This is a genomic window from Streptomyces sp. NPDC059740, assembly GCF_042733155.1.
Classification (GTDB): domain Bacteria; phylum Actinomycetota; class Actinomycetes; order Streptomycetales; family Streptomycetaceae; genus Streptomyces.
This window is the reverse complement of the sequence record NZ_JBHWGP010000027.1, coordinates 1-92,418: the sequence shown is the minus strand read 5'-3', so window position 1 is coordinate 92,418 and position 92,418 is coordinate 1. Positions and strand designations below refer to the sequence as shown.

General features: G+C 70.6%; 146 protein-coding genes. 46 read left to right on the top strand and 100 right to left on the bottom strand.

Going from position 1 to position 92,418, the window contains the following annotated elements:
- Window positions 1-128: 128 nt before the first annotated feature.
- From ACFV3R_RS25675 to ACFV3R_RS25530, 30 genes are all read right to left on the bottom strand, one after another.
- On the bottom strand, window positions 129-647 hold the full coding sequence (locus ACFV3R_RS25675) for a single-stranded DNA-binding protein (RefSeq protein ID WP_385587712.1): 519 nt from the start codon (window positions 645-647) through the stop codon (window positions 129-131).
- Window positions 648-672: 25 nt separating this feature from the next.
- The gene (locus ACFV3R_RS25670; RefSeq protein WP_385587709.1) at window positions 673-1,809 is read right to left on the bottom strand and encodes a helix-turn-helix domain-containing protein; all 1,137 of its coding nucleotides are present in this window, start codon (window positions 1,807-1,809) and stop codon (window positions 673-675) included.
- Entirely contained in the window at window positions 1,809-2,369 is a 561-nt protein-coding gene (locus ACFV3R_RS25665; protein WP_385587706.1) for a LuxR C-terminal-related transcriptional regulator, read from the bottom strand. The genes ACFV3R_RS25670 and ACFV3R_RS25665 overlap by 1 nt, the downstream gene beginning before the upstream one ends.
- On the bottom strand, window positions 2,369-2,779 hold the full coding sequence (locus ACFV3R_RS25660; RefSeq protein ID WP_385587704.1) for a WhiB family transcriptional regulator: 411 nt from the start codon (window positions 2,777-2,779) through the stop codon (window positions 2,369-2,371). Before ACFV3R_RS25660 ends, ACFV3R_RS25665 begins: the two co-directional genes overlap by 1 nt.
- Entirely contained in the window at window positions 2,776-3,294 is a 519-nt protein-coding gene (locus ACFV3R_RS25655; RefSeq protein WP_385587701.1) for a RusA family crossover junction endodeoxyribonuclease, read from the bottom strand. The genes ACFV3R_RS25660 and ACFV3R_RS25655 overlap by 4 nt, the downstream gene beginning before the upstream one ends.
- Window positions 3,291-3,464, bottom strand: coding sequence for a hypothetical protein (locus ACFV3R_RS25650; protein ID WP_385587698.1), 174 nt, complete (start codon window positions 3,462-3,464; stop codon window positions 3,291-3,293). Before ACFV3R_RS25650 ends, ACFV3R_RS25655 begins: the two co-directional genes overlap by 4 nt.
- Entirely contained in the window at window positions 3,461-3,694 is a 234-nt protein-coding gene (locus tag ACFV3R_RS25645) for a hypothetical protein (RefSeq protein ID WP_385587695.1), read from the bottom strand. Before ACFV3R_RS25645 ends, ACFV3R_RS25650 begins: the two co-directional genes overlap by 4 nt.
- Window positions 3,681-3,884, bottom strand: a complete 204-nt coding sequence (locus ACFV3R_RS25640) for a hypothetical protein (protein ID WP_385587693.1) — start codon at window positions 3,882-3,884, stop codon at window positions 3,681-3,683. The genes ACFV3R_RS25645 and ACFV3R_RS25640 overlap by 14 nt, the downstream gene beginning before the upstream one ends.
- Window positions 3,881-4,099 (bottom strand): hypothetical protein, encoded by a 219-nt coding sequence (locus ACFV3R_RS25635; RefSeq protein ID WP_385587690.1) that lies wholly within the window; start codon window positions 4,097-4,099, stop codon window positions 3,881-3,883. The genes ACFV3R_RS25640 and ACFV3R_RS25635 overlap by 4 nt, the downstream gene beginning before the upstream one ends.
- A complete protein-coding gene (locus ACFV3R_RS25630) occupies window positions 4,096-4,383 on the bottom strand; it encodes a hypothetical protein (protein ID WP_385587688.1) in 288 nt (95 codons plus the stop codon). The genes ACFV3R_RS25635 and ACFV3R_RS25630 overlap by 4 nt, the downstream gene beginning before the upstream one ends.
- On the bottom strand, window positions 4,383-4,772 hold the full coding sequence (locus ACFV3R_RS25625; protein WP_385587685.1) for a hypothetical protein: 390 nt from the start codon (window positions 4,770-4,772) through the stop codon (window positions 4,383-4,385). Before ACFV3R_RS25625 ends, ACFV3R_RS25630 begins: the two co-directional genes overlap by 1 nt.
- Window positions 4,773-4,821: 49 nt before the next feature.
- Window positions 4,822-5,289, bottom strand: a complete 468-nt coding sequence (locus tag ACFV3R_RS25620) for a hypothetical protein (protein ID WP_385587682.1) — start codon at window positions 5,287-5,289, stop codon at window positions 4,822-4,824.
- A gap of 93 nt (window positions 5,290-5,382) precedes the next feature.
- Window positions 5,383-5,562 carry a hypothetical protein gene (locus tag ACFV3R_RS25615; protein ID WP_385587679.1) on the bottom strand — a complete coding sequence of 60 codons (180 nt, stop codon included), beginning with the start codon at window positions 5,560-5,562 and terminating at the stop codon, window positions 5,383-5,385.
- Window positions 5,563-5,567: 5 nt separating this feature from the next.
- On the bottom strand, window positions 5,568-5,912 hold the full coding sequence (locus tag ACFV3R_RS25610; RefSeq protein WP_385587676.1) for a hypothetical protein: 345 nt from the start codon (window positions 5,910-5,912) through the stop codon (window positions 5,568-5,570).
- A 169-nt stretch (window positions 5,913-6,081) separates the two neighbouring features.
- A complete protein-coding gene (locus tag ACFV3R_RS25605; RefSeq protein WP_385587673.1) occupies window positions 6,082-6,324 on the bottom strand; it encodes a hypothetical protein in 243 nt (80 codons plus the stop codon).
- A 91-nt stretch (window positions 6,325-6,415) separates the two neighbouring features.
- Entirely contained in the window at window positions 6,416-6,964 is a 549-nt protein-coding gene (locus tag ACFV3R_RS25600) for a hypothetical protein (protein WP_385587671.1), read from the bottom strand.
- A gap of 212 nt (window positions 6,965-7,176) precedes the next feature.
- Complete coding sequence (locus ACFV3R_RS25595; RefSeq protein WP_385587668.1) at window positions 7,177-7,554, bottom strand: hypothetical protein; 378 nt, start codon at window positions 7,552-7,554, stop codon at window positions 7,177-7,179.
- A gap of 349 nt (window positions 7,555-7,903) precedes the next feature.
- Entirely contained in the window at window positions 7,904-8,998 is a 1,095-nt protein-coding gene (locus ACFV3R_RS25590) for a ParB/RepB/Spo0J family partition protein (RefSeq protein WP_385587665.1), read from the bottom strand.
- Window positions 8,995-10,212 carry a ParA family protein gene (locus ACFV3R_RS25585; RefSeq protein ID WP_385587662.1) on the bottom strand — a complete coding sequence of 406 codons (1,218 nt, stop codon included), beginning with the start codon at window positions 10,210-10,212 and terminating at the stop codon, window positions 8,995-8,997. Before ACFV3R_RS25585 ends, ACFV3R_RS25590 begins: the two co-directional genes overlap by 4 nt.
- Before the next feature lie 317 nt (window positions 10,213-10,529).
- Window positions 10,530-11,348 (bottom strand): DciA family protein, encoded by an 819-nt coding sequence (locus ACFV3R_RS25580; RefSeq protein ID WP_385587659.1) that lies wholly within the window; start codon window positions 11,346-11,348, stop codon window positions 10,530-10,532.
- Window positions 11,345-12,625 carry a hypothetical protein gene (locus ACFV3R_RS25575; protein ID WP_385587655.1) on the bottom strand — a complete coding sequence of 427 codons (1,281 nt, stop codon included), beginning with the start codon at window positions 12,623-12,625 and terminating at the stop codon, window positions 11,345-11,347. The genes ACFV3R_RS25580 and ACFV3R_RS25575 overlap by 4 nt, the downstream gene beginning before the upstream one ends.
- A gap of 367 nt (window positions 12,626-12,992) precedes the next feature.
- On the bottom strand, window positions 12,993-13,259 hold the full coding sequence (locus ACFV3R_RS25570) for a hypothetical protein (RefSeq protein ID WP_385587653.1): 267 nt from the start codon (window positions 13,257-13,259) through the stop codon (window positions 12,993-12,995).
- Window positions 13,260-13,747: 488 nt separating this feature from the next.
- Entirely contained in the window at window positions 13,748-14,149 is a 402-nt protein-coding gene (locus ACFV3R_RS25565; protein WP_385587650.1) for a hypothetical protein, read from the bottom strand.
- Window positions 14,146-14,454, bottom strand: coding sequence for a hypothetical protein (locus ACFV3R_RS25560; protein ID WP_385587647.1), 309 nt, complete (start codon window positions 14,452-14,454; stop codon window positions 14,146-14,148). Before ACFV3R_RS25560 ends, ACFV3R_RS25565 begins: the two co-directional genes overlap by 4 nt.
- Window positions 14,451-15,341: a WhiB family transcriptional regulator gene (locus ACFV3R_RS25555; protein ID WP_385587644.1), complete on the bottom strand. Its 891-nt coding sequence runs from the start codon at window positions 15,339-15,341 to the stop codon at window positions 14,451-14,453. The genes ACFV3R_RS25560 and ACFV3R_RS25555 overlap by 4 nt, the downstream gene beginning before the upstream one ends.
- On the bottom strand, window positions 15,338-15,565 hold the full coding sequence (locus tag ACFV3R_RS25550; RefSeq protein WP_385587640.1) for a hypothetical protein: 228 nt from the start codon (window positions 15,563-15,565) through the stop codon (window positions 15,338-15,340). Before ACFV3R_RS25550 ends, ACFV3R_RS25555 begins: the two co-directional genes overlap by 4 nt.
- 13 nt (window positions 15,566-15,578) lie before the next feature.
- Complete coding sequence (locus tag ACFV3R_RS25545) at window positions 15,579-15,899, bottom strand: hypothetical protein (RefSeq protein WP_385587637.1); 321 nt, start codon at window positions 15,897-15,899, stop codon at window positions 15,579-15,581.
- 163 nt (window positions 15,900-16,062) lie between these two features.
- Window positions 16,063-17,829, bottom strand: coding sequence for a DNA cytosine methyltransferase (locus ACFV3R_RS25540; protein WP_385587634.1), 1,767 nt, complete (start codon window positions 17,827-17,829; stop codon window positions 16,063-16,065).
- On the bottom strand, window positions 17,829-18,806 hold the full coding sequence (locus ACFV3R_RS25535; RefSeq protein ID WP_385587631.1) for a recombinase RecT: 978 nt from the start codon (window positions 18,804-18,806) through the stop codon (window positions 17,829-17,831). The genes ACFV3R_RS25540 and ACFV3R_RS25535 overlap by 1 nt, the downstream gene beginning before the upstream one ends.
- Before the next feature lie 89 nt (window positions 18,807-18,895).
- Window positions 18,896-19,402 carry a hypothetical protein gene (locus tag ACFV3R_RS25530; RefSeq protein ID WP_385587628.1) on the bottom strand — a complete coding sequence of 169 codons (507 nt, stop codon included), beginning with the start codon at window positions 19,400-19,402 and terminating at the stop codon, window positions 18,896-18,898.
- Window positions 19,403-19,599: 197 nt separating this feature from the next.
- Here ACFV3R_RS25530 and ACFV3R_RS25525 point away from each other — a divergent pair, with 197 nt between their 5' ends.
- The 6 genes from ACFV3R_RS25525 to ACFV3R_RS25500 all read left to right on the top strand — a co-directional run bounded on the left by ACFV3R_RS25525 (window position 19,600) and on the right by ACFV3R_RS25500 (window position 21,192).
- A complete protein-coding gene (locus tag ACFV3R_RS25525) occupies window positions 19,600-19,887 on the top strand; it encodes a WYL domain-containing protein (protein WP_385587625.1) in 288 nt (95 codons plus the stop codon).
- A gap of 26 nt (window positions 19,888-19,913) precedes the next feature.
- Window positions 19,914-20,087 (top strand): hypothetical protein, encoded by a 174-nt coding sequence (locus ACFV3R_RS25520; RefSeq protein WP_385587622.1) that lies wholly within the window; start codon window positions 19,914-19,916, stop codon window positions 20,085-20,087.
- Window positions 20,088-20,251: 164 nt separating this feature from the next.
- The gene (locus tag ACFV3R_RS25515) at window positions 20,252-20,446 is read left to right on the top strand and encodes a hypothetical protein (RefSeq protein ID WP_385587619.1); all 195 of its coding nucleotides are present in this window, start codon (window positions 20,252-20,254) and stop codon (window positions 20,444-20,446) included.
- Window positions 20,447-20,582: 136 nt separating this feature from the next.
- A complete protein-coding gene (locus ACFV3R_RS25510; protein ID WP_385587617.1) occupies window positions 20,583-20,762 on the top strand; it encodes a hypothetical protein in 180 nt (59 codons plus the stop codon).
- Window positions 20,759-20,968, top strand: coding sequence for a DUF6011 domain-containing protein (locus ACFV3R_RS25505; RefSeq protein ID WP_385587614.1), 210 nt, complete (start codon window positions 20,759-20,761; stop codon window positions 20,966-20,968). Before ACFV3R_RS25510 ends, ACFV3R_RS25505 begins: the two co-directional genes overlap by 4 nt.
- Before the next feature lie 11 nt (window positions 20,969-20,979).
- A complete protein-coding gene (locus ACFV3R_RS25500) occupies window positions 20,980-21,192 on the top strand; it encodes a hypothetical protein (RefSeq protein WP_385587611.1) in 213 nt (70 codons plus the stop codon).
- On the opposite strand, the gene ACFV3R_RS25495 is transcribed toward ACFV3R_RS25500, so the two are convergent.
- Both ACFV3R_RS25495 and ACFV3R_RS25490 read right to left on the bottom strand, forming a co-directional pair.
- Window positions 21,189-22,220, bottom strand: a complete 1,032-nt coding sequence (locus ACFV3R_RS25495; protein WP_385587608.1) for a hypothetical protein — start codon at window positions 22,218-22,220, stop codon at window positions 21,189-21,191. The genes ACFV3R_RS25500 and ACFV3R_RS25495 overlap by 4 nt on opposite strands.
- Window positions 22,217-23,347, bottom strand: coding sequence for a tyrosine-type recombinase/integrase (locus tag ACFV3R_RS25490; RefSeq protein WP_385587605.1), 1,131 nt, complete (start codon window positions 23,345-23,347; stop codon window positions 22,217-22,219). The genes ACFV3R_RS25495 and ACFV3R_RS25490 overlap by 4 nt, the downstream gene beginning before the upstream one ends.
- Window positions 23,348-23,531: 184 nt before the next feature.
- Here ACFV3R_RS25490 and ACFV3R_RS25485 point away from each other — a divergent pair, with 184 nt between their 5' ends.
- The 8 genes from ACFV3R_RS25485 to ACFV3R_RS25450 are packed head-to-tail and all read left to right on the top strand — an operon-like array spanning window position 23,532 to window position 25,849.
- On the top strand, window positions 23,532-23,957 hold the full coding sequence (locus tag ACFV3R_RS25485; protein ID WP_385587601.1) for a type II toxin-antitoxin system Phd/YefM family antitoxin: 426 nt from the start codon (window positions 23,532-23,534) through the stop codon (window positions 23,955-23,957).
- 10 nt (window positions 23,958-23,967) lie between these two features.
- Window positions 23,968-24,120, top strand: a complete 153-nt coding sequence (locus ACFV3R_RS25480; protein ID WP_385587598.1) for a hypothetical protein — start codon at window positions 23,968-23,970, stop codon at window positions 24,118-24,120.
- 10 nt (window positions 24,121-24,130) lie between these two features.
- Window positions 24,131-24,385: a hypothetical protein gene (locus ACFV3R_RS25475; RefSeq protein ID WP_385587595.1), complete on the top strand. Its 255-nt coding sequence runs from the start codon at window positions 24,131-24,133 to the stop codon at window positions 24,383-24,385.
- Between the two features lie 10 nt (window positions 24,386-24,395).
- The gene (locus tag ACFV3R_RS25470; protein WP_385587592.1) at window positions 24,396-24,632 is read left to right on the top strand and encodes a hypothetical protein; all 237 of its coding nucleotides are present in this window, start codon (window positions 24,396-24,398) and stop codon (window positions 24,630-24,632) included.
- Window positions 24,633-24,642: 10 nt separating this feature from the next.
- Window positions 24,643-24,867 (top strand): hypothetical protein, encoded by a 225-nt coding sequence (locus ACFV3R_RS25465; RefSeq protein ID WP_385587589.1) that lies wholly within the window; start codon window positions 24,643-24,645, stop codon window positions 24,865-24,867.
- 32 nt (window positions 24,868-24,899) lie between these two features.
- Window positions 24,900-25,145, top strand: a complete 246-nt coding sequence (locus ACFV3R_RS25460; RefSeq protein ID WP_385587586.1) for a hypothetical protein — start codon at window positions 24,900-24,902, stop codon at window positions 25,143-25,145.
- A gap of 10 nt (window positions 25,146-25,155) precedes the next feature.
- Window positions 25,156-25,599: a hypothetical protein gene (locus ACFV3R_RS25455; protein WP_385587583.1), complete on the top strand. Its 444-nt coding sequence runs from the start codon at window positions 25,156-25,158 to the stop codon at window positions 25,597-25,599.
- Between the two features lie 10 nt (window positions 25,600-25,609).
- Window positions 25,610-25,849, top strand: a complete 240-nt coding sequence (locus tag ACFV3R_RS25450; protein WP_385587580.1) for a hypothetical protein — start codon at window positions 25,610-25,612, stop codon at window positions 25,847-25,849.
- Between the two features lie 235 nt (window positions 25,850-26,084).
- Here ACFV3R_RS25450 and ACFV3R_RS25445 read toward each other — a convergent pair whose 3' ends face one another.
- The 30 genes from ACFV3R_RS25445 to ACFV3R_RS25300 all read right to left on the bottom strand — a co-directional run bounded on the left by ACFV3R_RS25445 (window position 26,085) and on the right by ACFV3R_RS25300 (window position 51,000).
- Window positions 26,085-26,777 (bottom strand): collagen-like protein, encoded by a 693-nt coding sequence (locus tag ACFV3R_RS25445; protein ID WP_385587577.1) that lies wholly within the window; start codon window positions 26,775-26,777, stop codon window positions 26,085-26,087.
- Window positions 26,774-27,121 carry a hypothetical protein gene (locus ACFV3R_RS25440; protein ID WP_385587574.1) on the bottom strand — a complete coding sequence of 116 codons (348 nt, stop codon included), beginning with the start codon at window positions 27,119-27,121 and terminating at the stop codon, window positions 26,774-26,776. Before ACFV3R_RS25440 ends, ACFV3R_RS25445 begins: the two co-directional genes overlap by 4 nt.
- Window positions 27,122-27,134: 13 nt before the next feature.
- The gene (locus ACFV3R_RS25435) at window positions 27,135-27,467 is read right to left on the bottom strand and encodes a hypothetical protein (RefSeq protein ID WP_385587571.1); all 333 of its coding nucleotides are present in this window, start codon (window positions 27,465-27,467) and stop codon (window positions 27,135-27,137) included.
- Between the two features lies 1 nt (window position 27,468).
- The gene (locus ACFV3R_RS25430) at window positions 27,469-28,338 is read right to left on the bottom strand and encodes an N-acetylmuramoyl-L-alanine amidase (protein WP_385587568.1); all 870 of its coding nucleotides are present in this window, start codon (window positions 28,336-28,338) and stop codon (window positions 27,469-27,471) included.
- Entirely contained in the window at window positions 28,338-28,739 is a 402-nt protein-coding gene (locus tag ACFV3R_RS25425; protein WP_385587565.1) for a peptidoglycan-binding protein, read from the bottom strand. The genes ACFV3R_RS25430 and ACFV3R_RS25425 overlap by 1 nt, the downstream gene beginning before the upstream one ends.
- Before the next feature lie 136 nt (window positions 28,740-28,875).
- The gene (locus ACFV3R_RS25420) at window positions 28,876-29,205 is read right to left on the bottom strand and encodes a hypothetical protein (protein WP_385587561.1); all 330 of its coding nucleotides are present in this window, start codon (window positions 29,203-29,205) and stop codon (window positions 28,876-28,878) included.
- On the bottom strand, window positions 29,202-30,656 hold the full coding sequence (locus tag ACFV3R_RS25415; protein ID WP_385587558.1) for a hypothetical protein: 1,455 nt from the start codon (window positions 30,654-30,656) through the stop codon (window positions 29,202-29,204). Before ACFV3R_RS25415 ends, ACFV3R_RS25420 begins: the two co-directional genes overlap by 4 nt.
- Window positions 30,656-31,759, bottom strand: coding sequence for a hypothetical protein (locus tag ACFV3R_RS25410; RefSeq protein WP_385587555.1), 1,104 nt, complete (start codon window positions 31,757-31,759; stop codon window positions 30,656-30,658). The genes ACFV3R_RS25415 and ACFV3R_RS25410 overlap by 1 nt, the downstream gene beginning before the upstream one ends.
- Complete coding sequence (locus ACFV3R_RS25405) at window positions 31,759-32,709, bottom strand: hypothetical protein (protein ID WP_385587551.1); 951 nt, start codon at window positions 32,707-32,709, stop codon at window positions 31,759-31,761. Before ACFV3R_RS25405 ends, ACFV3R_RS25410 begins: the two co-directional genes overlap by 1 nt.
- A complete protein-coding gene (locus ACFV3R_RS25400) occupies window positions 32,709-33,605 on the bottom strand; it encodes a phage distal tail protein (protein ID WP_385587548.1) in 897 nt (298 codons plus the stop codon). The genes ACFV3R_RS25405 and ACFV3R_RS25400 overlap by 1 nt, the downstream gene beginning before the upstream one ends.
- Window positions 33,602-37,912 (bottom strand): hypothetical protein, encoded by a 4,311-nt coding sequence (locus tag ACFV3R_RS25395; protein WP_385587545.1) that lies wholly within the window; start codon window positions 37,910-37,912, stop codon window positions 33,602-33,604. Before ACFV3R_RS25395 ends, ACFV3R_RS25400 begins: the two co-directional genes overlap by 4 nt.
- 13 nt (window positions 37,913-37,925) lie before the next feature.
- Complete coding sequence (locus tag ACFV3R_RS25390) at window positions 37,926-38,273, bottom strand: hypothetical protein (protein WP_385587542.1); 348 nt, start codon at window positions 38,271-38,273, stop codon at window positions 37,926-37,928.
- 26 nt (window positions 38,274-38,299) lie between these two features.
- Window positions 38,300-38,821: a hypothetical protein gene (locus ACFV3R_RS25385; RefSeq protein ID WP_385587539.1), complete on the bottom strand. Its 522-nt coding sequence runs from the start codon at window positions 38,819-38,821 to the stop codon at window positions 38,300-38,302.
- A 112-nt stretch (window positions 38,822-38,933) separates the two neighbouring features.
- On the bottom strand, window positions 38,934-39,407 hold the full coding sequence (locus ACFV3R_RS25380) for a hypothetical protein (RefSeq protein ID WP_385587536.1): 474 nt from the start codon (window positions 39,405-39,407) through the stop codon (window positions 38,934-38,936).
- 121 nt (window positions 39,408-39,528) lie between these two features.
- A complete protein-coding gene (locus ACFV3R_RS25375; RefSeq protein WP_385587533.1) occupies window positions 39,529-39,993 on the bottom strand; it encodes a hypothetical protein in 465 nt (154 codons plus the stop codon).
- Entirely contained in the window at window positions 39,990-40,388 is a 399-nt protein-coding gene (locus tag ACFV3R_RS25370; protein WP_385587530.1) for an HK97 gp10 family phage protein, read from the bottom strand. Before ACFV3R_RS25370 ends, ACFV3R_RS25375 begins: the two co-directional genes overlap by 4 nt.
- On the bottom strand, window positions 40,388-40,822 hold the full coding sequence (locus ACFV3R_RS25365) for a DUF6093 family protein (protein WP_385587527.1): 435 nt from the start codon (window positions 40,820-40,822) through the stop codon (window positions 40,388-40,390). Before ACFV3R_RS25365 ends, ACFV3R_RS25370 begins: the two co-directional genes overlap by 1 nt.
- Window positions 40,822-41,202 carry a hypothetical protein gene (locus ACFV3R_RS25360; RefSeq protein ID WP_385587524.1) on the bottom strand — a complete coding sequence of 127 codons (381 nt, stop codon included), beginning with the start codon at window positions 41,200-41,202 and terminating at the stop codon, window positions 40,822-40,824. The genes ACFV3R_RS25365 and ACFV3R_RS25360 overlap by 1 nt, the downstream gene beginning before the upstream one ends.
- Complete coding sequence (locus ACFV3R_RS25355; RefSeq protein ID WP_385587521.1) at window positions 41,199-41,639, bottom strand: hypothetical protein; 441 nt, start codon at window positions 41,637-41,639, stop codon at window positions 41,199-41,201. The genes ACFV3R_RS25360 and ACFV3R_RS25355 overlap by 4 nt, the downstream gene beginning before the upstream one ends.
- Window positions 41,636-42,460, bottom strand: a complete 825-nt coding sequence (locus ACFV3R_RS25350; protein ID WP_385587518.1) for a hypothetical protein — start codon at window positions 42,458-42,460, stop codon at window positions 41,636-41,638. Before ACFV3R_RS25350 ends, ACFV3R_RS25355 begins: the two co-directional genes overlap by 4 nt.
- Window positions 42,457-42,792 (bottom strand): hypothetical protein, encoded by a 336-nt coding sequence (locus ACFV3R_RS25345; RefSeq protein WP_385587515.1) that lies wholly within the window; start codon window positions 42,790-42,792, stop codon window positions 42,457-42,459. Before ACFV3R_RS25345 ends, ACFV3R_RS25350 begins: the two co-directional genes overlap by 4 nt.
- Window positions 42,793-42,874: 82 nt before the next feature.
- Window positions 42,875-43,168: a hypothetical protein gene (locus tag ACFV3R_RS25340; RefSeq protein ID WP_385587512.1), complete on the bottom strand. Its 294-nt coding sequence runs from the start codon at window positions 43,166-43,168 to the stop codon at window positions 42,875-42,877.
- A gap of 5 nt (window positions 43,169-43,173) precedes the next feature.
- Complete coding sequence (locus ACFV3R_RS25335; protein WP_385587509.1) at window positions 43,174-44,226, bottom strand: major capsid protein; 1,053 nt, start codon at window positions 44,224-44,226, stop codon at window positions 43,174-43,176.
- 19 nt (window positions 44,227-44,245) lie between these two features.
- Window positions 44,246-44,995, bottom strand: a complete 750-nt coding sequence (locus ACFV3R_RS25330) for a hypothetical protein (RefSeq protein ID WP_385587506.1) — start codon at window positions 44,993-44,995, stop codon at window positions 44,246-44,248.
- A 97-nt stretch (window positions 44,996-45,092) separates the two neighbouring features.
- Complete coding sequence (locus ACFV3R_RS25325; RefSeq protein WP_385587503.1) at window positions 45,093-45,839, bottom strand: hypothetical protein; 747 nt, start codon at window positions 45,837-45,839, stop codon at window positions 45,093-45,095.
- A gap of 68 nt (window positions 45,840-45,907) precedes the next feature.
- The gene (locus ACFV3R_RS25320) at window positions 45,908-47,812 is read right to left on the bottom strand and encodes a hypothetical protein (RefSeq protein ID WP_385587500.1); all 1,905 of its coding nucleotides are present in this window, start codon (window positions 47,810-47,812) and stop codon (window positions 45,908-45,910) included.
- An 87-nt stretch (window positions 47,813-47,899) separates the two neighbouring features.
- The gene (locus ACFV3R_RS25315) at window positions 47,900-49,447 is read right to left on the bottom strand and encodes a terminase large subunit domain-containing protein (RefSeq protein ID WP_385587497.1); all 1,548 of its coding nucleotides are present in this window, start codon (window positions 49,445-49,447) and stop codon (window positions 47,900-47,902) included.
- Window positions 49,431-49,955 carry a hypothetical protein gene (locus ACFV3R_RS25310; protein ID WP_385587494.1) on the bottom strand — a complete coding sequence of 175 codons (525 nt, stop codon included), beginning with the start codon at window positions 49,953-49,955 and terminating at the stop codon, window positions 49,431-49,433. The genes ACFV3R_RS25315 and ACFV3R_RS25310 overlap by 17 nt, the downstream gene beginning before the upstream one ends.
- 41 nt (window positions 49,956-49,996) lie before the next feature.
- Complete coding sequence (locus ACFV3R_RS25305) at window positions 49,997-50,488, bottom strand: hypothetical protein (RefSeq protein ID WP_385587491.1); 492 nt, start codon at window positions 50,486-50,488, stop codon at window positions 49,997-49,999.
- Window positions 50,488-51,000, bottom strand: a complete 513-nt coding sequence (locus ACFV3R_RS25300; protein ID WP_385587488.1) for a DNA-methyltransferase — start codon at window positions 50,998-51,000, stop codon at window positions 50,488-50,490. Before ACFV3R_RS25300 ends, ACFV3R_RS25305 begins: the two co-directional genes overlap by 1 nt.
- Window positions 51,001-51,013: 13 nt before the next feature.
- On the opposite strand from ACFV3R_RS25300, the gene ACFV3R_RS25295 reads away from it, so the two are divergent.
- From ACFV3R_RS25295 to ACFV3R_RS25285, 3 genes are all read left to right on the top strand, one after another.
- Window positions 51,014-51,400 carry a hypothetical protein gene (locus ACFV3R_RS25295; protein WP_385587485.1) on the top strand — a complete coding sequence of 129 codons (387 nt, stop codon included), beginning with the start codon at window positions 51,014-51,016 and terminating at the stop codon, window positions 51,398-51,400.
- 477 nt (window positions 51,401-51,877) lie between these two features.
- Entirely contained in the window at window positions 51,878-52,549 is a 672-nt protein-coding gene (locus ACFV3R_RS25290; RefSeq protein ID WP_385587482.1) for a hypothetical protein, read from the top strand.
- 259 nt (window positions 52,550-52,808) lie between these two features.
- Window positions 52,809-53,264, top strand: coding sequence for a DUF6233 domain-containing protein (locus ACFV3R_RS25285; RefSeq protein WP_385587479.1), 456 nt, complete (start codon window positions 52,809-52,811; stop codon window positions 53,262-53,264).
- 63 nt (window positions 53,265-53,327) lie between these two features.
- On the opposite strand, the gene ACFV3R_RS25280 is transcribed toward ACFV3R_RS25285, so the two are convergent.
- The 18 genes from ACFV3R_RS25280 to ACFV3R_RS25195 form a co-directional block, all read right to left on the bottom strand.
- Entirely contained in the window at window positions 53,328-54,020 is a 693-nt protein-coding gene (locus ACFV3R_RS25280) for a restriction endonuclease (protein WP_385587476.1), read from the bottom strand.
- A gap of 88 nt (window positions 54,021-54,108) precedes the next feature.
- Window positions 54,109-54,486, bottom strand: a complete 378-nt coding sequence (locus ACFV3R_RS25275; protein ID WP_385587473.1) for an ATPase — start codon at window positions 54,484-54,486, stop codon at window positions 54,109-54,111.
- A gap of 91 nt (window positions 54,487-54,577) precedes the next feature.
- Window positions 54,578-55,096, bottom strand: a complete 519-nt coding sequence (locus ACFV3R_RS25270) for a hypothetical protein (protein WP_385587470.1) — start codon at window positions 55,094-55,096, stop codon at window positions 54,578-54,580.
- 13 nt (window positions 55,097-55,109) lie between these two features.
- Complete coding sequence (locus ACFV3R_RS25265) at window positions 55,110-57,161, bottom strand: hypothetical protein (RefSeq protein ID WP_385587467.1); 2,052 nt, start codon at window positions 57,159-57,161, stop codon at window positions 55,110-55,112.
- Between the two features lie 96 nt (window positions 57,162-57,257).
- Window positions 57,258-57,647, bottom strand: a complete 390-nt coding sequence (locus ACFV3R_RS25260) for a hypothetical protein (RefSeq protein WP_385587464.1) — start codon at window positions 57,645-57,647, stop codon at window positions 57,258-57,260.
- Between the two features lie 9 nt (window positions 57,648-57,656).
- Complete coding sequence (locus ACFV3R_RS25255) at window positions 57,657-58,871, bottom strand: hypothetical protein (RefSeq protein ID WP_385587461.1); 1,215 nt, start codon at window positions 58,869-58,871, stop codon at window positions 57,657-57,659.
- Window positions 58,872-58,884: 13 nt separating this feature from the next.
- Window positions 58,885-59,349, bottom strand: a complete 465-nt coding sequence (locus ACFV3R_RS25250; RefSeq protein WP_385587458.1) for a hypothetical protein — start codon at window positions 59,347-59,349, stop codon at window positions 58,885-58,887.
- Between the two features lie 158 nt (window positions 59,350-59,507).
- Window positions 59,508-59,774 carry a hypothetical protein gene (locus ACFV3R_RS25245; RefSeq protein WP_385587455.1) on the bottom strand — a complete coding sequence of 89 codons (267 nt, stop codon included), beginning with the start codon at window positions 59,772-59,774 and terminating at the stop codon, window positions 59,508-59,510.
- 80 nt (window positions 59,775-59,854) lie between these two features.
- Entirely contained in the window at window positions 59,855-61,402 is a 1,548-nt protein-coding gene (locus tag ACFV3R_RS25240) for a hypothetical protein (RefSeq protein ID WP_385587452.1), read from the bottom strand.
- Window positions 61,403-61,436: 34 nt separating this feature from the next.
- Window positions 61,437-61,883, bottom strand: coding sequence for an NUDIX domain-containing protein (locus ACFV3R_RS25235; RefSeq protein ID WP_385587449.1), 447 nt, complete (start codon window positions 61,881-61,883; stop codon window positions 61,437-61,439).
- Between the two features lie 16 nt (window positions 61,884-61,899).
- Window positions 61,900-62,265, bottom strand: a complete 366-nt coding sequence (locus ACFV3R_RS25230) for a hypothetical protein (RefSeq protein ID WP_385587446.1) — start codon at window positions 62,263-62,265, stop codon at window positions 61,900-61,902.
- A gap of 51 nt (window positions 62,266-62,316) precedes the next feature.
- Window positions 62,317-62,547: a hypothetical protein gene (locus ACFV3R_RS25225; protein ID WP_385587443.1), complete on the bottom strand. Its 231-nt coding sequence runs from the start codon at window positions 62,545-62,547 to the stop codon at window positions 62,317-62,319.
- Between the two features lie 74 nt (window positions 62,548-62,621).
- A complete protein-coding gene (locus ACFV3R_RS25220; RefSeq protein ID WP_385587440.1) occupies window positions 62,622-62,804 on the bottom strand; it encodes a hypothetical protein in 183 nt (60 codons plus the stop codon).
- Window positions 62,805-62,861: 57 nt separating this feature from the next.
- Window positions 62,862-63,206, bottom strand: a complete 345-nt coding sequence (locus ACFV3R_RS25215) for a hypothetical protein (protein ID WP_385587437.1) — start codon at window positions 63,204-63,206, stop codon at window positions 62,862-62,864.
- Window positions 63,203-63,457: a hypothetical protein gene (locus ACFV3R_RS25210; protein WP_385587434.1), complete on the bottom strand. Its 255-nt coding sequence runs from the start codon at window positions 63,455-63,457 to the stop codon at window positions 63,203-63,205. Before ACFV3R_RS25210 ends, ACFV3R_RS25215 begins: the two co-directional genes overlap by 4 nt.
- Window positions 63,454-63,645, bottom strand: coding sequence for a hypothetical protein (locus ACFV3R_RS25205; protein WP_385587431.1), 192 nt, complete (start codon window positions 63,643-63,645; stop codon window positions 63,454-63,456). Before ACFV3R_RS25205 ends, ACFV3R_RS25210 begins: the two co-directional genes overlap by 4 nt.
- Window positions 63,642-63,887, bottom strand: coding sequence for a hypothetical protein (locus tag ACFV3R_RS25200; RefSeq protein ID WP_385587428.1), 246 nt, complete (start codon window positions 63,885-63,887; stop codon window positions 63,642-63,644). Before ACFV3R_RS25200 ends, ACFV3R_RS25205 begins: the two co-directional genes overlap by 4 nt.
- Window positions 63,884-64,417, bottom strand: a complete 534-nt coding sequence (locus tag ACFV3R_RS25195) for a hypothetical protein (protein ID WP_385587425.1) — start codon at window positions 64,415-64,417, stop codon at window positions 63,884-63,886. Before ACFV3R_RS25195 ends, ACFV3R_RS25200 begins: the two co-directional genes overlap by 4 nt.
- 187 nt (window positions 64,418-64,604) lie before the next feature.
- Here ACFV3R_RS25195 and ACFV3R_RS25190 point away from each other — a divergent pair, with 187 nt between their 5' ends.
- The 5 genes from ACFV3R_RS25190 (at window position 64,605) to ACFV3R_RS25170 (ending at window position 69,210) form a co-directional block, all read left to right on the top strand.
- Window positions 64,605-64,892 (top strand): helix-turn-helix transcriptional regulator, encoded by a 288-nt coding sequence (locus ACFV3R_RS25190; protein ID WP_385587422.1) that lies wholly within the window; start codon window positions 64,605-64,607, stop codon window positions 64,890-64,892.
- A 196-nt stretch (window positions 64,893-65,088) separates the two neighbouring features.
- Window positions 65,089-66,324 carry an XRE family transcriptional regulator gene (locus ACFV3R_RS25185; RefSeq protein ID WP_385587419.1) on the top strand — a complete coding sequence of 412 codons (1,236 nt, stop codon included), beginning with the start codon at window positions 65,089-65,091 and terminating at the stop codon, window positions 66,322-66,324.
- Window positions 66,325-66,568: 244 nt separating this feature from the next.
- On the top strand, window positions 66,569-66,808 hold the full coding sequence (locus tag ACFV3R_RS25180) for a hypothetical protein (RefSeq protein WP_385587416.1): 240 nt from the start codon (window positions 66,569-66,571) through the stop codon (window positions 66,806-66,808).
- A 239-nt stretch (window positions 66,809-67,047) separates the two neighbouring features.
- Window positions 67,048-68,433, top strand: a complete 1,386-nt coding sequence (locus ACFV3R_RS25175; protein ID WP_385587414.1) for a helix-turn-helix domain-containing protein — start codon at window positions 67,048-67,050, stop codon at window positions 68,431-68,433.
- A 72-nt stretch (window positions 68,434-68,505) separates the two neighbouring features.
- On the top strand, window positions 68,506-69,210 hold the full coding sequence (locus ACFV3R_RS25170; protein ID WP_385587411.1) for a hypothetical protein: 705 nt from the start codon (window positions 68,506-68,508) through the stop codon (window positions 69,208-69,210).
- Window positions 69,211-69,469: 259 nt separating this feature from the next.
- Here ACFV3R_RS25170 and ACFV3R_RS25165 read toward each other — a convergent pair whose 3' ends face one another.
- On the bottom strand, window positions 69,470-69,847 hold the full coding sequence (locus ACFV3R_RS25165) for a hypothetical protein (protein ID WP_385587408.1): 378 nt from the start codon (window positions 69,845-69,847) through the stop codon (window positions 69,470-69,472).
- A 234-nt stretch (window positions 69,848-70,081) separates the two neighbouring features.
- On the opposite strand from ACFV3R_RS25165, the gene ACFV3R_RS25160 reads away from it, so the two are divergent.
- The gene (locus ACFV3R_RS25160; RefSeq protein ID WP_385587405.1) at window positions 70,082-70,795 is read left to right on the top strand and encodes a hypothetical protein; all 714 of its coding nucleotides are present in this window, start codon (window positions 70,082-70,084) and stop codon (window positions 70,793-70,795) included.
- 133 nt (window positions 70,796-70,928) lie between these two features.
- Window positions 70,929-71,153 (top strand): hypothetical protein, encoded by a 225-nt coding sequence (locus ACFV3R_RS25155; protein ID WP_385587402.1) that lies wholly within the window; start codon window positions 70,929-70,931, stop codon window positions 71,151-71,153.
- 232 nt (window positions 71,154-71,385) lie between these two features.
- On the opposite strand, the gene ACFV3R_RS25150 is transcribed toward ACFV3R_RS25155, so the two are convergent.
- Window positions 71,386-71,550, bottom strand: a complete 165-nt coding sequence (locus tag ACFV3R_RS25150) for a hypothetical protein (RefSeq protein WP_385587399.1) — start codon at window positions 71,548-71,550, stop codon at window positions 71,386-71,388.
- Between the two features lie 294 nt (window positions 71,551-71,844).
- Between ACFV3R_RS25150 and ACFV3R_RS25145 the strand changes: the two genes are divergently transcribed.
- From ACFV3R_RS25145 to ACFV3R_RS25125, 5 genes are all read left to right on the top strand, one after another.
- Window positions 71,845-72,300, top strand: coding sequence for a hypothetical protein (locus ACFV3R_RS25145; protein ID WP_385587396.1), 456 nt, complete (start codon window positions 71,845-71,847; stop codon window positions 72,298-72,300).
- A 105-nt stretch (window positions 72,301-72,405) separates the two neighbouring features.
- Window positions 72,406-73,779 carry a hypothetical protein gene (locus ACFV3R_RS25140; protein ID WP_385587393.1) on the top strand — a complete coding sequence of 458 codons (1,374 nt, stop codon included), beginning with the start codon at window positions 72,406-72,408 and terminating at the stop codon, window positions 73,777-73,779.
- A 130-nt stretch (window positions 73,780-73,909) separates the two neighbouring features.
- The gene (locus ACFV3R_RS25135) at window positions 73,910-74,122 is read left to right on the top strand and encodes a hypothetical protein (RefSeq protein ID WP_385587390.1); all 213 of its coding nucleotides are present in this window, start codon (window positions 73,910-73,912) and stop codon (window positions 74,120-74,122) included.
- A 51-nt stretch (window positions 74,123-74,173) separates the two neighbouring features.
- Window positions 74,174-74,299 (top strand): hypothetical protein, encoded by a 126-nt coding sequence (locus ACFV3R_RS25130; protein WP_385587387.1) that lies wholly within the window; start codon window positions 74,174-74,176, stop codon window positions 74,297-74,299.
- Window positions 74,300-74,785: 486 nt separating this feature from the next.
- Window positions 74,786-75,046 (top strand): hypothetical protein, encoded by a 261-nt coding sequence (locus tag ACFV3R_RS25125; protein ID WP_385587384.1) that lies wholly within the window; start codon window positions 74,786-74,788, stop codon window positions 75,044-75,046.
- A gap of 64 nt (window positions 75,047-75,110) precedes the next feature.
- Here ACFV3R_RS25125 and ACFV3R_RS25120 read toward each other — a convergent pair whose 3' ends face one another.
- Complete coding sequence (locus tag ACFV3R_RS25120) at window positions 75,111-75,356, bottom strand: hypothetical protein (protein WP_385587381.1); 246 nt, start codon at window positions 75,354-75,356, stop codon at window positions 75,111-75,113.
- Complete coding sequence (locus tag ACFV3R_RS25115) at window positions 75,353-75,628, bottom strand: hypothetical protein (protein WP_385587378.1); 276 nt, start codon at window positions 75,626-75,628, stop codon at window positions 75,353-75,355. Before ACFV3R_RS25115 ends, ACFV3R_RS25120 begins: the two co-directional genes overlap by 4 nt.
- A gap of 85 nt (window positions 75,629-75,713) precedes the next feature.
- Between ACFV3R_RS25115 and ACFV3R_RS25110 the strand changes: the two genes are divergently transcribed.
- The 3 genes from ACFV3R_RS25110 (at window position 75,714) to ACFV3R_RS25100 (ending at window position 76,859) form a co-directional block, all read left to right on the top strand.
- A complete protein-coding gene (locus ACFV3R_RS25110; RefSeq protein WP_385587375.1) occupies window positions 75,714-76,022 on the top strand; it encodes a hypothetical protein in 309 nt (102 codons plus the stop codon).
- A gap of 63 nt (window positions 76,023-76,085) precedes the next feature.
- The gene (locus ACFV3R_RS25105; protein ID WP_385587372.1) at window positions 76,086-76,409 is read left to right on the top strand and encodes a hypothetical protein; all 324 of its coding nucleotides are present in this window, start codon (window positions 76,086-76,088) and stop codon (window positions 76,407-76,409) included.
- Between the two features lie 69 nt (window positions 76,410-76,478).
- Complete coding sequence (locus tag ACFV3R_RS25100; protein ID WP_385587369.1) at window positions 76,479-76,859, top strand: hypothetical protein; 381 nt, start codon at window positions 76,479-76,481, stop codon at window positions 76,857-76,859.
- Between the two features lie 5 nt (window positions 76,860-76,864).
- On the opposite strand, the gene ACFV3R_RS25095 is transcribed toward ACFV3R_RS25100, so the two are convergent.
- Window positions 76,865-77,776, bottom strand: coding sequence for an ATP-dependent DNA ligase (locus ACFV3R_RS25095; RefSeq protein ID WP_385587366.1), 912 nt, complete (start codon window positions 77,774-77,776; stop codon window positions 76,865-76,867).
- Window positions 77,777-77,996: 220 nt separating this feature from the next.
- On the opposite strand from ACFV3R_RS25095, the gene ACFV3R_RS25090 reads away from it, so the two are divergent.
- From ACFV3R_RS25090 to ACFV3R_RS25035, 12 genes are all read left to right on the top strand, one after another.
- The gene (locus ACFV3R_RS25090; protein ID WP_385587363.1) at window positions 77,997-78,503 is read left to right on the top strand and encodes a hypothetical protein; all 507 of its coding nucleotides are present in this window, start codon (window positions 77,997-77,999) and stop codon (window positions 78,501-78,503) included.
- 109 nt (window positions 78,504-78,612) lie between these two features.
- Complete coding sequence (locus ACFV3R_RS25085; RefSeq protein WP_385587360.1) at window positions 78,613-78,837, top strand: hypothetical protein; 225 nt, start codon at window positions 78,613-78,615, stop codon at window positions 78,835-78,837.
- Between the two features lie 76 nt (window positions 78,838-78,913).
- Window positions 78,914-79,462: a DUF3560 domain-containing protein gene (locus tag ACFV3R_RS25080; RefSeq protein ID WP_385587357.1), complete on the top strand. Its 549-nt coding sequence runs from the start codon at window positions 78,914-78,916 to the stop codon at window positions 79,460-79,462.
- The gene (locus ACFV3R_RS25075; RefSeq protein ID WP_385587354.1) at window positions 79,459-79,707 is read left to right on the top strand and encodes a hypothetical protein; all 249 of its coding nucleotides are present in this window, start codon (window positions 79,459-79,461) and stop codon (window positions 79,705-79,707) included. The genes ACFV3R_RS25080 and ACFV3R_RS25075 overlap by 4 nt, the downstream gene beginning before the upstream one ends.
- Window positions 79,708-79,778: 71 nt before the next feature.
- Window positions 79,779-80,180 carry a hypothetical protein gene (locus tag ACFV3R_RS25070; protein ID WP_385587352.1) on the top strand — a complete coding sequence of 134 codons (402 nt, stop codon included), beginning with the start codon at window positions 79,779-79,781 and terminating at the stop codon, window positions 80,178-80,180.
- Between the two features lie 88 nt (window positions 80,181-80,268).
- Window positions 80,269-80,574: a hypothetical protein gene (locus ACFV3R_RS25065; RefSeq protein ID WP_385587349.1), complete on the top strand. Its 306-nt coding sequence runs from the start codon at window positions 80,269-80,271 to the stop codon at window positions 80,572-80,574.
- Window positions 80,571-81,029 (top strand): XF1762 family protein, encoded by a 459-nt coding sequence (locus ACFV3R_RS25060; RefSeq protein ID WP_385587346.1) that lies wholly within the window; start codon window positions 80,571-80,573, stop codon window positions 81,027-81,029. Before ACFV3R_RS25065 ends, ACFV3R_RS25060 begins: the two co-directional genes overlap by 4 nt.
- Complete coding sequence (locus ACFV3R_RS25055; protein WP_385587343.1) at window positions 81,026-81,421, top strand: hypothetical protein; 396 nt, start codon at window positions 81,026-81,028, stop codon at window positions 81,419-81,421. The genes ACFV3R_RS25060 and ACFV3R_RS25055 overlap by 4 nt, the downstream gene beginning before the upstream one ends.
- Window positions 81,418-81,798 carry a hypothetical protein gene (locus ACFV3R_RS25050; RefSeq protein ID WP_385587340.1) on the top strand — a complete coding sequence of 127 codons (381 nt, stop codon included), beginning with the start codon at window positions 81,418-81,420 and terminating at the stop codon, window positions 81,796-81,798. The genes ACFV3R_RS25055 and ACFV3R_RS25050 overlap by 4 nt, the downstream gene beginning before the upstream one ends.
- 413 nt (window positions 81,799-82,211) lie before the next feature.
- Complete coding sequence (locus ACFV3R_RS25045) at window positions 82,212-83,027, top strand: XRE family transcriptional regulator (protein WP_385587337.1); 816 nt, start codon at window positions 82,212-82,214, stop codon at window positions 83,025-83,027.
- A gap of 83 nt (window positions 83,028-83,110) precedes the next feature.
- Window positions 83,111-84,178 carry a PhlD gene (locus ACFV3R_RS25040; protein WP_385587334.1) on the top strand — a complete coding sequence of 356 codons (1,068 nt, stop codon included), beginning with the start codon at window positions 83,111-83,113 and terminating at the stop codon, window positions 84,176-84,178.
- A gap of 115 nt (window positions 84,179-84,293) precedes the next feature.
- On the top strand, window positions 84,294-84,644 hold the full coding sequence (locus ACFV3R_RS25035; RefSeq protein WP_385587331.1) for a hypothetical protein: 351 nt from the start codon (window positions 84,294-84,296) through the stop codon (window positions 84,642-84,644).
- 33 nt (window positions 84,645-84,677) lie between these two features.
- On the opposite strand, the gene ACFV3R_RS25030 is transcribed toward ACFV3R_RS25035, so the two are convergent.
- Together ACFV3R_RS25030 and ACFV3R_RS25025 are read right to left on the bottom strand one after the other, a co-directional pair.
- Window positions 84,678-85,280: a hypothetical protein gene (locus ACFV3R_RS25030; protein ID WP_385587328.1), complete on the bottom strand. Its 603-nt coding sequence runs from the start codon at window positions 85,278-85,280 to the stop codon at window positions 84,678-84,680.
- Between the two features lie 9 nt (window positions 85,281-85,289).
- On the bottom strand, window positions 85,290-85,847 hold the full coding sequence (locus ACFV3R_RS25025; RefSeq protein ID WP_385587326.1) for a hypothetical protein: 558 nt from the start codon (window positions 85,845-85,847) through the stop codon (window positions 85,290-85,292).
- A gap of 129 nt (window positions 85,848-85,976) precedes the next feature.
- Here ACFV3R_RS25025 and ACFV3R_RS25020 point away from each other — a divergent pair, with 129 nt between their 5' ends.
- Window positions 85,977-86,372, top strand: a complete 396-nt coding sequence (locus ACFV3R_RS25020; protein ID WP_385587323.1) for a hypothetical protein — start codon at window positions 85,977-85,979, stop codon at window positions 86,370-86,372.
- Between the two features lie 16 nt (window positions 86,373-86,388).
- On the opposite strand, the gene ACFV3R_RS25015 is transcribed toward ACFV3R_RS25020, so the two are convergent.
- Together ACFV3R_RS25015 and ACFV3R_RS25010 are read right to left on the bottom strand one after the other, a co-directional pair.
- Complete coding sequence (locus ACFV3R_RS25015; RefSeq protein WP_385587320.1) at window positions 86,389-86,601, bottom strand: hypothetical protein; 213 nt, start codon at window positions 86,599-86,601, stop codon at window positions 86,389-86,391.
- Window positions 86,602-86,891: 290 nt separating this feature from the next.
- Window positions 86,892-87,164, bottom strand: coding sequence for an RNA polymerase subunit sigma-70 (locus ACFV3R_RS25010; protein ID WP_385587317.1), 273 nt, complete (start codon window positions 87,162-87,164; stop codon window positions 86,892-86,894).
- A gap of 286 nt (window positions 87,165-87,450) precedes the next feature.
- Here ACFV3R_RS25010 and ACFV3R_RS25005 point away from each other — a divergent pair, with 286 nt between their 5' ends.
- The gene (locus tag ACFV3R_RS25005) at window positions 87,451-87,618 is read left to right on the top strand and encodes a hypothetical protein (RefSeq protein WP_385587314.1); all 168 of its coding nucleotides are present in this window, start codon (window positions 87,451-87,453) and stop codon (window positions 87,616-87,618) included.
- A 78-nt stretch (window positions 87,619-87,696) separates the two neighbouring features.
- Here ACFV3R_RS25005 and ACFV3R_RS25000 read toward each other — a convergent pair whose 3' ends face one another.
- From ACFV3R_RS25000 to ACFV3R_RS24950, 11 genes are read right to left on the bottom strand one after another with little or no spacing between them, the layout of a single operon-like run.
- Entirely contained in the window at window positions 87,697-88,275 is a 579-nt protein-coding gene (locus ACFV3R_RS25000) for a nuclease-related domain-containing protein (RefSeq protein WP_385587311.1), read from the bottom strand.
- Between the two features lie 35 nt (window positions 88,276-88,310).
- Window positions 88,311-88,781: a hypothetical protein gene (locus ACFV3R_RS24995; RefSeq protein WP_385587308.1), complete on the bottom strand. Its 471-nt coding sequence runs from the start codon at window positions 88,779-88,781 to the stop codon at window positions 88,311-88,313.
- 53 nt (window positions 88,782-88,834) lie between these two features.
- On the bottom strand, window positions 88,835-89,137 hold the full coding sequence (locus tag ACFV3R_RS24990) for a response regulator transcription factor (protein ID WP_385587305.1): 303 nt from the start codon (window positions 89,135-89,137) through the stop codon (window positions 88,835-88,837).
- The gene (locus ACFV3R_RS24985) at window positions 89,134-89,454 is read right to left on the bottom strand and encodes a hypothetical protein (RefSeq protein WP_385587302.1); all 321 of its coding nucleotides are present in this window, start codon (window positions 89,452-89,454) and stop codon (window positions 89,134-89,136) included. Before ACFV3R_RS24985 ends, ACFV3R_RS24990 begins: the two co-directional genes overlap by 4 nt.
- 29 nt (window positions 89,455-89,483) lie before the next feature.
- Window positions 89,484-89,858 (bottom strand): hypothetical protein, encoded by a 375-nt coding sequence (locus tag ACFV3R_RS24980; protein WP_385587299.1) that lies wholly within the window; start codon window positions 89,856-89,858, stop codon window positions 89,484-89,486.
- 2 nt (window positions 89,859-89,860) lie between these two features.
- A complete protein-coding gene (locus ACFV3R_RS24975; protein ID WP_385587296.1) occupies window positions 89,861-90,352 on the bottom strand; it encodes a hypothetical protein in 492 nt (163 codons plus the stop codon).
- Window positions 90,353-90,354: 2 nt separating this feature from the next.
- Window positions 90,355-90,546, bottom strand: a complete 192-nt coding sequence (locus tag ACFV3R_RS24970) for a hypothetical protein (protein ID WP_385587293.1) — start codon at window positions 90,544-90,546, stop codon at window positions 90,355-90,357.
- Window positions 90,547-90,550: 4 nt separating this feature from the next.
- Window positions 90,551-90,994, bottom strand: a complete 444-nt coding sequence (locus ACFV3R_RS24965) for a hypothetical protein (protein ID WP_385587290.1) — start codon at window positions 90,992-90,994, stop codon at window positions 90,551-90,553.
- Between the two features lie 26 nt (window positions 90,995-91,020).
- Window positions 91,021-91,347 carry a hypothetical protein gene (locus tag ACFV3R_RS24960; protein ID WP_385587286.1) on the bottom strand — a complete coding sequence of 109 codons (327 nt, stop codon included), beginning with the start codon at window positions 91,345-91,347 and terminating at the stop codon, window positions 91,021-91,023.
- Between the two features lie 31 nt (window positions 91,348-91,378).
- Window positions 91,379-91,783: a hypothetical protein gene (locus ACFV3R_RS24955; protein WP_385587283.1), complete on the bottom strand. Its 405-nt coding sequence runs from the start codon at window positions 91,781-91,783 to the stop codon at window positions 91,379-91,381.
- Window positions 91,780-92,205, bottom strand: a complete 426-nt coding sequence (locus tag ACFV3R_RS24950; RefSeq protein WP_385587280.1) for a hypothetical protein — start codon at window positions 92,203-92,205, stop codon at window positions 91,780-91,782. The genes ACFV3R_RS24955 and ACFV3R_RS24950 overlap by 4 nt, the downstream gene beginning before the upstream one ends.
- Window positions 92,206-92,418 lie beyond the last annotated feature (213 nt).

Sequence of the window (92,418 nt, the reverse complement as noted above, 5' to 3'; positions counted from 1 at the left end):
CGCACCCACCCCATACGACAACGTCGGCCTTCAAGACCACAACCGGGTCTTGAAGGCCGACGTCACGCGAGAGCCCGAATTAACCAACAGCGTCCACACGGGACGGGCCCCATCAGCAGCGCGGAGGATCAAAACGGCGGTTCGTCGCTGGCCGGCTGCTGGCCCCAACCGCCCGCCGCGGCACCGGCCGGCGCCTGCTGCGCCCACGGGTCGCCCTGCGACTGCTGCTGGCCGCCCCAACCGCCCCCCGTCGACTGCCCCTGGCCACCGCCGCGGCTCTGACCGCTGGTCTTCGTGACCTTCGCCGTCGCATGGATCAGGCTCGGCCCGATCTCGTCGACATCCAGCTCGTACACGGTGCGCTTCTGCCCCTCGCGGTCCTCGAACGACCGCTGCTTGAGCCGGCCCTGCACGATGACGCGCACGCCCTTCGTCAGGGACTCGGCGACGTTCTCCGCGGCCTGCCGCCACACCGAGCAGGTCAGGAACAGGCTCTCGCCGTCCTTCCACTCGTTGGTCTGGCGGTCGAAGGTGCGCGGGGTGGAGGCGATGCGGAACTTGGCGACCGCGGCGCCCGCCGGGGTGAACCTCAGCTCGGGGTCGTCGACCATGTTGCCGATGACGGTGATGACCGTCTCTCCTGCCATGGTGTCCTCTTCTCTCTTGGGGGGCTTAGCTGGCCTTGAGGAAGGCGGCCTGGCCGCCGTTGAACAGCAGCCGGCTCGAGACCGAGGGCTGCGTGGTCGGCTTGCGGGTGATGGGGCCGCCGTGTTCGGCATAGGCGACGCCGCGCACCACCCGGCTCACGGTGGAGGTGGCGATGCCGAAGGCGAGGGCGAGCTGGACGTAGGTCTCGCCGGCTGCGGCTCGCTGCCGGATGGCCACGACCTCGTCGCGGCACAGCTTGCGGCTCTCGCCGGCGCGCACGAAGACGGGGAAGTCCTCGCCGTGGCGCTCTGCGCGGCGCCTGCGGGCGTCGATCCACTTCTGGGTGGTGCCGTGGGGTAGCCGGTGGAGGTCGTCGAGGTCGCTGAACCGCAGGCCGCGGCGGACGGCTTCCACGATGGCTGCCAGCCGTTCGGCGTCGGTGACGGTGACGCCGGGGTCGGTGAGGTAGCGGTGCACGGCGGCACCGTCCACGTAGTCCTCGGCCGGCTCCGGGGCGCCGAGATGGGGCTGGGCCTGTGGGTTGTCGATGGCGTCCTCGTCCCAGGCGAGCGGCGGGGCCCACCCCTCCCGCTTAGCGCGCAGGCGGGTCTTGGCTGAGGTGCCGACGCTCATCGACAGTTCGTCGTAGGCGCCGCGGATGGCGGCTGCGACCCGCACTTCCACCTTGGTGCGGGCAGCGCCGGCCAGGGAGCTGACGGTGTCGAGGTCGACGTGGGCTGTCTTGGCGATGACGTGCTGGTAGTGGCCCAGGGCGTACAGGGCGCGCACGCGGCGGGTGCTGCCGAGGGCGGGGACCAGGGCTAGGCCGTCCACGACTCCCGGGGTGGGCATCACGGCGAGGATGCGCTCTCCGAGGGGACGGCTGACGAACTTGGTGCCGCGGGCGTAGCGAACGATGGAGGTGAGGGGGACCTGGCTGAGGCGGGCGATCTGCGGCCTGGTGAAGCCGGCGCCCAAGAGCGTGTGGATGTGGGCGGTGACCGGGGGGCCGGGGATGTAGCGGGAGCGGCCGGCCATCCGGTCCAGGCGCCGTAGCTGGTCGGCGCGGATGGCTGCCTTGGTGCAGGGCTGGCAACGGCACCCGTAGGTGTAGCGGTTGGAGTGCCCGTGCGGTGGGAGGGTCTTCGGGAGGCTTCTCATCAAACTCGCTCCTTCCGGGCGGTGTCTGCGGCCCGGCGGCAGGCGCCGCACCGACGCTGCCCGTTCGGCATCCACTCGGTGGTCTCGGCGAGGCGGTGCAGGCCCTGCCGGCACCACTCCAGGGAGGTGTCGCGGCCCGTCATGGCGGCGAGCTGGGCCCTGGTGAGGGAGCGCTGCGTCTGGTCTTCGAGGCAGCGGCCGGCGACGCAGCGAGGGACGTCGCACAGGGAGCGGACCTGGCCGTGTGGGGCGCGCCCGTAGTGCACTTCGAAGGCAGCGCGGTAGGCGGAGGTGGGCCTGCCAGCGAAGTGGACGATGGGAACGCCGTGGGTGTTGGTTGATCCGGTCCACTGGAGGTGTCCGCCGCCGGCGTCGCGGGTGTGGGCTGCGAGCGCGTCGTTGAGAGTGGCGAACGGCCAGAGGCCGGGACGGGGCGGGACGCCGGTCGCGGTGCGGATCTCGCGTACGGTGGCGCGCCGCATGTGGAGCCGGGCTGCAATCTCGGTGTTCGTCAGGCCCTCGGTGAGGAGGGCGCGCACCTGCTGTTCCCGCTCAGTCATCACGCCGCCTCCACCAGATCAGTGGCGGCGTCCAGCTCGGCGAGGGCCCGTTCGATGACCGGGGTGATGGTGCGCAGAACCTGCGCGATGCGCGCCGTTGACCAGCCGCGGCTGCGCAGCTTGCGGAGCTTGGCGGAGGCCTCGGGGGATTCGAGGATGGCGCGCCAGCGGGGGGTGATGGTGTCGAGCTGAAGGCCGCGCTGGCGGAGGAGGGCCCGGCGCTCCCACTGGTCGCGTCCACCGAAGACGCCGGCGGGCTCGCGACGGTCCAGCGCCTCTTCGAGGCAGTCCTCTCGGAGGGGGCAGGTGCGGCAGATGCGCTTGGCTGCGTCGTAGCGCGCTTCGTCGTGGAAGAGGTCGGCGGTGGCGGGCCCGCAGGCGGGAGCCCGAAGGGGCTGGTCGGTGGTCATGAGGGGTCTCCCGTCAGGGTGTAGAGGCGGATGAGGGCGCCGGGGGCGTCGAGGGCGTCGGGGTGCTCGCCGGGGAACGTCTTGAGGGCGGTGACGCGGATGATGCGGCTGTCGTCGACGACGGCGCCGGCGTCCGCGATGCCGTCGAAGGTAGAGCGGAGAAGCTTGTCGAGGTCGCCTGAGTGCCGGGTGGTGGGCCAGATCCGCTTTCGCTTGGGTGCGCTGGCGGGCTTGAGGACGGTGAAGACGACTTCAACTCCGAGAGGCCCGTCGAGGGTGGGAAGGTGGACGGGTACGGTCCCGATGCGGGAGACGACGCGGGCTTCCTGGGTGGCAGCGGTGACGAGGGCCCGCCAGGGCTTGACGCGCTTGGACTGTTCGACGAGGACGGCGGACACGCGGCCGGAGGCGGCGTTGCGACGGTGACCGGCGTACTTCTTACTGCCCTGAGGTGCCGGGCGGCCGTGGACAACGATGGTGAGGCGAAGTGCAGCTTCGGTGGGTGTGGTGGTCACTGCTGCTCCGTGGTCTTGAGGCGGGTGGCGCGGGGGCTGTGCTCCTGACAGCGCCACCCGATGGCGAACAGGCGGGCCTTCTTGCCGCACTTGGGGTTGCCGGTCTCGCACTGGTTCGGGGTGGCCTTGGCCTGCGGTGGCGGCTCGATGTACGGCCGGTCAGTGGTCACGTCTGTCGCTCCTGGAGGTATTGGGCGAGGGGGACCATGCCGGTGTGGGTGCGGCGGAGGTGCTTGGCCTGTCCGGGCCGGCCACCGAGGTGCCATGTCGAGCAGAATCGACACTGGTAGACGCACAGGTGGTCGCCCCCTTCGCGCCGTATGGCGGTGGCGGCCTTCTTCGCCTGGGCGCGGGTGATGTAGCGGGCCTTGCCGGTGCAGGCGACGTCACGCAGGTCCATGGGTGGTTCCTCCTTCCGGGGCGGGGAGGTTGAGGAGTTGGGCTAGGGCGGTGCGGGCGGCCAGGTCCCAGGCGGGGTCGTTGATCCAGGCGACGACCGTGGCGAGGCGTTGGCGGTGGGTGGCGAGGTCGGTTTCGGCGGCGCGGAGGTCGGCGGCGTGCACCGCCGACCAGTCGCGGGCCGTGGTCACCTCGCCGCCGCGCGGCTGTAGGTGCGCTGGTTGGTGTCGCCGTGCTGCTGGAGTAGGCCGTCATGGGCGGCGGCGGCCAGGTCGCGGCGGGCGGTGCGCCGGCCGGGGATGCCCGCAGCGCGGTAGGCACGGTGGACGGCGCCAGTGGTGATGGGCTGGTCCTGCGGCTGGGCGTCGAGGGCGGCCTGGAGCCGGGCCTGCTGCCGGGCGTTCACGACTGCCCCTGGGGGTGCGCGTTGGGGCAGGTGAAGCCAGGCAGGCGGCAGGTGCTGTCCGTGTCGAGGTCGAGCAACTGGTGCCGCATGTCGACGGGCAGGGCGTCGGCGAGCTCGCGGATCTCCTCGGCCTGGACCAGCTCCTCGCGGCGCCGCAGGCAGTGCTCCTCGGTGGCGTTCTCCACGACGACGCGATGGGCCTGGCGGTCGTAGAGAGTGGCGAACACTCCGTCGTGGCCGATGATGTAGCGGCTCTCCGGGGCGGGGGTGGTCTTGATGGCCATCAGGCGGCCCTCCCCGCACGGAAGGCGGCGACCTGGGCGCGCCACGCGGCGCTCCGCGCGTTCATGTCGTCCAGCCGCCTCTGGCGCTCCCGGCGGTGGGCCTCCTCGGTGCTGAGGCGCTGCCGCCGGCTCCAGGCGGTGCCGGTCTGCGTGTCGGTGGTGAACTCCTCGTCGCGGGTCATGGCGACGATCGCGCTGCTGTACCCGAAGACGTAGGCGACCGCGTCGTCGGCGTCGGTGAGGTGGTCGGCCATCGCGTCGCGGCGCTGGATGAGGATGGTGATGGGGGTGCCGGCGAGGTACTCGTCGTAGGCGTCGGCGATGCCGCGGGCGTTGGCGGTGCGCTCGTCGTTGGTCGTCCCGACGGGCACGGCGGTCAGGGTGTTCATCGTGATGTCTCCTTGCTGGGTGGGGCGCGCTTGTCGGCGGTGCGCGCGGTCAGGCGGGGATGTCGATGTCGGTGCGGGGGAGCGTGTCGGCGATGTACTGGAGGAGTGCGATGACCTGGTCGACGGTGGGGGTGAGGGGGCCGAGCTGGTCGGCTTCGGCGATGTGCCAGTAGGGGAGGGTGCCGTCGGCCCACGCGGTGACGTGCTCGATGTAGTCGGGCTCGCCGGGCTCGCCGGGCGCTTCGGCGCCGTAGGTGTGCGTGATGTGCTCGGACAGCCAGCGCAGGAGGTCCATGACGGCCTCGTCGTGCCGGATGTGGGCGGCGAGCTGGTCGGCGTTGTAGCCGCGTAGGTCGGCCGGTGCGACGCCGGTGGAGGCGCGGAAGATGCTGGCGACGAGGTCGAGGCGGCCGTCCTTGTCGATGAAGTGGCCGGCGCGGGGGTCCTGGTGGATGCCGGTGTGGGCGATGAGGTCGGCTGCCTGGGTGGCGAGGGCGGCGGTGTCCTGTGCGCTCATCGGTTGGGGTCTCCTTGCGGGGTGTTTCCGGCCCGGCCGGGGGAGGGTTGGCCTGGGGCGTGCTCGACCGGGGCCGGGCCGGAAGCGTGGGTGTCAGCCCGTCTTGCGGGCGGTGACCTGCGTGGAGCGGTCGATCGTGAGGCGCGCCTGGTCGTCGAAGGTGACGGTGACGCTGTGCCGGCTGCGCTCGATGCGGATGACGCGGACCCAGCGCAGGCCGCGGCGGACTTCGTGGGCGGTGGTGAGGCGGGCCGCGGGGATGGACTTGTCCATGGCGGTCAGTGCCCGTAGTTGCGGTGGGTGTCGGCGCACGCCTGGCACTGGGCCCGCATGACGTTGCCGTCGGCGTACTCGGCGCAGCGGCTGCGGGCGCTGATGGAGTCGCAGTAGCAGTCGTCGCACTCGCACTCGACGAGTTCGTCGCCGTCGGGGAGGTAGATGCCGAAGTCGGTGGCGGCCGTGCGGTGGAGGGCCTTGATCTGGTCGGGGGTGGTGGCGTCGTAGTGGTCTTCGAGGAGCTGGTGCCAGGCGATCTGCTGCTGGGCGGTGAGGGTCCGGAGGCTGACGCTGAGGCGGGGGGTGCGGATGGTGGTGGGGGTGGGGGTGTCGAGGATCAGCGTCATGTCAGCTCCAGGAGCAGTTACTCGGAAGTCCGGTTGGGCTTCCTTGTCGGCTCTACGAGCATAGAGTTAACGCACCGCAATACGCAATACGTTTCTGGAAGTTCCTGGCCCGGACACACGAAAGCCCCGCCCCCAGCAGATGGGGCGGGGCTTTGAGAAACCGAGCTGGCTACAGGCCCCCGGCCCGTCTGAGTCGACGGACCGTCTGGTCCCGATGCACCTGCACCACGCTCGTCCACGGGTAGTACACGGCGCCGCGCATACGGCGGGACGGAACACCCGCCGCGCTCAGCCAGCGGCGCAGCGTGGACCGGGCCACCTTGTGCCCGGTGTGGGACAGCAGCAGGAGGCACTCGGCCTCGCTGGTCCAGTCGCCCGTCTCGACGTGAGGGGCGGCAATGGTGATCGCCATGGTGGCGGCTCCGTATCGACAGGGCCGTCGTTCGCAGCGCCGACCGGCCGAAACGGTGGAAAGGGTGGTGCAGCAGGGTGGTGCGGTGGGGCTAGTTGGCGTGGGCCTGGCGGCGTTCACGCTCGAGGTGCTCGTCCTCGGCGAGCTGGTACAGGGACCAGCGGGAGGGCCGGCCGTCCTCGTCGCGGCAGTCGGCGTTGGTGCACCGGGCGCCGGCCTCGTCCATCTCGGCGGCACGGTCCCACATCAGGCTCCAGCAGCGGCACTGCGGGCACTGCCGCTTGCACACGGCGTGCCGGTCGCCGAGGAGGATGGTCTGGGCGAGGAGGTGGGCGTTGGTGCGGATGGTCCGCTCACGCTCGAGGTCCAGGCCGTGATCGACGGCCACTGCGGCGAGGTAGTCGTCCAGGGCCGGGGCGCCGCCGGTGGGGGGTTCGGCGGGGGCCGGCGTGTAGTCGGCGAGGGAGAGGTCCCGTTCGACGGTGGCGAGGTAGTCCAGGAGGTCGAGGTCGGCTGGTGCCGGCGCCTCGACGGTCTGGGTGTGGGGCATGCCGTTGAGCCGCTGCCCCTTGGGGGCGTAGAGGGCTCCGCGGAGCAGTCGTATGTTGCGCTCGAGTTGCTGGTTGGTGCTGTGGCCCATGGGTCCCCGCTCCCGTGAGGGTCTCAGCCGGTGCGGCGCGGGGTGGGGGGAGCGCTCGTGCCACATCGGTTGTGGTTACTGGCGGTGAGTTACCGGTGACCCATAATGGCACGCGTGTGGTCCGGTTTTGAACAGAACGTTGCTGTTGATCTCGTAACCGGGGTTTTCGTTGCCTATCCGTCACGCCACAGCGACGCAACCGGCATATGCCGCTACGAGGTGTGACGGCCCGTCAGGTAGTCGGGGATCACCCGAGCCTCCTCCAGGTACGCCCGCAGCAGCCGGTGCTGCGCCTCCCCCAACCCGCCGGACGCCTTCGCGCCGTCGATGAGGATGGTCACGGTCTCCAGCGCCAGGAGGTACGCCTCCGCGGTGCGCGGGTCGGTGAGCGTCCTCTCCCGCTTGCGGAACAGAGCCTGGACGAGGTCGAGGAGTTGGCTGGAGGGGTAGTCGCGCGCTGTGGGCTTCGGGGCTGTGCCGTCGTGGCTGGGCTGCACGGGGGCCTCCCCGAGCCGGCCGCGGCGGTGCGCGGCGAGGCTGATGACGGTGGCGGTGGGCGGGGTGGTGCCTGCCGGGGTGGGTCCGGGCATGGTCAGTCTCCGCTCGGTCCGGCGTTGGGAAGTGGGCGCCTGGTGCGTCCCGGGCTGGCGCCGGTGTCCGTCCCGGGGGCTATCAGTTTGCCCCGGATTCGTACCGGGCGGTAAGGCGACCCTCAGAATTGACACGTCCGTGATCAGCCGGACCGGCGGGGTTCAGCCACCGCGGGCATGAGTGCGCCCCGCGGCTGGAGGGCGGAGTTTTGCCGACAACACCCTCCGGCGCGCGGGGCGCAGAGACCTCACGACGACCCACCCGAAGGCGTGCCAGTGCGGTAGACGCAGTCTAACCACGAGCCTGACCACTCAGGTAGAGGCTGCGCGAACTGGTTGCGATGCCTCCTCAGTGAGCGAGGATGATCTCGGCGAGCTTCCTCAAGCTCTCTGGAGGCATGACCTTGCTCAGGCTGTCGCGCACGACATCAACGTCCGTCCAGTCACATACAAGCGCCTGAGGCTCCGCCGTGTCTTCAGCCGTGATGCTCTGCTGCTCAGCTGAGGCAGGAGTCATAACGCCGTTATGGGTCTCCGCTGAAGTCACTGCGGTGTCGTTTGAGGTCGCCCCGGTGCCGTCTCCCATAACGCCGTTATAGGTGGCGGTCGTGTGCGTGGCCCCCGAAGTGGCATCGCTTCCTCCTCCTGAGGCCATAACGCCGTTATGGGCGCTGGGGGAGCCCCCAGTCTTCGCCCCCTTGCGCTTCTTCTTGTCCGCCGCCTTTCGCTCGGCTTCCGCGGCCCGCGCATCTGCCCTCTCGCGTTGCTGCTGCGACGGGAGCTTGCTCAAGCCCCGCACATGTTCGACCTTCCGCCGCCCGGAGCTGAGGTCTGCCTGGAGGCTGGGGTCGAGCCTCAGCAACGACAAGCGCTGGGAGATGAACGCCTGAGTCCGGCCGAGCCGCTCTGCGGCCTTCGTCTGAGAGCCGTAGAACTTCACCAGCTTGTCGAGCGCGGCAGCCTCTTCGAGTTCCGACATGTGCTCGGCGTGAGCGTTCGCTACGAAGGCAGCCTCGAGGAGCTTCTCGTCAGAGCTCGCGAAGTGGTCGTCGACCGTGTACTTGAGTTCCTCGAGGCCAGCCTTCTTGGCTGCCTCCAAGCGCCGGTGCCCGTCGACGACGACGTACTCCGAGCCCTCGTCCAGCTCGCCGGCACGATCTGGGCGCTCCGCGAGATACGCCTCCCGGGTCACGACGGTGATGGCGTTGACCAGACCGATCTCAACGAGGGTCTGCGCCAGCTCGGAGACGTCACCGAGATCCTCGCGGGGGTTGTCCGGGTTCTGGCTGATGAGCTTCGTCGCCAGCTTCTCCGCCCGCGGCTCCTCGTGCTCATACTCCTCAAGTGAGGTGCCGGCGGCCTCAGCGATTGCCCGGCGCCGGTCACTCACTTCGCTTGCACGGCTGAAGCTGGATGCCCGCCCGAGCTTGTCGGACTTCTTCATGCGATCTCCCGCGCCAGCGCCCGGATGTTCATGGCCTGCTCGCAGGCAGGCTCGTAGGAGAGCAGCGGCTCCTTCATCCTGACCGCTTCGCGCTGCTGGGCCCTGTCCGGGATGACGGCCACGACTCGCGGGTCCTTTATGGCCTTCCACTCCTCGAGGGAGCTGGTGGCGATGTAGCCGCGGCGGCCGTCGTACTGGTTGACGATGAGCCCGAGGTAGTCGATGTCGATGCGGAGGTCCCTGCGCGCATCTTCGATCTGCTCGACGAGGAGTTCGTAGGCGTCGGCGCTGCTGTCCTCGGCGAGGACGACGATGCCGATGCCGGAGGCTCCGGGGCGTTCACCTTCTCGGCGGCGGCCGTAGTAGATGGCGGTGTCCATCGACAGGCCGAGGGTTGGCGGGCAGTCGATGATGATGCAGTCGAAGTCTTCCTCGAGAGGTGCGAGGGCCCGCTCGAGGGCGGCTTCGCGGGCGCGGGCTCGGGCGAGCCCGAGATCGATGAGGAAGGCGTCGCGGCATCCGGGCAGCAGGGAGAGTCGGCCACCGAAGACGCCCTCGGCCACGGGCATGACGAGGTCGCGGATGTCGCCCTTACCTTCGCCGATCATGTGCTTGGCGAGGCTGTCGGCGTTGCGGGGGATGATCTCCTGGCCGAACTGCTTGGTGAGGTGGCACTGGGGGTCGAAGTCGACCACGAGGACCCGCCAGCCGAGGCCGACGAGCTCCTGGATCTCGGCTTCGAGGTTGTTCTCCGACATCTGCTTCATGTGCCGTACCGGGTACAGCTTCTCGCTGTCCTCGGCGTAAGCCTCGGCGAGGCCGGCGGCGATGGTGGTCTTGCCAACGCCGCCCTTCTGGTTGCAGATGATCTTGCGCCGCACGATGGTGGGGCGTTCGACGCTGGGGGCCGGGTTGGAGTCGAGCCAGAGCTGTACGGACTGGGCGAGTCCTTGGATGCCGGAGACTCCTCGGGCGGTGGCGTCGGCGCGGAAGCCGTCCCAGAGCCCCTGGGGAAGCCAGGTGGAGAAGGTGTCGGCGCCGGCGGTGTCGACGGTCTGAAGGTTGGCGCCGAGGTTGCGCCAGGCGCTGAGGCCTTCGGCGACGGCGTCCTGGAGGGCGATGCCGAGCTGCGCGGTGCGAACCTTGAGGGGTTGCCAGAGCGCGGCGGGGAGTTTGGAGACGACCTTCTCGCGGTCGCTGGGCGAACTCGTCATGAGGGCACCTTACTAACGCCGGAGATGTTTTCCAGCATTGGGGCGTTAGTGTCTCTTGACGGCGTGTCGGCTGAGCTATAACGGCGTTATGACTCGCCCTGCTCGTCTTCCGTCTCGATCTCAGGGGTGACGGGCTCGAGGAACAGGCCCTGCCAAGCCGGCGGCGGGCTCAGGGGCTCCGGCTTCAGGACAGTGCGGACAGGTTGGCGAAGGTGGCGGGGGTCCATGGTGGCTCCTCGTGGGGCGCGCGAGACGCGCGCAGCGGTGCCCAGAGCGGGCTCGGAACATCATGCGGCACGGGGACGACAGCCGTTGCCCTACGCGGTGCGCTGGAAGGCGGTTGGTACCGCGGGCGCCCTGCCGGCCTTCGCGGCGCGGGCCGCAGCCAGGGCCCGGGCGCGCACCCTCTCCGCGCGATCCTCGTCATGCCGTGCTGCTTCCTCGGCGTCAGCCTTCTCCCACATCGCCGCGCGGAACGCCTCCTCCGGCTCCCGGATCGCCGGCGGGCGGTCGGCGAGAGCTCGGATGAGGCGGGCGAGTTCGGTGCGATCGTGATCGTGGACGGCGTGCTCCAGGTGCGCCTCTATGGCGAGGTGGAAACCGGGAGAGGCGTCAGCACGGGTCTTCACCGGCAGCTCCTCCAGGCGCCGCGGGGCGTCGTCCTCGGGTGCCGCGCCGTCCGTCGTCCACGAGGCGGGACCGGGGGCTAGTACTCGGACCTGCTTGACGGTGCCGTCGCCCACCGCGGCGTTGAGGGCGGCGGCGAGCTTCGGCCCGTCCCAGCGGAGCTTGGTGGCCGCAGCCGTCGTCACGGGCCGCAGGTGCAGGGTCTGCGTCTCGGCGTCGTACCGCTCCGGCGCGGCGAGGCCCGCGTACTCAGGCGGGGCGACGCGGTGCCACCGGGCGGTGATCTGGCCACCGGCGGACGGCTTCTCCCAGCCGTTCGCGGCGGCGAGCTGGTCCAGGACGTCAGAGAACGCCAGGGGGTCGCCGAGGCGCTTCTGGTCCTTCCGCATGCGCTTGACGCGCTCCTTGCGGCTGGGCGGCTGCTGCTTGGAGGCGACACGGGCGGCACGGAACGCCTGCCGCGCGAGGTCGGCGCCGGTCGCCGTGGGGGACATTGGGGTATCGGTCACAGCAGGGCTCCCTGTCGGCTGGCGGTCTGGGCGGAGCGGCGGACGGCGTAGGTGCAGAGGCGTTCCCCGTACAGGTCGAGGGCGTCGTCGGGGTCCTCGTCGTAGTGGTCGGCGACCTCGGTCCAGTCGTTCCAGCCGTCCTGTTGGGCGCGCTGCCGGTCGAGGTCGGTGCGGGCGCCGGCGAGCATGTCGGCGAGGGCCTGCTGCTCGCTGGCCTTGCGCTCCTGGTAGGCCCGCCACTCGGCGTTCTGCATCGCGGGGACGGCGCGGGCCTGGTCGGGGGCGGCCTGGACGTCGGTTTGGTGCTGCTCCTCGCGGGCGCGGAGGTGGGCGGCGAGGACCGCGTGGGGCCGGTCCGGGTCCCACAGCACACCGGCGGCGCCGCGGCACGAGGCAGCCTCTGAGGCGAAGGCGATGGCCTGCTGCACGGTCCAGCCGCGCTCACCCATGTCGGCGCACACCCACCGGATCTGGTAGTAGCTGGCCTTCCTCAGCCAGGGGAAGCGGGCAGCCAGGACGCGGGCGATGCGGGCTCCGCGCTGGATGCCGGTGGCGGTGACGACGGCGCCGAGGATGGTCCGCCGCTTCCGCCGCGGCTGGTTGCTGGGCTTCTTCGAGGGGGTGGTGGAGGTCTTCGCACCGGCGCCGCCGGTAGTAACTACCCCACCATCTACGTCTACAGGTCCGTCGTACTTAACCAGGTGAGGGAATGGGGCGCATTCGATCTTGGTCGGGGGGTTATCCACAGGCTCCTCGACGGCCTTCTGCTGGCCCCGCTGGTCGATGACGATCCGCGCGTCGTACCCGTCGCCAATGACCGTGTGACCCATGGCGTGGTCGTAGACCGGGGGGATGGTCGCGGCGTAGATGGTGGCAGTGCCGGCGTACCCGGGCAGACCCCGGTCCGCCCGCGAGTTGCGCTTGCTGCCGTGCCGCACCCAGGCGAGGAGACCCATCTCCCGGAGTTGCGCGACACGCCGCTTCACGGTGGCCCGGTTGATGCGCAGCGCGGTGGCGACGGTGTCGAGGCTGTAGAGGACGTGGCCGGTGGAGTAGTCCATGCCGGACTGGAGCACCGCGACGATGCGGTGGAGGGTGGCGGCGGTCCGCGCGTTGAGGGCGGCGTTGTCGATGAGCCAGTGCGCGGCGCGGGCCCAGGCGCGAGGCTGTGCGTGCCGGGATCGGGTGGCGGCGACTTCCTGGTCGTCACCGTAGACGGGCTTCCAGAGGCTCGCGGTGTCGTCCTGGAGGGTGATGTTAGGGGACGAATCGCCCACTCTGGGACGGGGAAGCTGACAAGCGGGTGTGCGGTACTGCAAGATGACTCCTGTCTTCGTCGAGACGTGAAAAAGCCCCTCGGGGCCGATCTCGGCGGTGATGTGGGTGAGGACCCAGTTCGCTCATCGCGACCGACGCCAACCGGTCGAGAGGAGCCTTAGCTCGGAGCGCCAACTCCGGGCCGTGGCACGAGGCCGCAGACGGTGCGCCAACACCAGCGGCCAGGCGGTGGAGGAAGCCCCCGAAGGGGGCATGGACCTCCCGCCTTAGGGACGGGCTACGTCAAACGATCTCCATCTGTTGCAGGGGAACCCGCGTTGGTAACGCGCGGGGAGTCTGTGACGGCACGGTCGGGAGCGTCGCTCACTACTTGCCCCCCAGGAGAACCTGGTACCGCAGTTCAGCCTCGGGTGAGCGGTCGAACAGGGAGCCTTCGCCGTGCTGGTCGCAGTACCTGGAGCCGTCCTCGCTTCCCGGGGAGAGGAAGCAGTGGCCGTGCTCGTCTACGCGGGGGCAGCAACCACAGGTGGCCTCGCAGCACTCTTCGGCGGGGTTGCAGTCTTCGCAGCGGTCGCCGGTGCAGTAGGTCGCGTTCTTTCCGCTGGCGAGGTTGTCCTCGCCGTGGGCGGTCACGCGGTGGTGTGGGTAGTGGGGACAGGGCCCGTGCTCGATGGCGGTGTGATGTTCACGCCAGAGCTGCTGGGTCCACTGTCTGATAGCCCGGGTGTCCGGGTACTCTCGTTCATATCGCTGGCTCGCTTCTTGGGTTGACGGGTTGGCGATGGCCAAGCCACTTGGCTTCGGCGCAAGGGCCGGGATTGGCGTCCCGGCAACGGCCCCGCCCTGACTCCGGTTACCAGCCGGACGAGCGGGGCCGCTCCATTTGGTGCAGTTGTAGGTGCGCCTCGCACGGGGATGTGCTGCTGGCGCAGGCACCAGCCTATCCCCAAGGCTGACCACGGCACCACTGCCCGTCACATCGTGTCGAGAAGTGGTGATTTCGCTATATGACCAGCTCATCAGCTCATCGGGTCGTCTCACCACGCTGTCCTATCGTTTTGGGAAATAAATAACACGTTCCTGCGCAGGTCAGCGCCTCACGGCGCGTCAACTGAGCGGTTCTAGCTGGCATGAGGGAACTGGGTTGTTGCGGTGGTGGGGTTGGTGCGGGGCAGTGTGAGGATCTGCGCGGTCCTGTGGGGTTGGGGTGTGGTGTGGCTGTGGGTGCGGCGGGCGGTGGTGGCCGCAGTGGTGCAGGGGGTGCAGCGGCAGGCGTGGAGGTTGTAGGTGGAGGCGCGGCCGTGGACGAGGTGTTCGGCGCGCCAGGTGCGGCCCGCGGTCTTCGCCTGGGCGAGGCGGTCGGCGAAGTCGGGGTTGCGGGTGGCGAGCTGGGTGGGAGTGCGGCGGGAGATGCCGCACCGGTCGGCGGCCTCCCCCAGGCGCACGCCCTCGGCCACGAGCTTCAGGTAGGCGCCCTGCGTGCTCTCGTCGAACTTGACGGGCCGTCCCCGCCCGCCAGTCACCGGCCATCCCCCAGCGCCTCGTCCGCTACCTGCCTCACCGCGGCCAAGACGTGCTGGAGGAAGTCGCCCTCCCAGTCGCGGCTGCGTGTGAGCACCTTGCCGATGTGGAGACCAACCGCGAAGTACACAGCGCTGATCTCGTCGGCTCGATGGGGCTGTACGTCGGGGAACAGGAGATGCGGAAGCTTCTCGGGCTGGGGGACGGTGCCTTGGAGGTGGGTCTCAAGGGCGGTGAGGAAGTCACCGCAATGGGACCGCAGGATGCTGTGCAGGTCGATGGTGGCTGCGGGGTCGGGGTGGGTCATGCGGCTTTCTCCAGGGCGGCGAGGCCGGGCGGCAGCGGGAGGGGCAGGGCGATGGCGTAGGCCCGGATGAGGCGCAGGCGCCGGCCCTTTGCCGGGGCCGTCCCCGTGGCGCGGGTTCGCAGGTGCCACACGCGCGGCAGGTACTCGTAGCCCGGCAGAACCATCTGGTAAGGCCGGACGGTGCGCTGCGGCGGTTTGGGCGACTGCGGCATGTCTGGAGCGATGGCGCGCTGGCGAGTCCCAGTGGTGTCTGGCGCAGCGGGTACGGGCCAACGCCCTTCAGGTCGGATGCGGGCGTCAGCAGGAATCACCCCGTAGCGTCGGGCGGCGGCCAATAGGTCGCTGCGGGTGGTGGTGTCCTTGTTGAGGCGGAGAAGTCCGCACAAGATCGACCGGTGCCAGTTGGCGGTGCGCACGTCCATGTCGGCCCGGTAGGCGACCAACTCTTCGTCGGTCTCCCGGGCCAGGGCGCGCAGCAGGGCCTGCTTCTGGGGGGTGCGGCACTCGGCGAGGGAGGCCTCGGTGACGCCGCCCGGTGCGGGGGTGGCGGTGCGGCGGGCGATGAGGTCCCGGTGCCGCTCCAGGGGGCGCAGGCCGCCCCACACGCCCTCCGGCTCCGTCAGCTTGCCCTCGGGGGTCTCGGCGAGGGCGTAGGTGCGGCAGGCGTCCAGAACGGGGCAGCCGGCGCACACCGCCGCGGCGCGCTTCTCTCGGGCGTGCCGGGCCGAGGGGGCTTCGGTGTCGTCGTCGGTGTGCGGCAGCCACGCGTTGACCGGCACCGTCAGGTCCCCCTGTGCGCGGCCGGGGTGGTCGGGGTCGGGGGCGCAGGCCCGGTAGGCGTAGTGGCGGTGGTCCGTGAGCTGGCGGTGCAGCGTGGCTGCGGTCACTGCTGGTCCCCCTCAGGAGCGTTCTGGTGGCGGTACGAAGAAGCCGCCCGGTTGGGGGCGGTTGCGAGGTGCTGGAGTGCCAGGGCGTCGCGCCGGTGGGTGCCGGCGAGTAGGCGGGCCTCGGCGTCGTTGGCGGTGATGCGGCGTCGCAGCGTCGCCGTCACCACAGCCAGGACTGTGGTGGTGAGGGTGAGCGCCACGATCACGGGAGTGCGGGTGAGCACGGCGCTCACCTCCTCATGGGGTCTCGTCGGGTGGGGTGCGGCGGCGGGCCTCCATGCGGAGGATCGCCTCGGCCTCACGGACCGCAGCCACGGCGTGCCGGGCCTCCCCGGGCGGCAGCGGCAGGTGCGGGATGAACCAGTGGGCATTGGGCGGGCTGGTGAGGCTGATGGCCCAGCGGCGGGCGGCGAGGTCGTGCAGGCGCCGCTCAAGGGCCTGCTCCTCGGCCCCGGTGGGCCGGTAGCCGCGACGGAACCCGCCGGCGAACGCCGCGGCCAGGTCGCGCAGCCAGGTCACCACAGTCCGAGCTGCGGCTCGCAGTCGTCGACCGTGCACGGCAGGACTCCTCTCGGAAGCGGGATGGGAAGTTGACCAGGGACTGGTTCAGGCGCTGGCGGGGCCTTCGGCAGCCCTGGAACCGGGGTTGGGGGCGGGGCGGGAGGGCCGACCGTGATGGCCGGCACCTCCTCCCCGACTGTGACGAGTTGGGAGCCCGTCATCAGGCAGCGACCGTCAGGCCTGCGGCCGGCTGCTCGTGGCGGCTTATCTCCTCACCGGTGATGGCCTCCACCAGCGCGCACAGCAACACCTCCGCCGCGTTCGGGGTTACGGCATTGCCGTACTGGCGGACCTTGTCGCGCTTCGACCCGAGGACGATGTAGTCGTCGGCGAAGCTCATCGCGCGACCGATCTCGTGCGGCTCCAGCATCCGGAACCGCACGTCGTTGATGTCGACGTTGCCGCGCACGAGGGCGTACCGGTCGCGGGTGGACAGGGCGCCGATGGGCTCCCGAACCGTGCGCGCGGTGCCGTTGCTGTAGTACGGGACGAGGATGTCGTCCCAGGTGACGAGCGACTGATGACCTGCCGTCGTGAGGGTCCTGAGCGGCTCGGTTGCAAGCGTGCAGTGCTCGCCCCCCGAACCCTTGCTGCTGTTGTTCCGCATCACCATGGCGGGCAGGTCGGGCATGACGAGACCATGGTGGTTCCCGGACGCAGTCACCGTGGCGAGGGCCTCGGTCACGGACCGGGCAACGGACCCGCCGCCACGGAGCTCGGCGATGAACGGCAGCCACGCGAGACCAGTCTCGTTCCGGGTCGTCATAGTGCGCATCGGGTGGTGCGCGGACCGAGCCTCCTTCCCGTCACGGCCCTCCACCGGAATGAGGAGCGGCGGGACCATCAACCCGTCGTTCTCACGGGTCGTACGGGCGCCCATTGGCTCACCGACACTGACGGCCGTATCCCGCCAGGTGCCGCCAGCCGGCACCATCATCGGAACGGGCTGCCGGAACTTCTTCAGCCCCGCCTCGATGCGGGCGATCGTCTTGTCCGCGAGCGGCTTGGCCCGGTCGCCGATCCGCTGTCCCGGAATCGACCAGTCGATCGCCGCGGCAGCCGGCAGAGCCTCCGGCTCGACGATCTGGTTCCGGCACGTGGTGCGCGGGCAGCGGTACACGTACTGGGTGCGGTAGCGACCCATGTCCATCCCCGGCCGCTTCCACGCCTGGATCGCCTGCACCCACTGCCCGCACGGCTCGCACCACGCACGCGGGCGCAGCCACTTGTCCCAGTCTGGTGTGCGGCCCAGGGACTTGTGCCAGTACCCAACGTAGAGCCGGTCACGGGACTGCGGGGCGGCGTGCACTGACCGCGGGTTGGCGTGCATGCTGTTCAACGCGATGACGCGGGTGCGGTAGCCCATCTTGTGCAGCTCGCCGAGCCATCGGTCCCATTGGTCCCAGGAGCGGACGTCGACGACGTTCTCGACCACGCCGGCCTTGACCAGCCCGCCACGCTCGATGACGCCCCGCAGGTACAGGGGCACCTCCTCCATCAGCGCCCGGGACTCTTCCTCCAGGGTGGGTCCGCCGTCGTCGTCCTGGTCGAACTTCTCGGCCTCCAGCTCTGCGTACAGGTCGAGCAGATCCCCCTGGAGGGCGGCAGCGAAGTCCCGCTTCTTTCCCTTGGCGACCGACCAGTTCGTGCACTCTGGGGAGGCCCAGAAGATGTCGGTGACGGGCCACGCCCACACCGGCGCCTTGCGGATGTCGCCGCGGTAGTGGCTGGCCTCGGGGAAGTTCGCCTCGTGGGAGTCGATGGCCTTCGCCCAGTGGTTGGCGGCTCGGGTGACGGTTAGGCCGGGGACGGCGTGGGCGCCCTGGGAACTGCCGCCGGCGCCACAGAACCAATCCATCACGGTCAGGTCGCCGCCGGTCCGCTGGGTGTGGGACGGGGTGGCTACGAGGTCCTCTGCGGTCATCATCACGCGGCTCCCTGCTGCTGGCCCGCGAGGGCGGTGATCCGATCGTTGAGGATCTGGCGGAAGGGCTGCTGACCGTTGGGCCCGTCGACCTCCATGTCGGCCACGCCCCGCTCGTCCGCCTGCGCAAGCAGGTTCGCCAAGGCAGGCTCGTCATCCCACTGTCCCTGCGCCTTACCAACCAGGCCGTCCAGGACCGCCTGTACCGCCTGGCCAGCGTTCGCCGGGGTGTTCAGCGGCGCGGCGCGGGTCTCTCCCCCCGGGTGGCTGTAGTCGGCCTCGTTGTCGGCAGGCTCCGGTGCCGGCCGCTGGGGAGCTGCGGGACAGGAGGCGGGGACCTGCGTCACCGACACCGAGCCGTCCACGGGCAGGCCGTCCTCGTCGATGGCCGCGCCCCGCTCCTCCGGCGTGTAGATCGCCCCGTGCAGCACCTCCGGGCACGCCATCCGCACACACTCGGAGATGGCGCGGGCCCGCAGCATCGCCGCCGGGTACTGCTTCCACGTGTCCTTGCCAGTCAACTGCGCCTGCCGGGCCCGGTCCATGCTCCAGGTGACCTCGAAGGGGAACTCGGGGTCGTCGGCGCGGAAGATGACGACCTTGGCGTGCGTCTCGTCGCCGGAGACTCGCATGCGGTGGCCGGCGCGGCGGCACAGGGATGCCATCAGGTCGGCGGACATGGTCGCCTTGCCCTGGATGATGTGGACGGACTGGATGGTGGTGATGACGTCCAGGCCGAGGCCGCGGCCGAACTCCAAGGCCCACAGGACCGAGCCGGGGTTCTTCTGGTACTGGCGTGGGAGGAGGCTGGACTCGGAGAGGGCCTGGGCGAAGCCGAAGGCGTCGCGGGGGGACATCGAGGCGAGGGAGAGGGCCTGGGACCCGCCGGTTGCGGTGCGGGCGGGCACGAGGGCTCCCTGGTTTTGGGTGTGCTGGGTCGGGCCGCCGGCGGTTGCCGCGGCCTGCGTGGTGTCGACCACGAGGTCTCCTATATGGGGTTGTGCTGATGGTGTGGGCGGGGCGGCCGTGGTTGTCGGCTCACTCCCCGGGCCGGGCCCCGCCCTGAGAGTCAGTCCGCGTCGTCGGGCAGCGGGTAGGCGTCCAAGAGTGCGGCGCGCGCGACGTCCATGGTTGTGATGGTGAAGCCGTGCTCTTCGGCGAACGCAGGGTCGGAGCCGCGGGCGTCGATCTGGGCGCGCAGGTCCTCGTTGAGGCGGACGTTGACGTTCTTGCGGTCGCCGGTGCCGCGCTTCGGCCGCGGGAAGGGCTTGGCTGTGGTCGGCGTCCAGGTGCCGAGGGCGAAGTCGACGAGGCGCAGCCGGACGACCTCGCTCACATCGCGCTGGTCACCGGTCTCGGCCCGCACGCGTTCCATGTGCTCGATGAAGGAGGCGGGGACGGGCACGGCTTTGGTGGGGCCGCTGAACCAGGTGGCGGCGCTGGCGACGCTGAGGGCGGCGGAGACGCCTTGAGCGAGTTCGGGCTGGCCGGCGTTGGTGAGGTAGGTGATGGCGCGTCGGGTGGTTTTGGCGTCGGCGTCGCTGAGGTGGCGGCTGCTGTTGCTGCGGTTGGGCATGGCGTGTCCTCTCGGCCGGCGTCCGTCCCGGCGGCCGGGGGGATGCCTGTCTGTGGTGGTGGGCACGCCCATTCTCCTCCTGTGTGTTGCGCCGTGTAATACGGCTGGGTTGGTGATGACCACTCTACTCATTCGTATTGCATTGCGCAATGCGTTTCGGTACTGTGGTGTCACCCCCACCGAAGAGGAGCGCCCCGATGCGACCCACCAACCGCCGCGTCACCGCCGCCGCCCACCGCGCCGGCCAGGCCCTCGCCCACACCGCCCTCGGCACCCGCGCCTACCTCCGCTTCCTCCTGGAGACCGGCCGCCGAGTCCGCATCACCTACACCGCGCAGGACGGCGAGACCACCACCCGCGTCATCGACCCGACCGAGGTCCGCCGCTCCAAGGCGGGCGACTGGTACGTCCGCGCCCACGACCTCCTCCGCGACGCCGGCCGCAGCTTCCGCCTCGACCGCATCACCGCCTACACCACCGCCTAACGACTTCAGACTTGAAGGAGACCGCCATGTCCAAGCCCGAGAACCTCAAGCGCCCCACCGACTCCCTCCAGTACGAGGCGTCCCTCCTCCGGCACGTAGTCCGTGAGGGCCTGGTCCGCCCCGAGATCGCCGTCGCCATGACCAAGAACGCGGACCGCATCGACGCCGAGCTGAAGGAGCGGGCGGCGAAGAGCGCCTGAACCGGCAGGAGATCCCATGGCCTGGTACAAGACCCGCTGCGAGGACTGCGGCGACATGATCGAGGTCGACGGCAGCATGCGCACCCTCTGCTCCTGCGACGCCTGAACCGGCAACACCCCGCCCCGCAGCCCGGCACCATGAACCCAAACCCCAAGGAGACCCCATGAGTATCCGCAAAGGACAGGTCTGGACGGCCCCCAACGGAAGCCAGATCCTCCTGACCAGCGCCGATCGAGACAGCGTGGAAGGGCGCGAGATCACCGCGTCCGGTACCGGCCTGTCCCGGCCCGGCAGCGGGGAGACGGTGAACATCCCGACCCCGGACCTGGCCAATATGCGGCTCACCCTCGACGCGTGACGGAAGGCGTTGTCCGCTGCACCTGGGTATGACGATGGCCACCGCCCTGCCGGGTGGTGGCCATGTGCCTCAGCACGCTGAGATCGTACCCGAACACCTGACCACACCGCCACAACACCACCCAGAAAGGCACCACATGACTCGTCCGCCTCAGGGCATCGTCGAGTACCGGCGCCGCAAGCTCGGCGACTTCATCGGCTGCGCCCGCCCGTCCTGCCCGCAGGGTGAGTGGACGGCCAAGGCCACCGGTCGAGGCTGGGTCCAGCGCGACGGCTGGTGGTACTGCCCCGCTCACAAGCCCCAGGCCACCCGATGACCGTGCGTCCCGATCCGCAGCAGCCCCTGGATGGGCTCCCCGCCCATGGGCGCCGCCGCGTCTGGTGCCGCGGCCCCGGCTGTCACCACGAACTCACCGACCCCGAGTCGCGCCGGCGCGGCTACGGGCCGACCTGCGACCCGGAACGCCGCACCCCCACCCCGGCCACTGCTCCCGTCGACCAAGACACCCTTCCCGGCATGTAGAGGAGAATCCGATGACCGTCGCCCACTACGAGCCCCCGGCCGCTCAGCAAGAAGAGGACCCCTTCGGGCCCTACGAGTACGTCGAGGCCGACGACCGATGCCGCGGTGCGGAGGGCCACTGCATGTGGGACAGGTGCACGCAGCGGCAGAGCGTGTGCCGCTGCCTCTGCCCCGTCTGTGTAGGCGACGACCCACACACATGGGGCTACGACGGCCCCTACTAGCCAGCCCCGTACCGGGCCTCCCGAGCCCTCGCGCGGGCCTCCGCCAGCTCCGGTACCAGCGCATCCACATCCACGCTCCGCCGCAACTGCTCCGACCGTGTCGGCAACGGCACCCACGGCCCCCGCACGCTCGCGTCCCACTGCCGCGCCAACACCGCGTTCAGACGCTCCACACCCCCACGGAACCCGCCACGGAACCCGTCCCGCCGCAACGGCATCCCCGCCGCCCACCCGGCAGACATCACCGGGTGCACCGTCACCCACAACGCCCCATGGTCGGAGCCCTCCAGCCGCTCCACGTACTGCCGCCGGAACCGCAGCCACGACCGGACCGCCGCCAGCGTCCCCGGCCGCAACCCCACCCGCGCCACCACCGGCTCCTCGAACGCCGCGTTCTGCGGCCAGTACGACGCGACGATGCTCCCCTCCTCCAGGTCCAGGTGCTCCACGCGGCGCGAGAGCATCCCACCCGACTGCATCCCCGTATCCAAGATCACCGCCACCATCGCCAACGTCCGCGCGCTGCGGGCATCCTCCGGCCGGCCCGCCGCCCAGTCCGCCAATCGCCGGTACGCCTCCGCCGTCTGCTCCGGCGCCGGCACCGGCTTGAGTGCCTGCCGCTCCCGATACACCCGCGGCACCACCACCTCCACGCCGGCCTCCTCCCCCAGGATCACCAGGCAGTCCCGCAGCGTGCCCAACGCCGACCACGACAGCGGCTTGCCCAGCGCCTTCGGCTTCGACGCCGACCGCAGCAGCCCCTGCTCCGCCAGCTCGAAGACCACATCGATCGCCTTCGGCGCGAGGAGGGCCTGCACCGAGCGGCCCGAGCGCTCGGGCATCTCCTCCCGCTCCACAGCCAGGGCGAGCTGGGCGACGGTGGCACGCAACTGCCGCGCCCGCGACGAGGACACCTGCCGGCCCCGCCGCAACGGCGGACGCTGCTCCCACGCCGCAGGGTCACGGGGAGCGACCCGCTCCACCAGGCGCTCCAGACGCACCACACCCCGCGACCGCTGCTCGCTCACTCCTGGGCCTCCCCGCTTCGGGTGACGAACTTGTCCACCAGATGGTCGTACACCGCGACCGCCGCTGTCGCGTGCCGGGCCTTGAGGGCGTCGGTGTTGCGGCGCCGGATGTAGCGCAGCGTCGTCTCGATCGCCGCGTGATCGGCGTACTCCTGGATCTCCTCCACCGGCGTGCCGGCGTCGTGCATGTGCGTGAGCTTGGAGGCGCGCAGCACGTGCGGGGTGAGGTCCCGGTCGGGAAGTACCTTCGCGGCCCGCCCGAGGCGGGTGAGGAGCCGGTCGACGGCGTGCCGGTCCATGGGCCGGCCCTCGTCATCCAGGAGCAGCGCCCCCTGCCCGTCGCGGTCGGCTGTGGCGACGTCGATGAGGTCGCACAGCCGGTCGGGGAGGGCGAAGACGCGGCCCTTGCCTCCCTTGCGGCGCAGGTCCAACTTCCGCTCCCCACCGATGGCCTTGAGGTCGGCGAGTTGGGCTGTGCAGCACTCGGTGACGCGGCCGGCCAGGGTGTAGATGAGGACGGGCACTAGGGCCTGGCGCGGCGTGGTGGCGGCGTCCACGACGGCCTGGAACTCGGCGACCTCCAGGATGGGCGTGGCGGTCGTCTCGTCTCTCGGGTCGACCTTGGGCCGGTCGTGCTTGGTGACCGGGGAGACCATACTCTGGTCCTTGGTCTTCCACTTCGCGTACTCGGTGAGCGCGGTGAGGACCGACAGGCGCCGGTTGATGCTGCGCGGCGCCCGGCCGCGGGCCTTCTGCTGCTTGGTCCACGTCTCGATCATGCCCGGGGTGACCGAGCCGACGAAGAACCGGTCGTGGCCGCCCAACTCCCGTGCCACCTCGGCCCACAGGCGCAGGTCATCGGCGTAGGCCTGCTTAGACTTCACCGCGGGGACGGCTTCGGAGCCGAGCCAGGAGGCGACCAGGTTGAAGGTGGGGCGGTCGCAGAGTTCGGCGAGGAGTTCCAGGCGGTAGCGGCGCGGGCCGAGCCGGCGGTTGACCGGGTGGCGGGGTGCGACGGTGCCCAGGACGTCGCGCAGCCAGAACAGGGCCTCCTGCGCGGCGCCGGGTGCTTCGAGCTCGGCGCGGGGTCGCTCGGTGATGATCCGGCCGGTGATCACTTCGCTCATGATCCGAGCTTACGCGCGCCGCGCTTAACACACGTTATGCGCTTCCCCCAGAACGAACCTGCCGCGAGCAGGTCACCTCGGATAAGGAGAGGTTATCCGAGGTGAGACTCGGGACGATGCCCCGACAGCTCCGATCGTCACGAAACCCCTTGACGCTATACCTCAAGGACCGTAAGGTTTCTTCATGGAGAACGATCTGGGCATCGAAGCCGCTCGCGCCAAACTCGGCGAAATCACCGACCACGTCCGCACCACCGGCCAGACCGTCCGACTCACCCGACACGGTCGCCCCGTCGCCGCCATCGGCCCCGTCAACGCCATCCAACCCGCCGGCGCCGTCGAAGCCACCCTCTACTTCCCCCACACCGAACGGACGGTGACACTCCCAGCGGTGCCCCGCATCGGCGAGACCCTGCACCAGACACTGGAGCACGACGAGACCTCTTGGCGGGTCACCGAGGTCGAGTGGAACCTCAGTTGGGACGAGGCACCCCCGACGCTCGGCATCATCCTCGACCCAGCCGACGAGCACACCGAACGGTTGATGCCTCGTCTCACCGCGGAACACCAGAAAGCTGCCCGATCACGCCACACCACCACCGAGAAGTGAGGACACGACCATGAGCAGCCCCGCCCGCTACGACGTCGACTGGACCGACGAGAACAACCCGCGCATCGTCCTCGCCCAGCCCGGCGACGAGTTCGCCATGACCTTGACCGAGGCGCGGCAGGCCATCGACGAGGAACTCGCCGACCGCACCACCGAGAAGTGAGGACACGATCATGCCGAGTTGGACCAGTAAAGTCGACTTCACCGCTCTCCCCAAGGTTCCTGCGGGGTTCGTCTGGGTGGACGAAAAGGCATGCATCCGCCTCGCCGACATCCAGGCTGTACGGGACGAGTTCCATTCGGTCGCGGTCTTCGTTCGCGGACGGGAGAAGCCCATCGAGATCGACGCGCCGGCAGGTATGGGCCCGGACGTCATGTCCGCCCTGCTCGACCGTATGCGCACCGCCGACCACACCACCGAGAAGTGAGGACACGACCATGGCACTGACCGCAGAGCAGTGGAACGCTGAGTACCCCGTAGGCACGCCCGTCATTGCCTACCCTGGCTGCCGCCCCGAGGACGATCCAACCGCTGAGGCCATCCCGAGCAAAACCCGCAGCAAGGCGTCAGTACTCGGCGGCCACACCGACGTCGTCTGGGTGGATGGACACAGCGCCTGCATCGCCCTTACCCACGTCGACCCCGTGCCCGCCGACCGCGCCACCGAGCAGTGAGGACACGACCATGAGCGAAGCCCCCTACGACGACAAGACTGCCTGGCAGCGCGCCGCCACCCTCTTCGAGGAAGCTGGCCTCCGCCGCGACCTGATCCCGACCTACGCGGACGCGCTCCTCGCACTGCGCGACACGGAGACCGCCGCCCGACTCCGAGCAGCCGGTTACGCCGAAGCTGCCGCCCTCATCCAGCCCGACCCCGACCTGGTCGACGCCGCATGGGGCGAAGACTGACAACCCCACCATCGACCAGTGAGGAGACGACCATGACCGCCAAGAAGCCGTCGAAGCCATGGCGTGTGACCGTCACCGGCCCGGACGTGCAGGCCCCGTCCGCGTTCACCAGCGAGGCCAAGGTGTACGCCTTCCTCCGCACCACCCTCGGCGGCGACAGCCCAGCCACCAGCGCGAAGGTCGAGCAGTGGGAGGGCGGACGCTGGTGGCACTTCGAGACCGTCACCGCCGACGAGATCCGCACCGCCCAGGCCGCCAACCGCACCACCGAGCAGTGAGGACACGACCATGACCGCTGGGACCACCACCCGCTACTACTGTCCCCTGGAGTGTGGATGGCACTACGACCAGGAGCAGCCCCGTCCGGGCGAAGGACCCACCGAACCGCTCGCCCAGCGTCCCGACGAGTCCTTCCAGGATCTGGTCACGCGCCTGGCTGGGGACACCGGGCGGGCCCACATGCAGAAGGTGGACGACGCCCTCCGTCAGCACCTGGACACCCACACCCTGCTCCAGGCCGTGACCAAGGCAGCCGAGTTCCGGGACGAGCGGAACCATGCGCGTGCCGAGAAGTCCGATCTGATGCAGCTGATTGACGATCTGCGAGACCCAGATCCGTGCTGGTACGACCATCACGGCTACTGCCAGGCGCACGGCTGGACGGAGGCCGATCCTCGGTGCCCTGACGCCCGCGCTGCCGAGCTGTTCGCCAACCACACCACCGAGCAGTGAGGAGATGGGCATGGATGCCAAGGGGCTACCCGCTGATCTCAAGGTCGGCGACCCGCTCCTCATCGACTACCAGAGCGACACCATGCCGCCCTACCCCGTCACCGCCTCGCACGTCGGACGCACCTACGTGAAGGTGCAGCGGGCAGGCGGCGGAGAGCGCCGTGAGCGCTTCGACCGGAAGACCGGCATAGAAATCGGCGGCGGAAGCCACCCGCTCATCCTCCGAGCACCGACCGCCAGCGAACAGTAGACCACGTAGCGCGGCCCCGCCCAGGACTAGTGGGCGGGGCCGCTGCACGTCAGGCTACCTACCCCTGTGGCAGTTCGCTGTAGGTGGCGAGGGCGAAGCCGACGGAGGGAACCGTGTGGCCGCGATGAAGAAGATCGCCAGCGCGCGTTATTTATTTCCCAAAACGATAGGACACGGGCCCTAGACCAGCGGAAACATGCCGCCCAGTCCCGGGACCCACCGGGCCACAGGAGCCTCACGATCGGCGACGATCCGGTGCCAACGCAGCTGGCTGAGACGCCGTCGGCCCAGGATTCGGCACGGAACCAGACCCGTCCCGCCGACACACCAGCGCGTCCGGGTCCAGGGGCGACGTCTGGAGGCTGTAGCCGTCAGGGCACGTCTGCCCATCCCGACCGTCGGCCCCGTCCTTGCCGTCCTTCCCTGCCGGGCCGGCCGGTCCCGGATCGCCCTGCGGCCCTTGAGGGCCAGCTGGACCCGCCGCACCGTCAGTGCCGTTGGTGCCATCTGCGCCCGGCGAACCGTCAGTGCCGTTGGTGCCATCTGCGCCCGGCGAACCGTCCTTGCCGGGTGCACCAGGAGAGCCAGAGGGGCCAGGGGAACCCGTGGCTCCCGCCTTCCCCGCAGGGCCGGTAGCGCCGTCAGCCCCCGCGGCCCCGGGGAGGCCCGGATCGCCCTGCCGGCCTTGGGCGCCCTTGCCGGGCTCCCCGCGGCTGCCCGGCGGCCCTGCCACCGGCGACTCCCCCAACTGCTGCACCTGGTGCGCCAGCGCGTCGCGGGCATCGTTGGCGTCGTGCAGATCGTGGGCGAGCTGCTGCATGGTGATGACCACCCACGCCAGGATGGCCACCGCGGCGAGCGCCCCCAGGGCGTACCAGAGGTCGCCGCGGCGGCGCCGGCGGATATTGCGATGGTGGTGCTCGGTCACGTGCTCGCTCCCTTCGTGGCGAGGTAGACCTGGAGGAGCACCAGGAGGACCGGTACCACAAGGCCGGTGAGGATCAGGCGTCGGTCTGCGGCGCGTTGCCGCTCCCGTTCGCGTCGGTCAGCTTCCTGCTGCCGGAGGCGTTCGGCGTCCCCCTCTTCGAGGGCCTTGACGCGCTGGGCGAGAGTGGAGACCGCCGCGTCCTGGCCTGCTTGCTCTAGGCGCAGGACGTCGGCGGACACCTTGCCGTCGAGCCGGCTCGCTAGCTCGCGCATGTCGTCCTTGAGGTCTGCGTGTACGGCCTCTAGGCGGCGCACGACCTCGCCGAGGGTCGGCTCGTCGCTCATGTGGAGTCCAGGGCTAGTTGCTGGTGGTTGGGGTGACCTGGGCGCGGGTGAGGAGGGTCAGGAGGGTGAGGACGACCGCGTTGACGGCGCCGATCGTGGCCTGGGAGACGTCGTAGCCGAAGGTTGCGGCGAGCGTGGCGCCGGCGGCGACGACGGCGGTGAAGGCCTGCGGGGCGACCGGGCGGGTGCGCCAGGCGGCTATCGCACCGAGGACCGCGGTGAGAGCGGCGACGATGGCGCCGGCCATCTCCTGCGTCAGGCCGGTGATGCCGAGGGTGACGACCAGGCCGAGGGCGGCGGAGAGGGCGTTGAGGTAGACGACGGGTTCGCGTCCGAGGATGGTCACGTCAGCCCACCTTCTTCGCGATGGTCTCGACGAGCGTGGTGAGGTGGTTGAGCTGGTCGCGGAGTTCGGCGATGCGGTCGTAGGTCTCGCGCAGCGCGTTGGCCGGGGCCCAGGTCGGGTTGCTCTTGACGGTGGTGGAGCGGGTGGGGGCCGGGAGCTTGTCCTGGTCCCAGACGGCCTTGTAGATGTCGGTGGCGCTCATGTCGTCGATCTCCTTGCTGCTGTCGGTGGCGGGCGGGTTGCCGGCCAGGGTCTTCTTGACGTCGGCGCGCACCGCGACCATGTCCATGATCTTTCCGGGGGCGCAGCCGGGGTCCCACTTGTCGTTGGACCACTCGCCGTGGCCGATGACGGACTTCTCCGTCCAGCCGTGGTGGTCGAGGATCGCGGCGGACAGGCGCAGTGCCGCTTCGTATTGGGCGGGCGCCATCTTCTTCGAGCCGCTGTACTGGATCTCCACGCCGTAGAAGTGGGCGTTGCCGTCCGTGCCGTTGGCGTTGCCCTTGGTGGGGTGGAGTTGGCCGGTGTAGTCCTCGTTGATGACGTGCTGAAGCACCTTCGGGTCGCCGCCGCCGGCGTGGTTGGTGCGTCCCCATCCGACGAGGTAGACGGTGCCGTCCAGGCCGATGGAGGCGTGGCACAGCGGGCCGGGCAGGTCGGAGCGGCCGTTGTAGAGGGTGCCGGCAGCGTAGGTCTTGGCGGAGGCGGCGCTGATGGTGGCGCCGGTGTGGTGCCAGATGAAACCGTTCACGCCGCCCCACGCGCCGTGCCCGGCACGGTTGTGGGTACGCCAGTTGCCTACCCCGACGTACTTCAGGCCCCACTTCTTGAGTTGGGCGACGAACTGGTCGGCGGTCATGGGGGTGGCCATCAGGACTCCTGGGCGGGAGAGGGTGTGATGCGGGGAACACGAAGGGCGCGCCAGGCGACGTCGTCTGGGATGCCGGAGGTGTCGCCGCCGCCCTTGGGGCGCAGCGTGTGCTGCCAGGCGGCGAAGGCGCGCTGGTGGGCGCGGGTCCAGTCCGGGCCTAGGCGCAGGCCGGGCGGGGCGCAGGCTTCCTGCTCGAGGCGGCGGCCCATCGCGGCGACGATCGGGGAGTGCCGGCCGCCGTGGAAGAACGCGGCGCCGGGGTAGGGCTCGTAGAGCCGCGCATCATCGTCCGCGGTGGTGGCGGGCGCCGGTGTGGTGCCGTCCTCGGGCGCTGCCGTGGGCGACTCGGCCTTGCCGTCGGCCTGCTTGGCGCTGCGCGCCGTGTGGTCGTTGCTGGGCAACCGACCGGCTCCTGACTCCCCGCGCCTGAGCTGGTGGTGGTCTGCACGCGTGGTGCAGTCCCTCGGGGTGGGCGGAGGGTCGCCGGTGATCTCAGGGTAGGGCCGGTTCGGGGCCGGTGTTGCCCTACTCGGGGGCCTACTCCTCGGGGGGCTGGGGGTCGAGGAGGGTCGCGGCCAGGATGGTGCAGGCGTGGCTGCACAGGCCGCAGATCACCATCACGTACACGCCGTCGTTGGAGTACAGCATCGGCAGGTCGAGGAGGCGGTTGTAGTTGACGCAGGTGGTGTCGGCGCAGGTGGCGGTGGCCGAGTACCACATGGCGGGTTCCCAGGTGATGGGCTGCTCGGGCTGGAGTGGCGGGCCGGTGTTGACGGTAGGCGTCGGTGGGGGTGGGAAGGGGCTGGCAGAGCTGTCGGGGTCGTTGGGGTCGATGTCGGTGGGCAGGGGCTCGGTGGGGGTGCTCATGATCCAATCACCATCCATGTGACGACTGTGGGTGTGGTGTCCTCGCGGTTGACCCAGACCAGGAGGCCGGTGCCGGTGACGGAGGATGTAGAGACTCCGGTGACCCCTGCCCTGTTGATGGGGGCGCGGGAGCCGGGCACGGTGGTCTGGGCGGTGGCGAAGCCGCGGAAGACGGTGCCGGTGACGTTGAGTCCGTTGACCGGGATCGAGGTGGGTGTGTTCGGTGCGGACGGGGTGATGGTGACGGTGCCGGTGGCGATGTTGCCTGCGGTGATCGCGCCTGCGACATCGACGTCGCAGCGGCTGGAGGGGAACCCGTCTGAGTAGAACTCAACGCGCGGGTACGTCTTCGCTGGGTTGCTGCTGTGGTAGGCGGACATGCGCATCAGCGACTGGACTTGCCCCTGGTCGTTGTCGAGGGTGCCGCTGCCGAGGGTCACGACGGACAGGTCGCCCCCTTGCACCTCTGCTGCCAGGAGGGGGTAGCGCCGGTAGGTGTGGTTCTCCTGGTACATGGAGAGGTAACCGCTCAAAAGCGACGAGGTGAACGTGCCGTCGGTGGTGATGAAGCCGGGCAGACTGAGGGGGGCGACGTCCGGCCCCGCGCCTGCCTTGATCACGCCGCTGTCGTCATAGATCAAGACGTTTTCGTCGAGGACGATTCTGGCACCGCTCACGGCTGTCTGCACGGTGGCGCCGGTGATGGTGCCGCCGGTGATGGCCGCGGTCGTTCCGTTCAGATTCACGGTCTGGGCGCCGCTGGCGTCGTAGGCCTTGAGGCCACTGGCGTCGAGTTCGACGCGGGCTCCGGCTGGGTCGCCGGCGACGACGCGGGTGGCGAGGGAAAGGACGGCCTCGAGCTTGTCGGCCGTCACAGCGCCCGCGGCGATCGTGCCCGCGGTGACGGACCCGGCGGTGAGGTCCGGGCCGTCGACCTGGACGGGGGTGCCGGCGGTTTCGGCGCTCGCGGGGCCGGTGGCGCCGCTGGTGTTGACGGCGGCGAGGCGGACGTAGTGCTCGGCGTAGGGCAGCGGCGTGACCGGTAGGACTCCGCCGTCTCCGGCCCGCCGGATGGTGCCGGCGAACGTGTCCGGTGATGGGGCGGTGCCCGCGGCAGTGGAGATGTAGACGGCGATGTGGTCGAAATCGGCGGGCAGGTCGCTGCCGGCGGCGAGGGTGCCGTCCCAGGTGACGCGGAGCCCGGCGATGGACGGAGTGACGAGCGGCGCGGTGGGCGCGGCCGTCGGGGCTGGCCCGTTGGTCGCGACGACGGCGGCGGTGCCGTCGCCCTGCATGCCGATGGTGGCGCGCAGCGTCCCCTCGTTGTCGCGGACCTGGAGGGCGGCGTTCTCGATGCTGGCGCCGTGGGAGACGCGCTGCCCGTGCTGGAGGGCGCGTATCTGACGCTCCAACTGGGCGACCTTGTTCGCCAGGGCGTTGAGGTTGGACATCAGGGGGCCTCCGGGGCTCCATAGTGGAAGGTGTCGGCGCGGGCGACGGTGAGAGTGGCGCAGCTTTCGCCGCCGTCCCCCGCTGGCTGGTAGGACTCGGCGGTGATGCGCACCCACCCGGACCAGTCGACCCAGGCGTTGGACACTGCGACCTGCACGTCGTCGCCGATCTGCCAGGAGCCGAGGGGCGCGTTGGGGTGGTCGCGGACGACGAGGGTGTCGATGCCGCCCATGACCTGCCGGGCTCGGCGCTCCGCGGCGATGCGACGCCCGAGGACGTCGGTGCCGGTGACCGTGGGCAGGGCGAGGACGGTCTCCATGCGCAGGCCTCCGTCGCGCACACTGTCGACGGCGAATCGGGTGGCGGTGCCCTCCCCCGCGCCGGTCCCGATGATCGTGTTGGCGTAGTCATCGCCCGAGAATCCGACCGTCGGGGCGGCGGTGATGTTGACGCCGGTGCGGAAGATGATGTCGGTGCGGCGGGCGCCGAGGCGGGGGTAGCCCAGCAGGATGCGGCGCCGCACGGTGCCGTTGGTCTGGTACTCGCTGTGGCAGGTGTACTGCGGGGCGCCGTCTTCCCCCACCAGGCCGTCGACGAGGTCGCCGAGGTTGGGTGCCTCGTACCAGTAGGAGTGCCACGGCTCCGCCGGCGTGCCCACGGTGGCCGGCCCGGTGACCGGGTCGACGACGACGCCGAGGTTCCCGTCGGGCTGTTCCTGGGCGTAGGCCCAGATGTCGCGGATGACCTGGCAGGGGTCGCCGTTCACGTAGGGGCCGCGGGCGCCGAGTTCGCCGTGGGTGTCGTGGCGCTTGGTGAGGTAGGACGACCAGCCCGCGGCCTCGATGCGGTACTCGCGGTCCTCGGCGTCCACCGACCACACCAGGCCGCCCCAGCGCAGCATGCCGTCGGCCTCGGCGTAGATGAGGGTGGTGTGGGGGCGGATCAGGTCGGGGTTGGCGCGCACCCACCGCGGGGCGAGGGTGCCAGAGAGCTGCCCGGGGCCGTTGAGTTCCCGCCCGAACTCCGGGTCCCCGAGCGGCAGGGCGGGGCAGAGGACGTCGCCGGTCAGGGCGTGCTGCGTCCAGTAGCGCCAGCGGCCCATCAGATCGCGCCCTCAACGAACTCCACGTCGGCGATGAACGTGGTGCCCAGGTCCGCGCCGATCTTCCCGGCGTTGCCGGAGTTGACCTTCATGCGGGAGCGCAGGGTGATGTTGGTGCCGCGCATGGCGGCGCCGGCGGTGTCGGTCAGGGACAGGGTGTCGGCGGAGAACAGGCTGGTGCGGCGGGGGGCGGTGCCCTGGTTGTCGTCGATGACGACGTCCTGCGCGGCCTGCTTGGTGCCGAACTGGAAGGTCAGGTTGCCGAAGACGTTGCCGTCGTCCAGGCGCAGACCGCCGACGCTCCACATGACCTTGACGGAGGCGGCCCAGGTGGGCACAGCGATGGTGGTGGACGTGGCCGAGGGAAAGTTCTGCCAGGTGCCGGCCGTTCCGCTGAGCTGGGTGAGGCTGCCGCCGTAGAACATGGGGAACAGCTGCCGGTCGCGACGCGGGTTGGCAACCTTGCGCAGGTCGACGATCATCGCGTTGGTGACGGTGGCGGTGCTGGCCGGCAGGTCGATGCGGGCCAGCGGTATCGCCGAGTACCCGGCCGGCGCGGTCGTCGCCGTGGAGGAGACGTTGGGCACGACCTCCCAGAAGACGATGGGGTCGACGGCCGGGTCGCGGGTGCCTTCGTAGTCGGGGTCCTCCACCCGCAGCACCAGCATGTCCGAGCGGGGCGTGGAGCCGGTCGCGGAGATGCTGACGGTGTCGGAGCCGATGTTGTAGGCGCTGTAGGAGCCCTGCACGGGCGAGACCTGTCCGGCGATGACCGCGGAGCCGTCGGAGACCTGCACGCCTGCGCCGGGGGTGTCCAGCGCGGTGACCTTGAGGTCGAGGCCGGTAGTGACGCCCTGGGAGTCGCGGGCGAGGTCGCGGACCATCATGCGGAACTGCTGCGCGGTGTGGGTGGCGCCGGTCGTGGCGATGGGGGTTGGGTTGAGGGCCATCAGAGTGCCTTCCATGCGGGCCACCAGGTGACGGCCAGAGTGCTGGTGAGGGTGTTGTCGGTCGCGGTCCACCGGACCTCGTTGAGGCCCGGGGTGAGGACGAACTCGTCGATGCGGGAGGTGGGGGTGAGGGGGGCGCCGCCGCCGTTGTCGCGCAGGACGGTGCGCCAGCCAGGCCGGGTGTCGATCTCCACCCACTCCCCCGCGGCCAACGTCGCCTGCACGGTCAGGGTCCGGCCGGTGGTGACGTGGGTGATGGTGGGGTTGGAGCACGGCCCGGTCACCCGCAGCAGCGGCCACGTGAATGCGGTGCCGTCGACCTGGAGGTAGCCGGGCCTGCCCACGGCAGCCGGATCGCCTTCGATGACGACCGGGAAGACCAGGGGGAATGTCAGGCCGCCGATGTTGAGCATCGCCAGGGGGATGGACGTGGTGGCGGGCTCGTCGTCGTAGAGCAGGTAGTCGGCGGTGACGAACTCCATGTCCACGGGGATGAACCCGTGTTTGGCGGTGGTCAGGTCCGGCTCGAGGGTGCGGAGCCTGCCGCGGGCCACCCGCACCGGGCGGCCGGGCGTCTTCAGGCGCAGGTCCATGGTGGTGCCGCCCTGCCCTCGCACCGCAGCGTCATCCGCCGGCGCCTGGAGCGCGGCTAGGAGGTCGTAGGCGGCGGCCGGGTCGCCGGGGGTGCGGATCGCTGCGTCGATGCGCAGGGTGCGGCCGGAGTAGTAGTCGGCGCCCAGCCACAGCCCGTCCGCGCCGGGTGGTTCGACGTCGGCGGTGCGCAGCGGCGGCTGCCCGAGTCCTTCGATGGCTCGGACCTGGATGTTGGTGCCGGCGCCTATGAGGACGCCGCCGAGCTGGTGCTGCCCGTCTGCGAGGGGTGTGGGGGTGGTCATCGTGCGGCTCCTCCTCGGGCGAGGCGGCGGAGCTGGTATCCGGCGCGGGCCTCGACCTGCCGGGCCGTGTCGACGGCGTTGCCGCCGGAGGTGACGTGCCAGTTCTGGGTGCCGACGAGGGGCTGGGGCTGCTGGATGACGATGACGCGGCCGGCTGATGCATCGGTGAGGCCGAGCCCGAACCGGCCGGCGACGTCGCCGAGGACTGCGGTCGCGGACTTCCGCTTGTTGGCGCCGAGAGGGATGTACGCCTCCCCGCCCGTGGATGGCTCGGCGAAGCGCACCAGGCCAGCCTGGGTGGCGTACAGGCCGGCGCGGATGCCGCCGTCGGCGTAGGCGAGGCCCTTCTGCGCCTTGCCGAGGTCGGCGAGGAACCGTGTCGCCCGGGAGCCGAGGCTGGAGGAGATCTGCGACCTGGCCTTGGTGGCGATGGCGATGATCTCGTCCTCGCCCAGCTTCGTGGTGGCGGCCACGTCATGTATGCCGGTCGTGCTCTTGGTGACGGCGGCGATGATCTGCACCAGCTCGGCGAGCTCGTCGCCGGACAGCGTTGTGTTGGCGGCCTTCGACGCGCTGTTGGCCGCCGCAGCCTTGCTCTTGTCCTTCACCGCGGCGGCGGCCAGTGCTGCGGCGTCCGCGTCGTTCTGGGCGGCGAGGCGCCCGGCGAGGTCTCCGTAGCCCTGCCCTGCGAGCTTGGCCAGGTTGTTCTGGAACGTGGTCTGGTCGGCGACCGCGTCCTTCATCTCGCTGGTGTACTCGCCCAGGGTGGCCTTCGCGGCGTTGGCGAGGTTCCGCAGGTCGGTGGCCATCTGGTTCAGGTACTTCGAGCTGCCGGTGGCCATCTTCTTCGTGAGCTCGACACCGTCCTGGCCCATGGCGGCGAGGGCGTCAGCGACGTCCTGGCCGGCGCGGCTGGCTACGGTGGCGAGGTTCTTGCGCCACGCGTCGAGCTGGTTGTTGGCCGAGGCTAGCTTCTTCGAGAACGTCGACAGGGAGAAGTTGCCGTTCTTGTCGGCGCTCGCGCTGATCAGGTCCGACAGGCTGAGGATGCTGCTGCCGGTGTTGGAGTAGGTGAAGTCCATGCCACCACCGGTGGCGTACCGGGGCAGGCTGGCGAGGGGGCCGCCGCCGGCGAACTTGGGCAGCCGCTCCGAGTTCACCGCGTCGAGGAAGGCGAGCCCGTACTTCCGCACGGCGTCGGCCCGGATCACGTACTCGGTGTTGGACACCATGGCCGGCCCCGAGGAGAACAGGCCCAGGATGGAGTCGCTGGTGCCGTTGCCGGGGCCTTGGATGTAGCCGCCGCCGGGGAACGCCTGGACGTCGCCGCCGGAGGCGTAGCCGCGGATCGGGCCGCCCTTCGCGTGCGCACCGGGGTGGGACTTCAGCCAGGAATCGGCGATCAGGGGGTTCTTGCCAACGGTCACGTACTCGGTGCGGATCTGGTTGGTGACCGTCTTGCCGTGCAGTCCGTCGATGGCGCGCTGGATGGCCGCGACCTGCCCCTTGGGGGTGCCGGTGGGGACGGTGACCTTGGCGGACCCGTTCTTCATGTGGGTCACCTTGAAGCCGAGGTCTTTCAGGGCCTGCTCGGCGGAGGCGGTCAGGGCCTTGACGGTGACGCTCTTCGCTCCGGGTGTCGCCTTGATCTTGTCTTGTACGGCCTGGAGGCCGGCGATGGCGTCCTCGCGGTCCATCTTGACCTTGGTGGTGTGCCCGGCTGGGATCTTCAGGATGCTTGCGGCGAGGGCCTCGGCCTGCGACTTGGTCAGCCCCATGGCCTGGGCGCTGGAGACCAGGGCGGCCCGGCCGCGGGAGTAGATGGCGTTGACGGTCTGCCACGACTCGCCGTTCTCTCGGGCCTTCCCCGCGGCGTCGTCGGTCTTCGCCGCCAGGTCGGAGAGCGCGGACGCGGCGTCGCGGGCCTTCTGGGTGTTGAGGTTGAGCTGCCCGTTGGTCTCGGTGAGCGCCCCGCGGTTGGTCTTCGCGGCCTTGGAGGCGTCGTCGATGGCCTGCTCCAGGCCGATCATGCCGCCGAGCGCGCCCCGCTGGGCGTCGTTGAGCGCCGTGATGGACTGCCTCAGCCCGTCGGCGGACGCCTTCTGGGCGTCGAGCTGCGCCGAGGTCTTCTGTGCCTGCTGCCCGAATAGACCCATGGACTGGGCGGCGACCTCCGCCTCGAACGCTTGATCCTTCAGCGCCGACTGGTAGTCGTCGAGCTGCTTCCTCAACTCCTTCGGCGTCAGGTTGCCGAGCCGCTTGGACAGCTTGTCGAACGCGGCCTTCGCCAAGTCAGCGTTGCCAGACTTGACGAGGTTGGCGAGCGCATCGTCGAGTCCGTTGATGACCTCCTTCGACCGGGACACGGGCGTGGAGTCCATGCCCAGGAGCTTGGTGAGGAACTGGTCGACCTTCTCGAAGTTCGAGGGGCGGGACAGGGTGCGTACCGCGTCGGAAAGTTTGCTCATGTCGGTGCCGAAGACCCGGGCGACCTCGCCGGCGGCCTTGCCGGTCTTGGCGAAGTCGCGCAGGGAGGAGGTGAGCTTGTCGACGTCTGGCGGGGCGCTCTTCCCGATCTGGGAGAGCTGGGTGAGGGCGAGCACGAGTAGGCCGATGCCTGTGCCGACGAGCGCGAACTTCGCCGCCCGCGACAGGCCGGTGAAGGCAGCGCTAGCTGCGGCGATGGGCCCGGAGGCACTGGCGGCTGCGGTGCGGGCGGCGGTGATCTGCGTGCCCAGGGCAGCGAAGACGGCGCCGCCCTTCGCGGCGAGCATCGCCAGCTTGATGGTGGTGGCCAGCGTCAGGAACGCGGTGAGGACACCGGGTGGGATCGCGCTGACCAGTCCGGCCAGAGCGTTGACAAGGGTGAGGATGCCCACGCCGGTCTGGGACGCCGATTGGAGGAGGTGGAGCAGAGCCTGGGCAAGGCTGCGGAAGGTCTCGGTTGCCTGTGGGCCTACCGACTTGGCGTAGGCGAGGAACTCGCGCAGGACCTGGGAGCCGGCCGGTTCGTCACCGGACAGGACGCGCAGGAGGTGGATGAGGTCATCGGTGATCTCGGCGATGGCGTTGGTGGACCGGTCGCTGAACGCGTCGAAGAGGTGATCGAACGCGGTGGTGTTGATGCCGCCCGCGGCGACCGTCACCAGCCGGTCCAGCTGGGTGGAGGCGGCTTTGACCATGGGTGTGGTGCGGGGCAGCAGCGCGTCCAGGGTCTCGATGCCGTGGGTGATGGGCGTCATGGTGACGCCGGCGAGGGAGTCCGACCACGCCTGGAAGTCCGACTTGAGCACGCCGAACGCCGCGGCGGTGCGCTGTGTCGCCGCGGGTAGCTGGGAGAGCTGCGCCTGGTAGGCCTGTGAGGCGGTCGCGGCCTGGTCGGAGGCGGCGCCGTACTGGGTGGTGGCGTCCTCCAGCTTGGTCTGGGCGTCGAGAGTGTCCGACAGGGGACCGATCTGCCCGGCGACGGCCACGCCGAACGCTGCGGCGGATGCCGAGGCGGCTCCGAGCTTGAGAGCAAGGGGGGCGACCGAGGCGGCGAGCGGTGCCAGCGCCGTCGCTCCGACACCGGCGAGGAGCAGGAGGTTGGAGCGCAGGTCACTGACCTGGCTGGAGGACTGGCTCAGGCCGCCGACGTTGCCGCGTAGGCGCTCCAGGTGGGTCCCGGTCTGGTCGAGGGGCCCGTTGAGTGCCTCGAAGTCGGTACGGAGTTGCTGTGTGCGGCCGGAGAGGGTTTCCAGGCGGCTGTCGGAGCGGCCTGCGGCGGTGTTGATGGAGCGGAGGCTGACGGCTGCCGCGGCGGCGTGGTTGCGGAGTCCGTCGAGTTGGTCGCCAGCCGAGTCTGCGTGGCGGCCCAGTCGCTCAAGGGCCTGCCCGGCGTTCTGCGCCTCGTCGGTGAGCCGGTTCAGGGCGGTTGCGGCTCGGGTGATGTTGCGCTGGAGGTCAGCGGAGAGCCCGGCGCCGTCGAGGTGGAGGGGCACGGTGAGGTCTGCGCCGGCGCCGGCCTCGGAGAGAGCGCGGCGGATGTCCTGGCGTAGGTGGGCGCCGTCCACGCCGAGGGGGATGGTGATGCGCTGCCCGCCGGCGCCGCGGGCTGCGGCTTGGACTTCGCGTCGGAAGCGGGCGGTGTCGACGCTGATGCCGAGGCGGATGTTGCCGCGGGCTTCCTGGCGGAGTCGGGTGATGTCTCGGCGGGCGGTGTTGATGTCGTTGGAGAGGGCGCGGGCCTGGGTGGCGGACTGGCGCAGGGTGCGGGCCAGGTCGTTGCCTTGGCCGCGCAGCTCGACGGACAGGTTCCACTCGGCCATCGCGCTCTCCCCTCTATCGGTGGTGTTTGCTGGTGGTGCGGGCTAGCTGAAGTGCGGCGTGCACCGCGGTGGGCAAGAGGAGGACCTTGACGCCGTGGCCGTCGTCGCCGTCCGGGACCGCCTTCTGCTTGTCGGCGATGAGCTGACAGCCGATGCAGCGGTGGGTGGTGGCGGTGTAGGCGTCCTCGTCGCCGCCGGCGTCCTCGTCCCACTCTTCGGGGCGGGTGCCGCACTCCGGGCAGCACTCGCGGCGCCAGGAGGCGTAGGCGAGGGCCTTGCGGCGGTCGAGGTCGGACCAGGTGCCGTCGCCGTGGCCGCGGAACTGGCTGTGGGGGATGCCCCAGCGGTCGCAGAGTTCCAACTCGGTGCGGAACGCCAGGTCATCCCTCAGCCTTTTCCCAGGTCGGTGCGGCCGGTGTGCTGGATGGACCAGGCGGCCTGCCACAGGGCGCGGGCGTCGGCGGCCGGCCAGGTGTCGAGGGCCTGGCGGGCGTAGTCGGCGGGCATGCCGTCAACGGACGCGGCGGAGATGAGGGCGGGGGCGAAGCTGTCCATGGCGAAGTCGGCGCCGTCGGCTTCCTCCTGCTCGGTGGCGGGGTGGGCGCGCTGAAGCTGCTCGAGGTCGGCGCGGGCCAGAGCACGGAAGCGCAGGACGATCGCCGTCTTGTCGAATCGCTTCTGGACGTCGGTGAGGCGGGCTCGGGCCTGCTGCGCGCGCTGCTCGAACATGGGGCGGTGCGGCTCGTCGTCGGGGCCGAGGTTGGCGAGGGTCTCGTCGGCGCCCGCGGCGTCGGTCTTGGCGGCGGCCAGTTCCTGGCGGAGGGCTTCGTCGTCGCAGATGGTGAACGTGGCGACGGCCGGCTTGAGCTGGTCGAGGCGCTTGGCGAGGGTGTCCCAGGTGCTGCTCATGTCGTGGTCTCCGAAGGTGTGGGGCGTGGGAAGGGGCCCCGGCCGGGCGCCGCCTGCCCAACGGCGCGCGCCTTCCCGGACGCGTGGTGCGCCCGGCCGGGAGATGGAGAGGTCAGGCGCCGGACGGCACGGTCTGGTTGAGGGCCGGCCGGTCGGTGATGACGAACTGGACGGTCACCTTCGCGGCCTCGTTGTCCGTGGAGTAGGACTTGGAGCAGGAGGCGACCTTGACGGGGAAGACGTCCAGGCCCTTCGCGGCCGGGGCGTCGCCCTTGGAGAAGATGCAGATGAAGCCGCTGGTGCCCTTGGCGAGGTCGGACTCGATGGTGGAGAGGGAGTCGTCCTCGTAGAACGTCAGGGAGGAGTCGGCGGCCGAGTCGTCGCCGTCGATCTTGCTGACGAACGTGGACGCCATGTCGGGCGTCTCGATGGGCTGGTTCTCTATGGACCAGCCGTCGATGGCGTTGATCTGCTCGGTGTAGTCGGTGCCGGCGGCGATCTCGGCGCTGGTGGGCAGGAGGTTCGCGTCGGCGATGGTCTCCAGAAACTTGATCTTGGTTGTGCCCTTGCGGTTGAACCTGGCCATAGCGGTGGGCCCCTTGAATCCGGGCCCGGGAGACCGGGCCCCTGCGGAATCTGTCGTGTCGGCCAGCGAGTGGCACGTCCGCGAGGGGTCCCGCCGCGGTGCGGTGATGCCCGACAGCGCGTCAGGCAGCGTCCAGGTAGAACCTGAACCGGATCACATAGGTGATGATCCCATCGTTCGGGTCAGACGTTGCCCCTACCTCGGTCGCTTCCCGCCGGTAACAGACGGCGCCGGGCACGGTGAGGGGCTGGGCGTAGCCGGTCGCCCCGCCCACGGCCCGGTCGAGGACGGCGGTGCGGGCGCGGTCGGCGAGCCACTCGGCCTGCTCCACCGTCCCTGTTGAGGCGGCCTGCCCGGGGGTGGGGCCGGACACGAACGTCGTCTGGTAGGTGGCGACGGCCCCGCGGTGCTGGTCTGCGAGCATCTGGTCGTCAGTGGAGTAGTCGAGGGGGTAGAGCAGCGTGTACGGGGGCGGGGCAGGGGTGCGGGCGGCGTCGAGGGGCACGGTGCCCACCCCGACGGGCCGGCCTGTGGCGGTGGCGAGGAGCTGCTGCACGGCGCCAGTGAGGGCGCGGCGGGAGATCACGCGTCACCCCTGAGGATCTCGCCAGCGGCAGTGCGCAGAGCGGCCTGTATGCGCGGGCCCAGCGCGGAGACCGCGGGTTCGACGTGCGGGTACGGGGGCTGGAAGTAGTGCCGGCCCAGGCTGTCGGTCATGTCCCAGAAGCCGAACTCCAGGCGCCGGCCCTGCGGGCGGTCCGTGCCGACCGTGGCCCCTCCCCCGCCGGAGACGGCGAACGGGGCGACGCGCCACGAGGAGCGGTAGTCACCGGTGATGACGTTGGGCCCGGGGCGGCCGGAGGCGTTGCTGCGGATGTCGTCGCGCAGGTGCTCGGCCTCCCGTCGCACGTTGCGCGCGATGGTCGGGGCGACGCGGTCGGCGGCATCCTCCAGGCGGGCGGCGAGGTCGTCGAGGTCCATCAGCCCTCCTGCTGGATCTGGTCGAGGGCGGTGATGCGCACCGCGGTGAGGGTCGCGGCCGTGCTGGGGTCGGTGACGCGCCACTGCCGACCGAGCAGCGTGGTGTCGCCGCCCGGGTGGACGGCGGTGACGGTGACGACCATGTCCCGTGCCGCGGCTGGCGCCGCGAGGGGGGTGAGGGCCTTGTACGGGGAGCGGGTCTCGTCCACCCACGGCTGCCCGGCAACAGGGATGCCGGCCACCCCGCCCGGGGCGGCGCCGGGCAGGACAGCGCCCTTGCCCTCGTAGACGACCGTGCCCTCCGGGTAGGTGTACTCCCCTGTGTCCTCGTTGAGGACGGGGGCGCCGGTGCCGGGCTGGGAGATGCGGACGGTGTCGAGGAGGACGAGGCTCTCGATCAGGCTGGCGACGCTGGAGAGGTCGATGCCGGGCATCAGGCGGCTCCTCTGGCCCAGTCGGTGAGGGTGGCGAGCATGGCCACGGCAACGGCGCCTTTGCCGCCTCCGAGGTCGGTGCGGGCCATCACGGCGCGGTCCAGCTCCAGCGGGTCGACGGCGGCGAGGAACTCGACGATCTGCTGGCGAGGGTCTGCGGGTTCGGCGACGGCGACGCGGGCGAGACCTTCCCACTCGACGGTGCTGGGCTGCCGGGTGTGGACGACGAGCGTGGGCAGGGTCCCGTGGACATCATGGCTGAGGGTGTAGCCGGTGACCTGCTCCTCGGGGAGGCGCTGCCCGTCGAGGTGGATGGTGACGTAGCCCGGGTGCGCCTCAATGCGTACACCGTAGGTCTGTGGCTGTGGTGGCGTGCTCACGTCGCCGCCTCGCTGCTCTCACGGAACTCCGAGAGGCTCATCACCCTCACCACAGGGTCTGACTCCACGTGCGTGACCTCGTGCGCCCACTCAGGCACCAGGTCGAGAGGCGGCTCCACGAGGAGAGGCACGGTTCGTGTGAACGCGGCGGGCCGCCCGGTGAGGACGTTCACCTCGAAGGCGCCGCCGTCACTGCGGTGGTGCTGGGTGAACGCGATCCACCAGGGCGCTTCGGAGATGCCCTCGCACGAGGTGACGCTCCCAGCGCAGCGGGGGACGAACTCCAAGGTGATCGGTTCGAGGGCCACGGCCTGGGGGTCGACCCCGTTGGCGGTGAGCCACTGACTGATGAGGGCGCGGACTGGCTCGGGTACAGACTGCCCGGACCAGACATGGAGGGTCTTTCGCCGCTTCGACTTGGCGTGGATCTCGTTCACAGGGGCGCTCCGAAGGTGATGTTGGTGCGGCCTCGCAGGTCGAGGCGGGGCAGGAACTCGCGGACACACCGCGGGTGGGCGGCGGGGTGGGCGAGGGCGTCGGCGACGGTGCGCAGGGTGCGGTTGGCGCGGTCGGGGTCGTCGTGTGATTCCCAGCCGCAGTCCGGGCCGTCCCGCACTTCGAGGAACGAGATGTCGAGGTCGTCGAGGGCGGTGCGGGCGGCGCCGGCGTTGGCTACCGCGACGGTCTGCCAGGAGGTGGCGGCCTGGGCCCAGGCGTGGGCGGGGTGGCGGTGGTCGCCGGCGTAGATGACGGTGTCGAGGCGGTGTTCTGCGAGAAGCTGGTCTGGGGCGAAGGCGGTGCCGCGGGCGGTGTCCTGTGCGACGCGGAGGAACGCCTGGGCGCGGCGCACGGTCTCGCGGACGCGTCCCATGAGGTCGGCGTAGTACTGGGCGGACAGGGCCGTTACGGCGGCTTGGTGGCGGGCGGTCCACGTCCAGGCGCTGGTGGGCCGGTCGGCCTGGTCGAGGAGTTGGTGGGCGCCCTCGCGGTAGATGAGGGGCAGGTCGGTCGCGGCCCACGCTTCGACGAAGGCGCCGGCGGTCTGGTTGAACGCGGCGATGCCGCGTTGGAACACCGCGGCGGCGGCGCGGATGCGGGTGGTGGCGCCGCGGCCCGGCCGGATGGCGGCCAGCGCAGTGAGGAGGCGGCGCTGCGCGGCGGCGAGGGCGTTCCACGCGGTGGTCAGGGCGCTGGTGGCACGGCTGATGTAGACAAGGAGGCGGGAGCGGAGGGTGCGGCGGCGGGTCGGGGTGGTCATCGGCGGGGCCTCTCGCGCAGGCGGATCACTCCGAAGTCGAAGGTGTCGCTGCCACCGGGGCCGGTCGGGTCATCGGGGGCGGGCGAGTCGCCCGCTTCGAGGGCGGTGATCTGCCGCTCGATGGCCTTGATGTTCTCGGCGTAGGCGACGGACACGACGCCCGAGACGGTGAGGCTGGCCGGTTGGGCGAGGAGGTCCGCGCGGCGCTGGTAGAGCACTTCAAGGGCGACAGCGCGGGCCGAGCCGAGCCGTGCGTAGCGGGCGTCGAGGTCGGTGGTGTCGGTGGCGGTGCCGAGCTGGGCGAGAAGCCAGGCGCGGGTGGCGTCGTCCATCACGGCCTCCAGCGGTGTGTGCGGGTTGGTTGGTCGGGTGGGGTGCGGGCCCCGGCGCCCCAGCGGGGGCCCGCACCAGGTGTCAGTCGCCTGCGCCCTCGTCGGCGACTGACTTCCGGCCCCGAGCCGGCTTCCGGGCCGCGGGTCGCGCGACCGGCTTGTCGCCCTCCTCGGCGCCAGACTGCTCCGGCGCCGAGTCGGAACTGGGCTCCTCCTGGGCGGCCGTGGCCACACCCGGAAGGACGCCGCCCTCCCAGCACGCCGGGTTCGTCACCAGCGCCGCGTAGCGCGGAGCAGGCTCCTCACCAGCGCGCAGGAGGATGTCGCGGTGACGCTCCGGATCGCGGACCCAGGTTGCGCGTGCGAGCTTGGCCACGGCGATCAGTCCTCGGACAGGACGGTCGCGGAGATGTGGAAGTTCGGCACGTACAGCACTGGCATGGCGATGGCGTTAGCCGTGGTGGAGAACTGCACCGGGTTCTCCTTCTTCTCGTAGGAGACGTAGATGCCCGGCTCCTGCGAGGCGACCAGCCCCGGGTTCTCACCGAGGTCCAGGTTGTCCTGCTCGGCGGTGACGCCGTACTGGGTCTCCGCCCACTGGTTCGGGCTCGGGGGGACCATGGCCCACAGGCTCTCCGGGGTGACCCGGATGTACTGGTCGTCCTGCCAGACCTGCTCGTCGTAGATCTCGATCGGCGGCAGGTTCCAGCGGGCGCGGACCGCGTTGACGTCCGGCGGCGCGAGGGTCGCGGACGGCGTGGTCTCCGGGCTGCTGCTGTTGTAGAACGCGGAGCGGTACTCCAGGTTCGACGCCAGGACGGACGCGGCACGCTCGGAGGTGATGACGCGGGCCGGCTTAGGGGCGCCGACGGACTTGAGGTAGCGAATCCACGCCATCTCGTCGGTGAGCGGGGTGGCGCCATCCTGGTCCCAGGGGATAGCGGCGACAGGCTTGTTCTCGTCGGGGACGTTCCAGTCGACGTCGAGGCCGACGCCCGGCAGGGTGACAACGCCGGAGGTCAGGAGCTGCCCGGCGGCGATCTCCTGCGCGATCTTGATCGACATGAAGTGCCGGTCGAGGTCGTCGTAGAGGGCGTCGAGGAACTCCTGGTCGTCCGCGCCGCGCCGGGCCTGGAAGAGGATGAGGTTGAGCTCACCCATCTCCAGGGTCTGGCCGACGGAGGGCAGCATGCCCTCGTTGACGACACGCTCGGCCTGCCGCTTCGCCAGGGCGTGCGGGGTGTCGAAGGCCCGGAACTTCGCGGCGTTGATGCGCCGCTTGTTGGACTCGATGCGGAACTTCGGCCCGTTGATCTTCCGCTCGGGGACGACCGTGCGCGTCAGGGCGAAGGTGGGAGGGATCTCCTGGCCGTTGACGTAGGCATTGACGTCCTCGGGAGTGACGCCCCGCAGGAGACGGTCAAGGGTGCTCATGGCTTCGGTCTCCTAGGGGTTACCGGTAGTGGATGGTGACGCCGGGGCGAGTTGCGGCGACGTCGTCAGGGTCGAAGGGGATGGGGCACTTGGCGGCAAACACTTCGCCGTGCCACAGCAGCGCCCCGGAGGTCTTGGTGGAGCCGGGCGCGAACAGGGACTCGGTGGCGAGGAACCCGGCGAGCTTCTCGGTGCCGTTGCTGGCGCTGGCGCCGCCGCCCGCGGTCGTGGTGGCGACGGTGACGGCTGGGGTGGTGCCGCCGGTGAGGTTGGTGGCGGAGGCGGTCATCTGGCCGACGTCCTCGCCCAGGTACTGGCCGGCGAACGCGATGACGACCGGGGTGCCGGGGTGCGGGCCGCCGGAGACGACGACGTCGCCCGGGTTGATGTTGGACAGGGCCTCCAGTGCCGTCTTCACCTGGGCGGCGGTGGCGTTGTAGGCGATGCCCGCGGTGGTCTGGCCCGAGAAGGTCAGGGTGTAGGTTCCGCCGGTGGGGGTGCCGGTGACGGTGACCGTCTGCACCTCGCTGGTGGGGCCGGCGTAGGGCTCGTACAGGCCGCTGGTGTCGTTCAGGCCGAGCGGCAGCCCGGACTTCAGGACGTTGCGGGGCTGGTAGGGGGTGCCCGGCTCGTAGTGGACCCCGGCGACGAACTTCGTCAGGTCCAGGGTGATGGTGTTGGCGTCGTGTGTGCCCACGAGGGAGGCGAGCCACGGCCGGTCGGCGGTGGCGGTCTCCTGGAGCACGGTCATGGGCTGGAAGTCGTTCACGACGTTCCTCTCCTCATGCGTGTGCGCTGGATGGGTTTCGGCTCCGCGGTGCGGTGCGCGTCCACGTGAGGAGAGGGCGTGGTCCCTGGCTTGTCGGTCAGGCGGCGTCGTTGTTGCGGGGGGCCTTGCCGCGGCGGCGGAGCATCTCCAGGCCGCGTTCGCCGGGCTTGGGCTGGGAGGCGCCGGGGCGGGGCATACCGGCTGCGGGGAGGCCGGTGGGCGCCATGGGTGCGGCGGGCTGAGCGGCGGGCGCCCCCGTGGCGCCGAAGAGCTCGGGGCGGCGCTCCTTGAGCTTGTCGGCGGCTTCGCGGACCTCTTCGTCGGTGGCGTCGTTGGTGACGCGCAGGAGGGCGGTGGCGTCCTCGAGGTCGTCGCCGGTGGCGCCGAGGGTGACCAGCAGTGCGCGGCGGCTAGCGGAGACCAGGGCGGCTTGGGCCTGCGCCTCGCGGGCGGCGAGTTGCCGTTCGCGGGTCTCCAGTTCCTGGACGCGGCGTTCGGTCTCGCTCATGGCTTCCTGTTCGGCCTTGCGGCGCTCATCGACGAAGGACCGGAGTCCGTTGACGTCTTCGAAGCCGAGGTCGGCTGCCAGTCGCTGGTTGCCGTTGCGGCGGCCGGCGTCCTTCTCGACGGTGAGGCGGCTCTCCAGCCAGTCACGCGAGACGATCAGTTCGCCTTCGGTCTCGGCGGGGCGCGGCTTGTTGGACTTGCGTTCCTGCGGGGGTGCCGCGGGTGCCGGGGCGATGTCGGCGGGGGTGGGCGTCTCGCCGCCGTCTGCGTAGAAGACGGCGTTGAAGGGGCCCGTGGGGTACGGGTGCGACCAGGTGGGCTGCTGGCGGCGCGGCATGGGGCGTAGTCCTCCCAGAGGAGTGTTGTTCGTCGGCCCCGCGCCTAGATCAGAGGATGGCAGAAATGTCATGACGTGTTGCCCCTACGTTGCCCCTGTCTGTCGTCTTCGCTGGTCGCAGCGGGGGTGGTGTCCTCGTCTGCGGGCTCGGTGGTGGGGAGGATGACGGCGGGTGGGGTGTCGTCGGGCTGGAGGTCGAGGCCGAGGTAGTCGCCGACGGCTTTGCTGTCGCCGGTGGCGTCGGCGAGAGTCTTGGCGTCGGTGAAGGAGCGGGACTGGATGCGTTCGATCTCCTCGCCGATGTCGTCGATGGGGAACCCGGCTTCGGACAGCATGCGTACCGCGGTCTCCAGCGACAGGACGTGGGAGGTGACGCCGTCGCGGACCATGTCGAGGACGGACTGGCGGTCGGTGGGTTTGTAGGAGCCCCAGGCGAGGCGGGCGTCGACGACGGGCCCGGTCCAGTCGGGGTGTGCGCCAGCCATGAAGAGGCGCTGGACGAACTTCAGCACCAGCCGGTAGGGGTGGGCGCGGGCGAGGTGCATGGAGTCCATGAGGGGGTCCATGGGCCCGTAGGACAGGGCGATGGAGAACCCGGACGGCGCCTTGGTGGGGTCGAGGGTGCCCAGCGCCACCGCGGGCATCCGGGCGTTGACCGACAGGCGGCTCTGGAGCTCCTCGGTCTTGTTGCGCAGCTCGGCGAGCATCGGGGAGGTGTCGACGGTGATGAGGTTGCCGCCCTCCCCCAGTTCCAGCATCAGGCCGGGCTCGACGCGCATCGACTCGGTGCGCCGGCCGCCCTTGGCGCCGGGGTTGACCAGGCCGATGATCGGGGCGCCGGTCGTCGCGGATGCCTGGGAGGAGTCGGTGTCGGTGCCTTGGATCTCGTCGAAGAGTTGCATGAGGTTGGCCAGCGACGACTCGCCCCAGTGCCCGTCCTCGGGGACCGTGTTGGGCACGTGGACGACCGGGAGGAAGTCCAGGTGGAGGTCGAGGTGGTCGAGGACTTCCCCGTCGGGGCCGGTGAGGTAGGTGGCGTAGCGCTCGTCGAGGGTGTGGATGTCCTGGTCGGCCTTGATGTCATCCAGGAGCCACTCGGCATCGGTGAGGTAGCAGGTGAGGGTGGACGGCTCGTCGTTCCACGGGTAGTGGCGGCTGATGGCCTCGGCGGCCGGATCGTAGACGTCGCCCTTGTACAACAGCGGGGTGGCGCCGTCGGGCTGGAACGCGGGCACGCGGCGGGGCCGGCGCGGGTCGGAGTCGGCGTCGGGGAGTGTGGCGGTACCGATGGGCGCGAGCTCGTAGGTGACGCGGCGCAGCTTCCGGCGGCTGTCGGGATCGCGCGGGTCGGGTTCGATCTCCCACGCGAAGTGGACGCGGGTCGGGTAGTCGGCGGAGTCGCCGGCGTTGTCAGGCAGGTCGGGGAAGTAGAAGCCGGGGTCGATGACGGAGAGACGGGGGCGGCGCTTGGCGGCGTCCCAGGCCAGGAGATAGACGCCGTCGCCCTCGCGGACGGTCTTGCGCTCGTTCTGCTGGATGCGCAGGGCGAGGAGCTCGTCCTCTGCCCACTTCCGCAACCGCTCTTGCACGGCCGCGGCGTGCACGGCTTCAAGTTCGGGGGTGGTGCCGTCGGCGGGCTCGGCGTCTTCGGCGCCGGGCACGGTGATGGTCTGCTCGGAGCCCAGGAGATGGGAGACGAGAGCGGAGACGAGCATGGCAGGATCGCCGAACTCGCGACGCTCAGAGGCGTCAGTGCCGTCCTGGATGGCGGCGACCTGCCACGCCTGATTGTGGCCGTAGGCAGCGTAGAGGGTGTAGGCGGCTAGGCGACGCTGGTCTTCTCGGGGCACCCACCCGCGGCGGGCGGCGGGGAAGACCTCACGGTTGGGCTGTTGGTAGACGTCGTCGGCGTAGGCGCGCTTGTAGTTGAGCGCGCCCCACCGGTCGACGATGAAGTTCCTGAACAGGCCCACGGGTCGCCCTCCCGGACGTGTGTAGAGCAGGCCCCGCGCCTGATCGTCAGGGTACGGGCATCCGGCTGGGGCGTTGCCCCTGCTGGGTCAGCGGCGCCCCCGGGGCGTGCGGCGGCTGTAGCTGCCGACCTGAAGGTCGGTGGAGGGGTCTGCCAGCTCGGTGAGGGCGTGGACGGCGGCATCCATGCGGTCTGGGGAGTCCATGCCGGGCAGCCACGTCACCATCTGCGTCTCCAGCGTCGGCCACTCCCCCACGTGGTGGACGAGGCCCTGCTCATAGAGCTGTGCGATCGGCTCCGCGCGCAGGCGCTTGCCCTGCTTGGCGTTGACCTCCACGATCCGCGGCATCGGCATCCCCTGCGTCAGGCCCTGGCGCTCCAGCTCCTGCCACGCCTGGACGAGCACCTGCCGCGTCATGTCGCCCCCGAAGTTCGTCTCCACCACCAGGGCGTCAGCGTGCAGTTCAACGGCGAGGAGACAGGCTTCGCGGCCCCAGGCGTTGGCACCGTGCCGGCCGGAGCGGTCGGCGAGGACGTACAGCTCCCCGTCGGCGGTGCGACCGGCGGCGACGATGCCCGTCTCGTCGTTGGCGGTGCCGGCGCCGCCGGAGGGGTCGATGGCGACGACGATGCGCGACAGGTCGATGCCGCGGAAGGCTGCGGGGCTGATGCGGTTGGCGGTGATCCACGCCCACTGCCACACGCCGCCTTCGAGGGGGCGGGGTTGCTGCTGGTAGAGGGCCCACCACACGCGCTCGCCGACGCTCTTGCGGATACGGGCGTAGTCCTCGGCGCTGTACCGGTCCGGCCACAGCGCCTCGCCGACCTTTCGGCCCAGCGGGTCGTTCTCGGAGAGGGCGAGGGCGGGCAGGTCGATGACGATCCAGTCCTCGGGCTCTTCCTTCAGGAGTCGGCCGGAGAGGTCGTCGTCGTCCCAGCGGGTGTTCACGAGGAGCACGGAGCCCTGGGGTTCGAGGCGGGTGAGGAGGACGGACTGCCACCAGTCCCACACTCGCTCGCGCTGGGTGGGTGAGCCGGCGTCCTCGGCGCCTTTGAAGGGGTCGTCCACGCAGGCTACGTGTGCGCCGCGGCCGGTCAGCGGGCCTCCGACGCCTGCGGTGACCATGCCGCCTTCGTGGCCGTCGATGTCGAAGCGGTTGGCGGCCTGGGAGCCGTAGCGGAGGTTGATGCCGAGGGTGGGGGCGTGCTCGGTGATGGTGTTGCGTATCCAGCGGCCGTGGTCGTCGGCGAGGTGCGCGGCGTAGGAGGCGAGCATCATGCGGTGGTCGGGCTGGCGTCGGAGATACCAGACGGGCCCCCACCGAGAGGTGCGGCGGGACTTCCCAGCGCGTGGAGGCATGGTCACCATCGCGCGGATGCGCTCGCCGGCCGCGATGCGCTGGTAGATGCGGTCGATGATGTCGAGGTGGGGGGCCTGTATCTCCTTTCCGACGGTGAGCAGTGCGGCGAGGGAGCCGGGTGAGCGGTCCATGGCCATCTGCCGCTCCACCCAGGCCAGGCGCAGCCGCACCTCGGGGCTGGCGGCCGCGGCGATACGGCGCCGCTCGCTGGCGGGGAGGGTGCGGTAGTGGTCGAGGAGCGCGCCCTCGAGGGGGTTGTCAGTCGCTGTGGTCACCGGCGTCGCCCGCGGGGTCGGCGGTCGGGGTGTCTCCTGTGATGGCGATGAGCTGGTCGAGTTCGGCCAGGGCACCGGTGCCCAGTGGCACGGCGCCGCCGTCGGGGCCGGAGAGTTCGGTGCGGACGGGGGCGTCGAGGCCGTTGAGTTTGGCGCGGCGGTCCATGAGGCGCAGGACGGTGTCGACGGCCCGCATGTCGAGTTCCTCGCCGACCTGCTCGCCGTCGCGGTTGAAGACCGGGGTGGGCGTGGTGGCGCGGGGCCAGGCGGCTTCGAGGAGGGCGTCGAGGCGTTCGTTCTCCTGTTGCCGGTAGACGGTGACCTCGGTGGCTTCCTCGTCGTAGTGGGCTTTGAGGGCGCGGGTGACGTCCTTGCGGGCGGCGTTGGGGCTGGCGTAGCCGAGGGCGAGGATGCGCTCGTCGTCGAAGCGCACGCCCTGGCGGCGCAGGCGTAGGAGGACGGTGCGTCGCTGCCTGGTCTCGTCTTGTTGGAGTTTGCTGGCAGGCATGGTGGTGCTTTCTGATGGTGATGGGCCCCGCGCCATGTTCATCATTCACCAGTTGAGGTTTCGCTGTTGCCCTCGTCTGAGGGAGCCAGCCCGGCATCGTCGCTGCTACCAGTGATGCTGATGAGCGTGTGCAGTTCGTCCAGGGTGCCACCGCCAAGGGGGATAGCTCCGCCGTCCGGTCCCGAGAGTTCAGTGCGCACGGGGGCGTCTAGGCCAAGGAGCTTGCAGCGTTGCGCGATGACCTTCAAAACGGTCTCGATGGCCTTCAGGTCACCCTTGGCCGCAGCGGGCCAGGCTGCGGCTTGTAGACGGTCTAGGCGCTGCGCCTCGATCTCGCGCCATGTCTCGACTGCGGCTTCCTCTTCGGCGCGGAAGGCGTCGAAGGCGCGGCAGAGGTCCTTGGAGGCGGCGCCGCGGCTGGCGTAGCCGAGGCGCTCGGCGATTGTTTCGTAATCCATGCCAGCGAGACGCAGTCGGATGGCGTCCGCGCGGCGCTTTGCTGTCTGAGCTTGCTTTGCCTTGGACGCGGGCATCAGTCGTCCGCCTCACCCTGGGTGAAGTTGTGCGGTACGCCGGTGGACTCGAGGACAGGCTGGGTACCGGTGTGCAGTTGGTAACGGCGGCAGATGACGTCTACGTATCGCGGGTCCAACTCCACGAGGCGGGCGCGGCGGCCGGTGGTGTGGGCGGCGATGAGGGTGGAGCCGGAGCCGCCGAACGGCTCGTAGACGATGCCGCCGGGCGGGCAGGAGTTGGCAAGGCAGCGGGTGATCAGCTCGACGGGCTTCATCGTGGGGTGGTCCTCGCTGCGCGGGGGCTTGGCCACTTCGAGGACGCTGGTCTGTGCGTTGTCGCCGTACCAGCGGTCGCCTCCGCGGCCGAGGCGTCCGGAGCCGGGTTCGGGGTCGGTGAAGCCGTAGAGGATCGGCTCGTGCCGGTAGTGGTAGTCGGAGCGTCCGAGAACGAGTGCGTCCTTGACCCAGATGAGGTTCTGTCGGAGGTCCCATCCGGCTTGGAGGAAGGCGTTGGCGAAGTCGAGCGACAACGGGCCGGGGGGGGTGGGCGATGTAGACGGGGGCGCCGGGCTTGAGGGCGGCGGTGGCGACGGCGAAGGCGCCGGCGAGGAGTTCGGGGAGGCCGTCAGCGCCGTCGTTCTGGATGGTGAGGGCGTCCTTGGTCTTGCCGACGTAGTCGACGCCGTAGGGCGGGTCGGTCCACATGCAGTGGGCGCGGTCGCCGTCGAGCATGGCTTCAACGGCGGCGATGTCGGTGGAGTCGCCGCAGAGGAGGCGGTGGGGGCCGAGGTGCCACACGTCGCCGGGCTTGGATATGGGGTCGGTGGGGGGCTCGGGGAGGGAGTCGGGGTCGGTGAGGGCTTCGGGTTCTTCGGGGACGTAGAGGAGAGCGTCGACGTCTTCCTGGGTGTAGCCGGTGCCTTCGTATGAGTCCAGGTAGGAGAGAAGCTCGGCGAGGGCGTCGCGGTCGTAGTCGCCCAGCTCGGCGGTTCTGTTGTCGGCCAGGTTGATCCGGCGGGCGGTGCCCTCGTCGCAGCGGACGATCTCGCAGCGTGCGGTGGGGTGGCCTTCGGCGGCGAGTGCCTGCATGGTGTGGTTGCCCGCCAAGACGATCAGGGGCCCACCGGGGATTTCGCGGACGACGAGGCTGCGGTACTGGCCGTTGCGGCGCAGGCTGGCACGAATGGTTTCGACGTCCCCACGTTTGGCGTTGCCCGGGAACGAGGTGAGTTCGTCGAGTGGGACATCTACGGTGCGCTGGTATTGGGCGCTGTCGGTCTCAGGCATTGGCGGTCGAGGCTCCCACTGTCTCGTTGCGCTGTTGTCAGGCCCCGCGCCTACCGCCCATGATCCCCGGTTTCGTCGGTTTCCTTCCCCCTGTCGAGCAGATGGTGCGATCCTCCGGGCATGCGAAGACGACGGGTGGGGGCCGCTGCCGTGTGCGCGGCGACGGTGTTGGCGCTGGGTGGCTGCTCGGGTACGGGGCAGGGGGACGGCAAGGCGTCGGCGAGGCCGGCCCCGGCGAGCAAGACGGCAGAACCGTCGGAGGAGCCGACGCCGGAGGAGACGTGGCCGGACACCCCGGCAGGCCGTCTGGACAAGCTGGCCGACGCGAAGGGCTGGCTGGTGGATGGGGACACGGCGTCGGCCTACGTGGACGACATCTGCGAGTCGATGTCGGTCCAGAAGGCGCACGGCAACGACCCGGCCGAGTGGCTCATGGTGTCGCAGACGCCGGACTCGGACGAGCGGCAGGCGCTGAAGGCCGGCATGCCGGGGCTGTGCTCGAAGTGGTGGCCGGCGGTGCGGAAGGCGCTGGGCGGGGACTTCGTGCACACCTACACCGACGGCACGTACGTGGTGAAGGCCAAGCCGAAGGACTTCCTGGAGCAGATCGCTCCGGGCACGTATCGGACGACGGACCCGGATGATGGCTGCTACTGGGAGCGGACGTCGTCGGGCGGGGGCATCTTGGCCAACCAGTACGCGACGAGTGCGCGGGCGATGACGGTGACGGTGCGGGCGTCGGATGGGCAGTTCACGTCGCGTGGCTGCGGGACGTGGAAGCCGGTGAAGTAGGGGCGGCCCCGCCTGGGGGTGTGGCGGGGCCGCGGCCGGGCCGTCTGCCCACGGCCGGCGGTGCGCCTGAGCCCGTCACGGGGGCGCACGTCGTTGGGCACGGCCCGCGCCCTCTCGCCGCGGCGCGGGGACACTACGGCTCGGCGGCGGGGCCGTGCACTCCTGATGGTGGTGCACGGCCCCGGTTCTGTCTGGCGTGTGTTCCCCCTGCGCAGGTCAGGTGTGGTGTGGCCTACCGCACACACCTAGACTCGAACACATGAGCGAGCTTCCTGCGGATGTGGAGCGCCTGCGGCAGATCGAGGCGTGGCTGCTTCGGCAGTACCGGGAGACGGCGACGGTGGGCCGGTATCTGGAGGTGCAAATCGGTCGGGTGCAGGAGGCGATCGCCGCGGCGTCCGGTGGCCGGTCCGCGGACGCAGAGCCGGGGATGGGTCCGGGGCATGGCGGCGGTCACGGGCGGGAACCCCGCGGCCGTCGGGGTGGTCCGCCGGCGGGGGTGCCGGTGCAGCCGGAGTGGGTGCTGGAGGTGGAGCGGCTCAGCGGTGCCGCGCGGACGCCGGTGCGGGTGCATGCCGGGGACTGCGGGCAGCAGGGCGCCGCCCGGAGCCTGTCCCGGGAGGAGGCCGTGCGCGCACTGCGGGAGGGCGTGGGCCCGTGTCCGTTCTGCCGACCGGAGCTGCGCCTGGGCATATCGGTGGACGACCCGGCGTGAGGCGGGCATGAAGCAGCCCCCGTCCCGGGTGTAGGGCGGGGGCTTTGTCGTGCGGGCCGACGGTCAGCCGTGGTGCCAGGGCGGTCGTCCTCCGCTGGCCCAGCGGGTCAGGCGCCGCGCGTCGATGAGAGTCAGGGGTCGGGCGAGTTCAGCGTTGGCCCGCTCGGCGTCCCGTGTGAAGCCGGAGGTGGTGACGATGACGGCCTGGTCGGCGCGGTGGTAGTCACGGAACGTGCCGTTGGCGGTGTAGATGACGGGGGCTCCGACGCGGTTGGACGTGGCGTAGCGCTTGCACTGGATGGCGATGCGGCGGCCGTCGTGGAGTTGGACGAGTACGTCGAGGCCGCGGTCGTTGGCGCCGCCTTGCACGGTGGCGGTGTGGACGTTGGGGTCGCGGCGTGCGAGGTCGGCGATGGCGTGCTCGAATCCGGTGGGGCTCATGGCCTGGTAGGCGGCGACCGAGTAGGCGAAGCCGGTGGTGCCGGTCGCCGCGGGGCGGGCGGGGAGGTGGAGGCGCCCGGTGCGGTGCAGCAACCAGGCGGTGCCGCCGGCCGCGGCGAGGACGAGGAGGGTGAGGGCGAGGGCCGGGTAGGCGTAGAAGAAGCCGATGATCACCGCGGCGGCGAGGGCGGCGCCGCCGAGGCTGGTCTGCTGGCGCCTGCGACGGGCGGGGCGCCGGTAGGGCCTGTGAGTGGTGCGCGCGGCGGGGCGGCGGGTGCGTGAGGCGGGTCGCCGGCGTCGGGTGGGTGTGGCCATGGTGTCCCCCTGTGGTCTGTGATCAGTGTCGATGGGTGCCGGTGGTCGCGTCGCCGGGTCGGTGAGGGTTGGCTCGATCCGGTCGTGGTCACCGGGCGACAACCGGCCGGTGCAGGTCCCGGTGGACGAGGTGCGCCGGGACGCCGGCGTCGGTGAGGCGCTGGTGGAGGGCGGCGGCCACTGTCGCTGCGCGGTGCCGGCCGCCTGCGCAGCCGACGGCGACAGCGGTGGGCCCGGTTGAGGGCCCGGCGAGGTAGCCGTGGACGGCGTGGGTGAGGGCGTCGATGACGGCGGGGATGCCTGGGGTGTTCAGGACGGCGTCGCGCACCGCCTGGTCGTGGGCGGTCATGTGGCGCAGTTCAGGGGCGACGTGCGGGTCGCGGAAGTGGGTGCGGAGGTCGGCGGTGAGGTGTGCTTCGGGGGCGGGGGCGTGGAGGTAGCCGAAGCTGGTGACGGTGACGGGCATGGGGTTTCTCCTTGGTGTGGGCGTGGCTGAGCCCCCGGTCCCCTGTGGGTGCCGGGGGCTCTGGTGTCGGGTGCGGTGGCGGGTTGGCCGGTCACCGCTTGGTGGTGTTGGTGGTGACGTTCGTCGGGGCGCTGGCTTTGCCCCACCAGGAGGCGGAGACGTTGGCGTTGACCGTGGTGGTGTTGACGACGTGGTTGATGGTCTTGCGGCCGAAGACCTTCGCGGCGAGGACAGCGGCGGCGAGGACGAGGGCGGTGCCGGTGCCGACGCCGGAGGCGGCGTTGACGGCCTCCCCCACTCCCCAGCCGATGCCGGCGGCGGCCGGGCCGGTGGCGAGGAGGATCTGGGCGCGGGGGTCGACGCCGGTCCGTGGCGCTGGTGCGGGTGCGGGGGCCGCGGCCGGTACGGCGGTGAAGTGGGACTTGGGCATGGGGACCATCCGGCCGTAGGCGTCTGGGATGTAGATGACGGGTTCGCGCTGACCTGTGTGGTCGAGAGCGGGTTCGCCCCAGCTGTCGGGCAGGGCGTCGGGGAGGTTGATGGGCGGGCCGTCGGGCATGCCGGGGGCGAACCGGTTGACGGGCTGCTTCTGGTCGGGGTTGGTGGTCACGCTGGGCTCCGGGTCAGGCGGCGGTGGCGTAGTTGTCGGCGTGGGCGGTGTGGACCCAGGTGCCGTGCCCGAGGCTGATCACGGGGGTGGCGGGGTCGTCTTTCATGCGCTTCAGGGCGGTGCGGACCTGCGGGCCGGGCAGTCCGAGGGCCTTGGCGATGAGGGCGGGGGCGGTTGGCTTTCCGTGGCGCAGGAGGTACTCGACGATGCGGCCCGCGGTGCCCTTCGGCGCTCCGGGAGTGGCGGGAACCGGGGCAGTCTTCTGCATCGGCACCTTCGCCTGGGCCGGTGCCTCGGCCTCGGTGAAGCGGGCCGGGTCGTAGACGTACTCAACGCCATCGTTGCGGCACTGGAGCATCAGGGCGTGCTCGTCCAGCAGGTGACGCACGATCGGCAGGGCGTCGATGCTGGCCGGCTCGATGGGTGTGGTCTCGCCCTCGTGGGCCAGGCCGAAGGCGTCCTCGACGTAGGGGGCGCGCCACATCGCGGATCGGTTGTCGGGGCCGGCGAGGTAGCCGAGGCCGCCGGTGGAGGTGCCGTCGGCGAACTCTCGGGGGATGGCGCCTGGGTCGATGTCGCCGAGGGCGGTTCCGGCGGCCCGCTTACCGGTGGCGCTGCTCCCGGAGCGCAGGACGAGGTTGTTGCCGCCCTGGAGGATGTCGCGGATCAGGGTCTTGCCGCCCAGCTCGTCGGCGTTCGGGGACTGGTTGCAGACGCGGATCTTGATGCCGACCTTGCGGGCTTCCTTGGCCATGTCGGCGATGAGCTTGACGGCCTCCTCGCCGTGCTCCTCGTCGTTGAGGATGTCGTGGGCCTCTTCGATCGTGAGGCAGAGCAGCGGGTCGGGGTCGCCGGGGACGAAGAAGGCACGGCCGATGCGCTCGCGGCCCTTGTCGTCGATCCACTTCAGGCGGTTGTAGCGCTTGCCGCGCTCCTTCATGATCGCGTGGGCGGCGCGAAGGGCGACGATGCCCAGTGCGTTGCCGGGGGCGAACGCGGCGACCGCGTCGGGCCAGTCCGGGAGGGACAGCCCCTCCTGCGGGTCGATGACGATGGAGCAGATCAACGGCGAGCGACGCTCGATGGCGAGGAGAGCATCGACGGTGCGGGACTTGCCGGAGCCGGAGGTGCCGGTGATGAAGTCGTGAACGGCTCCGGAACCAGGGAGCCAGAAGCGGTAGTGGGAGGGCGCGCCGTCGTAGTACACGCCGATCGGCGCGAGACCCGTCTCGACGTTGACGACGTGCTCGTCACCGAACAGGGAGCCTTCCTTGAGAGGGTTCACGGTGAAGACGGTGATGCGGCCGGTGCGGGGACCGATCTTCTCCAGGGCGACGAGGTCGGGGTCCTCGACGCCGATGGACGACAGGACATCGTCCATCGATGCGATCTTGAAGGACTTGCCGCGGGGGGCCTGGATCTCGCCGGACCAGCCGCCGTCGGGGGTGGCGATCGGCGAGAGCAGCTTGGACTTGGGGTAGGGCCCGTCAGCCGCGGCGGCGTACTGCTCCCAGTCGAGCATCTGCTGGGTCAGCTTCGGCGCCGTGGCGGCTGCGGGGCGGCGTCCCCAGCGGCGCCACACCCACGTGCCGTAGACCGCCGACCACACCAGCGAGAAGCCCCACCAGGGGTTTTCGCCCCACTCCGGGCCGCCGGTGGCGGCCATGGTGGTCAGCAGCGCTCCGCCGGTCAGCGGCATCGACAGGCCCATGCGCTGCTCGGTCAGGGACGGCAGGATGCGGGCGGGCAGCCACTGGCCGCGCCAGCGCACCAGGCCCGGCAGGTGGGCCCAGGCGCCCGCCGCAGCGGTGCCGGCCAGCCCCATGGCCAGGGCGGTCTTCCACCCGTCAGGGGCGGCGGAGAGCAGGTCACCGGTGGTGCCCAGGCTGGCGATTCCGGCGGTGACCGCAAGGCGGGCTTTGTTGTCCTTCGCCTTCTCCTTCACGGTCTTCTTCTTCGCTGTCCCCGGGGTCTCCTGACCGCGGGCGGCGGCGAGGAAGGCGTCGACATTGTCGGGGGTCAGGTCGAAGTACGGGCCCTTGGCAGTCTTCTTCTTGGTGGTCATCGGAGTTCCTCTCAGGTGTGCGGGCGGTAGTGGAAGGGCCCGGTGTTCTCCGCCGCCCCCAGACGGTGCTGGGGGCGACAGGCAGCACCGGGGCTGCTACTCGGCGGCGTAGAAGGAGTTCTTCGCCATGGGGACTTCGGCGTCGTCGACAGCCGCCTGGATCAGGTCGTGGCCGCGGCGGGCGGTGCGGGCGGCGACCTCGGCCTGCTGCACGGAGGTGTCGGTCGCGGCCTTGTAGGCCACCGCCGAGGACGTCGACCCGGCCAGGGTGTCGGCGAGCATTGCGATGTTGCCGATGGTCGTGGCGTCGACGTTCAGCGCAGCGAGTTCGGCGGTGACGCCCTGCATGCGCTCGCTGATCTCACCGGACCAGGCGGCGAGGTTGTTCACGTCCTCCTGCCGGCACTCGACCTCCAGCCGGATCACGCCCAGGGCCTGAAGGAGGGAGGTGTGGTTGTCGACCTCGGGGATGGCGGTGATGGGCATCGGGGCTCCTTAGCGGTTGTAGTAGCCGGCCTGGGCGGCCTTCTCGATGGGCGAGGACTGGATGGCCTCGGCGATGCCGCCGTGCGCCTTGTGCGCCGCTTCGGCGACGGCCTGCGCGATGTCGGCGGAGTCCTTCGCGGTGCCGGAGTAGGAGGTGGCGGCCTTGGACTGGTTGGCGATCGACTCGCGCAGCTCGGCGAGGTCGGCGAGCGTGGCGGGGTCGACGTCCTCGGCGGTCAGGCCGGTTTCGATCTCGTCGAGGCGGTTGGACAGGGCCAGGTCGTCGCCGGCGATGGCGGCGGCTTCCTCGGCGCGCATCTCGGCCATGGCGCGGACCAGGGCGAGGGTGTTGAGGAGGCCGTCGAGGGTGCGGACTTCGGGGATGAGGGTGTGCGGGGAGGAGGCCATGTCGACTCCGGTCTTGTCGAGGGTGGGGACGAGGGTGAGGTGGGGGCGGCCGGCAGGTGTCTCGCCGGCGCTGTCGGGCTGGTGGGTGCGGTCTTCAGCGGCGCGGGCCTCGGCGGCGCGGGCCCGCTCCTGGGCGGCGGCCTCCCGCTCCTTGGCCTCCCGGGCTTCCTTCTGCGCCGCCAGGACCTTGGCGTTGGCGGCCTCGCGTTCGGCGGTGCGGGCGCGCTCTTCGGCAGCCGCGGCGCGCTTCTCCGCCGCCGCGATGCGGTCCTCATCGGAGGTGCGGGGGCCCGGCACCGCGGCGGCCGGCTCCTTCGTCTCCTCGACGGCCACGGGCTCGGCCGCGGGCTCGGTCTTCGGCATCTCGGCCGGAGCCGGCGGGTACGACGGGGGCGGCCCGGCCTTGGCGACGGCTTCGGCGGCCCTCCGCTCCGCCGCGGTCTTCTCCCGCTCCGCCTTGCGCCTCTCGGCGCGCTCCGCCATGTGCTGGCGACGCTCGGCGCGGATCTCCGGCCACCGGGTGCGGTAGCCCTCCAGGATCGCGCCCCACATGGTGGCGCCGGTCTCGGTGAGGGTGGCCAGCGGCACCGCTGCCTTCCCACCAAGGGCGGAGGAGCGAGGAGCAGCATTGGAGAAGGTGCCGCCCTTCTCCGTCGGGCCTGGCATCCGCGCCGTCTTGTCCCCGCCCTTGGCGAGGTCGATGACCGTCTTCTCAGCCGTCTTGTCGCGGTGTCGGCGGTCGGTGGTCCCCGCCAGGGACTCCACGCCGCGGGCGCCGGCGTAGGCGATGGCGGCGAGCAGCAGCAGCTCAATCACGGTGGCTGTCCTCTCAGGCGCCGAATGCGGCGCCGACGAGCTGGCCGATGGTGGAGACGACCCAGCCGAGTACGGACTGGACGCCGTGACCGACGGGTCCGGGGATGGTGGCCGCGAGGACCGGGATGACCGCGCCGAGGATGCGGGTGCGGTGCTCGACCTTCCTCGTCAGCAGGTCGTTGACGAACATCGGGACCGCGATCAGGGCGGGCAGGGCGGTGACGACCAGGCCCGTCCACTCGCCGACCATGCCGGTTGTCCAGTCGTTGAGGTCGTTGATGGTGTGGTTCCACCAGGCGCCGGCCGGGGTTGAGACCAGGGCGGCGGACGCGGTCATGATGAGGAGGGCCTGGGCCCGGTCGGTGTGGAGCTTGTTGGTGGCCCGCTTCAGGCCGGGGAGTTTCTCGGAGACGTAGAGGACGGTGGCGCCGGCGGCGCAGGCCCCTCCGGCGGCGGCACTCACAGCGGTCTCGATCATGGTTATGGGTCCTTTCGGGGAGATGGTGGCGGCTTGACGATCAGTTACGGAGCGTCGTATCCTCGCGCGCGCACGCGCGCGGGTGCGCGCGGCCGTACGGGTGGGGCTGGGAGTGACGTGTCACAGCCCTTGTCACAGGGCTTGTCACAGCTCGGCGGTTACTCGGTGTGCGTCTCGCGGACCCGGTCCAGGGCGACGGTGGCGGCCTCGTAGGCCCGGTCGCGGAGGCTGCCAGGGAGCTGGTCGAAGGCGGCGCGCAGCCGGTCGAAGGCGACCGCGGTGACCACGTCCGGGCCTTCGGTGCGGGCCTCCTCGAGGCGGCGGCCCCAGCTTTCGGCGCGGCGGGCGAGCTTCTCGGCGCGGCGCCGGCGGAGGGTCTTCTCGCGCTTCGGGGGGTTGGTCCAGGGGGCGGTCTGCGTGGTCACTGCGGTCTCCTCACGGTCAACGGGGTAGGTTGGGTGGGCGGTCCGCCCCGGCTAGGTCCCGGGACGGGCCGTTTCGCGTGTCACTCGTTGGCGGTGAGCGCCGGGCGCTCGCTGAGGAGCTCTGAGTGGGCGCTCTCGACGCGCTCGCGGATGCGCTGAGCGGTGGGGCGGGAGACCTCGGCCAGGCCCTTAGCGGTGAGCGCGTCGCGGATCTCGGTCCACTCCGGGCGCCGCTCGAGCGTCTTGTAGAGCTTGAGCGTGAGCGCGTCCTGCTGCTCTTTGAGCGCCTTGCGGTCGCTGAGGCTGGGCGCGCTCTGAGCGTCACCCTTCGGGCGCTCGCTCACATGGTGTGCTGCGGTGTTGTGCTTGTGAGCGCGCTCGATGGGCGCGCTCACCGTGGTGCGCTCAGCGGTGCGGGCGGGCACGCTCGCGGTCTCGATGGGCGCGCTCGGGGTCGTCTCGGTGGTGAGCGTGGGCGCGCTCTGAGCGTCGACCGCGGGGGCTGTGGGCTGAGCGTCGGTGGAGTGGGTGGGCGTCTCGCTAGGAGTGAGCGCCGCTCGCTCGGGGGCGCTCACGGGTGTGAGCGTCCAGGGGTTGTTGTGCTTGAGCTGAGCGAGCGCGGGAGCGTGAGCGGATACGGCGAGGTCTTCGAGGAGGAGCGCCTTCTTGGTCGGGTCGGCGGAGACGCCGGCGGTGCGGAGCGCTGAGCGCAGTCGGCGCCGGAGCCATCGGCCGTAGGGGCTCTTCTGGGCCCAGGAGTAGAGGTTGGCGTACCGGTCGACGAGGTTGGCGGCCTGGGTGCGGGCGCGGCGGGCGAGCAGCTCGCTGGCGGTGGTGTCTTCTTCGCCGATGCCGAAGCGGACGAGGAGGCGCTGTCCGAGGCGGCGGGCGATGCGGGCGGCGACGCCCATGGACTTCGCGGTGGCGTCGGCGGCGCGGATTTCCAGGCCCATGGCGAAGTGCCACAGGAGGGCGGCGCCGACGGGGCCGAAGACGGAGCGCCAGGTGCCGGCGACGAGGGCCTGCCAGAAGCCGTGAGCGGTGTCGGCGCCTTCGGTGTAGGCGGGGACGGCGAGGAAGGCGGTGATGATCCAGACGAGGGTGCCGGGGAGTCCGGTGGCCTGCTTGATGCGGAGGTTGTCGCGGGCGGCGAGGGCGAGGGAGAGGAGGACGATTTCGCCGGTGCCGCAGAGGGAGACGCGGGTGAAGGTGTCGGTGATGCCGAGGGCGCTGAAGGTGAAGTGCCAGGCGGTGTTGAGTCCGACGCCGGTGCAGACGACGGCGCCGATGGTGACGGCCGCGCGGCCAGCGGTGGGCAGTTCGACGTCGGGGCCGCGGAACTTGGTGGCGAGGACGGTGGTGAGGAGGAGTAGGGCGGCTGCTGCTGCGATGCCGAGGGCGATGTGGCGGGCGAGGGGGTTGAGGGTGAGGTAGTGGAGGGGGCCGCCGACTCCGGTGTAGAGGCCGGCTGCGGTGGTGAGGGTGGCGGCGAGCTTGGTGAGGGGGCCGGTGCCGCGGCGGGTGGTCTTGGGGGTGGGCTGGGGGGTGTGGGGGGTGGCCCCGGGCAGGGGCTGCCACTCCCCCATGACGAGGGGCTGGGTCGGCTCCGTGGCCGGGGTGGCGGTCATGACGATCGGTGCTCCTGTCGGTGCGGGCTGTCGGTCAGGCGGTGAACTGCTGCTGGGCGGCGGCGACGATCTGGTTGTGGTCGAAGGCGAGCGGGCCCGGGTTGTCGAGGGGGACCCACTCGACGGCGGCGGCGTCATCCCCGGCACGGGCGGTGGTGCCGGTGGGGACGGTGGCGGCGTAGGCGACGGTGACGTACCGGCCGCGGGGATCGCGGTCGGGGGCGTCCCAGACGCCGAGGAGCGTCAGGTCGTCCTCGGCGACCTGGACGCCGGTCTCCTCCAGCAGTTCGCGGACGGCGGCTGCGCGGGAGGCCTCGCCGGCGTCGACGTGACCACCGGGGAGAGCGAGGGAACCCTGGTGCGGGGGCCAGCCTCGGCGGATGGTGAGGATGTGGCCGTCGCGGATGCAGACGACGTCGGCGGTGTAGTAGGGGCGTTCGTTGTTCTCGTGCCAGTCGGTGGTGTCGACGCTGGTGGTCACGGCGGGCTCCTGTCGGTCAGGCGGTGGTGGGGCGGGGCAGGGCGCGGCACTTCTCGGCGTGGGAGTTGGCGTGCTCCCTGGCCTCGCGCTGCTCGCGGTAGTTCGGGTCGTTGTAGGTGTCGCCCTCGCGGCCGTAAGCGCCGCAGCCGCCGCACTCCCACTGGAACCCGTTGGTCTCGTAGGGCTGGCGGGCCGCGTAGGGCGGGCCGGGGCGGAGCCAGCGGGTGGTGAAGCGGGTGGCGCGCACGTCGACGGTGGCTCCGCCGAGGGTGAGGAAGCGCATGACGGCGGTGTCGGTGGGCTTGGCGGTCTGCTCGGTCTCGCTGGGCTGCGCGGTCACGGTGGGCTCCTGGGGCTGCGGGCGGCGGAAGAGGGCAAGCACGGCGGTTTCCTGTCTGGTGTGGGGCCCGGCGGCCAGCCGGGCCCGTGAGGGTTAGGTGGTGGGCCGGGCCTTGGAGGCGTCGAGGAAGTCGTGCGGGTCGATGCCGATCTCCAGGGCCTTGTCGACGGCGCGGTGGGCGTCGGCGATGGCGGCCAGCCAGGTCGGGTCGTCGTAGTGGTCGCGGCCCTGGGCGTGGATGTCGGTGGCGGTCTGGCGGGCGTGGGCGGTGGCGAGTGCGGCGTCGGCGCGGACTCGGGAGGTGAGCCAGGCGGGGAGTGCCATTGGGTGTCTCCTGTCTGATCGGGTGGGTGCGGGGCCCGGCCTGTCGGCTCGACCGGGCCCCGGCTGGTGGGTGGTCAGAAGGTCTTCTCGAGCCTCGCGATCTGGTGCCAGGGGTAGGTGGTCTCCGTTGTCGGGTAGAGGGTGCGGACCATGACGCCGTGGTCAGTGACGTGAAGCTGGACATCGTCGGCGCTGTACTGGGCGCGCTGGACGAGGTCGCCGCTGACGAGGCGGATGGACCAGTCGGTGGGGCGCATGTCAGTTCTCCTTGAGGTGTGGTGCGGGCCCAGGTCGGGCCCCGCGGGAAGGGATGGTCAGGGGTTGATGTGCACGGCCGCGTCATCCGCCCGCCCAGACACGGCCAGCGCCGTCAGCTCGGCGGTGAGGCTGGCGAGGGCGCACTGCGCCGGGTGCCGGTCCCGGGCCTGCCGGGACATGACCGGTGTGGTGCGGGCCCGGCCTTCGAGGACGAGGGCGATGAGCGCGATGACGGACTCCTCGCCGGCGAGGGTGAGGATGTCGCCCGCGGCCTGGTCGCCGGTGGTGACGGGGGTGTCGTGGATGGCGAGGAGGTGGCCGGCGATGGCGGCGTAGTGGTGGCCGCCTTGGGCGACCTCGTCGGCGAGCTGGTGGATGTCGGTGTCGAGATCGCGGATCACTGCTGCCCCCGGGGAATGGCGTGGTCGGAGGTGGTCCAGGCGCGGGAGTGGGTTTCGATGTGGCCGGTGGCGAGGTGCCGGGTGGTGACGGCCCACAGGGCGCCGGTGCGGCCGGTGAGGATGCGGGCCTCGTCGGGGCCGTGGACGGCGATGACCTCGAACGTGCCGGCGGGGTTGTAGTAGTAGGTGCCGGGGGCGCGGTCGCCGATTTCGGCGGCGGCCCGGTCGGTGGGGGTGAGGGTGGTGGTCACAGCTCCTCCTCGACGGTGAAGCCCAGGTCGCGGGCGAAGAAGCTGAGGGCCCAGAACGCGGCGTCGAGGTCGGCGGCGTTGTCCATGAGGTCCATGGCCAGGTCGTCCTCGGTGAGGCCGATGAAGGAGGACTCGACGGCGGCGAGGAGGTCTGCGTCGTAGGGGTTGGGGGTTCCGGTGGCGGTCATCGCGTGGCCTCCCGTTCCTGGCGGATGTAGCGCAGGGCGGTCACCGCGGCGGCGATGGACAGGGCCACGTCGACCCACGTGAGGATCGCCAGGTGCCGGCGGGAGAAGGCGACGGCGAGCAGGGCCAGGGCGAGGGAGAGGCGGAAGGCGCTGGCGGAACCGGCGCCGTGGCGGGCCCAGGTGATGAGGCTGAGGGCGACGAAGGCGAGGCCGGCGGTGGTGGAGATGGTGGCGATGCTCATCGGGCACCCCCGGCGAGGACCGCGAGGGCGGGGCGGGTGTGGGTCGGCTCCGGCTCGCCGGGCATGACGCCGGTCTCGCGGGCCAGGGCGGTCAGCGCCTCGTCGATCGACGGGGAGACCGTCGCCGACTCGGTGGCGGTCGCGGCGGCGTCCGTCCACGGCAGCTCCACCGCGACCAGCTCACCGGTGGCCAACTTCAGAGCGACCGTGAGCTTCTCCGTCAGGAACGCCGCGAGGTTGGCGTCCACCTGGACACCGCCGACCAGGTTCCCGCGGGTGCCGGTCACGCTCAGGGCACCGATCGGGGCGCCCATGTCGGGGTTGGTGGTGAGGTACTGCTCGACGATCGCGGTCAGCGCCCGGGTCAGGTCACGGACGGCGGCGGCGTTGCGGCGCGCCTGCTCGTCAACGCGAGGGGCACGCGGCCCCCGGTCGGCGACGAGGGACAGGAACGCGTCCGGCTGAGAGGGGTGGGGGCGCGAAGGGCGCCCAATGGTGGCGCTGCGTGCGCCCATGGCAGACTTGCTCATGACGAGTTGCCTCCTGGTTTCGGCAGGTAGGGCGGTTCGTATCCGCAGCGAGCTCTCACCTTCGCTACGGACACACGGCCTCGATCCGGCAAGCGCTGGTTCGGGGCCGTTCTGCGTTGCTAGAAAAAGACTCGCACAACCTTGGTTCCATTGCAACCAGGTTGGCGCTAAGATCTGAGGAGATGCAGTGCCCGACAAGCCAGAGAGAGAGGAAGAGGAGTTGGAGACCATCCCCGCGATCGCAGCGCGCCGGGGACACAGCCGCCAGTACGTCGGCCGCCTAGCACGCGAGAACCCGGACTTCCCACGGCCAGTGCTGTCACCCGGAAGCACCCGCATCCGGTACCGCCGGCAGGAAGTCGACGAGTTCTTCAACAATCGCGTGCTGCGGCCAGGCCAGCGGACCGACCTCGAGAAGAAGCGAGAGAAGGAGAAGGGCGTTGAAGGGCATCCCCCCGAGGAGACTGGACAGTGAAGCCCCTCAGCAGCAGTTCGCGCGCTCATGGCAACCTCCAGCAGGTGGTCAACTTCTGCTGCTCACGACACACCTGATGAGGCATCACCGGTAAGTGACAGGTGGTGGGGGCATCCAGATGTCACCCCCCGATGTCACCCCCCAGAGCACTACCGCCCGTGTCAGACTCGCCACTCCCCAGACCCCTGGAGTTGCCGTGACAGACGAACGCCCCGACTGGGCTCGGCGCATAGTCGCCGAGCGCGCCGCTCGCGGCTGGTCCCAGCGTCAAGCCGTCCGTGCCCTGCACGCGCGGCTGGCTGGCCCACAGGCCGACACCTCAGAGGACTCCCTGCTCAGGCAGTGGAAGCGGTGGGAGTCCGGCGAGTCGTTTCCCGACCAGTACGCGGAGCACATCGCCGCGACATTCGGGACCGCGCGGTACGCCATGTTCCCCATCGCCAACCCGCGGCGCGATGGCCGGTCGGAGATCATCGCTGCTTCTGGCTTGGACACCGCCGACATCGTGGCCCGCATGCGGGCTTCGGACATCGACCAGGGCACGCTCGACGCGCTGGCCATCACCGTCGACCGCCTGTGCTGTGAGTACGCGTACATGCCAGCCGAGCAGCTCCTTACCGAGGGGCGAGCCTGGCTCAACCGTGTGGCAAACATGCAGCACCAACGGATCAGCCTCGCCCAGCACCGGCAGATCGTTGCCCTCGCTGGGCAGCTCGCGCTGCTCGTCGGCTGCGTCGAGTACGACTCAGGTCAGCGGGGCAACGCCGAGGCGACTCGGCAGGCCGCACTGAACCTGGGCGGCGAGGCGGGCCACCTGGGCATTCAGGGCTGGGCCTACGAGATGCGCGCCTGGTTCGCGCTGACCGCCGGCGACCTGCGTGGCGTGATCGCCGCGTCGGACGCCGGTATCGCCGCGGCGCCGCATGAGCTGGTCGCGGTGCAACTGTGGGCGCAGAAGGCGAAGGCGTGGGCCCGGATCGGGGACCGGCAGCAGACCGAGGTGGCGCTGGACGCCGGCCGACGGCTGCTCGACACGTTCCCGTACCCAGACAACATCGAGAACCACTTCGTCGTTGACCCGGCGAAGTGGGACTTCTACGCCATGGACTGCTATCGGCGAGTCGGAGAGAACCGGCGCGCGGAGTCCCTGGCGCGGGAGGTGTTGCGGACCGGCATCGACTGGGACGGGACGGAGCGCTCACCGATGCGGAACGCGGAGGCCCGAGTCACGCTCGGCACGGTGGCTGCCCGCGAGGGCGACCTCGACACCGCGCTGGCGTATGGACAGCAGGCCCTCGACGGGCAGAGGCGTTCCCTGCCGAGCCTGGCCATGGTCTCGGGTGACCTCGGCAGTGTCCTGATGGAGCGCTTCCCTGCCGAGGGGGAGGCCCAGGAGTTCGTCCAGCATCTTCAGGAACTGAGGGCGGCGTGATGAGGAGGAGCGCGATGCGTGGTCCGCCGTGAACGAAGCGGCGGCCGACCGGGGTGGAGCCCGATCGACCGCCTGAGTACCGGCGCGATTCGCAGCGGCGCCGAAACCCGTGAACGCCCATCTCAGAGCTGTCCACGCCCGGAAGCCTACTGGTGACCGTCACTAGCAGGCGAGCGGGTGGTGGGCAGCGGAATCGAGCACCCGCATGCCTCCCGAGGTATCCCGCAGCAACCTTCCCCCAGCGGTGACCTTCCAGAGCGGCGCCTGGCTCCTCATGGACCTCGGCATCGTCCAGCACATCACGCACCAGGGCATCCGCTACATCGCCAATCACCATCCCGCGTGGCCGTTCGGTCCCGGGCGGCGGCACCAGTACTGGGAGCTGGCTGGCGCCACGGTCATGGCGACCGAACCGTTCATCGCGTTCTTCGAAGAGCATCCGCATACAGACCCTGGCCCCCAGGCGTCGCGGGTCTCCCGGTGACCCGCATACCGGGCGTTGCCGGGAGCCGCGCAGGGCCCCGGATACGCAGAACGGCCGGCGAGTCTCCAGCTCACCGACCGTCCGAAGCGCAACACGGCGAGCAGCCACTCGCCGCATCAACAGGTCCCACTCGTTCAGAAGGGGGCTACCCGCATGTGCAGGGTACCGCTACCTCTTGTCTTCACCGCAAGGCGTCCCCGCTCTGTGACCGTGATCCTTCGCACGGCGGAGGCGGTCGCGTGAGTATCGAGGCGTACAACTACAGCATCACCTTGAAGGTCGGCGACCTCGGCGCCAAGTTCGTCCATGGCCGGTTGGCCGACCGTGCCGACGAACGCTTCACCTGCTTCCCATCCGTGCCGCTGATCGCTGCGGAGATGGAGAAGTCGGAGCGCACGGTGCAGCGCGCGCTGGCCTACCTGCGTGAGCGTGGCTTCATCTCGGACCGCGAGAACTTCCGGGCAGACGGTTCGCAGACCACAAACCGGTATCAGCTTCACGGACCGTGGGATGAGTACGGCGGCACCGGGGTGCCGTTCCCGCAGATCGTCACCCCGCGGCAGGTTCGGCAGGAGATGTGGGCGCAGGCGCCGGCCGAGGGTTCGTTCCGGGATGGCACGGCAGCCGCGGTGGCTCTCATTCAGGATGAGGCGGCCCGGCAGGAGGCGGTTCGGCGCGCCGAGATCGCTCGGGCTCATGCGGAGGCGATCGAGGAGTCGAAGTCGCGGCGAGGGAAGAAGGCCGCGGAGGCCTCGCGGAAGGCCGCTCAGGAGGCCTCTCGGGAGAGCGACGGCGATGCCCCTGAGGACGTTCCCGCAGGGCAGGAGGGGGTGACAGACATGTCACCGGGGCCTACGACACCTGTGTCACCCCCGCCGGTGACGCCAGTGTCACCCCTTGAACCCTCAGCCCCCTCCCACAGTGGTGACGACGTCTTTCCGGACGGCCGTAGGCCATCTGACGGTGGGGTACGTGCGCGCGTGGGGAGCGGCTCCGCCGCGTCCGGCAAGACGAAGCCCTCCCCTCTGAAGCAGCGCTACAGCCGCGAGCAGTGGGCCCAGATCCGCACGGTCATGGCCGGCTTCCCGGCCGAGCTGGAGGTGCCGTGGATCGAGGTGGTGGCTGACGGCATCGTGAAGGCGCTCGCCGAGGACACCCCACAGCACCGGACTGCCACGCAGCTCGCTGAGCGGATCGCGTGGCGGTGGGACGTCCACGGCTGGGCGCTTCGCCTGGCCAGCGGCGAGGTGATCCGCAAGCCGGTCGGTGTCGCACTGGACCTGATCCGTGAGTACGGCCGCGACGACAAGTGGGGCTGCCCGAACCCGCGGTGTGAGAACGGCACGGACGTCGACGACGGCACTCCCTGCAACGTGTGCCCGGAGCGTCTGGCGGCCCGTCAGACGGCTCGGGAGCACGAGCGGACCCAGGACGGCCAGGAGCCACCTGCGAGGTCCGTAGAGGGACAAGCGACGCCTGTACCGGTACCCCGCCGGCAGGTTGACCCCATGCAGAACTGTGACCGTTGCGACCACGCCTTCCGGGCGCCGGAGCCGGGCGTGTGCAAGGACTGTCGCGCTGAGGGAGCCGAGCAGCTCCAGCAGCCCGCCTTCGCCCCGTTCTGACCCACACCGTTGTCAGTGCCGGCGGGTCTACTGGGCCCGCCGGCACCGCCGCCAGGAGAGCAGGTCCTCTTCATGACCAACCCCTACATGCACGCCAACGAGCGCACCGGCCTCTACCGACTCTTCGCCGAGGACGGCCAACTCCTCTACCTCGGTATCGCCGTCAGACCCAAGGTCCGCTGGAAGCAGCACGCCCTGGATAAGCCCTGGTGGCACCTGGTCGCGTCCAAGACGGTCGAGTGGCACGACAACCGCGCCAGCGCCCTCGCTGCTGAAGAGGCCGCTACGGCGACCGAGAAGCCTCTGTACGACATGTCCTGGCGCCGCTCCAGGAGAGGCGAACGGCGTTACGACGCGACCTCCGACCAGAACGCGGTGCGGGTCCACATTCTCACTGGGATCGCCGAGGGGCCGTACTGGGCGGGAACACAGCTCTCAGCCAGCCAGATAGCGCAAGCCTGCAACGTCGCTCAGTCGACGGCGTCCTTCGTTCTGTACCAGCTCTCTGAACGAGGAGGACCACTGGCGATGCCCAAGCGCTTCAGGTACGAGGTGACCAAAGAAGCGGGTCTTCCGTGTCCTGCCGCCGTCGAGGGTGCCCAGGAGGGCGACTGCAATGACTCAGGACGCATGACCGTGTGGGAGCTTCGAGCGCGTCTCTTCAGCTTCGTCCAGGACGGAGCCGACGAGGAAGACCTGCCGACCTTCGCCGCCGCGCTCGACGAGTACGTAGCATCCCTCGGGCTGCTGGCCTCTGCCCCGCTGGAGTCCGCATGACCGTCACCGCCAAGGCCTCCCTGTTCCGCAGGAAGGCCCCTCAGACTTCCCCGGAGCGCAGGAAGATTTGGTGCCGGTCAGCCACGAGGGCGGTGGGCAGCGGTCGGAGCCGGCACGTCCGCGCCTGCGTCTCCTAGCGCCCATCCAGTAGGCCCTCGGCCGACTGCGCTGCCTGTGCGGAGTTCGGCGGCACTGACCTCTCGTCACGAGACTGAGGAGTCCTTCGCGCGTTTGAGGCGCTTCTGCTGGGTCCGACCTATCAGAAGATGCAGCCGGTGGTCAGCGCGGTGACCACCGCCTTGATGTCGCTGTTGTCGATGGAGCGAAAGACGCGGTGGAGGTTCACGCGGTGTTGGCCGGCGATCGACGCCGCGACGGCCAGTACCGCGATCTCGCTGGAGGACTGCGGCAGACCGTGATCGATCAGCGCGCCGACTGCGTCCCACTCGACCCACGGCCGCCCCTCCTCCCGGGTCACGGCGCTCGCCAGGGCGCCGTCCGGCTCCAGCAGCTCGCGCAGCCAGAAGCCGTCCTGGTGGGCGGCCAGCAGGCCGACGGCGGCGTTGACGGCCTCGTTGCCGACGCCCTCCAGCAGGGTTCGGGCCAGGTCGGGCACGGTGGCGGTGTCGCCGGTCATCTCGGTGCTCTCTACGGGGTCGGGGGCGATGTCCCAGCCAGTGTGGGGTCCGTACCGGTCCGGGCCGGGGATTTGAGCGCAGCCGCGCGGGAGGACCACACGTCCGTGGCGACCTACGACTCCTAGCGCCCGCGCCGTAGCCCGTTCGGCCCCCAGCAGCCGGTCTGGCAGGCCACGATAGGTGTACTGGACCGGCAGAAGGCGTCGCAGGTCAGAAGCAACGGAAGGGATCTTGTGGACCAGGAGAGCGTCGAGGAGATGCGGCAGCAATTCGTGGAAGACCGCCAGAAACGCGCGCGGGCCATCATCCCCACCCCGTGGCCCCAACTGACGGAGCTGGCCGCGATCACCTACCGGTACAAGGCCGGCTTCGTCGCCGAGCGCGGCAGCAGGGAAGCCAAGATCGGTCGGGACATCGCCGTGCACGCCGCCGAGGCCGGCATCCCGACCGTCCTGTTCACCGGCTACCCCCCGGCCCGCGTCCCCGAGACCCTGCTCATCGACACGAAGCCGAACCCCACCCCTGACGACATCAACGCCCGGGGACGCACACTGATCCGAGGACGGATGCCGGAACTGCTGGTGGTCGAACGCTTCGAGCGGATCGGTACTTCCCACCCGGAGCAGCCAGTCCTTGAGGCGGACTCGGAGGAGGAACGCGAAGACCTCTCGTGGGGTGACCGCTTGATGTGGGCCGTCCGCGACGTTCACCTCGACTACCCCAGCATCTACACCACCGTCGCGAACAAGGTTGACCCGACGCGGCCCCTGCTCAAGTCGGTGGAGAGCACCGATCACCCGGGGATGGTGATGACCGACGTGTGCCGGCCTGTGCTCATGGTTCGCCGCAGCGGACCGACAACAGTCGACGTGCGCTTCGAGGTGGACGCGCTGGAGTATCGCGTCGGGCCGTACACAGTCGAGTGGGAGCCCCTTCAGATTCGGTAGCCCTCTCTGTCCGGGGCTAGCGCCACGGTCCCGGGCAGAGCCTGATCAAACGCCGGTCACGCGCTCGCTGGTCGCGGGAGGATGCGGTCAGGCGCCGCGGCACCGGCCGGCGCCCCTGTACGAGGAGGAGACCATGCCCGACCTGCCCCCGCTGCCCGGCATCCCCGGCCCGCACCAGAACCTGCGACGGGCCTACGAGCTGGCCAACTCCGCAGCCGACTCCATCTACCACGACGACTACCGCGAGGCCGAGGCGTACACCCGCCTCGGAGACCTCCACGTGGCCATGGCCCAGGCACAGGTCGCCGCAGGGCCGCCGCCCGAGGGCTGGAAGACCACGGAAGACGACGGGGCCTGAGCCGGTCACTCGAGGACACAACGGGCGTCTGGCCTGACCTGGCGCCTGAACGCAGCGAGGCCCACCCCGGTCGGGGTGGGCCTTCGTACTGCTGCATCCCCGGACACGCGGGGTGGTACCGCGACCTCGAACGGGAGTAGGAGCGGTTCATCCCCGGACTGGCGGGGTGTGATCACAGGCTGGCACGCCTCGCCGGCATCCCGACGGTGCCACGCCGATCAGGCACGGTCAGTCAGTCCGCCGGCGTCCACGGCCCATCCGGCGTGGTGTTCGCGCCGTCGCACAACCAGCAGTCCCACACATCCGGCACCCGGTACAGCTCACGCCACCAGCCCGTCGGCTCGCCGTAGAGGACGTTCTCCTCCCCGCACCACCCGCACACGAACTCGAAGTTCACCGTCTGCCTCCCCGCCCCCGACGACACCACCTTGCTACCAGCCCCGGCCCGGCCTGACGAGGGCGCCACCAGCCGCCTACGGCCCTCCAGGCGGGTACCAGCCAGCCGGGGACCTGGCGCCCCGCCTCCCGTGCCCCCACGGCGCTCTCTGGGACCCTGCGGGCCTGCGTCTCGTGCACGACACCGCCACCGACCTGCGTAACGCAGGTCCAGCCCCGGCCCTCCCGGAGCGCAGACACGGGCATGACGTAACGTGGACACACCCCACCAAACCGAAGGACCCCCATGCCCGGGATGCGGAAGAAAGCCCGCAACACCTGCCAGCGCGCCGGCGACGAGACCGTCAAGCCCTCCCACATCGGCTGGCTCCTTGACATCCCCACCCGCTACATCCCGGCCGACGTGCTCCCCATGACCGGCAACCAAGCCCTCGCCGCCGAGAAGAACCTGCCGGCCTGGGTCGCCGAAGGCCAGGAGAAGCACCGCGAGTACCTCGCCAAGCGGGCCGAGGCACGCTCCCGCCCCCGTCCGTGGAAGCTGGACGACCTCGTCGCCGAGTACACCCTGGACGGCCTCAAGGACGGCCTGCCGTTCGCGCAGGCGCACCGCATGGCGAAGAAGGCAGCCCGGGAGGCGCGGGACACTATCGGCGTCCAGGCGGCCGGGGAGCTGGTCCACGCGGGCATGCTCGGCCGAGCCGGCGCCATCGCAGACCGGGCGCAAGAGCAGGCTGGAGAGCAGCCGCAGTAGCCCCTCCCGGCGCGCACGCCGGCAGGGGTGCCTTGCTGTCGTCCGGCGCCCTGTCAGCTGCTCCCGCTACGGTGAAGCACGAGCCACCGTCCCTGGGGAGAACCTATGCCCGCCGGACCCTCCAAAGCCGCCCTCGCCGCCTGGGCCGACCTCAACGACCGGCAGCAGGCCACCCTCACCGCCATCTACACCATCGAGCAGGGCATCGAGCGTTCCCGCCGCCGCGCTGCGGCCCGCGGCAACTACGACGACACCCCCGCCGCCATCTGGCGCCGAATCGACTTCGCCTACGCCCACGACTTCGGGCCCGTCGGCCTCACCACCGCGCTCCAAGACGCGCTCGCCATGAACGGGTGGCACAGCCAAGGCAACGGCTCCACGATGGGCGCCCTCGAACGCCGCGGCCTCATCACCCAGGACGCCTACACGAGCCGTTGGGGTCGGATGCTGACCGTAACCCTCACCCGCGCTGGCCGAGCCGCCGCCCGTGCAGGCAACGACCTCAACGCCACGCCCAAAGCAGCGCTCGGCCGACGGTCCTGGGAAGTTCTTGCCGCACTGTGGGCTGCTGACCAGCGAGGGGAGGCCCTGAATTGGGGCTACTCGTCCACCATCGAGAACGTCCTCATCGGCAAGCACATCCCGCCGCTGGCCCAGCAACTTGAGTTCGACAGTGATCGCGGGGACCGCCTCACGCTGACTGGTCTGACTGGGCGGGGCCTGGGCTACGAGATCACCGAACGGGGCCGCGACTTCTACCGCCAGCAGTACGCCGCACACGTAGCCGCCCACCCGGACGTGCGCGCGCCGCACCCTGACGGCGCCGCCGCCGAGCCCTGGCCGAAGAAGGTCGACGAACTCCTTGACGCTCACGCCGGCCACTTCGGCCAGCTCCGCAAGGCGTGGGAGACAGCGCACGCCGACCGCACCGTGGCCCTCAAAGAAGCCGCCGCCGAGCCGCCCGACACCGCCGCCAGCCTGCCCGAGGCTGTTGCCGCCCAGATCACGGCCCGGTACGAGCTGTGGCGGGAGACCGCCCGGCAGCGCGCCGTCCTCGCCGACGCCCACGTAGAAGACCTTCGCCAGCGCTGCGAGCGCGCCGCCCGCGACTACGCTGTCGCCGCGCTCGCCGCGTTCCGCGCCGCCGTGGCAGGTAAGCACCCCCTTGAGGACCTGACGCCGCCCACCGACGACGTCGACAGTTGGGACGAGGAGCGCCTGTCGCCGCCAGCGGAGACCGGTATCCACGTCATCGACGCCGAGGCGAAGAAGCTGCACGCCGCCGCAGTGGGGAAGCCGCTGAAGCGCCGCGGCCCAGCCCCGAAACGCCACCGCAGGTACGCGAGCCTCCTGCCTGAGAAGCCCCCGGCGCCTGGGAGCGCGCTGTGTGACCTCGCGCAGTTCCTGCGCCTTGAGGTGCAGGGCGGGGAGCTGCTGCGCCGGCTGCACCCTGGCGCTGGGCAGCCTGCCGCCCGCTGACCGTCCCGCAGGCGGGGTGTCGGCCACCGGCGAACAGCATCACGCCAACCCGCCCCACACCGCCCACACACACGCCCCGGCCTCCGCTACAACCAGGACCGGGGCGTCGTCGCGTCGAAGGGCAACCGCAGTGATCCTGACCATCAACGTGGCACTGCTACTCGCCATCATCGTCATCCTGCGGTGGCGCCGCCCCGTCGAACCCCGCACCCGCGCCGACCAGACCTTCGGCATCATCGTCATCCTCATCCTCGGCCTGGTCCTCGCCCCCACCGACGTCGGCCAAGGCATCCTCCACGGCGTGCAGCAGCTCCTCCACGGCATCACCCAGATCAAGCTGTGACGCCACCCGGGGCGCCCTGTGGCGTTGAGCAGGGTGACGAAAGGAGCTGGCATGGCTGAGGAGTGGGTCGACCCGCGGTACGCCGAGGTGGTCGCCGCATGGGACGAGGCCGCCGAGGAGGACGGGCCACAGGTGCGCGGCTTCATCGTCGACAGCCCGGAGGAGCACTCCGCCTGACCCCGGCCTGCTGGTGCGCCGCACCGCACGCTCTCTGCGAAGCAACACCGCACCTGACCTGCCGATTTATGCCCGTACACTCTTTCGGGCGGACACTCCCCACACATTCCCGGTGAGGGCGAGCGCGCCCGGGGTCTTTCGGTTTACGCCCCCTGTAGAGCAGAGCGCTTTCCAACCCTGTTCGCCCTGAGCCACTGCCCGCCACACACCACCGTGGCGGGCTTTCTGCTGCGCTCGCTTCCGCATCAGTCGCGCCGAAGCGAGCCCTACGCCCCCTGAAGTCCCAGAGGCCCCGCCCAAGCAATCGACTCACTAGAGGACCTAGCGAAGGGCCCTTGCGCGGCTAACCCCTCGCTGTAGTCCCATCAGCCCCGCCGACAGCCGGCGGGCCTTCTGCTGTCCGCCCCACTGCGCACCAACCACCGCCAAGCCCCCGCACCCAGTGCGCCCGGGGCCTACCCCGTCACGCCCAGACCTGGAGGAACCATGTCCCGAATCCGCCCTGCCAACGGCGCCGTTCCGTTCCTGTACGGCTACCTCAACCGCGCCCACACCGTCCTCGCCGTCTGGTGCCCGCCCTGCAACGACTGGCACCTCCACCACGACCTGTACCGCCCCGGCACGACCGTCCACGCAGAAGCGGCCTGCACCCGGCCCGGCAGCCCATACCGGGCCGGCGGCTACGACGTCAACATCACCTACATCCCCCTCGACCACGTCCTGCGGCAGGCCCGTCTCTACCGCTGACCCCGGCCCGGAACGACGAAGGCGGGCCCCCACCGGGGGCCCGCCCTGTCGAAGACTGCGCCGCTCACACGTAGACGATGCGGACCACGGTGACCATCAGGACGGCCTTCGCCACGTAGTACCGGATGACCACGCCGGCGACCGTGGCCTCCCGGCGGTCCTGCTCGCCCTTGATGGGGGTGGAGCCGTGCGCGTACGGGTCGCCGGCCAATCTCGTCATGCCGGCGTCGAAGGGGGCCCGCACCGCCGCGGGCATCGAGCGGCGCGCAGCGTCGGCGGGCGGGGCGTACTGGACGCGGTACCGGCTCACGCAGCCCCAGCCTCATCGTCCTCGGCCGGCACCGCGCCAACGTCCTGCCCGGCCTCAAGCAGCGCGAACAGGGCCTCGTCCTCGTCGTCCGCGCCGGCCTGCGCCAGCGCCCACCGAGCCACGACGGCCGGCAGGTCCGCGGCCGCGGCGTGCTCAACCTCGGCGTCGAAGGCCTGCGCCTGGTCATCGTCGAGCGTCTGCCGCACAGTGGCGATGGTGCCGGGCAACTCCACCAGCTCCCCACCGACCACGGTCTTCAGCGTCGCATCCACCGCGGGCTCCTCTCGTCTACCAGCCACGGTACGCCGCCCCACCCGCCCAGAACCCGAGAACAGCGCCACCACCTACCCTCGCACCATGCCCTCCTCCTCGAGCCGGCCGAACCGGCGCATGAGCGCTAAGGCGGCGCGGGCCGTCATCGAAGCCGCCGACCTCGTCAAAGCGCCCGACCACCGCGACACCAGCCGTTGGGAAGTCCGCAGCGGCGACCTGCTCCTCGGCCACGTCGAACCGTCCTACGGCGGCGCCAGCCGATCAGGCCGCAACGGGTGGATCGGCCGATCCGCGCAGACGCTGATCCCCACACGGCGTTGCGCTACTCGACAGGAGGCCGCCGCCGAGGTGCTGCTGGCGTGGGAGCGGCAGGCGACAGCGCCGCGACCCTGAGACGCTCGATCGTCGGCGAGCGAAACCCTCCCGGAACGGGGCGCAGGGCTCTAGCCTGCTGGTATGAGCGTTGCGGTTGATCTGCCCCAGCAGCACGCACACCAAGCCCTCCAGCGCCTCCTCGCCGCCGGCGCCGCCGCGGGACTGCCCGCGCTTCAGTGGACGATCGGCGAGGACGGCCGGCTTACCGGTGACGCCACCGGCCTGACCCGCACCGCCGAGCAGCAGCGCGCCGACCTCGAGGCGTGGGCCCGGCACCTGCGCGTCATGGTGCGGCGGACCGACGACGACCTGGGCGCCGTCCACCTGCGCGCCACGTTCAGGCGCCGCGTGCAGGGCGTGGAACTGCGCGGCCGGCTGGTAGCCACGCTGTTCCCGGCCGTGTAGGCGCCGTTCTGTCAGTGCACGCTGCCACGCTACGTGCGGACATGTCCGATACGAGCCTGGAGCAGCGCCATGGCCACCACCCCCACCGTGCCCCCGCCCGCGGCCACACTCCCCATCGACGCAGCCACCTGCATGCGGCACCTCGCCACCGCCATCAACAACCCCGCCGCCCTGCCGCTCGTCGACATCGCCGCCCTGCTCGACGCTCTTGAGACGCTCCTGGCCGAGACCGCGGCGCCGGTGCGGCACTGCGCGGCCGGCATGCGGCACCTCGAGGAGCAGCAGTCCCTCCAAGCGGTTGGCGGCGGCGGGGTGGAGCCCGCGGTGTCGGGGGTGCTGCGCGGCCTTCTGACGGCCGAGGAGGGGCTGGCCATCGGCCGTGGCGGACTGCGTGAGGCGAAAGCCGCCCTGGCCTCCCTGACGGCCGCCTCGGCGCCGGCGGCGGGCTGAGACGGTCACATCAGGTCGGGGCGCAGCCGCCGCACCGTGACGTGCCGGTGCCGCGTCGTCCCGACCTCCACCTCCACCGGCACGTCCACCCCCAGCGGCCGGTAGCGGGTCCCGTCCCGCAGCACTCGCACCGGACCCGCCGCAGCGACGTCGGCGGCGCCGGCCGTCTCGAGGGCCTGCGCCAGCACGCGGGCGGTCGGCAGATCCAACGGTGTCGACAGCAGCCACCGCCCCTCCACCTTCACGATCAACCGGTCCGGGCGTTGCGGCCGGCCCGTGTACCCGACCGCCGCCCCGTCACCGAGCGCCGCGTGCCGGACCTTTACCCAGGACCGTCGGCCTGCGGGGTACCGCTCCGTGACCCGCTTCGCCACGATGCCTTCGATCCCCTGGGGTCGTAGCGCGTCCATCCACAGCAGCGCCTCCCCTCGGTCCCGGGTGGCAAGGACGGGCTCGAGGGGCGGGCCGAGCGGCGCCAGGACGTCGAGCAGGGCCTGCCGGCGGGTCGAGTAGGGGCGTGCCCGCAGGTCCGTCCCAGCGACCGCCAGAGCGTCGAACGCGACGAGGGTGGCGGGGAGTTTGGCGGCGAGCCTCGCGGCCCGTGTGGGGCCGCTCAGGGCCCGCTGCTGCACCGCCTCGAACGACACCACGCCCTCGTGGAGCACGACTGCCTCCCCGTCCAGCACTGTGCCTGACGGGAGCGCGGCGGCGGCTTCGGCGAGGTCCGGGAACGCCCGGGTGACGTTGCGGTGGGAGCGGCCCGCCTGAAGCGTCACCCGCGCCTGCTCATCCACGGCGAGGACCGTCCGGTGGCCGTCCATCTTGACCTCGTAGGCCCAGGTGCTGCCGGTGGGGAGGTCCGCGGCTGGTGCGGCGAGGGCGACGGTCACCGGCAGGGGGATGGGCGTGGCGGGCATGTCTCGGCAACGACGTGGGTGGCTCGGCGTCACAACCAACCCCGAAAACGTATTGCATCACGCAATACGTTTCGGTAGAGTGGGGACCACCCACCAAGGAGGTGCCCACGCAGGGGCCGGCCGCCAACCCCCAGACGACCGGCCCCACCCGCACCTAAGTCGGGGGAACGCCAAGCGCAACCCCCGACACGATGAACCCACTGCACCCGAGGAGACCGCCATGCGCCGCACCGTCACCACCGTCACCGTGAACCACTTCACTGGCACCTCCCGCGGCGGCTTCACCTTCGCAGAGGTCACCCTCCTCCTCGTCCGCATGACCGCCGCACAGGTCACCGCCTGGCAGTGGATCGGCGACATGCGGAACGGCACCGAGCCCCTCGAGGGCTGGGAGATCCGCGACACCACCGGTGCCCTCCTCGGCGCCATGCTCCCCCTCGGCCACCGCGCCCACCGCCTGCACGTCGAGGTCTACAACCCGACCACGGCCGACTTCTACTACGCCGGCCAGACGACGGACGCCATCCACACGCAGGGCGTCTCCGCCGTCCTCGCCGCCTACACCGCCACCGTCGCCCCCGTCCCGGACGGGAAGGACTTCACCCTGGAGGAGCCGCGCCTCGTCCTCGAACGCTCCGACTGCTTCGCCGGCGTTTGCCCCGAGGACTGCCCGGCCTGCGCCGCAGACGACCTGGAGTGCACGGGCCCCTTCTCCGCCGCGGCCTAAGCCGCACCAACCACAGGGCTTCACGTGCCGCACCGGCACGTGAAGCCCACCGCCCACCAGATCAACGCCTGAGGAGACCGCCATGGACCCGATCCGCTCACTCGAAACCGTGTACGGCCCCATCCCCACCCACATCGCAAGCGCCATCCACGACGCACGCGACGCCAGCCAGCGCTTCCGGTGGGCCAACGCCGAGCTGCGGTCCAGTGACGACCGCGCCTGGAGCGACATGGTCCTAAGCGAGCGCAGCGACGCATTCCGCGCCCTCGGGGTGGCCGTCCGCGCGATCGAGCAGTACAGCCCCGGTCTGGCCACGCGCGCCGTCTTCGCCTGACCGGCGGCCTGGTTGCCGCCCGGGTGCACGTCCCGCACATGCACCCCACGAGACGCCCAGACCCGAGGAGCACCAGATGACCGACACCCCCGAGCAGCGCCGCGCCGCCGAACTCCAGAAGCGTGCCGACCGCCTCAAGGCCGACTTCGAGGCCCGCACGAAGCGCAACCATGACCTCTACGGCCGCTTCGCTGGCGGACAGCCCCTTCTCCCCGGGCACCACTCCTACCGCTCCGCGCGCCGCGACAAGCGCCGCGCCGACGCCCACTTCGAGCGCACCATCGACGCCTACAAGGCCGCCGAGAAGGCCGAGCAGGCGGCGAAGTGGGCCAAGGCCAAGGCCGACGCACAGGCCAAGATCACCGCCGTCACCTCTACTCGCGCCCGCCCCTGGCAGCCCTCCGACTTCCAGGTCGGCGACATCGTCACTGTCCGAACCTTCCAGACCAGCCAGGACACCTACCGCGTCAAGCGCGTCAACAAGAAGACGCTCACCCTCGACGGCGGTGGAGGCGGCTGGGACGACCCCAAGCGCACGTATGACCGCGTCCTCTCCCGTACCCGTGACGACATCACCATCACCAACCCCGCAGACACCGACGAGACCGCCCAGGAGGCCCAGTGACCACGAGCACCGAGACCACCCCCAAGACGGCGACCATCACGCTCGACGCCGCCAGCAGCGACCGCGAGTATCCCGCCTACCAGCTCAGCATCAACGTCATGACCAGCGAGACCAACGGGCATGGCTACCGGCTGATGGGCCCCAAGTACTCCGGCCGCAGCCGCAACCTGCGCACCATCACGCTGACGCAGCGAGACGCCGACGAGATCCGCGCCGTCCTCGACGAGGTCTTCCCCCAGCCCTGATCGTCTGGGCGCCGCCCGGGTGCACGTCCCGCACGCGCACCCCACGAGACACCCAGACCCGAAGGACACCCGTGATCCGAGAAGACCGCTTCCTCATCTCACGCAAGCCCTACGCCATCGACCTCAACACCCTCCGCGTCAGCACCCGCGAAGACACCCCGAAAGGACGCAACCCCTACTACGTGACCTGCCGCATCAACGCCGTCTGGTTCCGACGACGCCGAGGCGCCACCGTCGCCTGCATCGGCGAACTCTGGGACCTCCAGTACCCGGAGCCCGCCACCGCCCGCCAGTTCCTGGACCAGCACAACGACGGCCGGTACGGCGGCGACTGTCACGGCCGCTGGGACGGCACCGGCTACTGGGGCGCCGAGAACCCGGAGGTGCAGGAGCAGCACCTCGCGATCCTCCGCCCGATGCTGGCCGGCTTCCCCGTCATCCCGGACGGCTACGACGGCTGGTGGCGCTTCTGAGCCAGCCCCGCACTGCCCTCAGCCCTGGCGCTCAAGCCGTGGCGCGTCGTAGCGCACCAGGGCACCACCCACCCCCGAAGGAGTAGCCGTGATCCAGCCGTCGCCGCTCACCGACATCACCCGCTACGAGGTGTCCGTGCTCCCTGCCGACGACATCAACCGCCGGTACTTCACCCTCTACGTCGAGAAGACCCGGCGCGGCAAGTGGGTTGTGACCGACGGGCACGGTGGCTATGACCGCGATGGCAACTGGACTCCCGGCCTCACCAGCGGCATCGAGTACGCGGACGTCGAGGACGCTCTGGCCCTCGCGCGGCGTCTCGCGCCCAACGTGACAGTCAACGGACACACCGCGACCGACGCCTACCACCGCACGCAGGCGGAGCGGCAATGATCGGCACTCCTCGGGTCGGAGAGGGCATATCTTTCCGTGATGCGTGCGCGTTCATCTCCGAGTGGCACCGCCACCACAAGCCACCCCGCGGATACAAGGCATGCGTCGGCGTAGCCACCCACGACGGCGCCCTCGTAGGCGTCGCCATCATCGGGCGCCCCGTCGCCCGACACCTCGACAACGGCCACACCCTCGAAGTGACCCGTGTCGCCACCGACGGCACCCGCAACGCCTGCTCCATGCTCTACGCCGCCTGCTGGGAGATCGCCAAGGGCATGGGCTACAGCCGCCTCATCACCTACACCCAGCAAGGAGAAGGTGGGGCTAGCCTTCGCGCCGCCGGGTGGCGCGTAATTGCCGAGCGACCAGCACGACCTGGCTGGGACCGCCCCAGCCGTCCTCGTGAACTCACCGGCACGGAGAACGTGCCCCGCTACCTGTGGGAGGCAGCATGACCTACTCCCAGTTCTCCACCTCCGACCAGCTTCTCGCCGACGCTAAGCGGGGCCTCGGCCTGCCACACATCGTCGCCATCTGCGGCAGCACCCGCTTCATGACCGAGATGGCCGACGCCGACTTCCAGCTCACCTGGGCTGGCAACATCGTCGTCAAGCCCGGCGTCGACATGAAGAACCCCCGCCCCCAGTGGGCCAACCCGGCCGAAGCCGAGGCAGGTAAGCAGCGCCTGGACGACCTGCACCGCGCCAAGATCCGCCTCGCTGACGAAGTGCTGATCGTCGGCGACTACATCGGGGACTCCACCCGCGCGGAGATCACCTACGCCCGCAGCCTCGGCAAGCCCGTCCACTTCACCCACCCCGAAGTCGACCCCGGAGAGCAGCCGTGACCAACACCGCGCAGCGCATCGCCGACCTGGAGCAGGAACTGACCGAAGTGACGGCCCAGCGGGACGAGGCGCGCCGCCAGGTGAAGACGCTCGACAACGCCCTGGGAGCAGTCACCGGCCAGTGCCGCAAGGCCGAGTGGGAACGGGACCAGGCGCAAACCGCCCTCGAGCGGGTGAGCACCCTCGCTGACCAGATGCGCGACGAACTCGCCGCCCTCCGCCCCAACCCCGACCACCACGTCTACCTGTCCACCGGCTGTCTGCACGGCGAGCACGGCTACTGCCAGCGGCACACCGGCCTGTCCGGCGCCAAGACGCCGGCACAGTGCAAGTTCTGCGCCGCCCCGTGTACCTGCCCGTGCCACAGTCAGGCGTGAGCGTCACTGTGCCTGTTGGGTGGTGTGGCCGAGAACTGCGGCAGGCATTCCGGGAGTAACCGCCGTAGAACATGGCGAAACGCGACCACACCACTCGAACGAGTGAGCGAAGAAACGAAACCGCGCGCGGTATACCAGTAGTCACCACATGCACAGGCCACGTAAACAGAGAAGGCCGGTGCCCCAGTCGGCAGGCTGCGAACTACCGCCCGGGGCAACCCGGCACACACGACAGGCACCCCCGTAACCCGCCTTCGACCAGCAGGGCGGCTGCTGCCCCACCCCAACCGGTCGAGGACCAGCATGGCCGGTGCCCAGGGCAACCACCACTGCCAAATCTTCACGTGAACAACTGACCGCACCACAGCACTAGAAACGCCCCAACAGGGCGTGATAGGGGGACACAGCACCACATGAGCGTCGAAGCACTCAAGGCACTCTGCGAGACCGCCCGCGAAACCGCCGGCATCCCCACCCAGACCGACGTCGACCAACGCGCCGCATGGTCCGTAGGCACCTACAGCGCCGTCATCAACGGCCGCAAGAAGACCCCCAGCTTCGAACTCCTCCACGACATAGCCCGCGTCCTCCACCTCACCGAGGAAGGCTGGGCCCACATGTGCTCCCTCGCCCGCGGCCAGAACCCCCCCTACGCCCTCTACGAGCACTCCGGGCGCACCGTCGACCCCGCGTGGCTGTCGTACATCCACGGCATCTCCCACCCCGCCTACGTCATCGACCCCTCCTGGAACCTCCTCGCCTGGAACGCCACCTTCGCCGCGATCTACGAGGGCCGGGACTGGCCGGACAACATGATGCGCTGGATGCTGCTGTCCGACGACGCCCGCGGCAACCCGGCACAACCCGACCTCGTCCCGATCCTCACCGACTGGGAAACCGCCTGGGCCCCCTACGTCCTCCCCCAGCTCCGCGCCGCCCGCGCCCACCACCCCAAGGACCAGACGCTGGAGGAGCTGGAGACCGCTGTGCTGCGCGACCCGCGCACCGGGCCGCTGTACGCGCACCGCGCCTACGACACCGCCCAACCTGACGGTTCGGTGCGCCCCCAGTACTGGCCGCCCACCGGTGAGCACGGCTGGGTGCGGATCTGCGCCGCCGAGTTGCTCGGCTGCCCCGGCGCCCGCTTCATGGGCACCGTCTTCACCCCCGGGCCAATGCCAGCCGCGGACACCTGTAACGGACACCTCGCCCCCGGGTTGGCATCGTGAACGAATCGGCACTTCACCGGGGCAATCCCGCCATCATGACGACCGTAGGGTAAAGGTCTCGCCAACAGACCGGGGGGCACGTCATGCCTGCTCATGTCACACAACCAGCCGTCGTCCACGGCCAGTACTGGGCCAGCACCGCCGACATCCTCGACAACATTCGCGCCAACACTGCGCAGGACGACGGTGCACCGCACCCCAAGTTTGCGATATGGGAGCGCGTCATCCGCAACAGCGGCGTGCAGCGCCGGCCCCTCGCCCAGCCGCTGGACGCCCCCGTCGTGTCCGGCGCCACCGGCCTCGAGGACCGCAACGCCGCGGCTTGGGCCGCCACCCAGGACATGGCCGAGCAGGCCGCACGACAGGCCATCGAACAGGCCGGCATCACCCCCGGGGACATCGACTCCGTCATCACCTCCCACACCACCTCCTGGGCCGTCCCCCAGCTCGACATCACCCTCATCAACCGCCTCGGCCTGCGCCCGGACGTGCGCACCACGGCTTTGGCCACGTTGGCGTGCGTGGGTGGCACCAAGGCCCTCGGCAAGGCCGCCGATGACGTCGCCGTGCACCCGGGCGCCCGGGTCCTGGTCGTGGTGTCCGAGGCCATCACGAGCATCTACCACCACGCCGACCAGACCACCGAGTCGCAGATCTACAAGGCCCTGTTCGGCGACTCCGCCGGCGCCTGCATCGTCACCGACACGCCGCTCCAGCCGGGCCTGGCGATCGACGCGCACCGCCAGTACGTGCTGCCCGACTCCGCGCACAACTCCTACTGGGGGCGCCTCGACACCGCGGGCTTCCACTTCGACTCCACCAAGGCCGCCCTGCGCGGCCCGAAGGATGTCCTCCCGGACGTCGTGGAGTGGCTCAAGACGCTGGACCTGGCGGCGCCGGACTGGGCCCTCGTGCACGCGGGCGGGCCGGCCATCATCAGCGCCGTCCAAGCCGGGCTGTCCCTCTCCGACGAGCAGGTGGCGCACACGTGGGCGTCGCTGGCCGAGAACGGCAACCTCGGCGGCATCAGCGTGCTCGACGTGCTGCGCCGCACCCACACCACCCCGCCCGCGCCCGGCACCCGCGGCCTCGCCCTCTCCTTCGGGCCCGGTTTCACCTACGCCACCCTCGCCGGCACCTGGACCACGTGACCACCCCCGGGCCTGGCCGCACCAGGCCCGCGAGGGACCAAAGTGACCCAAGACCCGAGTCACGGCGCCGGGTCGCTACCGAACACGTGACCGGCCAGGAGTAGGCTCCCGTGAAGTGAGCCACGACTTTCCCGACGATCTCGTACAACTCCGGCGCGAAGCGGACAAGACCCGCGCCGACCTCGCCGCTCTCCTCGAACGCCTCCCCTGGTCCACCGAACCCATGGACGGCTGGGAGCAGGGCCCCGAACGCGGCTACTGGCGCGAACGCCGCAAGGACTCCTCCCCCGGCTGGACCGACGAGGAGAAGGCCCAGGTCGCCGAACTCCGGGCCCGGCTCAACGACCTCGTTGATCAGGTGCACACGCACCCCTACTGGGACACCCTGTCCGGCGCGGGCCTCGTCAAGGCCCGCGGCGCCCTCCGCCACGTCGACGACCCGAAGCCTGACGACGGCGAGGGCTGAGTCAGAGCGCGTCGGCCACGGGGATACGGCGCGTTAGGGGCGCTCAGGGCGTTCCCGCAGGGCGCGGCTGACGGTCGACTGGTTCACCCCCAGCACCTTCGCGGCCTGCCGCTGCGAACCGGTCAGGTCAGCCACCAACGCGATCCGCTCTGATCGATCCCGCGCTGCTCGCTCCAACCGCCGCTGAGCTGAACGCAGTTCCAGCTCAGCCTTGGCATAGGCGAGGAACGCGGCCACCTCCTCGTCCGAGTTGAGTTCGGCGTACAGCGTGACGCGGGAGAAGTCCCCGGTGTCCCGGAAAGTGTGCTCTTCCCGGGTCGCGAGGGCGGCGAACGCAGCAGCAGCCTTGTCCGCGTCGTCTGGGGCCGGATGCAGCGTCTCGGAACCGATGCCGACCACGTCGGACACCGCAAGAAGCGGGGTGGAGCCGTGCATGGCGCGGTCCATCCAGTGCTGGGAGGCCGCGCCCTCGCCGATGTCGTCGTCTGCGATGAAGAGCGGCTCGGCGCGGCCGTTGACAGGGTCTACGGAGTAGGCGACCAGGGTGTAGCCCGTCTCATCGTCGGCGTAGCGGCTACCGATCGGGATGCGGTTGGTGATTTTGAAGCGTGAACGCTCAGTGATTGGCGTAGGCATCGTGGCTCCTCAGCGCTTGTTGATCCAGTAGCGGGCGTTGGTGCAGGCATTGAGGACGGCGTGGAGGGCGATCAGGTAGTCGGCCTCGGTGGTGTGCTCGGTGTAGGCGGCGGTCCCGAGGAAGTCGCCGGCGTGGAGGGGGTCGCGGCCGAACATGGTCGGGGTGGCGAGCCGGTAGGTGGCGCGACCGGTGGGCTGGCCGCTCTCGTCGTCGTGGGTGACGAGTTGGAGGGCGGCGGCGATGCGGCGGTCGCGGATGTCCCGGGCCCAGGCGACTTGCTTGTCGCTGCCGGTGAGGTTCGGGAGGACGAGCTGGCTGGTGATGCGGGTCTGGATGACAGTGGCGGCGCGGGCCTGGCGTGCGGTGTCCAGGGCGATGAGGCGGCGGCGGTGGGCGCGGAGGCTGGTCGGGTCAATGTCCCACCGGCCGGCAGTCTTGGTGGCGGTGATGACGCCGCGGCGGCACCAGTTGCGGATGGTGGCGACGGTGACCTTGCTCTTGGTGGCGGCGGTGGTGGCGTCCATCTGGTCCCCCTGGGTGCGTCCCTTGATGACACTATGATGCACCCCCCGCATCACAGTGTCAATGCGGGGGGTGCATCAGTTGAACCGTCCGCCCTCCTCGGACCGATTCGGCCCTCTCACGGCTCCACGGCCGCCTAGACTCCGGTCCTCGCAGCAGAGAGGGGCCCACCGATGACCGCGCCAGACGACACCACCCTCCCCGCCGAACCCGAGACGGAAGCCATCGTCGAGAAAAAGCCTCTGCGGCGCGGCGTAGCCGACCGGTGGAACAGCCTCAACCTCGCCGGCAAGGTGGTCGCCGTCGGCGGAATTGCAGCCGCGCTGGCTACCGGCTACCTCGCCTACGCCACCACCGACGACCACGACGCGGACGAAGAACACGCGACGGGCGGCGCCACCGCCGCGGACGCCTCACTTCCCCAGCCCACCGAGCCGGCCGACCTACCCCGCGCCGCGCCTCAGTACAAGGCCGTCGAGTGGCCGGTCCGAGACCACATGCGCAAGGGCCGCCCCGTCCGCGGCCACACCCGGCAGCGGCGTAAGCCCCTCGCTGAGGCTGGCGAGTAGCGCCCGGCGCCGCGGTTCAGCTGGCCACGGGGATGCGGCGCGCCACGTCGAGGGCGAGGCTCTGCGCGACCTGCCCCACCTCGTCCCCGCCGGCTCGCGACACGACGAGGACACCGAGCAGTTCCACCAGGGCCTGCGCCTCCCCTGCGGTCAGGGTGACGGGCCGAGTGGCGAGGCTGTCCGGCTCGGCTTCGATCAGGGCGTGCAGGCGTTCCACGTCGACATCCACGCCCTGCCCAACCTGGCCGCGGGCGGGTCGGTAACGGCGGAGTCGCCCCGTCCGCCCGGCGGGTGGGTGCACACTGGGTGTGGGCCCGTCGTGCATCCCCCGTCGCGACGGGCCCACTGTCGTACCCCGCTGGCACACTGAGCAGGTCGTCCGGGGGTGAAGCCAGGGAACTGGCTCCGTCCTCGCACTAGTCGGCCCCGCGCCTGGCGGGAGCACCGCGACGAGGACGCCCGGAGACAGCGACGCCCCTCCCGCCTGCACGGGAGGGGCGCACTGCGTGTGCGGCCGGCTCACGGCTGCTTCCGAGCGGTACCTCCGCTGCGCCCTTCGGCGATCTGCTGCGCGCGAGAGCGGGTGATACCGAGAAGCGCGGCCACGTCGGCGTGACTGTTGCCCTTGGCGCGGAGTTCGAGGACTGCTTCTTGCCGGGCGGTGCGCGCGCTCTTCTGGAGGCCGGGGACGGCATCGAGGAGGGCGGTGGCGGCGCGGGCCCGTTCGGTGGGGTCGGTCAGCGCGTTGATGTCGGAGATGAGCTGGGTGAAGGCGTCGGCGGGGGTCGTCATGGACACCAGTGTACGGGGAGGGTTGACACCTGTACAGCCTCCCCGTACAATTGAGTCATCACCAACCGAGAGGGGGTGAACGACAAATCAACAGCGAGTTCTGGGTGGCCTTAGGCGCCGTCGCAACAACCGCGAACACCCTCGCCGCACTCATCGCCCACTGGGCAAAGATGAAGAAGGGCAAGGGTCGTCACCGGAAGGAGTGACAGAAGAGGGGCCGGAAGTAGAGCTAGTACCTCCGGCCCCTCCACCCAGTCTCGCACGACACCCAGAAAGGAGGAACGCCATGCAAACAGCCACTTGGTCAACCCTGATCGGCGTGCTACTGCTGCTCGCCACGATCACCGCAGCAACCGTGGCCGGCGCCGGCGCCACCTGGATGTGGGTGGTCTGGGCGATCCTGGCCGCCATCAGCGCCAGCCTCGTCGTGGCAGACCGCCGGCACCGCAGCTAGCCGACACCATGAAGGGCCCACCGTCACCAGGCGGTGGGCCCTTCAGCACGTCTGCGGCGCGTCTCGTAGGGCGGCCGGTCACCGGTACTCCGGCAACACCACCGCCACACGCTCCGCCAACGCCCGCGCGGCGCCCGGGTTGGGCCGGCCCACGTTGCCGCGCAGCACGGTCAGGAGCCGCTCCGGAGGCACGACGTGCACGGGCGTCGTACCGGGCAGGGTGAACCCGATGCCGGGCTGTACGGGAGCGTTGTGGGGAACGACGAGCGGTGTCACCGGCACGCGCAGGAGCTCCTCCACGCCGTCGGCGAGTCGGCCGACCTTCGCGACTTCGTCGGTGACGTCCGCAGACTGGTAGAGGACGTGCCTGCCAGACAGCCGGACAGGGGCGGAAACGCTCCACCACTTGGAGTCGAGGAGGAGCACCTGCGTGTCGGGGGCGACCAGGACGTGGTCGAGGTTGGCCCGGTCCCAGATGCGGAGGTCGTGGAGCAGCATCCAGCCCTCGTGGGCGAGCGGGGCGACGATGCGGGCGGTGGCCTTCTCGCCCAGGTGACCGGCGCGCCACTTGCCTGCCTGACGCCCCTTCTCTGCCATGGCGGCGGTCTCCAGGCCGACGGCTCGGGCGATGTGCTGGAGGGGGCCCAGACGCCCCACGCGGGCAGCCTGAGCCGCGGCGGACCGGCCCGCGGTCACGCAGTCCCCCCGACCGCAGCGACGCCGGCGGCGATGGCGATCCAGCCCTTGTGCCACGCCTGGTCGATGCGGTAGCCGGCCTGCGGGTCGTGTGTGAGCCATTCGCCCTTGCCGATCGCGTGGGCGGCGCGGACGAGGCGGGTGGTCGGCTGCTGCTTGGGGTTCTCGGCCCAGCGTCCGCCGGAGCGGTCGGCGGCGTAGTGGGTGGCGGCGGACAGGGCGAGCCCGGCGAGGGCCCAGCGGGTGTTGAGGCCGAGGCGGAGTCCGCGGTTGGCTGCGGTGAGGGCGAGGGCCTGGGTGAGGGTGTACGACGCGACGTGCCGGAGGCACGCGGCCCTCCCCTCAGAGCCGGGGTGGCCCTTGGTGGTGGCGTCGCGGTCGACCTGGACGAGGTGGTCGGCGACTTCGTGAGCGGCGGTGAGGATGGCGTAGGTGGCGGCGTAGCGGGCCGCGCGGGATGTGGGCACGGTCGTCTCCTTGTTACTGGCTGGTTTGTGTGCGACCTGCGGAAACGCGGCACTCAGGCGGCGTGGATGGCGCTGGCAGGCACGAAGCCTCGGAGGATGCCGAGGGCGACGGCGTGGGCGCGGTCGCGGGCGCCGAGCACGGCGTGGATCTGCCGCATGTGGGTCTTGACGGTCTCGACGGACAGGACGAGGTGTTCGGCGATCTGCTGGTTGGTGTGGCCGTTGGCGGCGAGGGTGAGGATCTGTATCCGCCGGGGGGTCATGATGCGGAGGAGCTGGGGTTGGCGGGTGGTGTGGAAGGTGAGGAGGGGCCCGCTGCTGGTGTGCGGCGGGCGCACGGGCGCGGCAGTCGTCATGCGGTCTCCCCGGGCAGCGTGATCTGGACCCAGTGGTCGCAGTCGCAGGCGTACGTGTAGTCGCTGTAGTGAGCGCCGGTGCAACTGCCTTCCCTCTTCCACTCGGCGCGTACGGGCACCGGGTCGGAGTAGGTCAGATCGGTCCAGTCGCCCCAGTTCGGGGGCTTGCCGCAGGTCGCGTGGCGGAGGGAGACCTGCCCCTCTTCGATGGCCATGAGGTACTGGTCGTCGGGCTTCTGGCAGGCGCAGCTGCCGTCGTCGACGTCGGGTTCGGTCTGGTCGCCGTCGAGCAGGTGGTCGAAGTTGAGGAGGGGCATGGTCGGCTCCTGATCGGTTCGGTGGTTGGTCACGCGGAGGCCTCGCGCTGTTTGCGCTCCCACTCCGCAGTGAACTGCTGGGCCCGCTCGGCGGCCGTCCGCCCTTCCGCGAGCCACTTCTGGAACGTGTCGGGGTGGGCGGCGATGTGCTCGGCGACCCAGTCCATGTGCTCTTCAGGGTCGGGGCCGTCGTCGAGCGGGCCGGCGAACCAGGTGGCGATGTCGGCGGCCTGGTCGGGGGCGATCTGGTGGAGGGAGTGGAGGGCGCGGGTGAAGCCTGCGGCCATGGTGCTGGTGTGGGCGCGCCATCCCATGGCGGCGGGGTGTCGGGGGCTGGGTGAGGAGATGGACGCAACGTAGGTTTCGCCGAGGTTGGCGAGGAGCGTCTCAGCGGTGTCGGGCATGGTCACGCCTCCTGGGTCTGGGTCTGCTGCGGTGGGATGTAGGTGCGGCCCCGGTTGTAGTGCGGCACCGGGTCGGACACGGGGAGCAGGACGCGCTGGTCTGGGTTCATCACCTGGAAGGCATCGTCGTAGTAGGTGGGCTCCGCCTTCTGGTGGGTGTCCATCCAGTCGCGGAATCCCTCATCCCACGGCGGCATGGGTGGCTCACCGTCGGTCTCCCACACCTCCGTGATGCCAGCGAGGAGCAGTTCCTCGGCGGTCATCTCGTTGACGATGTGCTCGGTCGCGGCGGTGACCTCGTATGCCTCGGCTTGCGGGATGTGCTGGAAGGCGTCGTCGAGTTCGTTGAGGCAGGCGACCATGCGCTGCTGCCAGTCGGTGGGCATGGACTGGAGGAGGGTGCGCGGGAGGACGGCGTAGTTGCTGTAGGACAGGCCGAACCAGGTGTGGATGGGGCCGTTGGTCGGGTGGAGCTGCGGGTTGCGGTCGGGCATGGTCAGTTCTCCTTGGTGGTGGCGTGTTCGGGGCAGAGGTCGCGGCCGTCGCGGGTGCGGCGCCAGCCGCGGGTCTTCAGGAGGCGGCGGAGTTCGCGGTGCGTGTGCGGCTCGAAGCGGACCGGCCAGTGGGCCTCGGGGTACTCGCAGCCGGGGTGGTCGCACAGGAGAATCAGGTAGGCATCCGCGCTCACGAGGTCAGTTCTCCTTGAGCAGGTGGGCGGAGAGGGCGCGGAGCATGTTCTGGTGGCGGCGCCAGGCGGGCGGGAGCGGGGTGGTGCCGTACACGTTCCGCGGTGTCGGTATGGGCCGGACGGGCAGCGGGTCGCGGGCTTCGAGGCGGGCCCAGACGCCGGCGGTGCGCCACTCGACGGCGGTGATGGCGGGCTCGGTGTAGTCGAGGGTGGGGCGCTGTCCGTCGTCGCCGGTCGTGATGAGGGGGCCGCTGCCGAAGTTGAGGAGCTGCTGGACGGCGTCGGGGCCGTGGAGGCGGGCGGTGACGATGGGTGTGCCGTCGGGGGCGGTGGTCGTGGTCCAGGGGCCGATGGTGGCGGGGTGGGCGCGGTGGGTGTTGTGCAGGGCCCAGGCGCGCTCGGTCTGGTGCTGGGCGGCGAGCTCGGGGCAGACGGCGGTGTCGGGCATCAGACTCCTCGGCTGGTTGGGGTCGGTTAGAAGTCCCAGATGAGGGCGGGGGTTGCGGGGTGCGGGGGTTGGCGGTGGTCCCACCACACCCACCTGCCGTCGGGGCGCTCTTCGGCCCACGCCCAACCGGCCTGGAGGTCGCTGGCGGTGACGGTGTCGGGTTCCGAGGGCCACGCGTCGGAGCGTGCTTGCGCGGTGATCGCCCTCGCGGCGGCTTCCCGGTGGGTGGTGAGGGCCAGGATGGTGGGCCAGTCTTCGGTGCCGGCGTGGACGATGGTGATGCCGTGCTGGGTGCCGCTCGCGTCGTTCGGGCTGAGAGCGTGGCGCGGGTGAGGGGGTGCGGGGGTAGTCATAGAAGGGGCCTCCTCGTCGGCAGCAGGTTGGTCAGGCAGCGGTGTGGCGCAGTTCGCGGGCGCGGCGGCGAGCGATGACCCGCGGGTGGTGGGCTTCCTTGGCGTCGGGGTCTATGCCGATGGCCAGGGCGAGCTCGCGATAGTGCTGCTCTTGCTCCGCCTCGCTCCAGCCGGTGGGGGCGACCCAGTCCTTGACGCCGAGGGGCGTGTCCTCGGCGGGGGCGGGAAGCGCCTGCAACTCGTGGCGGGCTGCCAGCGTCTGCTGCGCCATGTGCACGCGCCTGCGGCAGGCGACGCGGCCTTGGCAGACGTAGATGTCGGGTCCGCCGGAGTTGTTGGTGACAGGCAGGAACTTGATGACGCCGATCCGGCCGCACTGGGCGCACTGCCTGGTGTCGCGGTTGGCTTCGACGGGCGCCTGCACAGTGGTGGTCATGCGGTCACCGTCTGCGCGAGTTCGCGGGGGATGACGAGGAGGAGGGTGTCGGGGCTGTAAGGGGTGCAGCCGTCGACGGTGACGTATCCCTGGTCGGTGCGGAGGCCGCAGTGGTAGTGGTGGTCGCACCAGTCGCAGTGGTTGGGGTTGAAGGGGCGGGCGCCCTGGTTCTGGGGCTTGGGGGTTCCGGCGAAGTACCCGGTGTGTTGGGCCCGGTCGGTGCGGGGGGTGAGGTCGACGTTGTAGTGGGGGTCGCAGGTGCCGAGGAGGACGTCGCCGGGGCGGATGTTGGTGGCGGGGGCGATGCGGACGTAGTGGGGGTTGAAGGAGTCGGGGGTGGGGGTGGCTACCCTCCAGCCGTTGAGGCGGTCGGTGGGGGCGGTGACGATGACGTGGTGGAAGGGGATGTCGACGGCGGTCATGGCGGTCTCCTGGCGTTCGTCGGGACCGGGTGGTGTGGCTCTTCGAGCATACGATTTCGTATCGCATTGTGCAATACGTTATGACGGATTGGGGCAACGCAAAGGGCCCGCCCCACACGGACGCTGTTGGTTAATTCGGGCCCTGCTTTGCCCCGTCGAGCGTCAGCTCGACGGGGCAAAGTGCTGCGAAGTGGCTGGTGCGGGTGCGGGCCC

Coding starts and splice junctions, on each gene's coding strand:
- ACFV3R_RS25620 (WP_385587682.1), bottom strand. CDS start 5,289: ATGAGCGCACAGGACACCGCCGCCCTCGCCACCCAGGCAGCCGACCTC.
- ACFV3R_RS25590 (WP_385587665.1), bottom strand. CDS start 8,998: ATGAAGAAGTCCGACAAGCTCGGGCGGGCATCCAGCTTCAGCCGTGCA.
- ACFV3R_RS25660 (WP_385587704.1), bottom strand. CDS start 2,779: ATGACCACCGACCAGCCCCTTCGGGCTCCCGCCTGCGGGCCCGCCACC.
- ACFV3R_RS25105 (WP_385587372.1), top strand. CDS start 76,086: ATGAGCGTTGCGGTTGATCTGCCCCAGCAGCACGCACACCAAGCCCTC.
- ACFV3R_RS24965 (WP_385587290.1), bottom strand. CDS start 90,994: ATGCCCGACACCGCCGTCTGCCCCGAGCTCGCCGCCCAGCACCAGACC.
- ACFV3R_RS25370 (WP_385587530.1), bottom strand. CDS start 40,388: ATGGACCTCGACGACCTCGCCGCCCGCCTGGAGGATGCCGCCGACCGC.
- ACFV3R_RS24960 (WP_385587286.1), bottom strand. CDS start 91,347: ATGACTACCCCCGCACCCCCTCACCCGCGCCACGCTCTCAGCCCGAAC.
- ACFV3R_RS25155 (WP_385587402.1), top strand. CDS start 70,929: ATGCCCGACCTGCCCCCGCTGCCCGGCATCCCCGGCCCGCACCAGAAC.
- ACFV3R_RS25665 (WP_385587706.1), bottom strand. CDS start 2,369: ATGACTGAGCGGGAACAGCAGGTGCGCGCCCTCCTCACCGAGGGCCTG.
- ACFV3R_RS24980 (WP_385587299.1), bottom strand. CDS start 89,858: ATGCCCGACACCGCTGAGACGCTCCTCGCCAACCTCGGCGAAACCTAC.
- ACFV3R_RS25030 (WP_385587328.1), bottom strand. CDS start 85,280: ATGCCTACGCCAATCACTGAGCGTTCACGCTTCAAAATCACCAACCGC.
- ACFV3R_RS25055 (WP_385587343.1), top strand. CDS start 81,026: ATGACCTACTCCCAGTTCTCCACCTCCGACCAGCTTCTCGCCGACGCT.
- ACFV3R_RS25525 (WP_385587625.1), top strand. CDS start 19,600: ATGCGACCCACCAACCGCCGCGTCACCGCCGCCGCCCACCGCGCCGGC.
- ACFV3R_RS25365 (WP_385587527.1), bottom strand. CDS start 40,822: ATGCCCGGCATCGACCTCTCCAGCGTCGCCAGCCTGATCGAGAGCCTC.
- ACFV3R_RS25470 (WP_385587592.1), top strand. CDS start 24,396: ATGGCACTGACCGCAGAGCAGTGGAACGCTGAGTACCCCGTAGGCACG.
- ACFV3R_RS25520 (WP_385587622.1), top strand. CDS start 19,914: ATGTCCAAGCCCGAGAACCTCAAGCGCCCCACCGACTCCCTCCAGTAC.
- ACFV3R_RS25485 (WP_385587601.1), top strand. CDS start 23,532: ATGGAGAACGATCTGGGCATCGAAGCCGCTCGCGCCAAACTCGGCGAA.
- ACFV3R_RS25140 (WP_385587393.1), top strand. CDS start 72,406: ATGCCCGCCGGACCCTCCAAAGCCGCCCTCGCCGCCTGGGCCGACCTC.
- ACFV3R_RS25225 (WP_385587443.1), bottom strand. CDS start 62,547: ATGGCACTCCCCGCCTGGCTCACCTCCCGAGTCCGCGCCGACGCCGCA.
- ACFV3R_RS25200 (WP_385587428.1), bottom strand. CDS start 63,887: ATGAGCATCGCCACCATCTCCACCACCGCCGGCCTCGCCTTCGTCGCC.
- ACFV3R_RS25615 (WP_385587679.1), bottom strand. CDS start 5,562: ATGGACAAGTCCATCCCCGCGGCCCGCCTCACCACCGCCCACGAAGTC.
- ACFV3R_RS25275 (WP_385587473.1), bottom strand. CDS start 54,486: ATGCCCGTCACCGTCACCAGCTTCGGCTACCTCCACGCCCCCGCCCCC.
- ACFV3R_RS25110 (WP_385587375.1), top strand. CDS start 75,714: ATGCCCTCCTCCTCGAGCCGGCCGAACCGGCGCATGAGCGCTAAGGCG.
- ACFV3R_RS24955 (WP_385587283.1), bottom strand. CDS start 91,783: ATGACCACCACTGTGCAGGCGCCCGTCGAAGCCAACCGCGACACCAGG.
- ACFV3R_RS25100 (WP_385587369.1), top strand. CDS start 76,479: ATGGCCACCACCCCCACCGTGCCCCCGCCCGCGGCCACACTCCCCATC.
- ACFV3R_RS25420 (WP_385587561.1), bottom strand. CDS start 29,205: ATGAGCACCCCCACCGAGCCCCTGCCCACCGACATCGACCCCAACGAC.
- ACFV3R_RS25250 (WP_385587458.1), bottom strand. CDS start 59,349: ATGATCGAGACCGCTGTGAGTGCCGCCGCCGGAGGGGCCTGCGCCGCC.
- ACFV3R_RS25010 (WP_385587317.1), bottom strand. CDS start 87,164: ATGACGACCCCCGCCGACGCCTTCACCCAGCTCATCTCCGACATCAAC.
- ACFV3R_RS25490 (WP_385587605.1), bottom strand. CDS start 23,347: ATGAGCGAAGTGATCACCGGCCGGATCATCACCGAGCGACCCCGCGCC.
- ACFV3R_RS25095 (WP_385587366.1), bottom strand. CDS start 77,776: ATGCCCGCCACGCCCATCCCCCTGCCGGTGACCGTCGCCCTCGCCGCA.
- ACFV3R_RS25280 (WP_385587476.1), bottom strand. CDS start 54,020: ATGGCCACACCCACCCGACGCCGGCGACCCGCCTCACGCACCCGCCGC.
- ACFV3R_RS25540 (WP_385587634.1), bottom strand. CDS start 17,829: ATGATGACCGCAGAGGACCTCGTAGCCACCCCGTCCCACACCCAGCGG.
- ACFV3R_RS25595 (WP_385587668.1), bottom strand. CDS start 7,554: ATGCCCGGACCCACCCCGGCAGGCACCACCCCGCCCACCGCCACCGTC.
- ACFV3R_RS25440 (WP_385587574.1), bottom strand. CDS start 27,121: ATGAGCGACGAGCCGACCCTCGGCGAGGTCGTGCGCCGCCTAGAGGCC.
- ACFV3R_RS25045 (WP_385587337.1), top strand. CDS start 82,212: ATGAGCGTCGAAGCACTCAAGGCACTCTGCGAGACCGCCCGCGAAACC.
- ACFV3R_RS25505 (WP_385587614.1), top strand. CDS start 20,759: ATGACCGTGCGTCCCGATCCGCAGCAGCCCCTGGATGGGCTCCCCGCC.
- ACFV3R_RS25585 (WP_385587662.1), bottom strand. CDS start 10,212: ATGACGAGTTCGCCCAGCGACCGCGAGAAGGTCGTCTCCAAACTCCCC.
- ACFV3R_RS25080 (WP_385587357.1), top strand. CDS start 78,914: ATGACCGACACCCCCGAGCAGCGCCGCGCCGCCGAACTCCAGAAGCGT.
- ACFV3R_RS25415 (WP_385587558.1), bottom strand. CDS start 30,656: ATGTCCAACCTCAACGCCCTGGCGAACAAGGTCGCCCAGTTGGAGCGT.
- ACFV3R_RS25040 (WP_385587334.1), top strand. CDS start 83,111: ATGCCTGCTCATGTCACACAACCAGCCGTCGTCCACGGCCAGTACTGG.
- ACFV3R_RS25645 (WP_385587695.1), bottom strand. CDS start 3,694: ATGGACCTGCGTGACGTCGCCTGCACCGGCAAGGCCCGCTACATCACC.
- ACFV3R_RS25290 (WP_385587482.1), top strand. CDS start 51,878: ATGCGAAGACGACGGGTGGGGGCCGCTGCCGTGTGCGCGGCGACGGTG.
- ACFV3R_RS25350 (WP_385587518.1), bottom strand. CDS start 42,460: ATGACCACCCCGACCCGCCGCCGCACCCTCCGCTCCCGCCTCCTTGTC.
- ACFV3R_RS25090 (WP_385587363.1), top strand. CDS start 77,997: ATGCGCCGCACCGTCACCACCGTCACCGTGAACCACTTCACTGGCACC.
- ACFV3R_RS25240 (WP_385587452.1), bottom strand. CDS start 61,402: ATGACCGCCACCCCGGCCACGGAGCCGACCCAGCCCCTCGTCATGGGG.
- ACFV3R_RS25310 (WP_385587494.1), bottom strand. CDS start 49,955: ATGCCTGCCAGCAAACTCCAACAAGACGAGACCAGGCAGCGACGCACC.
- ACFV3R_RS25145 (WP_385587396.1), top strand. CDS start 71,845: ATGCGGAAGAAAGCCCGCAACACCTGCCAGCGCGCCGGCGACGAGACC.
- ACFV3R_RS25605 (WP_385587673.1), bottom strand. CDS start 6,324: ATGGCGATCACCATTGCCGCCCCTCACGTCGAGACGGGCGACTGGACC.
- ACFV3R_RS25560 (WP_385587647.1), bottom strand. CDS start 14,454: ATGACCCACCCCGACCCCGCAGCCACCATCGACCTGCACAGCATCCTG.
- ACFV3R_RS25670 (WP_385587709.1), bottom strand. CDS start 1,809: ATGAGAAGCCTCCCGAAGACCCTCCCACCGCACGGGCACTCCAACCGC.
- ACFV3R_RS24975 (WP_385587296.1), bottom strand. CDS start 90,352: ATGCCCGACCGCAACCCGCAGCTCCACCCGACCAACGGCCCCATCCAC.
- ACFV3R_RS25625 (WP_385587685.1), bottom strand. CDS start 4,772: ATGAACACCCTGACCGCCGTGCCCGTCGGGACGACCAACGACGAGCGC.
- ACFV3R_RS24950 (WP_385587280.1), bottom strand. CDS start 92,205: ATGACCGCCGTCGACATCCCCTTCCACCACGTCATCGTCACCGCCCCC.
- ACFV3R_RS25475 (WP_385587595.1), top strand. CDS start 24,131: ATGCCGAGTTGGACCAGTAAAGTCGACTTCACCGCTCTCCCCAAGGTT.
- ACFV3R_RS24985 (WP_385587302.1), bottom strand. CDS start 89,454: ATGCCCCTCCTCAACTTCGACCACCTGCTCGACGGCGACCAGACCGAA.
- ACFV3R_RS25500 (WP_385587611.1), top strand. CDS start 20,980: ATGACCGTCGCCCACTACGAGCCCCCGGCCGCTCAGCAAGAAGAGGAC.
- ACFV3R_RS25260 (WP_385587464.1), bottom strand. CDS start 57,647: ATGCCCATCACCGCCATCCCCGAGGTCGACAACCACACCTCCCTCCTT.
- ACFV3R_RS25380 (WP_385587536.1), bottom strand. CDS start 39,407: ATGGCCAGGTTCAACCGCAAGGGCACAACCAAGATCAAGTTTCTGGAG.
- ACFV3R_RS25410 (WP_385587555.1), bottom strand. CDS start 31,759: ATGGGCCGCTGGCGCTACTGGACGCAGCACGCCCTGACCGGCGACGTC.
- ACFV3R_RS25170 (WP_385587411.1), top strand. CDS start 68,506: ATGACCAACCCCTACATGCACGCCAACGAGCGCACCGGCCTCTACCGA.
- ACFV3R_RS25455 (WP_385587583.1), top strand. CDS start 25,156: ATGACCGCTGGGACCACCACCCGCTACTACTGTCCCCTGGAGTGTGGA.
- ACFV3R_RS25630 (WP_385587688.1), bottom strand. CDS start 4,383: ATGGCCATCAAGACCACCCCCGCCCCGGAGAGCCGCTACATCATCGGC.
- ACFV3R_RS24990 (WP_385587305.1), bottom strand. CDS start 89,137: ATGACGACTGCCGCGCCCGTGCGCCCGCCGCACACCAGCAGCGGGCCC.
- ACFV3R_RS25285 (WP_385587479.1), top strand. CDS start 52,809: ATGAGCGAGCTTCCTGCGGATGTGGAGCGCCTGCGGCAGATCGAGGCG.
- ACFV3R_RS25530 (WP_385587628.1), bottom strand. CDS start 19,402: ATGCCCAACCGCAGCAACAGCAGCCGCCACCTCAGCGACGCCGACGCC.
- ACFV3R_RS25450 (WP_385587580.1), top strand. CDS start 25,610: ATGGATGCCAAGGGGCTACCCGCTGATCTCAAGGTCGGCGACCCGCTC.
- ACFV3R_RS25125 (WP_385587384.1), top strand. CDS start 74,786: ATGTCCCGAATCCGCCCTGCCAACGGCGCCGTTCCGTTCCTGTACGGC.
- ACFV3R_RS25480 (WP_385587598.1), top strand. CDS start 23,968: ATGAGCAGCCCCGCCCGCTACGACGTCGACTGGACCGACGAGAACAAC.
- ACFV3R_RS25400 (WP_385587548.1), bottom strand. CDS start 33,605: ATGACCACCCCCACACCCCTCGCAGACGGGCAGCACCAGCTCGGCGGC.
- ACFV3R_RS25515 (WP_385587619.1), top strand. CDS start 20,252: ATGAGTATCCGCAAAGGACAGGTCTGGACGGCCCCCAACGGAAGCCAG.
- ACFV3R_RS25465 (WP_385587589.1), top strand. CDS start 24,643: ATGAGCGAAGCCCCCTACGACGACAAGACTGCCTGGCAGCGCGCCGCC.
- ACFV3R_RS25220 (WP_385587440.1), bottom strand. CDS start 62,804: ATGCGCCCCACCGACTGGTCCATCCGCCTCGTCAGCGGCGACCTCGTC.
- ACFV3R_RS25385 (WP_385587539.1), bottom strand. CDS start 38,821: ATGAGCAGCACCTGGGACACCCTCGCCAAGCGCCTCGACCAGCTCAAG.
- ACFV3R_RS25510 (WP_385587617.1), top strand. CDS start 20,583: ATGACTCGTCCGCCTCAGGGCATCGTCGAGTACCGGCGCCGCAAGCTC.
- ACFV3R_RS25675 (WP_385587712.1), bottom strand. CDS start 647: ATGGCAGGAGAGACGGTCATCACCGTCATCGGCAACATGGTCGACGAC.
- ACFV3R_RS25060 (WP_385587346.1), top strand. CDS start 80,571: ATGATCGGCACTCCTCGGGTCGGAGAGGGCATATCTTTCCGTGATGCG.
- ACFV3R_RS25460 (WP_385587586.1), top strand. CDS start 24,900: ATGACCGCCAAGAAGCCGTCGAAGCCATGGCGTGTGACCGTCACCGGC.
- ACFV3R_RS25335 (WP_385587509.1), bottom strand. CDS start 44,226: ATGAGCACCCTTGACCGTCTCCTGCGGGGCGTCACTCCCGAGGACGTC.
- ACFV3R_RS25165 (WP_385587408.1), bottom strand. CDS start 69,847: ATGACCGGCGACACCGCCACCGTGCCCGACCTGGCCCGAACCCTGCTG.
- ACFV3R_RS25130 (WP_385587387.1), top strand. CDS start 74,174: ATGGCTGAGGAGTGGGTCGACCCGCGGTACGCCGAGGTGGTCGCCGCA.
- ACFV3R_RS25005 (WP_385587314.1), top strand. CDS start 87,451: ATGCAAACAGCCACTTGGTCAACCCTGATCGGCGTGCTACTGCTGCTC.
- ACFV3R_RS25305 (WP_385587491.1), bottom strand. CDS start 50,488: ATGCCCGCGTCCAAGGCAAAGCAAGCTCAGACAGCAAAGCGCCGCGCG.
- ACFV3R_RS25430 (WP_385587568.1), bottom strand. CDS start 28,338: ATGGCCACCCCCATGACCGCCGACCAGTTCGTCGCCCAACTCAAGAAG.
- ACFV3R_RS25325 (WP_385587503.1), bottom strand. CDS start 45,839: ATGCCGCGCCGCCAGCAGCCCACCTGGTCGCACCCGTACCCCACGGGC.
- ACFV3R_RS25195 (WP_385587425.1), bottom strand. CDS start 64,417: ATGAGCAAGTCTGCCATGGGCGCACGCAGCGCCACCATTGGGCGCCCT.
- ACFV3R_RS25265 (WP_385587467.1), bottom strand. CDS start 57,161: ATGACCACCAAGAAGAAGACTGCCAAGGGCCCGTACTTCGACCTGACC.
- ACFV3R_RS25345 (WP_385587515.1), bottom strand. CDS start 42,792: ATGGACGACGCCACCCGCGCCTGGCTTCTCGCCCAGCTCGGCACCGCC.
- ACFV3R_RS25600 (WP_385587671.1), bottom strand. CDS start 6,964: ATGGGCCACAGCACCAACCAGCAACTCGAGCGCAACATACGACTGCTC.
- ACFV3R_RS25395 (WP_385587545.1), bottom strand. CDS start 37,912: ATGGCCGAGTGGAACCTGTCCGTCGAGCTGCGCGGCCAAGGCAACGAC.
- ACFV3R_RS25610 (WP_385587676.1), bottom strand. CDS start 5,912: ATGACGCTGATCCTCGACACCCCCACCCCCACCACCATCCGCACCCCC.
- ACFV3R_RS25405 (WP_385587551.1), bottom strand. CDS start 32,709: ATGGCCCTCAACCCAACCCCCATCGCCACGACCGGCGCCACCCACACC.
- ACFV3R_RS25020 (WP_385587323.1), top strand. CDS start 85,977: ATGACCGCGCCAGACGACACCACCCTCCCCGCCGAACCCGAGACGGAA.
- ACFV3R_RS25205 (WP_385587431.1), bottom strand. CDS start 63,645: ATGACCGCCACCGGAACCCCCAACCCCTACGACGCAGACCTCCTCGCC.